Origin of the sequence: Citrobacter sedlakii, from assembly GCF_018128425.1 — a bacterium.
Classification (GTDB): Bacteria; Pseudomonadota; Gammaproteobacteria; order Enterobacterales; family Enterobacteriaceae; genus Citrobacter_A; species Citrobacter_A sedlakii.
The window spans coordinates 56819-172161 of the sequence record NZ_CP071070.1; the positions used below are offsets into that span (position 1 = coordinate 56819).

The window sequence follows — 115343 nt, forward strand, 5'->3', positions numbered from 1 at the left end:
CAGGTGCGCCCGGCGCACGTCAATCAGACCTTTACCGGCAGCGGTTTTGCGGCGGGGGCGCTGGCGGCGACGGGGGGTGAGCTGACGCATATCAATGCGCTGGTCAGCCCGACGGGGACGCCTGGCGAAGTGCTGATCTCCACTGGCGTCAGCAGCAGCCAGGGAACACCGGCGCGTGTTTCCTGCGATGCCGCCGTGCGAATGATGCAGGATATGGGCGCGCACGCGGCGAAGTTTTTCCCAATGGGCGGCGAGACGTCGCTGCCGGAGCTATATGTGCTGGCGACCACCGCGGCACGTAACGGCATGACGCTGATTGAACCGACTGGCGGTATCGATCTGGCTAATTTCGGCGTGATTCTGCAAACCTGCATGGAAGCGGGCATGCCTCGCGTGATGCCGCATGTGTACAGTTCAATTATCGACCCGCAAACCGGCAATACACGTCCTGAAGATATCGTCAGGTTAATGGAAATTGTCAAAGCATTGGTCTGAACCGGAGGGTGTTGCGTGCGAGTCGCGCAGCGCCATTTGCTTTAACATTGAATTCCGCTTTATGCCTTTTTCTTCTTATTGATACCGATAATCCGCGTCATTTGCAGATTATGGAACTGGAAGGCGCGCAGTTACCGCGCGTGCTCGACGACCCGAAAGTTGATGTGGCGATCATCAGCACCACATATATCCAGCAAACCGGGCTTTCACCGGTGCATGACAGCGTTTTTATCGAAGATAAAAATTCGCCTCACGTGAATATCCTGGTGGCGCGGGAAGATAACAAAGACGCGGAAAACGTGAAGGTATTTTTGCAGTCTTATCAGTCGCCGGAAGTGGTAAAGGCGGCAGAAAAAATCTTTAACGGTGGCGCGGTGCCGGGCTGGTGACAAAGACCAACGCCGCGCCGGAGGTATTACGCCGCCCTGGCGCGGCGGCGGGAGTCCATTGAAATCAAAACGACTGACGAGAGGATCAGTAGCGTGCCAAGCCAGTCCGGCAAGGTAAACGTAATGCCTAACAGCAGTAGCGACAGTAGCGCGCTGCTCAGTGGCTCCGCGCAGCTTAAAATGCTCGCTTTCGGCCCGCCTATCATCTGCGCGCCTTTCAGGTACAGGCTAAAGGTTAATGACGTACCCACCACCACCAGATAGAAAAACGCCAGAATCAGGCTACCATTCACCACAAAATTGGTCCCTTCCCCGGCATAAAACGGCAGCAGACACAGACCACCAATTAACATACTCCAGCCAACGATCGGTAATGTGCCGTAACGGGCAATCAGCGTGGAAGGGTAGGTAGTGTAAAATGCCGCAGCAAACGCTGAGGCAATTCCCCAGAACAGCGCGGCGGGAGAAATCGACAGCGACGTAGGATTACCGTGGGTCACCAACAAAAAGGTGCCCACCAGAGACGTCAGGATCGCGGTCAATACCAGTACGCCGGGACGCGCCTTACGCACCAGCGCAAACCACGCGACGATGATGGTGGGGGACAGAAACTGCAATACCGTGGCGGTCGCGGCGTTTGATTTTTCAATGGTCAGCAGGAAGGTAAGCTGTACGGTAAGCGCGCCTAAAATGGAAAACAGCAGCAGACTCAGGGCATCCTGACGATTTTTGAAGGCCGAAAAGATTTTGTCGCCATGAACGAATGACAGCATCAGCAAAATCATCCCGGCGAAGATCAAACGCGTCATGGTCAGAAACGGCGAAGACATCTGGCTCTGCTCCATAATGTACTGCGCGCAGACGCCGGAACTTCCCCACAATACGGCGGCAACCAGGACGTTGAACATCCCTTTTCTGGTGGAACCCATATTTTCCTCAGTATTGATTTTTGGCGTGGTTTTACCGTCATGATAGCAGATTAGGCAGGCGGTTTATCATCCACAGAACAGGGGGATTTCCTCTCGACGTAACAATAAAAAACCAGGAATGAGGGAGATTGCACCTTTTTTCGCCGCGTTCTATTGTGATGATGTATCAACACCTGGAAGGAACACATCATGGGTAAGCGTCGTGGTTTAACGGCTGTGCTGGCCACTCTGGTTTCTCTCTCCCTGTTTGCTGCCCCTGTTATGGCAAACCCGGGAAATGGGAACGGTAATGGCGGCGGCCATGGTAATAGCAGTGGTAATCATGGAAATAAAGGCAACCAGGGAAATCAGGGGAATAAAGACCACAAAGGAAATTCCGGCGATAAAAAGAACGTCTCATCCGACAAACGTAAAAATTACGGTAAACCCGATCATGTTGACTCCGACATCAGTTTTGCGACAGCGCGTCATCTGGCCGTGAACTACGGTCTGACGGGTTACGACGCCTTACCGCCGGGGATCGCGAAGAACCTGGCGCGCGGTAAACCGCTTCCTCCAGGCATCGCCAAAAAAGCCGTACCGGCCTCAATGCTTGGCGAACTGCCTTACTATCCGGGGTATGAATGGCGAATCGTTGGCGACGACCTGGTGCTGATTGCGCTCAGTACTGCCGTGGTCACGGCGATTATTAACGGGGTATTTGATTAAGCCTCTATACAACGTAACAAAAAGCCGGGAGATTCCCGGCTTTTTTATATCCGGAATTCGCCGTTTTCATTCTAATGAATAAACTCTTTTCCGTAGCACGGACAATGGGGACGGGGCCGCGTAATGATTTAATGCACGAGAATTAATAAGCAATAACGAAGGATATTTTGGCGGAGATCACAGGAGTCGCATTTGGTGGTTAATCATGTTGAATTTATTGATTATTTTCATATGCGCTTTACTGACATGCCCCCGATTATGCCCCCACATGTTTTTCCTTAATGATCAGCTGGCTGATTTATGAGCGTTTCAAGCCAAGGTTGAACTGTGCCCGATGAACATCCAAAGATGTTATCCAGTGTTCTTGATCCTGCCAGGAGAAACCCTTCTGGTCAATGCGCACAAGATCGAATCGTTCCACAAGGAAATTAACAGCATCAGTAAGATTCACTCCCGCCTCTATATGTTCCTGAATCGTCGTATCGTTACTGAACGGTGTATCGTTGATCGTGAGGCCGTAATGATGCTCTAAAATATACGTTAATAGTTTTTGCCAAACTTGGACAGGAGACAGGCGTGACGAAACCGTCACCGTTGCCGGTACAGTTGAAATATGCATGTGTTGAGTCCCTGATAAAAGAAGAGGAAGGTGTTATCTGGTTAGAGCTGACTGGGGATATATGGCAATGTAAACGTAGCCATGAGAGCCGAGAGTGTCAGCTTCACAAGTAAGTCCGTTGTGATGCCTTGTGACGCAGTGCTGGCTGCGAGGATCAAGCTCGCCAGTCGTGAGCATCCGCTCAAGCTGTTTCATCATCAGTGGAAATGCCTGGTCCAGACGCAAAGCTTCATCGTCACTGAATGAGCCATCAAACCCAGCCCGATCAGTCAGAAAGTAGAGACGGTTGCCTTCCTGTACCAGGCGAGCGCCGAAGCACGGCTTGATATTACGTTTTAATCCCCACTGAAGGCAGGATGCGTTCTCCGTTGATGAGCCGGATAAGGTGGTCGATTGCATTAACATATTCCTTAATGACTGAGAGAAGTGATTAATTCATCGTCACGCTGCGAAGGATGGCATATGGGCCTGCCCGGTCCTGACGACGCTCAACAAAAACAGCGAGTACACCGCCGATGTCCTGAACTTCACGTCCGTAGTAATGGCAGACACTGCCATGCCACTGGTAATGACCTGTACAGAAGGCAGATAACCGGGATTCGGGATGCTGACGATAAATATGCATCGCCTGGCGCTTACTGATGATTTTCATTCTGCACCTCACAACCAACCACATTCAGCAAAAGACACCACTTCGTTCCCAACAACCAAATGATCCAGCACTCGCACTTCTACCAGTGCTAACGCTTTCATTATTCGCTGGGTGATGTGTTTATCCTGCTGACTGATTTCTGTCGTACCGGACGGATGGTTATGCGCCAGAATTACTGCAGCGGCGTTGTGCTTCAGGGCCGACTTCACAACTTCGCGTGGATGTACTTCGGTATGGCTGAGCGTGCCGGTAAACAGCGTTTCTCGCCCCAAAAGGCAGTGCTGGTTATCGAGATACATCACGATAAATACTTCCCGCTCCTGATGAGCCATCTGTAGCTGAAGCCAGGTCTTGGTGAAGCTGGTGGAGGTAAAAGACTCACTCGGTTGACGCTGATATTTTTCCAGCAGTCGTAACGCCCGACGAATAACGCGCTGCTCATTTGGCAGGAATATTGGGGATAAATTGAGTGCCGACATAATTGCTCCTTAAAACAAAATGCCCCGCTTGCTTAGTGGCAGGGCATGAAGAGATGGATGGTAAAAAGGTTCATGAAGCAAGCTGCAGCATATTCTCGGCCATCACCCAAAGTGCGCGGTTCAGCTTCACATCCCCGTCGATGCCTTTAACGGCACGTGTATGGGAGCGTTGACCTTTGGTCGTTCGCCCCGACAGACCGCCTTTAATCAGGTTTTCCTGAATACGCTGGTAAGTGGTCCAGAGATCATTGCTTTCGTCCTGCCAGCGGCGTGGGGAAAGTATCTGCGATTCTGTCACCGGCTGATGCTCTTCACCAAAGCGATAGGTTAATGCCGCTTTAGCCATTGCCTGCTGAGCGGGAGGCGGCAACAAAAGCGACTGCATGGCATCGCGCTTCTCTTCTACGCGGTCAAATATCCCCAGTACTTCGTATGCTCCTTCGATTACTTTCTCTACTACGTTGCCTTTATGTGGCACACGAACTTCACCAAAACTCTCACCGCAAATCAGCCCATTCTGGCAAACCGATCTGAATAACCCCGGTAACATCTGATATGAGCTAGAGCCGTCGTGGCTGTTTAGTAGAATAATTTCTGGAACCTGTTTGCCAGTAATCTGACCTTCACGACGCAGGCGCAGCATGTGCTTCGTATGCTCTCGTTTGCTCTGGTCTCGAACTCGGGTCTGGCAGGCAAAGAATGGCTGGAAGCCTTCACGTTGTAGGTTATCGAGCAGGGAAATAGTTGGGATATAGGTGTACCTGTCACTTCGGGATTCATGTTTGTCTTCGCTGAAGACACTCGGCACATAGTGCGCCAGTTCGTCACGGGTTAGCGGGCGGTCGCGGCGAACAAGATTGACTGAGCCGAAGCGGCTGGCTAAACGGGTCATAGAAACTCCTGTAGAAAATGGACATAAAAAAGGCCACCCCGAAGGATGGCCCTGTCTGTTATTGATTAGTCTGATTAGGTCGCTGGTGGTAACGTGGGCTCCAGGGCAGGCGGCACCATTTCTGCTGAGCCGTGCCTTTCGGCCCGGTAGAGCTGGAGCTGCGCCAGTAACGGGGCTTTCCGTGACTGGAGATAATCCAGACACCATTCCCTTCTAACAACCAGTCTGACCGGCACAGGCAGAAGCTCATAAGCCTTACTGAACATCGACTCGATAAACACATCGTCACTGAGTTTATCCTCGGCAATGGTCAGCAAACCGCTGATAACGATATTGTCGAGCAATCGCTTATATCGGGTAGTACGGGATTCTGGCCCTTCTGTAATTTGCTCACTGACATTTTCTTCTACCTGCTCATCCTTGTTATCAGTGGGGGAGATATTTCCCCGCAGATTTAATTTCTCTTTCAGTCCCTTGAGTTTTCCTTGGGTATTTTCAGACATATTGCTTTTTTCCTCTGAGCTTGCAGCAAGGGAGATCAGGCAAGTGTGGCGAGTTTTTTGATGATGCGTATCAGACTCATTGTGGTGAGGCTGGCACCCAGTGCTTTAACCGCAACAGAATTGCTGCGCATCAATGTCACACCGGCAACACTCAAAACAAGTTGCCAGGTACAGTCCACGGTTGGTAGCGTTTCCTGATGTAATGTTTTTCCCACTGAACCTCCGTTAGCTGAATAACGGTTAAAAATTTATCTCACTGATAATGTTATTTATAACCATTGGGAATCCACTGGCCTTGCTTACGGATATCAGTAATGATGTCTCCCTGGTCGACCGAAATTGTGCGCCAGCCCGGCTCTTTACTGGAGGCATTACCGTAGGTGTACCCTACTGTCATAGTGAGAGCTTCACCCGTTGTGGTGGTTAAGTCAGCTTCATATGCCGCTTCGGTATTTTGTTTGCGGATGAAACGCACGGTATTAATGGCACGACAACGCAGACTACTTTTGGCATGTTCAAATGAGTTATCCGCCATCTGGCAACCTTCAGATTTAATTTCATCCGTCAGGCTTGTCGAAGCATTAAAGTTTTTAGGAGCAGGTACGAAATTCGCCATATCGCTGCGCATGGTTGGCGGATCTGTCTGAAGCACAAGATAAACAGGACAATCTGATTTTCCGACTTCACAGGCTTTTGCCACATAATCACGTACCAGCCAGCCTTTATTGCCGAAATACTCAGCACCACTCTCGTCTTTACATTGTGACCACGTGGCTTTTTGTCCCATCATCACGCCGTCTACCAGGACGCAGGTGACAGCTTTTACAGGCTTCCCGTCCCAGCGAACAGCGTCAAAGGGTTGAATGCCGGTGTGATTCACATCAAGCGTATAAGCCTGCGGGTTCTTCGCTATCCGGTCATTTGCCTGTTTCAGTTGATTACTGCCTTCCTGAGTCAGAAAGAAGGTATAGCGTCCGGGATGTATGTCGCCGTGAATTGTCATTGCAGACGAGACCAATGGAATAAACAGTGCTGCAGAGCTGAGAGATAAAACAACGAGTTTACGCATAAGGTTTCCTTTCAGTTTATTAGTGATTAATACAGTCCTGCCATGTGGTATCAGCCAGTGCTTCATTCAGCCCTTTGGCGCTGAATTTTTTAGAGATAGCGACATTCATTGAGGTCATTTTTATTACGTCTTTTTCACTTGTCGCTTTTAGCGCAGTAAAGGTCGTTTCATCCAGAGGATGGTTTGTACCATTGATACTGACTCCAGGATCAGAAAGCCCTGTTTGTGACGAGACGCGGTAATCCTCCGCAGGTACGCTGTAAGCAGCAGCCAGCTTTCCGCTTGTGCAGGTCAGTGTGAGCACTTCGCCTGAAGCATTTTGAGTATTGAGTTCAAACTCCATGGCACTGATGTTCCCGTACCAGTCACCCCATTGCTGGTCAGCCTGTACGGCGCTGGCACTGTGGCTAAGCAGCAGTAATCCAGCCAGAGTTGCATAATAGTTTCTGAGCATTTTGGTTTCCTTTCCTGATGATTTAGATACAAAAAAGCCCGCTTCCGTGTTAAGGGGAGCAGGCTGATCGTATTGATAAAATGAGCTAGCAGATAATCGTTAATACAGATCAGTTTCAGAAAATTGATCGTTTGAATCTATCATTAAAACGATCGATACACCATTATCAATAGTCATTGGCTATCATGATTTAAGTATCGATCGGTACAACAGATCAATGTACAGAAGCCACACCAGTAATACATACCGGCGCGGCTTCATGGGGGTAATATAGGTGTGAAAATATGTGGAGTACTTTCAAGGCACTTTTATGGGGTAATTTATCCTGAGTAATAAGATCGCCAATTCCCCACTAGTTAATTTATTAGCTGTAGTTTGTTACTGATTCTTTTTATTTTTTCTTTTACGGGTAAGGTATGTATCCCTGGCACGCTTAAACTGCTGATACAGTTCTGGTTCGATGTAAGTTCCTCCAACATAGAAAATCCAGACTGCATGGATAGCTAAATATGTTTCTTTTGGTGTCGATGGCTGAATGATCTCAAATGCATCATGCCAGCCAATTTTGTTAAAACTGGAAAGTAGACCGCCATCTTCCGGGGAAAGGTCTATGGTTCTGTAACTAACCTTTTTTGTGCCACTTTCATGCCCTGAATTCTTATCACTAGCGGCGTCATTGCCGGTTGATTTATCGTAATCTTCCTGTGAAGTACTTTCTGACATATTCTGATTGCAGATATCATCTTTGTTGTCAGCAGTGCATACTGAGTGGATATTATATTCACCAGATAATGCAACACTCTTCTCCGGGGTGTCTGTGCTTTGGTCGTAAATACGCATTCTCCTGGACGGTTTGTTTTTCATATATTCCCAGGCCCACTGGCATAACTCTGTATTGTCCATGGGAATGCTTAACTTACGTTTTGCTTTAAATTTATTATCCCATTGGGATCTTATGTTTTTTATAAATGATAATTTATCAATGAAGTATGCTGGGACTAAATCCATAAAATACAGAATGGAGTTATAACGTTCTTTATGGGATGTGGGATGTGTATGCAGCGATTTTATTTCTGAAAGAAATGATTCTAACGCAATCGCATACTGAGTATTTGGGTTGAAATTATCAGAAACGGATAGATCAGTCAGGGAATGGACATGACTAAATTTTTGTGGTGCAACCTCCTTTTGGATATTTATCATTTCAGAAGATAGTAGAGGATAATATTTTTTAATGCTTAACCACACAAAATAGCAGGCATGCTCATTTTTCCTGAACCATTCAAACTCTGACTCCGGAAGAAGTGAGTCAAGAAACAACTCTATTTTTCTTTCATAATAAAGTATGGCATCAAGGACACCTGAATAATAATCGCTGACAATTTCAGATAATAGTAAAGGGGCATCCCGTATATTCATTCGATAAATTGAATTTATTCTTTTCATGTTTTTTAGAGGTGAGGAACGGTAATGATCGACCATAGGTTTATTTTCCATTACAAACCAATAAAAAACGGATAGTTCTCTTTTTGTTTTTATTTTTAGCCGGTAATCCTCATTCTTACCTTTGCTTAAACTCATCTTTTACCTCTTCGAATGGCGGACTCAATTTACAGCATATCCATTATTTTTATACTGATAATAGATGTAGTGTATTACGTAGTCAACAAGTGGATTTTTCATAGTTTTTTTGTAGTGTTTTTTTTGATAGAAAGTCCAGTATTACTGACAAATTACACAGAAAGTAGCTTTTTTTAGACAGGTATGTAAGGAGAGTTTCCTTATCGCCATAGTGAAAGGCCATAACCTGTCCCAGCATGCCTTCAGTAATGACTCTTCAACCACGATGGAGACTCTCCTTAGAAATGTAAAACCATACATACATGACCTATCCATTTGAAAGGATGCCGCCCGGCGTCCTCATGATAAATTCTTTTGGAGAAGTCATGAAAGAGATTGATCTTTATAAAGACCGATTCGTTGATATGGTTTTCATTACCGAGCTGACCAGTCTGTCTGATAAGTGGTTTTATAAAATGGCACAGCAAGGAAAGTTTCCAAAACCTGTAAAATTTGGCCGCAGTTCCCGCTGGATAGAGCGTGAAGTAAAAGAGTGGTTGGAAGCTCGTGTTAATGAGCCGAGAACATAAAAGACTGCTAAAGATGGTGATGGTGAGGGTTACTAACTTTACACCATGTTTATATACTCTCACGCCTTATGCCGTGTGAGTTTAATGTGGTTTATAAAGTCGGTTTATTTATTATTGTATTCAATGCATTATCAATTATTCTTTAATGCACTCAATCACAAGTCAATATCACTTCATATAAACACGTTTTATCACACTCATTATAGCGTCATACACTTACACTCTGTTATCACACATACTCTACCTCTGATGTCACTATTCATACTGAATATCAGACAAAGACACTCATCCAATAACCACACAAATACATTGCCAGTCAGTCATTCCTGACTGGCTTCAGAGAAACACATCATGGACTTACCTGAATCATTCCTTTTATCTCATACTGAATATCACATTGAAAATAACACTCCACACCTAATCATATCTGATGACAATGTATTCAGATTCAGATTAGAACAACTGGACAGTTGTCTTAAAACTATCAGTAGAGGACGTAAGTTACCTTTCACTATTCTGTATAACCGTTCAGGATACAAAGAGAGTGCTGAGTCAGCCACCATTCTTGATGCCATCCGTTATCTCAATATGTTGCCACAAGATGCAATGAAAGTACGAATAGCTAATCCACGTATAGCTACCTTCCAGCGTTTATTTACTAGCGCCGATTTATATTCGCGTGTCCATAACGGGAAAATAGCAGGGGCAGACACTGTTACCACAGCAGAAATGCTGAATAAGCTGATACTGGATTACCGGTTTACTGTGAGCCAGGCAGGATTTAAAAAAGCATGCAGAAAGTACCAGAGGGCTTCGGTTAAAAATCTGAAGGGAGTGATGAATTACATCAGACATCTGCAGGAGCGTCATTCGCGGCTGCTGGTCTTGCGGGTTGATTTATCATGGGCAAATGAGCACAAAGCTGATATCACTGCTGATGATGCCCGTAAGCACCGTCAGCAGCTGTTTCGCAATATGCAAAAGAATCCAATGTTTCGCCATGTCCTCGGGACGGTATGGAAACTGGAATATGGCCCACAACGTAAATTTCATTACCACATGCTATTTATCTTAAATGGTAATAAGGCACAACAGGATGGCGTGATTGCTCATGCTTTCGGGAGATACTGGAATGAAACTATTACTAAAGGTAAAGGCATGTTCTACAACTGCAACGCTTACAAAGAGCGTTATGAGGACTGCTGCCTCGGCAAACTGAAACGCGGTGACAGTAGTAAGGACAAGGGGTTACTTAAGGCGCTAAGTTACATCACCAAAATCGATGCCTGCGCACGTCTGGTTCTTCCGGGTAATGCCAGAACCTTTGGTCGCGGAGAAGTACGTTCATTGAAAAAAAGGAAGAGAGCATAAATAGGCCGGTAAACCTAAGCTGTTGTAACAGTCGGTAATGCTTCCTTCCCCCCTCTATCTACAAAGCCAGCTAACCATGCTGGCTTTTTTCATTTGTTACGGAGTTCATGATGAATTACTTCGTCTTAGCCACTCACGCCGTCACCGTAGATGGTGAATGGGTTACATCAGAATCTGTTCAACAGGTTGATTTTGATTCATTGCTTTGTATTTACTGCAAACTGCAGATCGGTGTTCAGTTTGATCCTCTGACATCTACAAGAACGTTTGTGCACATACCAAGGCATATCAACAATATTGCTCGGCTTAAAACATGTCGATTTAACAAGCTCCAAACAGTACCAGAACAAACCTCGCCAAAAACTATCCCGCCTTCAGAAATGCGCCTTCGACCTACTAACACGACGATACGGCAATGGCGATGCTGCTGGTGCGATACTCACTGGCATGGGGACAAGGTTTGTCCGAAATGTAGCGACTTGATTTATGTGTTAGACGTTTAAGAGACAGTTTCGGTCGGTAGAGTTCGTAGATTAAATCTGAGCGTGCCGACATCGACCATTGTCCCTCTTTTACCAGGAAAGGAAATTAGATATATTTCTACAATTCCGGAAATATAGAAATGAGATGCAAATGGAGCTTTCAAAAGCAGCAGATACCCTGAAAGAGCTGGGTCATCCCACGCGCCTTAGCGTTTACAGAGAGCTGGTTAAAGCCGGGCATGAGGGGTTACCGGTTGGCGAACTGCAGAAGCGGCTCGAAATCCCTGCGTCTACGTTGAGCCATCATCTCTCATCGCTGATATCAGTATCTCTGGTACGCCAGGAGCGCCAGGGTAGAACGCTCTATTGCCATGCTCGATATGAGAACCTTGAGGCTCTGATTGCCTTCCTGACAGAAGAATGCTGCTCAGGAACTGACGATTGCCTCACCATGCCCCAGAAGACGGAGAAGTAAAATGACAGGTGATCTTAAGAATGTTGATTCGGGTTTGTTCGACACCTCAATCACAGAGGCAAGATTCGGTATTCCTGCCGTTCCCCATCCACCACGTATCCTCATGTTGTACGGCTCTGTGCGCGAACGTTCCTACAGCCGACTGGCAACGGAAGAAGCGGCAAGGTTACTGACCGCCATGGGCGCAGAAGTGCGGATCTTCAATCCTTCTGGCTTGCCTCTTCCTGATGATGCGCCTGACTCGCATCCTAAAGTCATGGAATTGCGCGAGCTGGTTCGTTGGTCCGAAGGGATGGTGTGGTGTTCCCCTGAACGCCATGGTGCGATGAGCGGCATCATGAAGGCCCAGATTGATTGGATACCGTTATCAGAGGGTGCAGTTCGCCCTTCACAGGGTAAGACATTGGCCGTTATGCAGGTCTGCGGTGGCTCTCAGTCTTTCAATGCCGTAAACCAGATGCGCATTCTTGGCCGATGGATGCGGATGATCACCATCCCGAATCAGTCCTCTGTGGCAAAAGCCTGGCAGGAGTTTGATGAAGATGGACGTATGAAACCGTCGTCTTATTACGACCGCATCGTGGATGTAATGGAAGAACTGGTGAAATTTACTCTGCTGACCCGAGGTAACTCAGCCTATCTCGTTGATCGCTACAGCGAACGAAAAGAGTCTGCAGAAGAACTTTCCCGGCGGGTTAATCAGAGCAAAATTTGAGGGCTGGTATGAGTGATGTAACAGCATTCAACAACTGCATGAGCGTGTTCTGGCGGCTACATGAAGCCGAACTATCTCGCTTTCTGACATCGAAGACAGGTGATAGCGAAAAAGCAGCAGACCTTCTGCAAGAGCTATTCCTGCGTGCCCGCGCTCATTCAGACAGTTTCTGCGAAATGGAGAATCCGCGAGCCTGGCTGTATCGGGCGGCGAGGAATCTGCTGATTGATGAGTACCGCACCACCAGGGAATTCGTTGAGCTGGAAGATGATGCCCCATTAACTGATGCATCCCCTGATGCAATCTCAACGCTGGATATTTGCCTGCCTGAAACATTGCAGGTATTACCTGAAGATGAGCGGTGGTTGATTGAAGAATCCGACCTTAACCGGCGTCCCCAGCAGTCCCTGGCCGATGAACTGGGAATCACGCTTACGGCGTTTAAATCCCGACTACTTCGGGCCAGAAAACACCTGAAAGAGACGATGACAGAACTTTGTCAGATTGAGGCGGATGACACGTCTTCCGTCTGCTGCCACAAAAAAATGAATTAATCGCGCATCTTTTCCCCACCACCTTCGTTTACCTCAGTGTAAAGCCAAATGACTAAACACTGAGGTAAACAGTCCATGTCAAAAATTGAGATCTTTGAAGCAGCAGGCTGCTGTGCAACCAGCAGCGTTGTAGTCAGTGACGAAGCCGTCAAATGGAACGCCAGCGCCGAATGGGCGAAAAAGAATGGCGTTGATATACAGCGCTACAGCCTTGCGAATAACCCGCAGCAGTTCCTGAATTCGCCGGTCATTAAAGAGTTTCTGAACACATCAGGGATGGAGTCTCTCCCTGTCACCTTGCTCGACGGCAAACTCGTGATGGCAGGCAAACTCCCGACTCGTGAAGATATCGCCCGTTGGGCAGGTATTCCGCTTAGTCAGGACTGGAGTGAAGACAGCACGCAACCACGCTGCTGCAGCATTCCACGTATGCCTTAATTCCAGAGGAGCAATCACTGATGAATATGCCATTTTTAAAAGACATTCCCCCGTTCATCTTTTTCACTGGCAAAGGTGGCGTGGGTAAAACATCCCTGGCCTGTGCTACTGCGGTATGGCTGGCCGATCAGGGTAAGAGAACGCTTCTGGTGAGTACCGATCCGGCTTCCAATGTCGGCCAAGTCTTTAGCCAGACTATCGGCCACCGAATCACAGATATCAGTACCGTAGAAAATCTTGCCGCGATGGAAGTTGATCCGATGGCTGCAGCACAGGCATATCGTGACCGAGTACTCGACCCGGTTCGCGGGCTGATGCCAGCTGATGTGGTCAGCAGCATTGAAGAACAGCTCTCCGGTTCATGCACTACGGAAATCGCGGCATTTGATGAGTTTACTGGTCTTCTTACCAACCATGAGTTGCGGGAAAAGTATGACCATATCGTATTTGATACTGCGCCAACCGGTCATACCATCCGTATGCTTGAGTTGCCGGGGGCCTGGAGCGGTTATCTCGAAGCGAACCCTGATGCCGCCGCTAACCTCGGGCCGCTGGTGGGGCTGGAGAAACAACAGCACCAGTACTCAGACGCGGTTAAGGCGCTGTCTGATGCAGCTCTCACGCGCTTGGTTCTGGTTGCCCGAGCCCAAGCTTCAACACTGAAAGAAGTCTCTCATACGCACGATGAGCTTTCTGCTATCGGTTTGCAGCATCAACACCTTGCCATTAATGGCGTGCTGCCGCCGTTTGCGGGTGAAAATGATCCACTGGCGCAAAGTATTCTGGCTCGAGAAGAAAAAGCATTACAGGCAATGCCAGAGAACCTGGCGAACCTTCCCCGCTCGCAGCTGTATCTGAAGCCATTTAATCTGGTCGGTCTGGAAGCCCTGCGTCTGTTATTTACGGAGAACAAAGCCTCGCTGCCGCTCCCTGCTACCACGCTGAATACTTTGGATTTACCGAAACTTGCCTCTCTGGTAGATGAACTCAGCCAGACAGGCAAAGGGCTGGTCATGACGATGGGTAAAGGCGGTGTGGGCAAAACGACTGTTGCGGCATCGGTGGCGGTATCTCTGGCAAAACGCGGCCATAAAGTCCATCTGACCACGTCCGATCCGGCAGCACATCTGTCTTATACGCTGGATGGCTCGCTGCCAAATCTTCAGGTCAGCCGTATCGACCCGAAAGTTGAGACAGAACGTTATCGCCGTTTTGTACTGGAAAATCAGGGGAAAGGGTTAGATGCGGAAGGGCTGGCGGTGCTGGAGGAAGATCTCCGCTCGCCATGTACTGAAGAGATCGCCGTCTTCCAGGCATTCTCGCGGATCATCAAAGAGGCTGACGACCATTTTGTCATTATGGACACAGCGCCAACGGGCCACACGCTTCTGCTACTTGATGCAACAGGAGCCTATCACCGGGAAATGGTGCGTCAGATGGGGCAAACACATGACCATGTGATGACTCCAATGATGCAATTGCAGGACCCGGAGAAGACAAAGGTGATTATCGTGACGCTTGCCGAAACGACACCAGTACTGGAAGCGGCGAACCTACAGCAGGATTTACGTCGCGCTGGCATCGAGCCATGGGCATGGGTTGTGAATAACAGCCTGGCGGCAGCTGAACCATCTTCACCTTTCCTGAAGACCAGGGCTAGCCGCGAGCTGCCTCTCATCTCTGATGTGGGTGAGCAGTATGCAAAGCGTATTGCATTAACAGCGCTACAGAGCCAAGAGCCGGTTGGTATTAACCTTCTGGAAGAAATGGCGAAGTAACAATGAAGGGGGCAACTGCCCCCTTCATCTTTATTTAAGTCTTTTACCTGCTTCATTAACGACTTTTTCACCATCTTCTTTGGCGAAAGCCCCTTTCTGAGATTCTGGCAGGATATCCAGAACGACTTCAGAAGGACGGCAAAGTTTAGTTCCCAGTGGCGTCACTACAATCGGACGGTTAATCAGGATCGGATGTTGCAACATAAAGTCGATTAGCTGGTCGTCAGTAAATTTATCATCTGCAAGACCCAGTTCCTCATACGGTTCGACGTTCTTACGCAGCAAAGCCCGGACGGAAATGCCCATATCTGCAATTAGTTTGACCAGCTCATCGCGTGAAGGTGGAGTCTCAAGGTAAAGAATAACGGTCGGTTCAGTACCACTATTGCGGATCATCTCCAGCGTATTACGCGACGTGCCGCAGGCTGGGTTGTGATAAATGGTGATGTTGCTCATATCAGTATCTCATTACAAAGTGAAAGAGAGACGTAACGCCAGCGCTGCCAGCGTTACAAACAGCACAGGCAGAGTCATGACGATCCCGGTGCGGAAATAGTATCCCCAGGTGATGGTCATATTCTTCTGTGAAAGGACATGCAGCCAGAGCAGCGTTGCCAGGCTACCAATCGGTGTGATTTTCGGCCCCAGATCGCAGCCAATCACGTTGGCATAGATCATCGCCTCTTTGATAACGCCTGTTGCGGTGCTGCCATCAATAGAGAGAGCGCCAACCAGCACGGTAGGCATGTTGTTCATGATGGAAGACAGGAAAGCCGTCAGGAAGCCGGTACCAAACGTCGCAGCCCAAAGTCCTTTATCTGCCAGCACGTTCAGTACGCCAGAGAGATATTCTGTTAGACCGGCGTTACGCAGGCCATAGACCACCAGATACATCCCCAGAGAGAAGATGACGATCTGCCATGGCGCACCGTGAAGCACTTTGCCAGTGTTAATGGCATGGCCTTGTTTCGCCACCGCAAACAGAATGGAAGCCCCTACAGCCGCAATCGCGCTGACCGGGATACCCAACGGCTCAAGGACGAAAAAGCCAACCAAAAGAAGGATCAACACGATCCAACCGGTTCTGAAGGTTGCCAGATCTTTAATCGCTTTTGCCGGTGCTTTCAGAAGAGCCAGGTCGTAAGTCGGCGGAATATCTTTGCGGAAGAACAGATGCAGCATCACCAGCGTGGCGATAATGGCGGCGATATCCACTGGCACCATAACAGATGCATATTCCGTGAACCCCAGACCGAAGAAATCAGCCGATACGATATTCACCAGGTTCGACACGATAAGCGGCAAGCTGGCCGTATCGGCAATAAACCCGGCGGCCATGACAAATGCCAGTGTCGCGCCTTTGCTGAACCCTAATGCCAGTAGCATGGCGATGACTATCGGCGTCAAAATAAGTGCCGCACCATCGTTGGCAAACAGTGCCGCCACAGCTGCGCCGAGCAGGACGATATAGGTAAAGAGCAAACGGCCACGACCGTTACCCCAGCGTGAAACATGCAATGCAGCCCATTCGAAAAAGCCGGATTCATCAAGCAGCAGGCTGATGATAATCACCGCAATAAAGGTCGCTGTCGCGTTCCAGACAATATTCCACACTACCGGAATATCGCTTACATGCACAACGCCAGAAATCAAAGCCAGTCCTGCGCCTAGCATTGCACTCCAGCCGATCCCTAATCCCTTCGGTTGCCAGATAACCAAAACAATGGTCAGGACAAAAATAGCGCCTGCCAGTAACATACATCCTCCTGACAGGGCGGTTCTACCGCCCTGTATAAACAAAAATTAACTCGCCAACTCTCTGAGTTTTTCAATACCGGCTGGCTCAGAAGCCAGTACCGGAACGAGCGCTATACGGTCAGCGTGCTGATTCTTAACAGCCTCAATCTGAGGTAGTTCCTGCCGGGCGCGCTGGCAAAGCAACGGAGAACGCGTATCCGCAATGGAAAGGCTGTTATTGATAATCCAGCCCCACGGATGAATCCCAGCACGCTCAAGATCGGACTGCAGGTTTGCCGCTTCCAGTACCGGTGTGGTTTCAGGCAGAGTGACCAGCAGGACTTTGGTGCGTTCCGGGTCCTGAAGCTGCATCATCGGAGTGGAAAAATGACCTTTATCCCCCATCTTCCTGGCAATCTCACGGTGATAAGCCCCGGTAGCATCAAGCAGTAATAGCGTATGCCCGGTAGGTGCCGTATCCATGACCACAAACCGTTTGCCTGCTTCACGGATTACGCGTGAGAACGCCTGGAACACCGCAATCTCTTCCGTGCAAGGAGAACGTAAATCCTCTTCGAGCAGCCGTTTCCCTATCTCATCCAGATTCCTGCCTTTCGTCTCAAGAACATGCTGCCGATAGCGTTCAGTTTCATCGTGAGGGTTGATTCGGCTGACCTGCAGATTTTTGAGACTTCCATTGAGCGTTGCACTGAGATGTGCAGCGGGATCTGAGGTGGTGAGATGGACATCAAATCCCATATCCGCCAGCCTGACGGCGATGGCAGCAGCCATCGTGGTTTTACCTACGCCACCTTTGCCCATCAGCATAATCAAACCGTGTTCACTACGGGCGATATCATCAACCATGGCAGACAGCGACACATTCTCTGGCTTGATCTGCATGCTCTCGCTCTGTACAGGAAGCGATGCTGATTCAGCATATTCGTTTAGCAGGCCTTCCAGCGCGGAGACACCAACCATGTTCAGCGGCTGAAGGTATAAGCTGTCTGTCGGCAACTCAGATAACCCGGAAGGAAGATTTGCCAGCGCTTCTTGTTCCCGTTGCCATATCGCAGCGGCCAGGGCGTCATGTTCAGCTTCAGTTGTAGGCAGCACACCATTAATCACTAGGTACTGGTTTTTCAGCCCAATCGCAGCCAGTTCTTCATGGGTGCGGGCGACTTCCTGCAGCGTAGATTTTTGCAGTCGTGCAACCAGAACCAGTCGGGTACGATCAGGATCGGATAACGCCTCTACTGCGTGAGCATACTGCTCACGCTGCTTTTCCAGCCCGGCCATTGGGCCAAGACAGGAAGCACCATCTGGATTGCTTTCAATGAAGCTACTCCAGGCACCGGGAAGCTGGAGAAGGCGAATCGTGTGGCCCGTCGGCGCTGTATCAAAAATGATGTGATCAAAGCGGGTCAGCAGAGAAGCGTCGGTCAGTAAGCCAGTAAACTCATCGAACGCCGCAATCTCAGTCGTACAGGCTCCTGAAAGCTGTTCGCTGATACTGTTAACAACGTCATCAGGCAGAAGACCTTTGATAGGATCAACGATTCTGGCGCGGTATTGCTGGGCGGCTTCCTGCGGGTCAATCTCCAGAGCAGAAAGCCCAGGAACTGCCGTCACAGGGCGAATGGTATTACCGATAGCCTGATCGAATACCTGTCCGACATTCGAGGCAGGATCGGTACTGACCAGCAAAACCCGCTTACCCTGTTCGGCAAGACGGATAGCCGTCGCGCAGGAAATGGAAGTTTTTCCTACACCTCCCTTACCGGTAAAAAACAGGTAAGGCGGGATATTCTGTAAGAATTTCATATGTCCTCCTGACATATTCAGCAACAGGAAGTATTACCACCACAGCAGCTGGTGGGAGCTAGCCCTACCTTCTCCAGCGGAATACCGAACCAGCGAGCCAGCTCAGCACGTTTTGGGTATCGCCCTGCCATCACCGTTTCACCGTCTAACAGCAGTAACGGAAGCCCTTCTGCCCCAGATGCTTCGAGGAATGCTTTCGCTTTCTCATTCTGAACAAAGCTCATGGGCTGCTGCGCCAGGTTGTAACGTTCAACCTGTACGCCACGTCCTTTCAGCCACTGCACATCAGCAGAAAAATCAACCAGAACCTGATCGACATCTGAGCCACATACGCCGGTAGTGCAGCACATTGCCGGGTCAAACACCGTTAACGTTTTCATTCTGAATACCTCACATTCGAAAAATCATATATGTTCAGGCAAATTTTTTAGATACAAACAGCCTTACCGCTACCAGAGCAGTTTGCCGATGCCAGCTTACGGGCGATGACCTGTACGTCGTCCTGTTGGCTTAACCAGGCCTGCTCAATCACCTGAGCGGCCCAGGAAGGAATATGCGGGGATAAGCGGTAGTGAACCCACTTGCCCTGTTTGCGATCCAGCAATAGACCACTTTCCCGGAGCATTGCCAGGTGGCGGGAGATCTTGGGCTGTGACTGTTCTAGTGCAGTGCAAAGGTCGCACACGCACAGCTCTCCCATCTCTCTAAGCAGCAGCACGATGCCCAGACGAGTTTCATCAGAGAGATTTTTGAAGAGTTGTAGGGAAGTGACTAGCATCTGTCCTCCGATAGGTTTAATAACAGGATACTCTGTAGGTCTAAAATCGCAATAATACATTCGAAAAAACATATATAATCATTGTCGTGAAAATTTTTTAACTGATATAAGTGATTTGATTAACTTATTGATATTAATATTTTTTATACAACTTCCTAAAGGGTTTAACCTCCGTTCTGATATGCAAATAAAATCTTTAGGGATTCACGAAATGTTGATAGAACGAACTTCTTATGGCGTAACGCCGATGCTAAACTGAACTCAAGGTTTGATTTGTATGTGTATGTTCAGGGGAAAATAGATGGCTAACGGTAAGGTTCTCAGACAGCTTATAAAAGCTGGAGCGACAGGTGATGTCGCGGCCTTCCGTCGTGTTTCGGAAGTGATCATTGAAGAAGAACGACAAAAACAACATCATCTTCTTGCCAATGACCTTGAACATATTCTTTATGGTGATCACGCGATACAAACCTCTCGAGTGCCCGCTGCACCTCCAGTGCCAGTGGACAAAGAACGAGGCTTGCCCTTGCTAGATATTAGACAGCCAAGTCGTTCTTTAGATGAAATCGTACTACCTGAATCAAGTTCAGATGCTGTCGAAGAGATACTTGAAGAAAATCGTAGGGCTGATGTGTTACGCACTTACGGAATGAAAGCTATCAGCAAAGTTATTTTTTTTGGTCCTCCTGGGTGCGGTAAAACTCTTGCTGCAGAAGTAGTGGCTTGTGAATTGGATATGCCGTTGGCTATCGTCAGGCTTGATACTTTGGTTTCTTCATATCTTGGTGAAACTGCTGCTAACCTACGCCAAATATTTGATTTTATCTCTCAATACCCAATGGTTGTACTCTTCGATGAGTTTGATGCTATAGGTAAAGAACGTGGGGATAGTGGGGATCATGGTGAGTTAAGACGAGTTGTGAATGCTGTTTTACAAATGATGGATGCATACCAAGGAAAAAGCTTAATTCTTGCAGCAACAAACCATGAACATATCCTGGATAGTGCTATTTGGAGGCGTTTTGACGATGCTATCGAGTTTCCACTACCCGATAAACATCAGTTGTCAGAATTGATGAAACTCAAACTTCGTGGTATTCGCCGCCAGTTTGAGCTTGAAGACGATGAGGTTCTCTCACTATTCATTGGAAAAAGTGGTGCTGATTTAGAACGGATTGTAAGACGTGCAATCAAGAGAATGATTTTACGTAGCCAAGAGTTTTTGACTCTCAAAGATCTTAAGAATGCACTTTTACGGGAAAATATAAACAAAACTCGTCAGGGATAATAAATGACGGAACAATATCAACATCTTAGTATTGCTAAAGAATCTCTTCAGAACCCTAGACGCACACGCCAGTTCAAAATTCCGAGAACACAGCGTGCTGACTTGCGCTTACATGGACGCATTTTGTCTGAGCAATTACGAAGCATTACACAATTAGCTAATCCACAAATTCCAGGAAAGGATAATGATGGTCGGTATATGCTGAAGTTACAGTATACCGGGATGTTAGATATTGCTCATATGGATAGGCATGGAATAGAGTTCGTCAGTCAAGAAGATAAAACAATATGTATTGCCTTTGCTGATGAACGAGGAATCGCTCTTTTTGAGGAACACCTTTCACAGCTTGGTCACGCTCATATAACCTACCAGCAAATTTTAACCGCATTGGATAGCGTTGATGTTTGGACTAATGAGGATCGCAAAAGCTGGTCAGTGAAACAGTATGGGTTTCCTGATTCAGATTCCTTTGGTCTAGATGTTGAGCTGTGGCCGGTAGAAACGACACAACATCCTTCTCGAGCTCGGATCTGCGGAGAATTTGAAAACTGGCTCCGTGAAAATATGATTCATCGCTTGGATAGAATTAATCTTGATAGTTTGCTGATGTACCGGGTAAGAGTAAATTTAGAGCAAGCTGAAAAACTGCTTGAGCACCGTGATGTTCGAATGGTGGACCGTCTTCCTGTCAGTGGAATCTCGTATGAGAAACTGAACAAAGATATCAATTTTATCCCCGAATATATCCCATCTCCATTACCTAATGCCGTAAAAGTTTGCATCCTTGATAGTGGAATTAATACCGCACATCCATTATTGCGTAGTGCAATAGCTGAGAGTGCCTGCTTCGTGGATAATGAAGATGAATCTGACCATTTTGGACATGGTACTGCTGTTGCAGGTATTGCCCTATATGGTGATGTTGAGGCTTGCGATGCTAGTAATTTCTGGCAACCGTCAATGTGGTTATATAATGGCAAAATTCTTAATGCCCAAGGGGAATTTGATACTGCTACGATTGAAACAACTTTGACCGAAGCAGTAGAATATTTCGTTGGTCTAGGATGTCGTATTTTTAACTTATCACTTGGCAATGCAAATGCGCCTTACGATGGAAAGCACATCCGAGGTATTGCTTATGTGCTTGATGTGCTGGCGAGGCGTCACAATATTCTTTTCGTAGTTTCCGCAGGTAATTTTAATGGTAGCATTGACCCTGATGTTCCAGTAGAAAGTTGGCGGGCAGAGTATCCCAGCTATTTAATCCACGATAGCTCAGTTATTATTGATCCAGCGCCCGCACTCAATGCTCTAACGGCAGGAAGCTATGCAAGGCATAATGCAACATTTGACGCTCAACGTCGTGCTGATGAAATTAGCCATTTAAGCCCTGCAGGTGAATGTCAACCTTCGCCATTCACGCGGCATGGACCTTCTGTGAAAGGTGCATTTAAACCAGAAATAGTTGCGCACGGTGGAAACTTTGCGGCACCTATGCGTAATGCTGGAGGTCAATGGCGACAACATGCCAGAGGACTTGGTGTGCTAAGCTGCCACCATCAATTCCAAGGAAGTACACTTTTCTCTGAACAAAGTGGAACTAGTTTTTCTGCTCCTTATATCACGCACCTCGCTGCACGTTTACTCAATGAATATCCAGATATGTCTGCTAATATGTTGCGAGCTATGCTTGTCAATCACGCAGCGCTGACACCGCAGATGGAGAATACGTTCTCAGAAGAGGTTACAGAACATTATAAATCTGAACCTTCAACCCGAAATCGTAGTGTTATTCGAGATGTCGTTGGATATGGAATTGTTGAGGAAGATGGTTTATATCGCTCGTCCGAGGAAGTAGTTGTTATGATGTGTGAAGAGCAAATCTCTGATGACACTCATCAATTCTTTGAGCTTCCATTACCTACATCTTTTTTAAGAACTCAGCGAGCAGTAAGAGAACTGCACATTACTTTAGCGTATTCACCAGCAGTCAGGACAACGCGATTAGATTATACAGCAACACAAATATCTTACAGGCTTGTTAAAGGTTCTTCGTTGCAAGATGTTCAGCAATACTTTAATCATGATATACAAGATGGTACTGATTCTAGGAATGACGATGCGGTAAGCAATCGTTCTATTACTGCACAACAACGTGATCATGGTACAGTACAATCCTCTAGTTGGACTTTTAAGCAAAGGTCTCCAGATGAAAAGTGGTTTGTGGTTGTAACTAGAAATGATCGTGAGTGGGGCACCCCACTTAATAGCCAACATGAACCTTATGCATTAGTTGTTACTGCAACGGACAGAGAAAACGCTGAAGCTAATCTTTATGCCGAAATTGAGGCACGAATTCGTGAGCAGGAGCGTTCCAGGGCTCGGGTAAGTTAAATATAAAGTATTTAGCTTTTAAGATAGGTGGAAAAAAAGATTCTCAATCTCTATTATAAGAATGCTAATAGGGGTTGAGAATCTTTATACTGCTGAATTTTCACACACCTCGAGAGGCTAATCTTTCTACATAATCTGCATACTTCTGCATCATTTCTCTCCGCCCCTCCAAATACTGTGCATGGTTGTAAGTCCCACGTATCGCGTTCTTATCCACATGTGCTAGCTGCGTTTCTATCCACGCTGAGTTAAAACCTTCTTCATGGAGGATGGTACTCATCGTGTGGCGGAAACCATGTCCTGTCAGCCTTCCTTTATATCCCAATAACTCAATAACCTGATTAACGCTTTCCTTTGAGATCGGCTTCGTTCGATCGTTGCGTCCGACGAATACCAGTGGGTATAGCCCGGTAATAGGTTTAAGTGACTCAAAGAGCTCGACAACCTGACCCGACATCGGAACGATGTGTGGTCGTTTCATCTTCATCACTTCAGCAGGGATCTCCCAAAGCCGCTTTTCAAAATTGATATCCTCCCAGCGGGCAAAACGTAATTCCTGAGTTCGTACCCCTGTAAGCATGATGATTTGAGTCGCAGTCTTGGTAATAACGCTACCGGTGTAACCGGCAAGATCCCTAAGAAAGTGAGGGAGTTCTTCGGCTGTCAGGAATGGAAAATGTGTTTTCTTTGGTGTTGCGAGGGCTGTGGCGAGATCGGGTGCTGGATTGTATTCAGCGCGTCCGGTCACAATCGCATGACGGAATACTTCACCGCAGCGCTGTCTGACTTTGCGCATCTTTTCTAATGCACCACGCTTTTCCATACGACGAAGGGTTTCCAGCAATTCCATGGGCTTAATTTCAGCTATAGGGCGCTTACCGATGTAGGGGAAAATATCCTTTTCAAAGGTATCAATAATTTCATCTCGATAGCGTAATGACCAACGATCCGCTCTCAACTGATGCCATTCACGGGCAATAGCTTCGAAGGTATTTTCATAGTTAAGCTTTTGGGCAATTTTCTCTGCTTTCTTTACTTCACCGGGATCGCTTCCAGCAGACAGCAGCTTTTTCGCAGCATCACGCTTTTCGCGTGCTTGAGCGAGAGAAACCTCGGGATAAACGCCGAAAGCAAGACGCTTTTCTTTACCTGCGTAGCGATACTTTAAACGCCAGTAACGTGAGCCGTTGGTAGTTACTTCAAGGTAGAGGCCTCCACCATCAGATAGCTTATACGGCTTCTCTTTAGGCTTGGCTGTGTCGATTTGTCTGACTGTTAGCTTCATTGGGGGCATCTCAAAATGGGGCTATAAATCATGCCCCCCATTATGCCCCCAGAATGCACTTGATTCTGGTAGAGACAGTAGACCTCGGGAGAACATAATCAGCTTTAATTGCGGGTATTATAGGGGATTTACTTGAGACAGTGGAGTTCAGTAGAGGCTAATTGGCGGAAGATCACAGGAGTCGAACCTGCCCGGGACCGCTGGCGGCCCCAACTGGATTTGAAGTCCAGCCGCCTCACCGGAGACGACGATCTTCCGCGCCTGCATTGCTACATGGAGGCGGGCGCATTATAGCCACTTTCGTAAGGTTTCCACATCCCCCCGCGTCATTTTTTAATTTACCTTTCGCCTTACCATGATCGGTTTCATATAAAACCTCTTAAATTCCGTTAGTTACAATTTTTCACATCTTCTGGCGCAACCGCGATCACAGAAAAGAAGAATCGTAATTTGATAACAAAATATCGGAATACCCGCCCCCAGGAGGATGGTTTACAAAAACTGTAACCGGTATCAGCGCGTCAGGGGATGCAAAATGAAGAATCCTGTGTTGTCCGTTAAAGAGAAGATTGGCTATGGGATGGGTGATGCCGCCAGCCATATTATTTTCGATAACGTTATGTTGTACATGATGTTTTTTTATACCGATATTTTTGGTATCCCCGCAGGGTTCGTCGGTACGATGTTTTTACTGGCGCGGGCGCTAGATGCTATTTCAGACCCATGTATGGGGCTATTAGCTGACCGCACGCGTTCTCGCTGGGGGAAATTTCGCCCATGGGTGCTGTTTGGCGCGCTGCCGTTTGGTTTGGTGTGCGTACTGGCATACAGTACGCCGGAGCTCAGCCTCAATGGCAAAATGATCTATGCCGCGGTGACTTATACCCTGCTGACCCTGCTTTATACCGTGGTAAATATCCCCTACTGCGCGCTGGGCGGTGTGATAACTAACGACCCGGCGCAGCGTATTTCTTTGCAATCCTGGCGTTTTGTGTTGGCGACGGCAGGCGGCATGCTCTCCACCGTGTTAATGATGCCGCTGGTGGACTTTATCGGCGGTGGCGATAAAGCGCTCGGTTTTCAGGGCGGGATCGCAGTGCTGTCCGTCGTGGCGTTCCTGATGCTGGCGTTCTGCTTTTTCACCACCAAAGAGCGCGTGGAAGCGCCGCCTAACAGCACTTCAATGCGTGAGGATCTGCGCGATATCTGGCAAAACGACCAGTGGCGGATTGTCGGCCTGCTTACCATTCTTAACATTCTCGCCGTCTGCGTCCGCGGTGGCGCCATGATGTATTACGTCACCTGGATTATGGGGACGCCGGGCGTGTTTGTCGCCTTCCTCACCACCTACTGCGTCGGCAACCTCATTGGCTCTGCGCTGGCGAAACCGCTCACCGACTGGAAATGCAAAGTCAGCGTATTCTGGTGGACCAATGCCGCGCTGGCGGTGCTTAGTCTGGCGATGTTCTTCGTGCCGATGCACGCCAGCATCACTATGTTTGGTTTTATCTTCGTGATTGGCGTACTGCACCAGCTGGTGACGCCAATCCAGTGGGTGATGATGTCGGATACCGTCGATTATGGCGAATGGTGCAACGGTAAACGCCTTACCGGTATTAGCTTCGCGGGCACGCTGTTCGTGCTGAAACTCGGCCTCGCACTGGGTGGAGCACTCATTGGCTGGATGCTGGCGGGCGGGGGCTACGATGCCGCAGCGAAAGCCCAAAACGGCGCGACAATCAGCATCATCATTGCCCTGTTCACTCTCGTCCCGGCTATCTGCTACCTGCTGAGCGCCGTGATTGCCAAACGCTATTACACCCTGAAAACGCCGTATCTGAGAACAATCCTCGACCAGTTGGCACAGGGCGCGCGCCGCAATCAGCACGAATTTACGCATAAAGAATTTCAGAACTTAAGGAACTGAGCATGAAAATTAGCGACGGTAACTGGCTGATCCAGCCTGGTCTTAACCTGATTCATCCCATCCAGGTCTTTGACGTCGAACAGCATGGCAATGAACTGGTGGTCTATGTCGCGCCGCGTGACGTTCGCGAACGTACATGGCAACTGGATACCCCCCTGTTTACCCTGCGCTTTTTCTCGCCGCAGCAAGGCATTGTGGGGGTGCGCATGGTGCATTTTCAGGGCGCGCTGGATAATGGCCCACATTACCCCCTGAACGTGCTGGATGACGTGAAGGTTGAGATTGAAAATAACGATGAATACGCCGAGCTGAAAAGCGGCGATCTGAGCGTTCGCGTAACCAAAGGCGAATTCTGGTCGCTGGATTTCTTGCGCAACGGCGTGCGCATTACGGGCAGCCAACTGAAAAATAACGGCTACGTGCAGGATACCCATACCCAGCGTAACTACATGTTCGAGCGTCTCGATCTCGGCGTGGGCGAGACGGTATACGGGCTGGGTGAGCGCTTTACTGCGTTGGTGCGCAACGGCCAGACGGTTGATACCTGGAACCGTGACGGCGGCACCAGTACCGAGCAGTCCTATAAAAACATTCCTTTTTACCTGACGAATCGCGGTTATGGCGTGCTGGTAAACCATCCGCAGAACGTGTCGTTTGAAATCGGCTCAGAGAAAGTGTCGAAAGTGCAGTTCAGCGTGGAAAGCGAGTATCTGGAATACTTCGTCATCGACGGGCCGACCCCGAAAGCGGTGCTGGACCGCTATACCCGCTTTACCGGGCGTCCGGCGCTGCCGCCAGCGTGGTCCTTCGGGCTGTGGCTGACCACCTCGTTCACCACCAACTACGATGAAGCCACGGTAAACAGCTTTATTGACGGCATGGCGGCGCGCAACCTGCCGCTGCACGTCTTCCATTTTGACTGTTTCTGGATGAAAGCCTTTCAGTGGTGCGATTTCGAATGGGATCCGGTAACGTTCCCGGACCCGGAAGGAATGATTCGTCGCCTGAAAGAGAAAGGGCTAAAAGTCTGCGTCTGGATCAACCCGTACATCGGGCAAAAATCGCCAATCTTTAACGAGTTGAAAGAGAAAGGCTATTTGTTGAAGCGCCCGGATGGTTCCTTGTGGCAGTGGGATAAATGGCAGCCCGGGCTGGCGATTTATGACTTCACCAACCCGGAAACATGCCGGTGGTATGCCGACAAATTGAAGGGGCTGGTGGATATCGGCGTTGATTGTTTCAAAACTGACTTCGGCGAGCGCATTCCGACGGATGTTCAGTGGTTTGACGGCGCCGATCCGCAGAAAATGCACAACCATTACGCCTATCTCTACAACAAACTGGTGTGGAACGTGCTGAAAGAGACCGTGGGCGAAGAAGAGGCGGTGCTGTTTGCCCGTTCAGCCTCCGTCGGTGCGCAACAGTTTCCGGTGCACTGGGGCGGAGACTGCTACGCCAACTACGAATCGATGGCGGAGAGCCTGCGTGGCGGCTTGTCCATCGGCCTGTCCGGCTTTGGTTTCTGGAGCCACGACATTGGCGGCTTCGAAAACACCGCCCCGGCGCACGTTTACAAACGCTGGTGCGCGTTCGGGCTGCTTTCGAGCCACAGTCGCCTGCATGGCAGTAAATCTTACCGGGTGCCGTGGGCCTATGACGATGAGTCCTGCGATGTAGTCCGTTTCTTTACCGAACAGAAATGCCGCCTGATGCCGTATCTGTATCGTGAGGCAGCGCGGGCGAACGAACGCGGGACGCCGATGATGCGCGCAATGATGCTGGAATTCCCGGACGATCCGGCCTGTGATTATCTCGATCGCCAGTACATGCTCGGCGATTCGGTGCTGGTGGCGCCCGTGTTCAGCGAGGCGGGGGATGTTCAGTTTTATCTGCCGGAAGGACGCTGGACGCATCTGTGGCGTAACGACGAAATTCAGGGGAACCGCTGGCATAAACAGCAGCACGATTTTCTCAGCCTGCCGGTTTATGTGCGCGACAACACACTGTTAGCGCTGGGCAACAACAGTCAGAAGCCGGACTACCCATGGCATGAGGGCACTGCGTTCCAGTTATTCCACCTTGAGGATGGGCGTGAAGCGGCTTGCGAAGTGCCTGCGGCGGACGGTGCTGTGATGTTTACGCTTAAGGCGTTACGTCAGGGCAATGTTCTGACCATGACGGGCACAGGCAAAGCGCGGAACTGGTCCGTCTGCTTGCGCAACGTGCAGACGCTGAGCGGCGTGAAGGGCGGCTCACATGAGGGTGGCGAGTGGGGCGTAGTGGTGAAAGCAGAAGGGGATGAGATTGTCATCTACCTTTGAGCCGTAAGAGAAAGAACCCGATGGCGCCAACGCCGCCATCGGGCTTGTTTACTGGGCAGTCGTCGACACGACTCCGCCAGTCATGGTCTGCGTCACCTGTTGTTGCTCGGCGTTTACCGCATGCAACTGTCCGTTGACCGTGGGTTTCAGCGGCACGTCCGCCTGTATGCTGCCGCTGGCGGTTAGCTGAATATTTCCATCGCCAGCGAGGGGCAGTGCAGGCCACCCCCACTGCTGCAGCACGTTAACCGGTACGCCGCGTCCGGTCAGGCTGATTTGTGTCTGGCGCTGCGGAAGCTGCGATACGCTGGCAGTTGCCTCCAGCAGCCCTTTTTCTGTGAATGCGCTCAGTTCGCTGATATTCACCGTACTGGCGTTGGCTGTCAGCGACAGTGACGGTCGGCGCACGTCTAGCCGGTTGAAGGTTGCGGCCGCCGCATTCAGCGTTGCGTTTCCGCTCCAGACACCCCATTTGCGATCCTGTACCAGACCGAGGTTCGCGCCGTAGCCATCCAGCGCGGTCAACTGCCAGGGAAAGGCCGGGTCGATATCGATCAGCAAATTGCGGCTGGCGCTCAATTTTTTCAGCGTCAGGCTGTTCAGCCAGGCGGGTAGCGGTTTCATCCACTGCTTTTTCCAGTTTTCCGGCAGGGTGTACTCCACCCCAGCCAGCGCGGCGTCATCCAGCACCAGCGCTTTGCCGTCGCGCAGCCAGTTGCCCGACGTTCTGATCATCCCACCTTCCCAGCGGGAGGTGAACTGGCGCAGCGCAATGCCCTGCGGTGAAAACTCCGCGTTCAGGATAGGATCAAACAGGTGTAGCGAACCGAAGATGAATTCGCTGGCGTTCATCGACAGCTTACCTTCCTGACTTTGCCAGTCGTCCTTGCTGAAGGTCAGATTGCGCAGACTGAGATCAAGGTCGGTTACCGCCCAGTCCGGTCCTTGCAGGCGGGCGTCGGTCACTTCGAGACGGCCAATCTGCAAGGAAGGAACGGTTGTCAGCGGGGCAAAAAAGTCGCTGAGCGACTTATCGCTTTGTAGCCGGATATCGTTCAGGCGCAGATTTTCCACCATCCAACTGCCGTCGGCATTGCGCCTCGCCACTCCGGTTAATGCGCCGCGGGCCACGTCTGCGCCAATGTTGCTTAAGTTCACCTGCTCGTTATCGATGCTGCCTTCAATCAGGACGTTGGTGGCAGGAACGTCGTTCAGGGTCAGTGAACCCGCGCTCAGTTGAATTTGCGCTTTTTTGCCAAGGACGTGACCGGCTTCCGGCAACCACGGGATCACGCCGCCATTTACCCGCTGGGCGCTCAGATCCCATTCGCTGCCCGGGCTGTTAAACGCCATCCCCTGTAACTGCAGGCGATCGGCCTGGAAGGGGAAGGGCGCCGTCTGGAGCGAAATGTTCAGCGTGCCGTCTTTTAGCAAGATGGTGTCGACATGAAAGGGATCGGTGAGCTGGCGGCTGCTCAGGCCAATATCGACAGCTTTCGCCACCAGCGTGGCCGGTTGACCGTCGCGACCAAAAGTAACGTTTTCCAGCAGAACATGCGTAGGCGAGGAAAAGCGATGATCCATCGCATCAAAGGCCAGACGATACTGACTGTTCTCTGATACCCAGGCGCTGACGTGCTCTGCTCCCCAGCGGGTTTGCAGCAGAAAATAGAGGCCGAGAATCACCACCAGAAGGGCGATGAGCAGATAGAGAATCAGCTTTCCAATAAATTTCATGGTCTTCCATCCCGCGAATACACATAGCTGAGTTATGCACGATTTACGCGCGATCCTCAAGGCAGGAATCGTGAAAGAGTATTATAGCGACGGTGAATTGAACTCACCGTCGCATAAAGCTTACTGCTTTTCAGGCGGGAAAATCAGATTCAGAACGATAGCGGTAATCCCTCCGGCGGCGATACCGGAAGAGAGCAGGTTTTTCACCCAGTCTGGCGCAAATTGCAGGATCAGCGGCTGCTGAGACACGCCAAGACCGACCGCCAGTGAGAGTGCGATGATCAGGATAGCGCGGCGGTTCAGCGGCTCGCGGGACACAATGCGCACGCCAGAAGCGGCGATGGTGCCGAACATCACCAGCGTTGCGCCACCCAGCACCGGCTCCGGAATATGCTGTACAAAACCGCTTACCGCCGGAAACAGACCGAGCAGGATCAGCATCAGCGCCACTACGAAACCAACGTAGCGGCTGGCCACGCCGGTCAGTTGAATCACGCCGTTATTCTGGCCGAAGCAGGAATTCGGGAACGTGTTAAAGACGGCAGAGACGAAGGAGTTCAGGCCGTTTGCCAGTACGCCGCCCTTCAGACGCTTCATATACAGCGGGCCAGAGACCGGTTGTTCAGAAACGTCGGATGTGGCGGTGATGTCGCCAATAGTTTCCAGTGACGTGATCATAAAGACCAGCATCAGCGGCAGCAGCAGGCTCCAGTCGATACCCAGGCCATAGTACAGCGGCGTTGGCACCATGATCAGTTCCTGGGAGGCTGGCGCGGTGTTTTCCGGCAGCATCCCCATAAACCACGCCAGCGCGTAACCCGCCGCCATCGCGATAACCAGTGAGGCGACGCGCAGGTACGGGTTGCGTTGACGGTTAAGCAGAATAATCAGCAGCAGCACCACGCCTGCCAGCAGCAGGTTTTTCGGCGCGCCGAACGTATTGTCGCTCATGGCGGCATAACCACCGCCAATCGACGTCAGACCGACCTGAATCAGCGACAGGCCGATAATCATCACCACGACGCCTGAAACCAGCGGTGTAATGATGCGGCGCGCGAGGTGCAACACACGGGAAATTACCATTTCGGTGCAGCTTGCCAGCATTAGCGTACCAAACAGCGCGGCCATCATGGTTGGGACATCTGCGCCGCCGGTCTTCAGCGCGGTGCCGCCCATGATCAGCGGTGCCACGAAGTTAAAACTGGTTCCCTGAATCGATAACAATCCCGAACCGACCGGCCCCCACGCTTTAATCTGAATAATCGAGGCCACGCCGGAGGCGAACAGCGACATGCTGATGATGTGTTGCGTATCCTGTGCCGGTAACCCGAGCGCCTGACAGATAAGCAGCGCCGGGGTAATGACCGCAACAAACATCGCCAACAGGTGCTGGCAGGCGGCGAAAAGGGTTTGCGGTAGCGGCGGGCGATCTTCCAGACGATAAATCAGTTCACTGTTTTGATTATGCGCAACCGGTTGCGCACTTTCTGATTCAAGGGTGTTAACAGACATCAGAGGCAATCCCGTGGTGGAAAAGCGGGCATTTTAGCTGACCAGAAGGTAAAAGCAAACGATTGCCACTCGCTAATCCTAATATTTAAAACAACTAACCTCACCTTTTTATATAACTTTTACTGCTTTTCTGCTTAAAATCCATGCCGATTACTCATGAAGAGCAGAAATTTCAGGAAACCGTGCATGTACGAACCATGCACACAACAGGAGCTAGTCTATGTTTCATCTCGATACGTTATCGACACTTGTTGCCGCAACGCTAACGCTTCTACTGGGGCGTAAGCTGGTCCAGTCAGTCTCCTTTCTGAAGAAATACACCATTCCGGAACCCGTTGCCGGTGGCTTACTGGTCGCGCTGGCTTTGCTGGTGCTGAAAAAGAGCATGGGCTGGGAAGTTGACTTTGACATGACCTTGCGTGACCCGTTAATGCTGGCCTTTTTTGCCACCATTGGTCTAAACGCGAACATCGCCAGCCTGCGAAAAGGGGGCCGCGTCGTTGGTATCTTTTTGATCGTGGTGGTTGGTCTGCTGCTGATGCAAAACGCTATCGGCATCGGAATGGCAAGCCTGCTGGGACTGGACCCGTTAATGGGGCTGATTGCCGGGTCAATTACGCTGTCCGGCGGTCACGGCACCGGCGCGGCGTGGAGTAAATTGTTTATTGAGCGCTACGGTTTTGCGAACGCCACGGAAGTGGCAATGGCCTGCGCGACCTTTGGTCTGGTGCTTGGCGGGCTGATCGGGGGGCCGGTTGCCCGTTATCTGGTGAAGCATTCCACCACGCCGGATGGTATCCCTGACGATCAGGAAGTGCCGACAGCGTTTGAGAAACCGGACGTTGGACGCATGATCACCTCGCTGGTGCTGATCGAAACCATCGCCCTCATCGCCATCTGTCTGACCGTGGGGAAAATTGTTGCCCAGCTGCTGGTGGGTACGGTGTTTGAACTGCCTACCTTTGTCTGCGTACTGTTTGTCGGCGTGATCGTCAGCAATGGTCTGGCGCTGCTGGGCTTTTACCGCGTCTTTGAACGTGCCGTGTCCGTTATGGGCAACGTCAGTCTGTCGCTTTTCCTGGCGATGGCGCTGATGAGTCTGAAGTTGTGGGAGCTGGCTTCGCTGGCGCTGCCGATGCTGGCTATTCTGGTGGTGCAAACGATCGCCATGGCGCTGTACGCTGTGTTCGTGACCTGGCGCATGATGGGTAAAAACTACGACGCGGCGGTGCTGGCGGCAGGACACTGTGGATTTGGCCTGGGCGCCACGCCGACGGCAATTGCCAATATGCAGGCAATTACCGACCGGTTTGGTCCGTCGCATATGGCATTTCTGGTGGTTCCAATGGTTGGCGCGTTCTTCATTGATATCGTCAACGCGCTGGTGATCAAACTGTATCTGCTGTTGCCGATTTTCGCACAGTAAACCTGGGGGCGGCGTAACGCAGCCACGACATCGGGAACGGTCAGGCGTTGGAATAGCGCTCCGTTTCCGGCATCCAGCGTTCGATAAGCGCTTTTGCCTGCTGCGGATACCTTTCATGAATATGACGCGCAATGCGTTGAACTTCGGGAATAATGGCCTGATCGCGCAGTAAATCCGCTACTTTAAACTCGGCATTGCCCGTCTGGCGTGTGCCGAGCAGTTCGCCGGGACCGCGAATTTCTAAGTCTTTTTGCGCAATCACGAAGCCATCGTTACTGTCGCGCAGCACCTGCAGTCGTTTCTGAGCCGTCTTCGATAGAGGAGACTTGTAAAGCAGTACGCAGTGAGAAGCAACCGCGCCGCGACCAACGCGCCCACGGAGCTGATGCAACTGCGCCAGCCCCAGACGCTCCGGGTTTTCGATGATCATCAGGCTGGCATTAGGGACATCCACACCCACTTCAATGACTGTCGTCGCAACCAGCAGATGCAGTTCACCTTGCTTAAACGCCGCCATCACAGCCTGCTTCTCCGCTGGTTTCATCCGGCCATGCACCAGGCCGACGTTCAGCTCCGGTAGGGCCAGCTTCAGCTCTGCCCACGTCGCTTCTGCGGCCTGCGCTTCCAGCAGGTCCGACTCTTCAATCAGCGTGCACACCCAGTAAGCCTGACGCCCTTCCTGGGTACAGGCGTTGCGCACCCGGTCAATAATGTCACTGCGCCGGGTGTCCGGAATGGCGACGGTGGTGACGGGCGTACGTCCCGGCGGCAGTTCATCGATAACGGACGTGTCGAGATCCGCATAAGCGGTCATCGCGAGGGTGCGTGGGATCGGCGTGGCGGTCATGATTAGCTGGTGTGGATGGAAACCCTGCTGCTCGCCTTTTTCCCACAGCGCCAGACGCTGATGCACGCCAAAACGGTGCTGTTCGTCGATAATCACCAGGGCAAGACCGTTAAACTGCACCTGCTCCTGGAAAATAGCGTGTGTTCCCACCACCATTTGCACCTGTCCGCTGGCGATCGCCTCCTGCTGGGCCAGACGCGCCTTTCCTTTCTGCTTGCCGGCCAGCCAGCCCACTTCCACGCCAAGCGGCGCAAACCAGTTACGGAAGTTATTGGCATGTTGTTCTGCCAGCAGTTCGGTGGGCGCCATCAGCGCGACCTGCTTGCCGTGCGCAATCGCCCGCAGTGCGGCAAGCGCCGCTACCAGCGTTTTACCGGAGCCAACATCGCCCTGCACCAGACGCATCATCGGAACGTCCAGCGCCATATCTCGTTCGATTTCCGCGACAACACGCGCCTGTGCGCCCGTGGGTTTAAACGGCAGCGACGCTAAAAGTTGGTTTTTGAGCGTGTCGTTGGCGCTCAGCGGTTGCGCATGGAAACGCTGCGCTCCGGCGCGAAGCGCCAGCATACTCAGATTATGCGCCAGTAATTCTTCAAGGATCAGTCGTCGCTGCGCCGGATGCTGACCGGTTTCCAGATCGCTCAGTAGTAGCGTCGGCGGCGGACGGTGGAGGGTACGCAATGCTTCCGGCAGGCTCATCATGCCCTGCGCGAGTTCCGGCGGCAGCAGTTCGGCAATGGCGCAGGTATCCAGCAGGTCTAACGCCTGGTCGGTCAGCTTGCGCAGCGTCGCCTGCTTGACGCCTTCAGTGGTCGGATAGACAGGGGTCAGGGTTTCCTGTAACTCAGGGGTGCTGAGATCGCCCTGGATACGGTATTCCGGATGAATCATCTCGGCACCGTATTTCCCGCGCTTCGCTTCGCCATAAGCCAGCACCCGACGTCCGCTGGCAAGGCTGTTTTTCATTGCTGCGCTGAAGTTGAAAAAGCGCAGGGTGAGAATGCCGGAGCCGTCGCTTATCTGGCATGTCATCATCCGGCGACCGCCAAAAGTGATGTTGCAGTTCAGCACTTCGCCTTCGACCGTGGCATAAATGCCCGGCAACAGTTCGCCGATGGGATAAAGATGGGTGCGATCTTCATAGCGTAGAGGGAGATGCAAAAGAAGATCCTGCACGGTGTGCAGGCCGATTTTTGCCAGTTTGCTGCTTTGCGCCGCGCCAACGCCCGTTAAGGAACTGAGCGGGACAGCGTCTAACAAGCGGCCCGACACGGGAATTACCCTGCGGCCTGCATGGTGGACCACCAGGAGGCATCCGCCTCGATCTCACCCTGCTGGTTCACCCGCGGGTAGGGCAAGCCTTTACGCCTGGCGACTTTCGCCAGCACCGGATAGCCGCCCTCAAACAGCAGGCGCTGCTGTTCGTCCTCAGGCAGCATACTGTTTTCGCGCAGGTACATACCCGCGTTCTGTCGTTGACGCTGGGCTTCGTAAAGAATCAGCGCGGAAGCGACGGAGACGTTCAGTGATTGCACCATGCCGATCATCGGAATAATAATATCCTGATCCGCAAGGTCTAATGCTTCCTGGGTAATACCGGTTTTTTCCTGCCCCATCAGGATGCAGGTGGGACGGGTATAATCAATGTCGCGAAAATCGACCGCTTTGTCAGACAGATGGGTCGCCAGAACCTGCATGCCCTGACCTTTCAGATGGTTGACCGCCTCGCCAATGGTGCGGTGCGTTTTTACCTGCACCCAACTGTTGCTACCCGCTGCCGCGGAGGCCATGGTGCGCATGCGGCTGCCCGGCCAGACGGCGTGGACTTCATGGACGCCAACAGCGTCTGCGGTACGAATGATCGCAGAAACGTTATGAGGTTTATGAACCTGCTCCATGCAGACGGTCAGATCAGGCTGCCGCCTGGCGAGCATTTCACGGATACGCGCATAACGTTGTTCATTCATAAAACTAGTTTCGGTTACGGGTGACTTTAATCACGTCCGGCATGACGCGGATTTTGCGCATGATATTCGCCAGATGTACGCGATCGCGCGCGGTAAGACGAATAAAGGCGCTGTAGACGCGACCATCTTTTTCTTCTGTATTCAGGCTTTGAATATTGGAGGTCGTGGTGTTGATTGCCGCCGTCAGGTTAGCCAGCGCGCCCTGATGGTTAAACATATCCACTTTGATCTCGGTGATAAATTCCTGCGCCGTCTCTTTGTCCCACTCAACGGCCATAAACTTCTCTGGCTCTTTCTGGTAGCCGCGGATGTTACGGCAGGACTCGTGGTGAATCACCAGGCCTTTACCGGGGCTGACGTGGGCGATGATCGGGTCGCCTGGGATCGGACGGCAGCATTTGGCGAAGGTAATCAGTACGCCGTCTGCGCCTTTGATCGGCAGATGTCCGTGGCCCGTTGCGGCAGGCTGCGCCGTCGTGGTAGACGCCTCACCCTGCTGCAGGTTTTTCGCCACCACCACGCTCATGGCGTTACCGAGGCCGATTTCCGCCAGCAGGTCGTCAAGCGTGGCCAGTTTCATACGTTCAAGCTCGCGCTGGATATTCTCCTGCGGAATTTCAGCCAGTTTACGGCTACCGCCCAGGGCATGGTTGAGCAGGCGGCGCCCGAGGCTAACGGAATCGTCACGTTTAAGGTTTTTCAGCAGTTGACGAATCTTGGCGCGGGCTTTTGAACTGACAACGAAGTTAAGCCACGCGGCATTGGGACGAGCGCCCGGCGCGGTAATGATCTCCACCGTCTGACCGCTGGTAAGCGGCTGTGACAGCGGGTAAGGCTGTCTGTCGACGCGAGCGCCCACGCAGGCGTGACCGATGTCGGTGTGCACGGCGTAAGCGAAGTCGACCGGGGTGGCGCCGGCTGGCAGTTCGACAATGCGGCCTTCCGGGGTGAAAACGTAAATCTCATCCGGGAAAAGATCGGATTTAACGCTTTCAATAAACTCAAAGGAGCTGCCTGCGCTTTGCTGTAGCTCAAGCAGACTCTGCATCCAGCGCTGAGCGCGGATTTGCGCGGTGGTGCTGGTCTCGCCATGCTCTTTATAAGCCCAGTGCGCCGCAACCCCCATCTCCGCCATCTGATCCATATCTTCAGTGCGGATTTGCACCTCAACAGGAACGCCGTGTGGGCCGATCATTGAGGTATGCAGCGACTGGTAGCCGTTCGCTTTCGGAATGGCGATATAGTCCTTCACGCGGCCAGGACGCGGCTTGTAAAGGCTGTGCATCTGGCCGAGCACGCGGTAGCAAGTGTCCGCGTCATGAACGATGACGCGGAAGGCGTAAATGTCCATGATCGAATGAAAACGCTGCTCTTTAAGCACCATTTTGCAGTAGATGGAATAGAGATGCTTCTCGCGTCCACTGACGCGACAGGGAATCCCTGCTTCCTGTAGCCGTCCTTCAATTTCAGAGAGGATTTTCTGGATCATCTCTTTACGGTTGCCGCGAGCGGCTTTGACGACTTCTTTAATTACCCGATAGCGGTTGGGATACAGCGCCTCAAAACCCAGCTCTTCCAGCTCGGTTTTAATGTGATGGATACCTAAACGGTGTGCCAGCGGGCTGTAAATTTCAAGCGTTTCGCGGGCGATGCGGCGACGTTTATCCGGGCGCAAAGAACCCAGTGTGCGCATGTTATGGGTACGGTCAGCAAGTTTGATGAGAATGACGCGGATATCCTGCACCATCGCCATAATCATCTTGCGAAAGTTTTCGGCCTGCGCCTCTTTCTTGTCGCGGAACTTAAGCTTATCAAGCTTCGATACCCCTTCGACCAGTTCAGCAACGCTTTTACCAAATAGCTGCTCCATGTCCTGGTAGGTGGCGGGGGTATCTTCAATCACGTCATGCAACAGCGCGGCCATCAGCGTTTCATAGTCGAGCTTCATCTCGGCCAGAATGCAGGCTACGGCAACAGGGTGCGTGATGTAAGGTTCACCGCTTGAACGTGTCTGGCCCTCGTGAGCGTCACGTGCAACGAGATACGCCTGCCGAAGACGTTTGATTTGGTCTTCAGGCAGGTAGGTTTGAATCAGCTGATTCAGGCTTTCAAACAGATACAAGGGCGACCCGCTTTGTGATTAACGACGACCTTCAGCAATCGCGGTAACGGCTTGTAATTCAGCGGCTTCCTGCTCTTGCTGTTCCTGGCGCTCACGTACGTCGAGGATCTGGTTGTTGATCAGACCTTCTTCGATTTCGCGCAGTGCGATTACGGTAGTTTTATCGTTTTCTTCCGGTACGAGCGGATCCTTTCCGCCTACCTGCATCTGACGAGCGCGACGCGCGGCGACCAGTACCAGGTCAAAACGGTTACCAATTTTCTCTACAGCGTCCTGAACAGTTACGCGTGCCATACTTAAAATGCTCCACAGGTGAAGAAATGACTGGGCATAATACTGAAAGTGGGTTCAGTCTGCCAACAGTTTGCTGATTAAAGCGTCATGGCGCTGCTTTTGGCGGCTCATGCGCAGACGTTCGGCGCGAATGATGGTTTTCAGATCGCCCAGCGCGGTGTCGAAATCATCATTCACAATAAGATAATCATATTCGGCGTAATGGCTCATTTCTGCAACAGCCTGCGCCATCCGTTTTGCGATAACGTCTTCGCTATCCTGACCACGACCACGTAGACGGCGGTCCAGTTCGATTTTGGAGGGCGGCAAAATGAAGATACTCCGCGCATGCGGCATTTTCTGCCGAATTTGCTGAGCGCCCTGCCAGTCGATATCCAGAAAAACATCCACGCCCGTTGCGAGAACTTGCTCAATCGCCTCGCGCGAAGTGCCGTAATAATTACCGAACACTTCGGCGTGCTCAAGGAAGGCATCCTGACCGATCATGGTTCTGAACTCATCGTGGTTGACGAAGAAATAGTGTTCGCCGTGAACCTCACCCGGGCGCGGCGCGCGCGTGGTGTGAGAAACAGAAACCTGGGTGTCGTACAACGGTTGGGTTTTCAATAAAGCCTGAATCAGACTGGATTTACCCGCGCCACTGGGGGCAGAAACAATATAAAGCGTGCCTTGAGCCATGAGTATCTTACGTATGTGATTATCAAATTGAACCTACATACGGGCTTATTATACACGTCACCGCAACGCGACGTAGCTTTTGTCACACTTTTTGCGCCAGATTGTTGCGTTTTGAGAGCCTGTTTCCTGATTTAACCGACATTCTCTGCAACAACCGCGAATGTCTGGAAGCCCGTGCGCAAAAGAATATATTGCCGCTCGGCTTTACCTGTGTGACGCGCTATACCTGCTCGCCAACAGACACGGGAGGCGGTAATGAAAAGAGGGATAGCGATCATAGTAGGGCTGCTGTGGTGTTCGCAGGTCTGGGGGTTATGCCCGACGTGGTCGGCGGCCAGAGCTCAGGACGAGTTATCCCGTTTACAACAACAGATTTCACGTTGGGACGACGCCTACTGGAAGGAGGGGAAAAGCAACGTAGAGGACGGCGTTTACGATCAGTTGCGTGCCCGACTGGTTCAGTGGCAGCGCTGCGTTGGCGAAGACGTATTGCCCGGCGACTTGCCGCCCGCTATTGGCGGCGCTGCCTCCCATCCGGTTGCCCATACCGGCGTTAGAAAGCTGACGGATAAGCGCGCGGTGCGACAATGGATGCGTGAGCGCGGCGATCTGTGGGTGCAACCAAAAGTGGATGGCGTAGCGATTACCCTGGTGTATCGGGAGGGCGCGTTAACCCAGGCGATCAGCCGTGGTGATGGCCTGAAAGGCGAAGACTGGACCGCAAAAGCGCAGCGAATATCAGCCATTCCCCAGACCGTGACGGGGGCGCTGGCAAACAGCGTTCTGCAGGGGGAAATCTTTTTGCCCCAGGAGGGGCATATACAGCAAAAAATGGGAGGCATGAACGCACGTTCAAAAGTGGCTGGCCTGTTGATGCGTAAGGATAACGCCAGCGCATTACGTTCGCTGGGCGTTTTCATCTGGGCCTGGCCCGACGGACCTGATCGCATGGCTGTAAAACTCAGTCAACTGAGCGCTGCGGGCTTTACGTTGACGGAAAAGTATACTCTGTTAGTGAAAAGCGCTGAAGACGTTGAGCGTGCCCGCACGCGGTGGTGGACGTCAGGCTTGCCTTTTGTGACCGATGGTGTCGTTGTCCGGACTGGCGACGAGCCAGCATCGCGCGACTGGTTGCCGGGGCAGGGAAACTGGCTGGCGGCCTGGAAATATCCGCCAGTGGCCCAGGTGGCGGAAGTCACGGCGATCCATTTCACGGTCGGTAAGAGCGGAAAAGTTGCAGTAGTGGCGATGCTCGCTCCCGTCATGCTGGATGATAAACGGGTGCAGCGGGTGAATCTCGGTTCGATCAGGCGCTGGCAAGAGTGGGATATCGCGCCGGGCGATCATATTCTCGTCAGCCTTGCTGGACAAGGGATCCCGCGCATTGATAAGGTGGTCTGGCGCGTTAGCGATCGGACAAAACCCGCGCCGCCGGAAAATCGCTATAACTCGTTGACCTGTTTCTATGCCACCGCTGAATGCCAGGAGCAGTTTATCTCCCGGTTGGTCTGGATTGGCTCGCGTGGCGCGTTAGGGATAGAGGGGATAGGTGAGTCGGGTTGGCGAGCGCTTCATCAACATCATCATTTTGCGCATATCTTTTCGTGGCTTGCTCTGACGCCTGAGCAAATCAAGAACACGCCTGGGTTAGCGCAGGCCAAAGGCGAGCAGCTTTGGCATCAGTTCAACCTCGTCCGCAAACAGCCGTTTACCCGCTGGCTAATGGCGATGGGAATACCACTGACGCAGACCGCGTTAAATGCCAGTGGGGCGCGTTCATGGCAGCAGATGGTCTCGAACAGCGCACACTACTGGCAGCAACTTCCCGCAACAGGCGCACGCCGTGCTGCATGGGTTATCCAGTGGCTCGCTCACGCAGAAATAAAAGCGCTCAGCCAGTGGCTGGGGAGTCAGCGTATTGATGGCTTTAGCGCTCAGTGACCCTCATGGCGATAATAAAATACCGGCAAACCCAGCTTAAGACGGAGCGCCAGCAAACGTGCGACAAAACCGAACATTAGCGTTGAGATCACAACAACGTCATGGCTGGAGACATAGTGCTGCAAGATAATGTAAAGCACGGCGGAGGCGAAGGAGACGCCAGCGTACAGTTCTTTCTGAAAGACAAGCGGAATGCGTTTGCAGAACATATCGCGTAATACGCCGCCGAAAACGCCCGTTGTCACGGCAGCAACGACGGCAATTATGGGTCCGTGCCCCATATCCAGCGCGACCTGGGCACCAATTATTGAAAAGACGACCAGCCCTAAAGCGTCTAACACCAGAAAGAGTTTGCGCAGGTAAGGCATCACCGGTGCCACAATGGTGGTCAGAACAGCGGCGGTGGCGACGATGATGACGTATTCGGGATGTTTCACCCAACCGAGAGGATAGTGACCAAGCAGAATATCACGAACGGAACCGCCACCGATGGCTGTCGCGGTAGCAATAATAATGACGCCAAAAGTATCCATACGGCGACGACCCGCGGCCAGCGCGCCCGTCATGGCCTCAGCGGTGATTCCTATCAGGTACAGAATATGTAACAGCATGACTCTCCCTCATCTTTAGCGCGGTAGAGAGTAGCGATTTGTGCGGTATATCACGATTGAGATTTTCTAACGCAATGGCTTTTTAATAAATTTCGCTCATGCGACTATGCCACTCAACCCATCTTACATAGGGTATTCGATAAAAATAGGTTGTTATAATGATGAGAAAATATAATGCCTGGGAGACAGATAAGTTGATATTCAGGGAAACGTAACGCCGCCCGAACGCAGCGGGCGACGTTTGATGGCATTTACTCGATATTCTGGATCTGCTCGCGCATTTGCTCGATCAACACTTTCAGTTCGATGGCGGAGTTAGTGACGTCGGCATTGATAGATTTTGACGCCAGCGTATTCGATTCACGGTTGAATTCCTGCATCATAAAGTCCAGACGGCGGCCCACCGCCTCTTTTTTCTTCAGGATGTTGTAGGTTTCTTTGACGTGAGCTTCCAGGCGATCCAGTTCTTCCGCCACATCAATACGCTGGGCCATCATCACCAGCTCCTGTTCCAGACGGTTATTTTCCAGCTGCACCTGAGCGTCTTCCAGTTTGGCGACCAGACGTTCACGTTGCCATTGCAGGATTTCTGGCATATGGGCGCGAACTTTTACCACTTCGGCGCTGACGCCCTCCAGACGCTGTTCGATGAGCGCTTTCAGTGCTTGCCCTTCTGTTTCGCGGGCAATAATGAAGTCGTCCAGCGCGCCGTCCAGCGCGGTCAGGATTTCAGCGGCAATGGCATCGAGATCCTGCTCCTGAGCTGCCATAACGCCGGGCCAGCGCAGGATATCAACCGGATTGATTTCCCCTTCATCGCTCTGCATTTTGACCCAGTTGGCCGCGTTCACCAGCTGTTTGGCGAGTTTCTCATTGAGAATGAGTTCGCCCTGCGCGCTGGCGTCGGGCTCAAAACGTAGCGTGCATTCGATTTTCCCACGCGTCAGGCGCGTACGGATACGTTCGCGAACAACAGGCTCAAGGCTACGGAACTGCTCCGGCAGACGAAAGTAAGTTTCCAGATAACGCTGGTTTACCGAGCGCATTTCCCAGGTCGCGCTACCCCATTCACCCTTGATTTCACGCCGGGCGTAGGCGGTCATACTGCGGATCATAGACGTTCCTGTTTTTAAAGGAGAGATGGGACGATTATAGCCATCCCGGCCTTGTCAGGATAGGAATAAGAGCGGGAAGTCCGTATAATGCGCAGCCACATTCGTTTCAAGCCGGAGATTTCAATATGCGTCCAGCAGGCCGTAGCGCTAATCAGGTGCGTCCCGTAACCCTGACCCGTAACTATACAAAACATGCTGAAGGCTCGGTGCTGGTCGAATTTGGCGATACTAAAGTGCTGTGCACCGCCTCGATTGAAGAAGGCGTCCCGCGCTTTCTGAAAGGGCAGGGCCAGGGCTGGATCACGGCGGAATATGGCATGCTGCCGCGCGCGACCCATACCCGTAACGCTCGTGAAGCGGCGAAAGGTAAGCAGGGTGGGCGCACGATGGAAATCCAGCGTCTTATCGCCCGCGCGCTGCGCGCTGCGGTGGATCTCAAAACGCTGGGCGAATTTACCATCACGCTGGACTGCGACGTGATCCAGGCCGACGGCGGTACGCGTACGGCATCCATTACTGGTGCCTGCGTTGCGCTGGCCGATGCGCTGAATAAGCTGGTGGCAAGCGGTAAGCTAAAAACCAATCCAATGAAAGGCATGGTGGCGGCAGTATCCGTCGGGATCGTCAACGGTGAAGCGCTTTGCGATCTGGAGTACGTCGAAGACTCCGCAGCAGAAACGGACATGAATGTTGTGATGACCGAAGACGGGCGCATCATTGAAGTACAGGGCACGGCAGAAGGCGAGCCGTTTAGCCATGAAGAACTGCTCACCCTGTTGGCGTTGGCCCGGGGGGGAATCGAATCCATTGTCGCGACGCAGAAGGCGGCGTTGGCAAATTGATTTTAAGGCGACCAGTGAGTCGCCTTTTTTTTGTCTGCGGTTTTCGAAACAGATTTCGTAAATGATGAAAGTGAAAGAGGAGCGAATCCATGAAACCATATCAGCGCCAGTTTATTGAATTTGCGCTTAACAAACAGGTACTCAAGTTTGGCGAATTTACGCTGAAATCCGGGCGCAAAAGCCCCTATTTCTTCAACGCCGGGCTGTTTAATACCGGGCGCGATCTGGCACTGTTAGGCCGTTTTTATGCCGAAGCGTTAGTGGATTCCGGAATTGAATTCGATCTGCTCTTTGGTCCTGCTTACAAAGGCATCCCGATTGCGACAACCACCGCGGTCGCGCTGGCTGAGCACCATGACAAAGATCTGCCGTACTGTTTTAACCGCAAAGAAGCGAAAGATCACGGCGAGGGCGGTAGCCTGGTCGGTAGCCCACTGCAGGGGCGCGTTATGCTGGTCGATGATGTGATCACTGCCGGTACCGCGATACGCGAGTCGATGGAGATTATCCAGGCCAACGGCGCGACGCTGGCAGGCGTGCTGATCTCTCTGGATCGTCAGGAACGGGGTCGCGGTGAAATCTCCGCCATTCAGGAGGTTGAACGCGACTACGGCTGTCAGGTGATTTCTATCATCACCCTGCAAGACCTGATTGCCTATCTTGAAGAGAAGCCGGAAATGGCTGGTCATCTGGCGGCGGTGCGGGCGTATCGCGAAGCGTATGGTGTGTAATTTACGGACCCGGTAGCGTTGCGCTTACCGGAGCTGTGTTATTTCTTTGTAAGCCGGATAAGGCGAAACCGCCATCCGGCTTTTTGTTATTGCAACTGCGCAGCGAGCAACGGCCAGCGGGCGTCGAAATCATCCGTAGGACGGTATTTGAATTCGCTACGCACAAAACGTGAAAGCATGCCTTCACAGAAGGCCAATATCTGGCTTGCCAGCAGCGTTTCGTCCGTAACGTATCCTTCGCCTTCGCGCATACGCTTTTCGCGCAGCACTTGACGTAGCTGCGCCTCTATACGCTCAAACAGTTGATTAATGCGACCCTGCAAACGGTCCTGTTCAAACATCAGCGCATGGCCGGTCAGGATACGCGTCAGCCCAGGGTTACGTTCACCGAATCCCAGAATCAGCAACACAATCAGACGCAAACGGGTGCTGGTGTCTTTTTCATCTTTCAGTATCAGGTTGATACGCGTGATCAGGCTGTCTTCGATAAACTCTATCAGGCTATCGAACATGCGAGTCTTGCTGGGAAAGTGACGATACAACGCCGCTTCGGACACGCCGACAGAAGCCGCCAGTTTTGCCGTGGTGATGCGTTGGCTTCCATCGCTGGATTCCAGCATCAGCGCCAGAGACTGAAGTATTTCTTCGCGACGGTTCCTTTTCGCAGTTTGTTTTTCTGCCATGTTACAAAATACCCCTGAAAATAAGCACTTGCCAGGCGAGCATCCACACTATGACCGCAAACCCGGCGTTTGCGGTGATGTTATGACGTTATTGGGATGCGTAATGCCTTACTTACGACCGGAATGGCCGAAACCGCCCTCACCACGATCGGTGGCGTCAAAATCTTCTACCAGATTAAATTCAGCCTGCACAACCGGCACGAAAACCATCTGCGCAATACGTTCGCCTGGCTCAATGGTGAAGCTGTCCTGCCCACGGTTCCAGACAGAAACCATCAACTGCCCCTGATAGTCGGAATCGATCAGGCCCACCAGGTTGCCCAATACGATACCATGCTTATGGCCCAGGCCAGAACGCGGCAGGATAACGGCAGCCAGAGACGGATCGGCGATATGAATAGCCAGGCCGGTTGGCAGCAGGGTGGTTGCGCCCGGCGCCAGTTCTACGGCGTCATCGAGACAGGCTCGCAGGTCAAGTCCGGCAGAACCGGAGGTGGCATAGGTCGGCAGCGGGAATTGCTTGCCAACACGCGGGTCCAGAATCTTAACGTCGATTTTTTTCATCATAACGGGTCACGATCTCGTCGAGTAATAATTGGCCCAGGAGTGCTTTGCGCTCAAGCGGTAAGACTTTATCTCCATCCTGCCAGAAAAGGTGTAACGCATTGCTGTCGCTATTAAATCCTTGATTAGAAAGCGAAACGTCGTTAGCGCAGATCAGATCAAGGTTTTTACGGATACGCTTTTGCCGGGCGTATTCTTCCACATTATTTGTTTCCGCGGCAAACCCAACGACAAAGGGGCGAGAATCTTTCAGCGCGGCGACCCCGGCGATAATGTCAGGGTTTTTGACCATTTTTACTGTTAATTCATCTCCCTGCGTGGCCTGTTTTTTTATTTTTTCACTGGCGACGGCGGCGGCCCGATAGTCTGCCACCGCCGCACAGCCGATAAAAATATGCTGTTGCTTAACGGCGGACTGAACCGCAGCTTCCATCTCCAGTGCGGTCATGACGTCTACACGCTGCACAAAAGGCGGCGTGGGTAATGACACCGGACCGGAAACCAGCGTGACGTTTGCGCCACGGCGAGCGGCAGCGGCGGCGATAGCAAAGCCCATCTTACCGGAGCTGTGATTGGAAATATAACGCACCGGATCGAGCGGCTCGCGCGTCGGGCCCGCGGTAATCATGATGTTAAGATGTTGCAGGTCGTTGACAGGCGAAAAATGCGCCGCGGCCATATCAACGATAGTCAGGGGATCCAACATCCGCCCCGGGCCGACATCGCCGCACGCCTGGCTACCGCTATCCGGTCCCCAGATTATCAGGCCGCGAGAGGCGAGCTCCGCCAGATTATGCTGTGTGGCGGCAGCGCGGTACATTTGCTGGTTCATCGCCGGTAACACGGCAACGGGCGCCGGTGTCGCCAGACAAATCGTGGAAACCAGATCGTTGGCCATCCCCGCGGCAACCCGTGCGATGAGATCCGCCGTGGCGGGGGCAAGAATCACTAAATCAGCCCATTTTCCCAGCTCAATATGACCCATTGCGGCTTCCGCTGCGGGATCAAGCAGGCTGTCCGAAACAGGATACCCGGAAACCGCCTGTAGGCTCAGTGGGGTGATAAAGGCTTTTGCCGCTTCGGTCATTGCCACACGGACATCAGCGCCGCGTTCGCGCAGGCGACGCACCAGTTCAGGGGTTTTGTAGGCGGCTATACCGCCGCTGACGCCGAGAACGATCTTTTTACCGGCCAGGCTCATCATGATATTTCCTGTTGGGTGACACCAGAAGGCGGACATTTTATCACAATCCTTAAACTGCCGTGTGCTCGCTCATGAATCACTTTGCGAGGCGCTACGCAGGCGTGAAAACTCACCGTCGAATCCCCAAAAGCGCTATGCCAACATGCCCGCTGGCAGAGGGGAGAGAAAAATGGAAACCGTTGAGTGCAGATGGCCGAGGGAAAAATTGTTGGCGCAGGGGGTTGAGACGCTCACGGATGCCGAGCTGCTGGCGCTCTTTTTACGTACGGGAACGCAGGGGAAAGATGTTTTTACGTTGGCGAAAGAGATCCTCAACCATTTTGGGTCTTTGTACGGCTTGCTGACTGCCGACTACGCCCAGTTCGTTAAGGTCACAGGGATTGGCGTGGCAAAGTATGCGCAGTTGAAGGGAATTGCGGAGCTGGCGCGGCGCTTTTATGACGTTCGGCTTAAAGAAGAAAATCCGTTACTGAGTCCGGAAATGACGCGAGCGTTTCTGCGCAGCCAGTTCGCCGGCGAAGAACGTGAGGTGTTTATGGCGATTTTCCTTGACGCTCAGCACAAGGTTATTAAACATAGCCGCCTTTTCTCGGGGACGCTGAGCCATGTTGAGGTGCATCCACGTGAAATTGTTCGGCAGGCGATCAAAATTAACGCTTCAGCGGTGATCCTTGCCCATAATCACCCGTCGGGGTGTGCAGAGCCGAGCAAAGCGGATAAACTCATCACCGAGCGTGTGGTAAAATGCTGCCAGTTCATGGACATCCGTGTGCTTGATCATCTTGTTATGGGGCGCGGCGAGTACGTTTCTTTTGCGGAACGCGGTTGGATTTGACCGACTTTGCGCGATCCATCGGGATCTTTGTCTGTTCGGGACTTGAGCACATCGCTGACTCAGCGTATACTACGCCACCTTTGAGAATCTCGGGTTTGGCATTTGGGCCTGGCAATCGAGAGTTCAATAGAACTATGCGATGACCGGGCTGTAAAGCCTGACGAGGCGCCGATACCCCATACGAAGCTCGAGCTAATTTGATTTTTGGAGAATAGACATGTCCCGAGTCTGCCAAGTTACTGGCAAGCGTCCGGTGACCGGTAACAACCGTTCCCACGCACTGAACGCGACTAAACGCCGCTTCCTGCCTAACCTGCACTCTCACCGTTTCTGGGTTGAGAGCGAAAAGCGTTTTGTCACCCTGCGTGTATCTGCTAAAGGTATGCGTGTAATTGATAAGAAAGGCATCGAAACAGTTCTGTCCGAACTGCGTGCCCGTGGCGAAAAGTACTAAGTACTTAAAGAGGAAATAAATCATGGCTAAAGGTATTCGTGAGAAGATCAAGCTGGTTTCTTCTGCTGGTACTGGTCACTTCTATACCACTACGAAGAACAAACGTACTAAGCCGGAAAAACTGGAACTGAAAAAATTCGATCCAGTTGTTCGTCAGCACGTGATTTACAAAGAAGCGAAAATTAAATAATTCTCGCTTTGCTGTAACGAAAAACCTCGCTCAGGCGGGGTTTTTTGTTTTCTGGCTGTCCCCATATAAGTGAGAGCGGAAACACAACCGGAGACGCTATGCCTGAATTACCTGAAGTCGAAACCAGCCGCCGCGGTATTGAGCCGCATCTGGTCGGGGCCAAAATTCTGCATGCTCATGTGCGTAATGGCCGTCTGCGTTGGCCAGTCTCTGAAGAGATCTACCGTCTGAGCGACCAGCCGGTGCTCAGCGTTCAGCGCCGTGCCAAATATCTTCTGCTGGAGCTTCCTGACGGATGGATCATTATCCATCTGGGAATGTCGGGCAGCTTGCGTATCCTTCCTGAAGAGCTTCCTGCTGAAAAGCATGATCACGTCGACTTAGTGATGAGCAATGGTAAAGTTCTGCGCTACACCGATCCTCGTCGTTTTGGCGCCTGGCTGTGGACGAAGGTGCTGGAAGGGCATAACGTGCTGGCGCATCTGGGGCCTGAACCGCTCAGCGACGATTTCAACGGCGAGTATTTGCATCAGAAGTGCGTGAAAAAGAAAACGGCGATTAAACCCTGGTTGATGGACAACAAGCTGGTGGTGGGCGTCGGGAATATTTACGCCAGTGAGTCTCTGTTTGCCGCAGGCATCCATCCTGACCGTCTGGCATCCTCGTTGTCTGAAGCGGACTGTGAACTGTTGGTGCGGGTGATTAAGGCCGTTTTACTGCGATCCATCGAGCAGGGCGGGACGACGCTAAAAGATTTTCTGCAAAGTGATGGCAAGCCGGGCTATTTTGCTCAGGAACTGCAGGTATATGGCCGTAAGGGCGAGCCGTGCAGAGTGTGCGGTACGCCGATTATCGCGACGAAACACGCCCAGCGCGCGACGTTTTACTGTCGCCGCTGTCAGAAGTAAAACGTAAAGAGATGGCCGGATGACATCCGGCATTAGCCGTTTAGTTAAGCTTATCCATTAACGCTTGATGGATATTGTCTGGCAGGAAGTGGGTGACATCGCCCGCATGGCGCGCCACCTCTTTAACCAGCGACGAAGAAATAAAAGACCACTCCTTCGACGGCATTAAAAACACGCTTTCCAGCTCTGGCATCAGATGACGGTTCATGTGCGCCAGCTGCATCTCATATTCAAAATCCGCCACGGCGCGGAGTCCGCGAATCAGGATAGTCGCCTGCTGTTCGCGGGCAAAATTTGCCATCAAATCACTGAAACCCCGCACCTCGACGTTGGGCAAGTGCGCAGTAGCCTGGCGCGCGAGGGCGACGCGCTCGTCCAGCGAAAACAGGGGTTTTTTACTGGGGCTGGCGGCAATCGCCAGAATGACGTGGTCAAACATCTGCGTGGCGCGCGTGATGATATCGATATGGCCGTTGGTCAGCGGGTCAAACGTGCCCGGATAGATTGCCCGTTTTTGCATAACAGCCCTCAATGCGTTTTCGGTGGCAGATAAGGTTCCAGCAGTTGCAGTAAGCGCTGGAGCGCGCCCTGGTTTTGGTACAGCACTTCAACTGCGTGACGACCATAAAAATTACGATAATCGGCGTCGGTCAGTAAAGAGGAAACTTCTTTGGCGAGGCTGGTGGCGTCGGTGACGGTAATCAGACCGCTGGCTTGCTCCAGACGAGCGCAGATATCTTTAAAGTTAAAGGTGTGAGGACCCATCAGCACCGGGATCGCGTGCGCGGCAGCTTCCAGCGGGTTATGCCCACCTCGCTCAACCAGCGATCCTCCGACAAAGGCGAGATCCGCAATGCCGTAAAGCAGCATGAGTTCACCCATTGTATCGCCAACCACCACCTGGGTACTGGCCGAGGGCACCTCGCCAGAAGAGCGTGTGGTGTAACTGAGACCTGCCTCACGAACGAGATTAATCGCATCCGGGAAGCGCTCCGGATGACGGGGCACGAGGATCAGCAGCAGGTTGGGGAACTGGTGGAGCAATGCCTGATGCGCGGCGATGACAATACTCTCTTCGCCATCATGAGTGCTGGTGGCGATCCACACCGGGCGGTGGGGGGCCCACTGACGGCGCAGCGTAACCGCTTTTGCCGCAAGCTGCGGCGTAACGGAGATATCAAACTTCAGGCTGCCGGTTACGGTGACCTGATTATTCTTCGCGCCCAGCGTCACAAAGCGCTGACCATCTTCTTCATTTTGCGCCGCAATTAGCGTAATACGGCGAAGGATTCGGCGGATAAATTTCCCCAGCTTCGCGTAACCGTTGGCAGAACGGGCGGAAAGACGCGCATTGGCGATGACCAGCGGGATGTTGCGCTTATGCAGCGCGGCGATCAGGTTCGGCCACAGTTCGGTTTCCATAATCAATACCAGTTTGGGGTCGACCTTATTGAGGAAGCGGCCAAGCGCATCGGGTAAATCATAGGGAAGATAGACGTGCTGGACATCGCTGCCGAAAGCGGACTGAACCCGCTCAGAGCCGGTTGGCGTCATGGTGGTGACGGTAATCGGCAGATCAGGATAGCGATGCCGTAACGCGCGAACTAAAGGAATAGCCGCCAGCGTTTCGCCGACGGAGACAGAATGAAGCATGATCCCGCCCGGCTTAAGAGGGCGGCGGTAAAAGCCGTAGCGTTCACCCCAGCGTTTACGGTAGGCCGGGGCCTTACGTCCGCGCACCCACAGCCGTATCCAGATCAGCGGCTGAATCAGGTAAAGAAGGGCGGTGTAAAGCAATTCGAGCATAGTAAATAGCTGACTTATGGATGTGCTGGGGATTCTATGTATTTAGCCAGGGCTTTACCATTACTTTTCCTGTTTTTGACTTAAATAGCCTTAAGTCTGGCTAATAAAGCCTGTCAGACACAGAATTTTTGCATTTTTATGCGATTTATTGATTTTTGCGCCCTGAAGTGGGCATCGTGCGTTTGATAAGCCGTTAAGAAAGCCCAGATAAATTAATTATCAATATGATTTAAAAAACAAAAAATCGCTAACTGCTTAAAGTTTATTCGTGTCGGATCGCAGCGAAAGAAGTGATACACTAGCGGATAAAAGTCAGTGCGGTATCAGTAATCGGGTAGCTGTTGAGCCTGGGGCGGTAGCGTGCTTTTTTCTGCTTAAATTACCGGATAATCACAACAAAAGAGTCGCGTGTGGAAAAGCCTTTTCGAAAAATTCTGGTTATCAAGATGCGTTTCCACGGGGATATGCTTTTAACCACTCCCGTTATTAGTACGCTGAAAAAAAATTATCCTGACGCCAAAGTCGATGTGCTTCTTTACCAGGACACGATACCTATTTTGTCTGAAAACCCTGAGATAAATGCGCTTTATGGCATCAGTAATAAGGGGGCGGGAACGGCAGATAAAATCAAAAATGCGCTTTCGCTGATTAAGACTTTACGCAGTAATCAGTATGACCTGGTCATTAATCTTACCGACCAGTGGATCGTGGCGCTGATAGTCCGGTGCCTGAATGCCAGGGTAAAAATATCCCAGGACTTTGCCAACCGTCAGTCCGTCTTCTGGAAAAACAGTTTTACGCACCTCGTTCCCTACCGCGGCGAACATGTCGTCGAGCGGACATTGTCTGCGCTCTGCCCGCTTGGGCTGGAGCATGTGGTAACGGAAACGACGATGAGTTATCTGCCAGAGCACTGGGAAAACATGCGTCAGCAGCTGGCGAAACTCGGCGTGACGCGCCAGTATGTGGTGATTCAGCCAACCGCAAGGCAATTATTTAAGTGCTGGGATAACGAAAAATTTTCCCGCGTCATTGATGCCCTTGAACGTCGTGGTTATCAGGTTGTGCTGACGTCCGGCCCGTCCGCAGACGATTTAGCCTGCGTAGAAGAAATCGCCCAGGGGTGTGAAACCAAACCGGTTACTGGCCTTGCGGGAAAAACCCGCTTCCCTGAATTAGGCGCATTGATCGACCATGCCGCGCTCTTTATTGGCGTCGATTCTGCACCCGGACACATTGCCGCCGCGGTTAAAACACCGGTGATATGCCTTTTTGGCGCGACAGACCACGTTTTCTGGCGTCCCTGGACTGACAATATTATTCAGTTTTGGGCGGGAGATTATCAGACAATGCCTCAGCGACGTGAACTGGATCGAAATAAAAAATATATGTCCGTTATACCTGCAGAGGACGTCATTGCGGCGACGGAAAAAATGTTGCCACAAAATGCGCAAATTATTGGGATGGATGCGTCGGTATGATCGTTGCTTTTTGTCTGTATAAGTATTTTCCGTTTGGCGGATTACAACGTGACTTCCTGCGTATTGCGCAAACCGTCGCTGCGCGTGGACATCAGGTTCGCGTTTACACTCAGTCCTGGGAAGGGGAATATCCCGAAGGATTCGAACTGATTCACGTGCCGGTAAAATCACGGACCAACCACGGACGTAATGCAGAGTATTACGCGTGGGTGCAGACGCATCTGCGAGCGCATCCGGTGGATCGGGTCGTCGGCTTTAACAAAATGCCGGGTCTGGATGTCTATTTTGCCGCTGATGTCTGTTATGCCGAGAAGGTTGCGCAGGAGAAAGGTTTTTTCTATCGCCTGACATCCCGTTACCGCCACTATGCGGCGTTTGAACGGGCGACGTTCGAACAGGGTAAGTCCACGCAGCTGATGATGCTGACCGATAAACAGATTGCTGATTTCCAGAAGCATTATCAAACCGAAGCGGAACGTTTCCATATCCTCCCGCCGGGGATCTATCCGGACAGAAAATACAGTGCGCAAATCCCGGACGCTCGCGAGGTTTATCGTCAGAAGAACGGGATCGCCGGACAGCAAAATTTGTTGTTGCAGGTGGGGTCCGACTTTACGCGTAAAGGCGTGGATCGATCGATTGAAGCGCTGGCTTCCCTGCCGGAGGCGCTGCGCCACAATACGCTGCTGTATGTTGTTGGTCAGGACAAGCCCAGAAAATTTGAAGCGCTGGCGGAAAAACGCGGCGTACGGGGTAATGTGCATTTTTTCTCCGGGCGTAATGATGTGGCAGAGCTGATGGCCGCCGCTGATATACTGCTGCACCCTGCTTACCAGGAAGCGGCAGGTATCGTTTTGCTTGAGGCGATTGCCGCCGGGTTGCCGGTCCTCACGTCGGCGGTATGTGGTTTTGCCCACTATATTGAAGACGCTAACTGTGGTGTTGCCATCACTGAGCCCTGGAAACAAGAAGCACTAAACGACATTTTACGTAAAGCGCTGACGCAGCCATCATTGCGCAACGCATGGGCTGAAAACGCACGCCATTATGCGGATACGCAAGATTTGTACAGTCTGCCGGAAAGAGCGGCCGACATCATTACAGGTGGTCTGGATGGTTGAACTGAAGGAACCGTTAGCCACGTTATGGCGCGGTAAAGATGCTTTTGAGGAAGTTAAAACGCTGCAGGGAGACGTTTTCAGGGAACTGGAAACCCGCCGTACGCTGCGATTTGAACTGGCGGAGAAAAGCTATTTCCTTAAATGGCATCGGGGCACTTCGCTCAAAGAGATCGTCAAAAATTTACTTTCGCTACGCATGCCGGTTTTAGGGGCTGACAGAGAGTGGAACGCCATCCATCGTCTCCGGGATGTGGGGGTGGATACTATGCACGGAGTGGGTTTTGGTGAGAAAGGTTTAAATCCGCTGACCAAAACTTCGTTTATTATTACCGAAGATCTAACGCCCACTATCAGCCTGGAAGATTACTGCGCAGAATGGGCGTCAAACCCGCCTGACGTAAAGATTAAGCGAATGCTTATTCACCGCGTCGCAACGATGGTTCGTAAAATGCACGCGGCCGGTATCAATCACCGCGACTGCTATATTTGCCACTTTCTCCTGCACCTGCCCTTTTCGGGGCATGAGAGCGAGCTTAAGGTGTCCGTCATCGATCTCCATCGTGCGCAAATTCGAAGCAAAGTGCCTCGCCGCTGGCGTGATAAGGATCTGATCGGCTTGTATTTCTCGTCCCTGAATATTGGCTTGACGCAGCGGGATATCTGGCGGTTTTTGCAGGTGTACTTTGAGGCGCCGTTAAGCGCGATTCTACGGGATGAAACCAAGTTATTAAGTGCAGCAAAAATTAAAGCAGAAAAAATAAAAGAAAGAACAATAAGAAAAAAATTATAACTACTTTAAATTTAATAGTAAATCAGGAACTAAAATTGACTGACACATGTAATTATATTGAACACAAGAAACAGTTGTTTTCAGCGGTTCAACATTTATCTGAGCCACTTCATATTGCATTCTGTTTTGATAATGGATTCTTAATGCCCGCAGGGGTTGCTGCCTTCTCTGTTATTGAAAATAATAAAGATATTAACTTACATTTCCATCTTCTGGTATCAAATGTTTCAGATAATGATCTTTCTTTATTCAGGGAACTAAAGAAACCTAACGTCGCGATAACCGTTTATCATATTGTTGATGATTTCAATATAAATCCGGAAACCTTGGTATTAGGTATCCCTTTATCAACGTGCCTTCGATTCTTAATACCCAAGGTTATTGATGAATCTATTAATCATGTCCTTTACCTCGACTGTGATGTAATATGTTATGGAAGCCTGGCGCATTTAGTGAACTATGATTTACAGAATTATATCGCCGGTGTCGTTTCTGATTCACCGGAAATGCAGGCCCGTGTAAATACGCTAGGGTATGGTATTAAATTCCATAATTATTTTAATGCTGGTGTTATTTTAATTAACAACATTGAATGGAGAAGGAATGGCATAACCGCGAAATCACTAGAAATGATCAATAGTGGTAAAGTGTTTCGATATGCCGATCAAGACGTTTTAAATATTCTGCTCAATGGGAGCTTAAAATACCTGGATGGAAAGTATAATAATAAAACAACGCTAAATGTTTATCGTGATGCAGAGGCAGAAAGTCGATCTGAGTCTATAATCATGCATTATGTAACTCCGAATAAACCGTGGTATAAGATATTTGAAGCAAATCTTTTTAACGATTATTACTCTCGCTCACCCTGGAAGAACACCAAGAGGTACTTATCTCCTTCGGCAAGTGAAATTAGACTGAAAGCAAAGAAAGTTTGGCGCGAAAAAAATTATAGTATGGCTGTGTTATATTATCTGCGTTACTTCTCAGCAAAGATATTCAAAATCAGATTTTAGGCAGAAAGGTTATCCTGCATGAAAGTAGCATTTATAGGTGAAGCTGTTTCAGGTTTTGGTGGCATGGAAACGGTTATCCGGGATGTCATTAACCACTTACAAGAAAAACCCTTCGGGCATACCTGCGACATGTTTTTCTTTTGTCGAAATGACAAAATGGATAAAGCATGGTTGAATAATATCAACTATTCATGCTCTTTCTCAAACACCCGACTCGGTTTTTTGCGTCGCGCAAAGCATATTAATGCATTTAGCCAGTGGCTAAAAGAAACACGGCCTGATGTTGTGATTTGTATTGACGTGTTATCTTGTCTTTTTGCCAGTAAAGCGCGAAAAAAATCGGGTGTGGATTTTACCCTTTTTTCCTGGCCACATTTTTCGCTTGATCATAAAAAACATGCTGAGTGTATCACCCATGCAGATTACCATCTGGCAATAAGCTCCGGGATTAAAGAGCAGATGATAGCGCGTGGTATAGAGCAAAGTCGAATCAGCGTTATTTTTAATCCGGTATCAAGAAAATCGACTATCGTTTATCCACCTGAGCCGGGTCAGCCTGCGGTATTCCTTTACGTTGGGCGCATGAAGTTCGAAGGGCAAAAAAGAATCAAGGACTTGCTCGATGGGCTGTCTCGAGCGGAAGGGGATTGGCGACTACATGTGATTGGCGATGGTTCTGATTTTGAGAAATGTCAAAAGTACGGGCAGGACCTGGGGATTGGCGAACGTATTACCTGGCATGGATGGCAGGGTTCTCCGTGGGATGTGGTAAAGAAAGAGATAAAAAACGTGACGGCGTTATTACTGACGTCCTCTTTTGAGGGTTTTCCAATGACGTTACTGGAAGCAATGTCATATGGTATACCCTGCATCAGTTCTGACTGTATGTCGGGTCCGCGCGATATAATTCAACCGGGTATAAATGGTGAACTATTCCCTCCTGGGGATATCAAGCAATTCGTTAACCTGCTAAATCATTCTATTGCAGGCAGTGTGATATATAATAATAATCTGATTCCAGCCTCCATCGATAACTTCTATAATGATGTTTATTTTGAAAATTTAGAAAGCATAATTTCTGCTAAAAATAATAAGTGATCACTATGACGACAAAATACTTTGACGAAAAAGTCATTCAGCAGACTTTAGATTATAATTATACAGAGCATAGTGATGTTGAATGTTTTAACATTGCCTATGGCATCGACAAGAACTTTCTGTTTGGCTGTGGCGTATCCATTGCTTCTATTCTGATCGCTAACCCAGAAATACCGCTGGCATTTCATGTCTTCACAGATTTTTTCAGCGATGACGATCGTGCGCGTTTTCATGCGCTGGCTAAACAATATTCTACTCGGATCGTTGTCCATTTAGTGGATTGCGAGCAACTGAAATCATTACCCAGCACAAAAAACTGGTCCTACGCGACATATTTTCGATTTATCATCGCCGATCGCTTTGCGGGTAAAACCGATAAGGTGCTGTACCTGGATGCGGATATTGCCTGTAAAGGAAGCATTCAGGAACTGGTTGATCTGCAGTTTACCGAGCATGAAATTGCAGCAGTTGTTGCCGAAGGAGAAACCGAATGGTGGACGAAACGTTCGGTCAGTCTGGCAACGCCGGGTCTGGTGTCCGGTTATTTCAATGCAGGCTTCTTACTTATCAATATTCCTCGCTGGGCGCAGGAAGATATCTCGCGTAAAGCCATTGAGATGTTGCGCGATCCGGATGTTGTTCAGCGCATAACGCACCTGGATCAGGATGTACTCAATATGCTGCTGGTGGGCAAGGCGCGTTTTGTGGATAAAAAGTTCAATACCCAGTTCAGCATTAACTATGAATTAAAGGAAAAGGTGTTAAACCCTGTCAATGAAAGCACCGTGTTTATTCATTATATCGGTCCGACAAAACCATGGCATCAGTGGGGAAATTATCCTGTTGCTCAAAGCTTTTTGAATGCGAAAAAGTTGTCACCCTGGTCTAGTGTTGACTTGCTAAAACCTAAAAATAGCCATCAGTTGCGCTATGCAGCAAAGCACATGTTTAACCAGAAAAAGTACATTGCTGGTGTGATGGATTATTTATATTACTTTAAAAGTAAGCTTGTTAAATAAATATAACTATAGGTGATGCAGTGAACTCATTTCCTGAAATAGAGATAACAGAGTTTAAAGTTTTTGATGAACGCTTAAATGACTGCGATGAAACGTTACATATCTCTTATGGCATTGATGAGAATTATCTTGATGGCGTGGGTGTCTCCATTTCTTCTGTTCTCCTGCATAATAAAATAAATGTCGAATTTCATATTATCTGCGATCATTATGTCCAGGGTTTCATTGAAAAAATAGCCTTACTTGCGAATCAGTATCACATTAAAATTTCGCTTTACATCATCAACGTGAATTGCCTTGAAGTTTTGCCAAGAACAAAAGTCTGGTCCAGGGCGATGTATTTTCGCCTGTTTGCATTTGATTATCTTCGTCAAAAAATGGATAGATTACTCTATCTTGATGCCGATGTTGTCTGCAAAGGATCGCTTGAGGCGCTTTTAGCGATAGATCTGACAGATAAAGTTGCTGCGGTTGTTAAAGATGTTGATTCTATCCAGGCTAAAGTTGATGAGCGCTTACCCGCTTATCATTTACAGGGGTGCTACTTTAACTCTGGCGTTGTGTTAGTCAATCTCCAGCAGTGGACGGCGCAGTGTTTAACAGAACATGCGCTTTCACTGTTAACCGGAGAAGAAGGTCAATCTCCATTTTTCAAATATCCCGATCAGGATGTGTTAAATATCCTGCTAATTGATAAAGTGATCTTTTTACCACGCGAATACAATACTATTTATACCATTAAAAGTGAATTGAAAGATAAAACACACCTGAATTATTTAAACGTCATTACTAATAATACAAAATTGATTCATTATACCGGGGCAACTAAACCCTGGCATGCTTGGGCAAAGTATCCTTCTGTTATTTATTTCACCACTGCGCAGGTTAAGTCACCATGGCAGACTGTCCCGGCTAAAAATGCAAGAACCATGGTGGAGTACAAAAAAAGGTATAAACATCTTCTGGTTCAGAAGCATTATTTACAAGGAATAATCGCAGGCGCCGCCTATCTCTATCGAAAAATTTTAGCGAAATAAATTTCCCACAATTATGATTACTGAAACAAAAATAAAAAATTATACTGTCTTCGTTAAACAAGACGGGCAAAAATACATCGATATTTTCACTGATTTTCTTAACCACAATCTTAGCGTATTAAAAGTCTTTCGTAGTATTGAAGATACCAAGGTCGTATTGATCGATACCGAGCATGGTAAATATATTCTGAAGATTTTTCACCCTAAAATAAAAAACACTGAGCGATTTTTCAAATCGCTGGTGAAAGGGGACTACTACGAAAAACTTTTCTACCAGACGGATCGTGTTCGCCAGGAAGGGTATGATGCGTTAAATGATTTTTATCTGTTGGCAGAAGTGAAAACGCTGCGTTATGTCCACACCTATATCATGATTATTGAGTACATCGAAGGTGTGGAACTGGCCGACATGTCTGACATCTCGTCTGACATAAAGAGTAAGATTAAGCATTCGATCGAGGGACTTCACCAACATGGTATGGTCTCAGGCGACCCGCATAAGGGTAACTTTATATTACAGGATGGTGAGATAAGGATCATTGACCTGTCCGGAAAAAGACCCTCTCGTCAACGGATGGCTAAAGACAGAATCGATTTAGAACGTCATTATGGCATTGAAAACACGAGCAAAGATCTGGGTTACCATCTTTTGGTCTACAAGAAAAAATGGCGTAATTTTTTGCGTCGTCTGAAAGGCAAAAGTGTGCGCTAAGTTTGACTGTGATATCCCGGATATTGCAATTGGCAGGTCTAAATGCAAAAATGGCGTTGTATATTTTATGAGCAGGTTCAGTACTCTATTTCGATTACCCTCGCTAAAGATAAGCTATGAACACTTACCTCAAAGATTCATCGTGATTTAAGTTGCATGATTAACATACAGGTTTTATATGAGTAATGTTAAGTTTTTAACTCGCGCCGGTGTTCAGCAGCTTACTGAAAGCAGAACATCTGAAAACGTTATCATTTTCTTGTCGGGTCCTACGTCCCGAGGGACGCCACTGTCTCTTTTACGCAACAATGATGTCATCACCGTTAACGGCGCGGCGGAATACTTGCTCAGTAATGGTATTACCCCTTTCATTTATGTCTTAACAGACGCACGCTTTCTGCTGCAACGGCGTGAGGACTTTTATAAGTTCAGCCGCGGCAGTAAATTTACCTTCGTCAATATGGACGTTTATGAGGCCGCATCGGAAGAAGACAAGTGCTACATGCGCGCTCATTGCTTCATTTTGCGCGCGTTTTATAAGCGTGAAAAAGGCGGAATTTTCAAGAAGTTGAAGCTGGAAACGCTGTCTCGATGGAACAAGAAACTGTTGATCAACGTCCCTGTCTCTAAGCGCGGAAGGCTGGTTGGCTTTAGTAAGGATATCAGCTTCGGCTATTGTTCATGCCATACCGTTGCGTATACCGCAATGCAAATAGCATATTCGCTGGGGTACGATAACACTATCTGTTCCGGGCTGGACATTACCGGGAGCTGCGCGCGTTTTTATGACGAAAGCAATAACCCGATGCCGTCAGAGCTCAGCAAGGATCTGGTCAAAATCTTGCCCTTCTTCAAATTCATGCGTGCACAAGTGCCAGACTTTCAGATTTACAACCTCTCTGACGACACGGCGATTGGCTACGACATCATTCCTTTTATCAGACCTGCTGATGTCGCTACCCTTGCGCCTAAGAAAAGCGTATTGAAAAAAACGCTTGGACTGCACGATCATGCGGATTCTTATGTAGGCTAATTTCAATCCTGTTTTTTATTGTAATGTGGTAATTAGCATGGGCTTAGGTGCTTTCCATAAGAAAAAAAGATATTTTTTTAATAAAATCAAAATTAACGCTTTATCTTTCTTCTTTCCCCAAAATACAACGCCAAAAATCAACGCGCCAGCAATCCGGTCATGTTTGCTTATTCATGACAACAACAAGTTAGGCGATTTAATTGTCCTGAGTTCGCTTTACCGGGAACTGACCACTCGTGGTGTTAAGCTCTCTATCTTAACGACCGCCGCAGGAAAAGACTTTCTCGCGGGTAATAACAAGATACAGCGTTTTTTTATTAAAACCTCATCTAAAATCAGTGATGTACTGGCCCTACGTAAGCAGCTGAAGCAGGCGTCTTTCGATATCGTTCTCGATCCTTTCGAAACAATGCCTTCTTTTACCCATGCGTTACTCTTATCTGGCGTCAGGCGCTCGCATGTTCTTGGCTTTGATAAATGGTATAAGCGTTACTACACCGTGTATCATCCACATGACGAAAAACTCGCTGCGCATATGTGTACGCGGGCGAGTGAAATACTGCGTTATTTTTATCCCGATACCGATAATTCGTTCGATGTTAGTTATGATCTGCCGCTCACCGCAGAGGTCGAAAATGCGGTCGTGAATTTCATCGGCGATACGAAGATTATTATAATTAATGCTCTGGGCGCGAAGAAAATCTGCCGTTTAACAGCGGAGCAGATTGCAACGATCTATTCCCGTATTCGTGAACGGCATCCTGAGTTTCGGGTGATTTTTACCGGCCTGCCGCAAGATGTGCGCTCTATTGCGATACCGGACATTGAAACGCTGCCGTTTAACGCTTTTATTTATACCGTTGCCCTGACAAAATTCAGCCAGTACGTTATTTCTGTGGACACCGCGCTGGTTCATATTGCTTCGGCTTATCAGATCCCTACGCTCGCGCTCTACCCCAACGCGCGACACGACGCTTATCCCTCGCACCTAATCTGGGCGCCGAATAATTGCAACGCATTGCAGGTAGTCTCTCCCACCTGTACGGTGAAAGATATCCGTTCCGATGTATTGATTGATTCAGTGGACGCGTTATTTGACCGCCATCCAAAGTGAGCGGATGCCCGCTTTGGATGGCGTGAAAGGAATCACTGCTGAACACGTCTTTCTGGCGGGCGATTTTTCTTGATAAGCAGCATCAGTGCGACAGCCGTGATCAAAATGATCGGGATACTGCGTGACCAGAGAATCACATCGCTCATTCCCGTGCCAATAATCGCTAACGTCAGGGCAAACAGCCCTAAAGAGCGGTGATAGTACACCGTATAAAACAGCGCGGCGTAAAACAGCAAAGTCGATAGAATCCCGGCAATACCTTTCAGCGAGGCCGCTTCAACCAGCTCATTGTGCAAGTGAACGTTGGAAAATTCTAAAGCCCCGCGAAGATAAGGATGCGCATTCGCCAGCTCTTCCATACGCTGCGCCCGAACATCTGCCGAGCGTGCGGCAAGCGGTGATTCTTTGAAAATATCAAAACCAATCTCATACATCGCCAGGCGTGCGCCAAGCGAACTGACACTGTTGCCATTGTTATATTGCGCCAGGTCCGCAACCGCTTCATGGTAGCGGCTATAAATCGGCTTGCTGAAGACCGCAACAAGGACAACGAAGGCAACCAAAAAACCAATCACCGAAAAGAACAATTTTTTGGGGGTCTTAAGATAGCCCGCCACCAGTGCCAGCGCGCATATCACCGGAAAAATAAGCAGCGCTGAACGCGTCTGGGTGAGGGCAAGCGCAAAGAACACGGTAGCTGCGTTAAGCAGAAATAGCACCGGGTGCTTGCGCTGGGTATACAGTATTGATATCGCGCTGACGATGCCGACAAACATGATCGAATATGCTGCGCCTGTTGCCGTACCAATACCAAAATCCAGACGGGAGATACCGGTTGTGGTTTTTACATAGTAGCCATAACCGGCAATGAAAAACGACAGCGAATACAGAATATACAGCGGCCACTCTTTATTCATCTTTATTTTCGAGGACAGCGCCAACAGTATGAGAAAGGCCCCAAAGATAAAGATTTTCGCCGTATTCAAATAACTATGGTACGTCGCCCGAAAGGGTGAATTATCTACTTTAAAGGCGGAATACCAGCTGACGTCGATGACGCCGATAAGCAGAACAGAAAGGGGTAACAGCCAGTATCGCGGCGAATAACTTTCCGGCTTGCCGCGTAAAATAAGCGCCAGCAGACCGAGAATCGCTGTAATATTATACAGCTTCATACTCAAATTATTATTGAACAGCGCGACGACAAGGGTGACGAAGCAAAGTAACCAGGTAGTCAACTCCAGCACTGTGGACATCTTCCTGGCACCGGTTTGCCAGGAATGTAAAGAGTTCAAGGCTAACATTCATGTACCTTTAGAATAATGATGATATTCCGTTCAGAACGGTGTGGGCATCAAGCTTGGCTAAATTATTTTCGGGTGAACGACACGCTATCTGGTTTTTCCCGTACCCCCCAATTAACCCCGGATCCGTTGGGCCATACAGCGTAATATTCGGTCGATCGAGCGCCGCCGTCAGATGGCTAAGCCCCGTATCGACGGAAACCACATATTTTGCGCCTGCCAGTACGCGCGCAACTTCTTCCAGACTCATCCTCGGTAAGACCTCAACGTGAGCGAACCCTTCGGCAAGTCTTCTCGCCCGTGCTTCTTCATGAGGCGCGCCCCACGGCAATTTGATGCTGATATCGTTGTCAGCCAACAAACCAATTAGCGCTCGCCAGTTTGCTTCCGGCCAGTGTTTATCATCGCGCGTGGTTGCGTGCAAAAATACCGCGTAGGGTTGCGCAGTATCCTGTTCAGATGTCAGGAAATGCCGCGCGATAGCATAATCGCCTTGCGAGGATGGTTTGGAATAATTCAGGCTTTTTGCAAACAGTTCGCGGGTACGCTCTACGGCATGCTGCTGCCTGGCAATGTGATGGCGGCGATGATAAAACAGAGCGGCCAGCGGCTCGCGTGCGCTCTGCCAGTCCATACCATGCTTTACGCCATGTGCGAGGCGAGTCACCAGCGCAGCGCTTTTAACCAATCCCTGGGCGTCGATAATGGCATCATAGCGTTCTGCCTGTACCGCCTCGCGGAAAGCGTTACGCTCCGCTTTAACCGACGCGGAAAACCAGGCTTTACGCCAGCGACGAATCGCAACGGGAATGACGCGGTTTACCGCCGAATGCCACGAGGGGATCTGCGCGAATCCTTCTTCGACCACCCAGTCAAACTGAATACCCGGTATCGCCTGTTGTGCATCGGTGAGCGCCGGAAGGGTATGCAACACATCACCCATTGAGGATGTTTTGACGATCAGAACCCGCATTCGTCAGGCTTCCTCTTGTAATAACAGCGCGTTCAGGGCTTCCAGCACCTGCGCTGGCGTAATGTCGATCAGACTCTGATGGTACCCTTCTGCCGCATCGCCTTTGCGCACTTTGTGATAGCCGGTAATCAGGCGAATCACCCGCGCTTTATGTGAAAGCGGCGGCGTGAAGTCAGGGCTGCTGGGGCCGTAGAGGGCAACCAGCGGGCGGTTAAGGGCCGCGGCGACGTGCATCAGCCCGGAGTCATTGCTGACGACGGCTTTACAGGCGCCGATCAAAATGACAGCCTGCTCCAGCTGGGTGTCGCCTGCCAGATTGCGGCACCACGCCTGCTGCTCATCGTTTAAGGACGCTAAAATCTCGTTCCCGGCTTCGTGATCTTTCGCCGAACCGAACAGCACTACCTGATAGCCTTCGTCTATCAGCTGTTTCGCCAGTTCCGCGTAATGATAGTGTGGCCAGCGTTTGGCAGGTCCAAATTCCGCGCCAGGGCAAAAGCCGATCATGGGCCGCTCATCTGAAAGCGAAAATTCACAACAGGTCAGGGATTTTTCACCTTCGCTCACCTGCAACTGCGGCCACAGCAGCGGCTGCGGCAGATCTTTCGCGCTGTGCATTACGCCCTTGTCGTAAGCCAGCGCGACATAGCGTTCCACCATCAAGGGCCAGGCCGCTTTGTCCAGCACACGCGCGTCGTTTAGCAGACCGTAACGCATCTCGCCGCGCCAGCCTGTGCGCTGCGGTACGCCCGCAAAGAAGGGCACAAGGGCTGATTTGAAGGAGTTGGGCAGCACATATGCGCGGTCATAGCGTTTCTCGCGCAGGCTATGGCCGAGCCTGCGGCGTTCGCCGAGCGCCAGCGTCCCATGGCCGAGTGGCATTGGGATCGCTTCGTTCACTTCCGGCATTCGCGACAACAGCGGACGGCACCATGCGGGCGCCATCACGTCGATTATCGCCTGGGGATAGCGCGCCTTGAGCGTGCGGTAGAGACTTTGCGACATCATCATGTCGCCCACCCAGGACGGGCCGATCACCAAAATTTTCATTCACTTCATCCTTCAAGCTGTCTCTGCGTTGGCTGCCTGCGTTCACTCCGGTCACTTACTTTAGTAAGTGACCGGAGACTCACTTAGTTGCCGCCTTGATACCGCTCGAATGATTTTGTGAATTTGTATCGCTGTCGCGGTTCAGCCAGGCCATATACTCCGTTACGCCTTCGGCAACGGTCTTAAACGGCTTGTCGTAGCCCGCAGCGCGCAGATTCGTCAGATCCGCCTGGGTAAACGCCTGATAGCGACCTTTCAGTTTTTCCGGGAACGGGATGTACTCAATCTCGCCTTTTTTATGGAAAGCCAGCGTCGCGTCAGCCACGGCCTGGAAGGATTCTGCACGACCGGTGCCGAGGTTATAGATACCGGACACGCCGTTTTCCCAGAACCACAGGTTCACATCCGCCACATCGCCCACGTAAACAAAGTCACGCTTGAAGCCGTCGCTGCCTTCAAACAGTTTCGGGCTTTCGCCATTATTCAGCTGGGTGTTCAGGTGGAACGCCACGCTCGCCATGCTGCCTTTGTGGCCTTCGCGCGGACCGTAAACGTTGAAGTAGCGGAAGCCAACAATCTGGGAGTTCGCTTCTGGCAGGATCTGGCGCACGTACTCATCAAACAGGAACTTGGAATAGCCGTAAACGTTCAGCGGCTGCTCATATTCGCGGGATTCGATGAAATCAGAGGTGCGTCCGCCGTAGGTGGCGGCGGAAGAGGCGTACAGGAACGGAATTTCACGCTCCAGGCAGTAGTGCAGCAGCTCTTTGGAGTACTGATAGTTATTGTCCATCATGTACTTGCCGTCCCACTCGGTCGTGGAGGAGCACGCGCCTTCGTGGAAAATGGCCTCTACCTCGCCAAACTCTTCGCCCGCCATAATCTGGATTAAGAAATCTTCTTTATCCATATAGTCGGCAATGTTCAGGTCCACCAGGTTCACAAACTTGGTGCCGTCTTTCAGGTTGTCCACCACCAGGATATCGGTGATGCCTTTATCATTCAGGGCTTTAACGATGTTGCTGCCGATAAAACCCGCGCCGCCGGTAACGATGATCATAACTGTAACCTATGAATTATGGAGTCAGAGACTATCTCAGACACGAATACTTCTATCATATCACTACCTGGCCCTGGCTTCAGCCATTCACCGATTACGCGTGTGGGTACGCGTGATTTATCCTGCATTTTAAAGAAGTGCTAATGCGTCATCTCGTATCAGCGTCCAGGGTTAGGTAAGATGTGCTGAAATTTGCCCAGTCTGGAGAATCGCAATGCGTGGGGATTTTTACAAACAGTTAACCAACGATCTGGAAACCGCCCGGGCGGAAGGATTGTTTAAAGAAGAGCGCATTATCACATCTGCTCAGCAGGCAGATATCACTGTGGCGGATGGAAGCCACGTCATTAACTTCTGCGCCAACAACTATCTCGGGTTGGCTAACCACCCTGAACTGATTGCGGCGGCAAAAGCAGGAATGGATTCTCACGGGTTTGGTATGGCCTCGGTGCGCTTTATTTGCGGTACCCAGGACAGCCACAAGCACCTTGAGCAAAAGCTGGCAAACTTCCTGGGGATGGAAGATGCCATCCTCTACTCCTCCTGCTTCGACGCCAACGGCGGCCTGTTCGAAACGCTGCTGGGCGCAGAAGACGCGATTATCTCCGACGCCCTGAACCACGCCTCTATTATCGACGGCGTGCGTTTGTGTAAAGCGAAGCGCTTCCGCTATGCCAATAATGATATGGTCGAACTGGAAGCTCGCCTGAAAGAAGCGCGTGAAGCCGGGGCCCGTCATGTACTGATCGCTACCGACGGCGTGTTCTCGATGGATGGCGTGATCGCCAACCTGAAAGGCGTCTGCGACCTGGCGGATAAATACGACGCGCTGGTGATGGTTGATGACTCTCACGCGGTGGGCTTCGTGGGTGAAAACGGGCGTGGCTCCCATGAGTATTGCGACGTGATGGGACGCGTGGACATCATCACCGGGACGTTAGGCAAAGCGCTCGGCGGCGCGTCTGGCGGCTATACTGCGGCGCGTAAAGAGGTGGTGGAATGGTTGCGTCAGCGCTCCCGTCCGTATCTGTTCTCCAACTCTCTGGCGCCGGCGATTGTCGCCGCCTCCATAAAAGTACTGGAGATGGTGGAATCCGGCGGCGAGCTGCGCGACCGCCTTTGGGCGAACGCGCGCCAGTTCCGCGAGCAGATGTCTGCGGCAGGTTTCACCCTTGCGGGCGCCGACCACGCCATCATTCCGGTGATGCTGGGCGATGCGGTGGTGGCGCAACAATTTGCCCGTGAGCTGCAAAAAGAGGGTATTTACGTAACAGGATTCTTCTATCCGGTGGTGCCGAAAGGCCAGGCGCGCATTCGTACCCAGATGTCCGCCGCCCATACGCCGGAGCAAATCACGCGCGCGGTTGAGGCGTTCACGCGCATAGGTAAACAACTGGGCGTTATTGCCTGAGGATCAAAGATGAAAGCGTTATCCAAACTGAAAGCGGAAGAGGGCATCTGGATGACCGACGTTCCTGAACCGGAAGTCGGACACAACGATCTGCTGATTAAAATCCGTAAAACAGCCATCTGCGGCACTGACGTTCACATCTACAACTGGGATGAGTGGTCGCAAAAAACCATCCCGGTACCTATGGTTGTCGGGCATGAATACGTCGGCGAAGTGGTCGGCATCGGTCAGGAAGTCAAAGGCTTTAAAATTGGCGATCGCGTCTCTGGCGAAGGACACATTACCTGTGGGCACTGCCGTAACTGCCGCGGTGGCCGTACGCACCTGTGCCGCAACACGACCGGCGTGGGCGTGAACCGCCCAGGCTGCTTCGCCGAATATCTGGTGATCCCGGCATTCAACGCCTTCAAAATCCCGGACAATATTTCTGACGATCTGGCGTCTATCTTTGACCCGTTCGGTAATGCGGTGCATACCGCGCTGTCGTTCGATCTGGTGGGCGAGGATGTGCTGGTTTCCGGCGCGGGTCCTATCGGGATTATGGCGGCAGCGGTGGCGAAACACGTCGGGGCACGCAACGTCGTCATCACCGACGTTAACGAATACCGTCTGGACCTGGCGCGTAAGATGGGCATTACCCGTGCGGTTAACGTGGCGCAGGAGAGTCTGACCGACGTGATGGAAGCATTGGGGATGACCGAAGGCTTCGATGTGGGGCTGGAAATGTCTGGCGCGCCGCCGGCGTTCCGCACCATGCTTGATACCATGAACCACGGTGGTCGCATCGCGATGCTGGGGATCCCGCCCTCTGACATGTCAATCGACTGGACGAAAGTGATCTTTAAAGGGCTCTTCATCAAAGGCATTTATGGCCGCGAGATGTTTGAAACCTGGTACAAGATGGCGGCGCTGATCCAGTCGGGTCTGGATCTTTCTCCTGTCATCACCCATCGTTTCTCGATTGATGACTTCCAGAAGGGCTTTGACGCGATGCGTTCAGGTCAGTCGGGGAAAGTCATCCTGAGCTGGGATTAATCGTAAAAAGGCCGGTGTTTTCCGGCCTTTTTATTCGGCAATATCTGAAATCCTGTAAAGTTTTGTCATTGTCATAAATATTACGTAATTACTCACTAGTCTGATTTTGCTGTTCATTCCAACGCTTTATTCTGCCGTTACCGTCAACGTTTAAAAATAGTATGCACCAGCCTTAATTGTTTCTTAACACTAAGGCTGTACAAAGGCGGGTAACTTCAGAGGTAATCGGTAATTTATGATGAATAGTACAAACAGACTCAGCGTCATTATCCCGCTTTATAATGCGGGTAATGATTTCAAAGCCTGCATGGAATCACTCATCGCGCAAACATGGACTGCCCTGGAAATAATTATTGTTAATGACGGTTCAACGGATAACTCTGTTGAAATAGCAACGCATTACGCCGAAAACTACCCACACGTTCGCCTGCTGCATCAGGCCAATGCCGGGGCGTCGGTCGCGCGTAACCGGGGAATGGCCGCCGCCACCGGGCAGTATATCGCTTTCGTCGATGCGGATGATCTGGTTTATCCTCACATGTACGAAACGCTGATGACGATGGCGCTGGAAGATAATCTCGACGTCGCGCAATGTAACGCGGACTGGAGCGAACGTTCCTCCGGCGACACCTGGCAATCTATTCCCACCGATCGTATTCGCTCAACAGGTGTATTAACGGGTCCGGACTGGCTCCGTATGGCGCTGTCTTCTCGGCGCTGGACGCACGTGGTATGGATGGGGGTTTATCGCCGCGACGTGATTGAAAAAAATAACATCAGATTTATTCCGGGATTACATCATCAGGATATCGTGTGGACCACAGAGTTTATGTTTAATGCCCGTCGCGCACGCTATACCGAAGAGTCATTATATAAGTATTTCCTGCATGATAATTCCGTTAGTCGTTTAAAACGACAGGGCAATAAAAACCTTAATTATCAGCGCCATTATATTAAAATCACTCGCTTACTGGAAAAGCTGAATCGCGATTATGCCGACCGAATTACCCTTTATCCGGAGTTTCGTCAGCAAATAACGTATGAAGCATTACGCGTGTGTCATGCTGTACGCAAAGAGCCGGATATATTGACGCGTCAACGCATGATTGCCGAGATTTTCACCTCGGGCATGTATAAACGGATGATAATGAACGTGCGTAGCGCGAAGGTCGCGTATCAGGCGCTGCTGTGGTCTCTACGACTTTATCGCTGGCGCGACAAAACACGCTCGCACCATCGCACCGCCCGTCAAGCCCTTAACCTGGGTTAACGCCACCCTTGCTGGGGGCCTTCCCCCAGCCCTGCCACTGATGCTGGTACCAACTGACCAGCGTGCTCTGACGAATGCTCTCGCTTATGACGCTGAAGAAACGGTCGGTATAAACTGGTTCGGGTGCCTTCTTCGCGTTACACACCTTCACTCCGCGGAACGGATTACGCGGCGCGTCGTTGTTTTTCGGCGGGGTCAGGTTCGGCGTCGAAGTATCCACCTGCGGTTCGTTAAGCAGGGTGCTTGGACGCACCAGCGTGATATCGGCTGGCAGGTTATACACCATCTGTTGGAGCACACGCACCGTTGACGGATGCGGATGTCCGATCGCGATCGCAGACCCGTTTCGACGAGCCAGAGCGACGGCGCGGTTAAACTGGCGGCGAATGTCCGCTTCGTTTTGCGTGTCGTCGAGAAACACTTTGCGCTTGATAACCTTCACACCCGTACCGGACGCTGCGCGCATGGCCTGGCTATTGCCGATGGTCATGCTGTCGAGAAAATAGAGATCGTAGCGTTCCAGCGCCTGCATCACTTTCTGCATGCCAAACAGGCTAGAGGTCATCGCGCTGCCCATATGGTTATTCAGCCCGACAGCGTAGGGAACTTTGCTGACCGCCTCGCGCACAATACGTTCGATCTCATTGCTGCTCATCTCCGGGCGCAGCGTGTCTTTTTCCAGCGGCTGCTTACTGAGAGGGGCCATCGGCAGGTGAATCAACACCTCATGACCGCTGTTGTGTGCTTTGGTCGCCATTTCGCGGGCGTGAGGCGCATTAGGCAGTACCGCAACGGAGATTGCGTCTGGCATCGCCAGTACCTGATTTTCATAATGCGGACGGTAGCCGAAATCGTCGATTACGATGGCGAGTTTGCCAGCAAAAGCGGGGGAGGCGAAGGCCAGCAGGCTGGCGAATGAAAGAACAGTACGACGAAAGTGAGGCAAAACTTATCTTCCCAACCACGGCTGTGGATTGACGGCCTGACCCTGGCGACGGATTTCAAAATAGAGCGACGGTCTGCCCTGACCCCCGCTGCTGCCGACCAGCGCAATGGGCTGACCGGCGCGAACCTGTGTCCCCACGCTGACCAGCGCGCTCTGGTTATAGCCGTAAAGGCTCATGTCGCCCTTGCCGTGTTCGACGACGACGACCAGCCCGTAGCCCTGCAGCCAGTCCGCCAGAATCACCCGACCATCGGCAATGGCTTTGACTTCAGTGCCTTCAGACGCACCGATAACCATCCCTTTCCAACGTAGCTCACCTTGCAGCCGTTCGCCATATCGATGCAGCGTTGGCCCGCGAACCGGCCAATAAGCCTGACCGCGCGGCGAGCCTAAACCGCCGGTGCGCGACATCAGCGATTTCTCGCTTTCGGTCGGTTTATAGGTGGTGCCTTTACGGGTCGCCTCTTTCTGTCGATTACGTACTGCTTCCGCCTCGCGCGCTTCGCGTTCCGCCCGCGCTTTGGCGGCGGCTTCCGCTCGCGCAATGCTGTTACGCAGACGGGATTCGTTAGCGCGCAGTTCGCTCAGCTGCTGCTGGCCTTGCTGGATTGAGGACTCCAGTCCGGCGAGCGTTTTTTTCCGTTCGTTACGCGCCTGCTCCAGCTTCGCCTGCTGGGCGCGCTGTTCGTATAACAGCGTCTGTTGCTGGCTTTGCTTCTCTTCCAGCTCGGCGCGTTGTGCGGCGACCTGCTCGCGGGTTTGCTTCAGCTCGGTAATGGTTTCTTGCCGCGCCTGATTCAGATAGCCGAAATAGGCCTGTAAACGCTGGCCGCGCTGGCTCTCTTCACCACTGAGGATAAGCTGAATGCCGGTATGCTCGCCCTGACGAAACGCCGCATCCAACTGTGCGGCGAGGCTGCGTTCCTGGCTGGCTTTTTGCTGCTCCAGCTTCGCGATGGAGGCGTTCATCTCATCAATTTGCTTGTTGAGCTGAGCGAGAGTGTTTTGGGTTTCGCGCAGTTTACGCGCGGCGACGGAAATCGCTTCTTCCTGTGCTTTCAACTGCGCTTGCAGGGTTGCGCGCTGCTGCTGCTGCTGGCGCACGGCGCGCTCTTTGGCGGCGATATCCGCCTGGATGGATTTGAGCTGATCGCGGTCATCCGCGTGGGCGGAAAAGGCGCACAACAATACGCCAGCGCTCAACACGCTGGCGTAAATCAGGGGCCTGACTGAAAACCGTTGCGTTTTCATGACCCCTTGTTTGGTATTCATCGCCTTTCCCCTCATGGGGAGGGATTATTCCACGATGAACAGCGGCTTACCAGTCATCTCTTGCGGGATTTCCATACCCATCAGCGTCAGCATGGTCGGCGCGATATCGGAAAGTTTACCGCCTTCCACCGCTTTTACGTTTTTGTCACCCACGTAAATCAGCGGAACCGGCAGGTTCGTGTGCGCCGTGTGCGCCTGACCCGTCGCCGGATCGCGCATCTGCTCGGCGTTACCGTGGTCCGCAGTGATCAGCAACTGTCCGCCAACGGATTCAACGGCTTTCGCGACCTGCTCAACGCAGTGATCCAGTGCTTCCACTGCTTTCACGGCTGCTTCCATCACCCCGGTATGACCGACCATATCGCCGTTCGGGTAGTTACAGATGATGGTATCGTACTTCCCGCTTTCGATAGCGGCGACCAGTTTTTCAGTCAACTCCGCAGAGCTCATTTCCGGCTGAAGATCGTAGGTCGCCACTTTCGGTGAATTAATCAAAATGCGTTCTTCACCGGCAAATGGCTCTTCCACGCCGCCGTTGAAGAAGAAAGTCACATGCGCGTATTTTTCCGTTTCGGAGATACGCAACTGGGTTTTGTCATTCTTCGCCATCCACTCGCCGAAAGTGTTTGCCAGAGAGGCTGGTGGGTAGGCGACGGCCGTTTTGATGTCCGCCGCGTATTCGGTCAGCATGACAAAATTCAGGTTAACCACTTTCTTACGCGCAAAGCCGTCGAAGTCAGTGTTAACAAATGCCCGTGTGATTTCACGCGCGCGGTCGGCACGGAAGTTCATGAAAATCAGCGCATCGCCGTCTTCCATTGCCGCATCGGCCTGGCCTTCCGCACGAATCACGGTCGCTTTAACGAATTCATCGTTTTCGTCGCGAGCGTAAGCGGCCTGCAGGCCTTCAACCGCGGTTGCGTACTGGAATTCGCCTTTTGCCAGGGTCATCAGATCATAAGCCTGTTCAACGCGATCCCAGCGGTTGTCGCGGTCCATGGCGTAATAACGTCCGATAATAGAAGCGACGCGGCCTTTGCCCAGCGCGGCAAACTTGTCTTCGAAGGCTTTCAGTGAGGATTCAGCGCTGCGCGGCGGGGTGTCGCGACCGTCGAGAAACGCATGCAGGTAGATTTTCTCCGCGCCGCGTTCTGCGGCCAGTTCCACCATCGCCATGATGTGGTCTTCGTGGCTGTGTACGCCGCCCGCAGAGAGCAGGCCCATGATGTGAACCGCTTTACCCGCGTTTTTCGCCTGGTCTACCGCCGCGGTCAGCACCGGATTGGCAAAGAAGGTACGTTCTTTAATTTCGACATCCAGACGCGTCAGGTCCTGATACACGATGCGGCCCGCGCCCAGGTTAACGTGACCTACTTCTGAGTTACCCATCTGACGGTCAGGCAGACCCACTTCCAGACCGGACGCGTCGATCAGCGTATGCGGACGTTGCGCCCACAGCGCGTCCATGACGGGCGTTTTCGCAGAGAAAATGGCGTTATCCTGGCTCTCTTCACGGTAACCATAGCCATCGAGAATGACCAGCACCATAGGTTTTTTCGAAACCGACATTGTGAAACCTCACACTAAAGAAACAAAAATTTTGCGTAATTTTACTACAGCTGAATCGATAAAATAGCCTCAGAAGATCAAATAATAGGGCCGCGCGGCGCATGGACGGCGCGGTTTTACGCTATTTTTTCCATTGCGCCCCGCAAAAATGCAATCCAGTGCACGCGCTGGCTGTATTTGCGCCATCGCGCAGGTATACTCCTTCCCTGGTTTTTAATCACTGAGTCGGGAGTTGTTACCCCCCATGCAAGAAATTATGCAATTTGTTGGTCGCCATCCCATACTGAGTATCGCCTGGATTGCGTTACTGGTGGCGGTTTTATTCACCACGTTTAAAGGCCTGACCTCAAAAGTGAAGGTCATCACCCGTGGTGAAGCCACGCGTCTTATCAACAAAGAAGACGCCGTTGTTGTCGATTTACGTCAGCGTGACGATTTCCGTAAAGGCCATATCGCAGGCGCTATCAACCTGCTGCCAAGTGAAATCAAAGCGAACAACGTGGGCGAGCTCGATAAGCACAAAGACAAACCGGTGATCGTGGTCGACGGTTCCGGCATGCAGTGTCAGGAAGCGGCAAACGCGCTCATCAAGGCAGGCTTTGAAAAAGTGTCCGTGCTGAAAGAAGGCGTTGCTGGCTGGAGCGGCGAGAATCTGCCGCTGGTTCGCGGCAAATAAACTCGCCGCTGGCACGAAATTCACAGATAAAGCGAATATCGGAGAGATGTATGGCCAATATCGAGATCTACACCAAAGCAACCTGCCCGTTTTGCCATCGCGCGAAAGCGTTGTTAAACAGCAAGGGCGTGAGTTTCCAGGAGCTTCCGATTGACGGCGACGCCGTAAAACGGGAAGAAATGATCAAGCGCAGTGGCCGTACAACGGTTCCGCAGATTTTTATTGATGCACAGCACATTGGCGGCTGTGACGACTTGTATGCGTTGGATGCGCGTGGTGGACTTGATCCCCTGCTGAGCTAACGTCATCACAGACTTAGGCTGTATTTTAAGGACAACACTAAAAGGGTTTTCTACACATGTCAGAACAAAATAACACCGAAATGGCTTTCCAGATCCAACGTATTTACACCAAAGATGTCTCTTTCGAAGCGCCAAATGCGCCGCATGTTTTCCAGAAAGACTGGCAGCCAGAGGTTAAACTTGATCTTGATACCGCATCTACCCAACTGGCAGATGATGTGTACGAAGTTGTACTGCGTGTCACCGTAACCGCTTCCCTGGGTGAAGAAACGGCGTTCCTGTGCGAAGTTCAGCAGGGCGGTATTTTCTCCATTAGCGGTATTGAAGGCACCCAGATGGCGCATTGCCTGGGCGCATACTGCCCGAACATTCTGTTCCCGTATGCCCGCGAATGCATCACCAGCCTGGTTTCACGCGGTACGTTCCCGCAGCTGAACCTTGCGCCGGTTAACTTCGATGCGCTGTTCATGAACTATTTACAGCAGCAGGCTGGCGAAGGTACTGAAGAACATCAGGATGCCTGATGAACCCACGTAATGCTTCAATGACAGTGATTGGTGCCGGCTCGTACGGCACCGCTCTCGCCATCACCCTGGCGAGAAACGGCCACCCGGTTGTCCTGTGGGGCCACGATCCGCAACATATTGCGACGCTTGAGCGCGATCGCTGTAACGTCGCGTTTCTTCCTGACGTGCCTTTTCCCGATACGCTCCATCTCGAAAGCGACTTAGCCACCGCGCTGGCGGCGAGCCGCGATATTCTGGTGGTGGTGCCAAGCCATGTGTTTGGGGAAGTGCTGCGACAAATCAAACCGTTGCTGCGTGCTGACGCGCGGCTGGTCTGGGCGACAAAAGGGCTTGAAGCCGAGACGGGACGCCTGTTGCAGGACGTTGCGCGCGAGGCGCTGGGCGATCAAATTCCGCTGGCGGTCATCTCCGGTCCGACCTTTGCGAAAGAGTTGGCGGCGGGATTACCGACGGCCATCTCGCTGGCGTCAACTGACGACACCTTCGCCGACGACCTTCAGCAGCTGCTTCACTGCGGCAAAAGTTTCCGCGTCTACAGCAATCCGGACTTCATTGGCGTTCAACTTGGCGGCGCGGTGAAAAATGTGATTGCGATTGGCGCCGGGATGTCAGACGGCATCGGCTTTGGCGCTAACGCACGCACCGCGCTTATCACGCGTGGACTGGCGGAAATGTCGCGTCTGGGCGCGGCGCTGGGCGCCGATCCGGCCACCTTTATGGGGATGGCGGGACTGGGCGATCTGGTGCTGACCTGTACTGACAATCAGTCGCGTAACCGCCGCTTTGGCATGATGCTCGGTCAGGGTATGGATGTGCAAGGCGCGCAGGACAAGATTGGACAGGTGGTGGAAGGCTACCGCAATACGAAAGAAGTCCGCGAGTTGGCGCACCGTTTTGGTGTCGAAATGCCAATAACCGAGGAAATTTATCAAGTATTATATTGCGGAAAAAACGCGCGCGAGGCAGCATTGACCTTATTAGGCCGTGCACGCAAGGACGAGCGTAGCCGCCACTAGTCGCAAGGATCTGTTTTCGTCAATGACCCGGCCCGCGAAGAACGGGCCGGTCGTTAGCCTCATTACCTGGAGTTCGCAATGCCGTGTGAAGAACTGGATATCGTCTGGAACAATATTAAAGCCGAAGCCCGTGCCCTGGCCGATTGCGAGCCAATGCTGGCCAGTTTTTACCACGCAACGCTACTCAAGCATGAAAACCTGGGCAGTGCGCTAAGCTACATGCTGGCGAACAAACTGGCCTCGCCGATTATGCCTGCGATTGCCATTCGGGAAGTGGTGGAGGAAGCCTACGCCGCCGACCCGGAGATGATTGCCTCGGCAGCCTGCGATATTCAGGCGGTGCGCACTCGCGACCCGGCGGTTGATAAATATTCCACCCCGCTGTTATACCTGAAGGGTTTTCACGCCCTACAGGCTTATCGCATCGGCCACTGGTTGTGGAACGAAGGTCGCCGCGCGCTGGCTATCTTCTTACAAAATCAGGTATCTGTGACGTTCCAGGTCGATATCCACCCGGCTGCGCGGATCGGACGCGGGATCATGCTCGACCACGCCACTGGCATCGTGGTGGGCGAAACCGCGGTAATTGAAGATGACGTGTCGATTCTGCAGTCGGTCACCCTTGGCGGCACCGGCAAAACCAGCGGCGATCGCCATCCAAAGATCCGTGAAGGGGTGATGATTGGCGCCGGGGCGAAGATCCTTGGCAATATTGAAGTTGGACGCGGAGCAAAAATCGGCGCGGGTTCTGTGGTGTTACAGCCTGTACCGCCGCACACCACCGCCGCAGGGGTGCCAGCGCGCATCGTCGGCAAGCCGGACAGTGATAAGCCGTCGATGGATATGGATCAGCATTTTAACGGGATACATCATACGTTCGAATACGGCGACGGAATCTGATTTCGGGCTATCTTACGTGCCAGCCTGAATCCAGGCTGTGCTTGCCACCTCACGGGCTATGCGTACGCTCCGGTGACTGCGTGCAGACTGTGTTCAATGTGGCGGCGTCGATAACGCCCGAAAAAAATGACCCGTCTCTGCGTGATTCGTTGGCGGGGTAAGCGTAGCGTCGTCACCCAACAACCCTCAACTACGCAATACCGCGCCGGGATACCCTAACTGTCGCCACGCCTCGTACACCACCACCGACACCGCGTTTGACAGGTTCATACTGCGACTGTCCGGCATCATCGGAATCCGAATTTTTTGCTCCGCAGGCAAGGCGTCAAGAATGCTGGCAGGTAAGCCGCGCGTCTCCGGGCCAAACATCAAATAATCCCCGTCCTGATAACTCACCGCGCTGTGGGCGGGCGTCCCTTTGGTGGTAAGGGCAAACAGACGCAGTGGCTTTTCGGCTTCCTGAAACGCCGCGTAATCACGATGGCGCGCCACGGCGGCAAATTCATGGTAGTCCAGTCCCGCACGACGCAGGCGTTTGTCGTCCCAGGTAAAGCCCATCGGCTCAATGATATGCAGACGAAAGCCCGTGTTAGCGCACAGGCGAATGATGTTGCCGGTATTGGGTGGGATTTCTGGTTCGAATAAAACGATATTAAGCATGTTTGCTGCCCCTTCAATTGCGCGGGGCAGCATAGCACGTTCACTACGCGGCATCACCCTGCGCGAGGGGGGCCAGCGCCGCGGGAAGGTTGCCGATCTCCTGAACCAGCGAGTCTTTGCTGATTTCGCTAATGGATTTCGCGCCGGTCAGCGTCATCGCGACTTTCATCTCTTTCTCGATCAGGTTCAGCAGGTTGGCGACGCCCGCCTGGCCGGCGGTGGCCAGCGCGTAAAGATACGCGCGGCCCAGCAGCACGCTGTCTGCGCCCAGCGCAATCATGCGTACCACGTCCAGCCCGTTACGGATACCACTGTCGGCCAGAATAGCGATGTCGCCTTTTACCGCGTCGGCAATCGCGGGCAGGGCGCGCGCGGAGGAGAGCACGCCGTCGAGCTGGCGTCCGCCGTGGTTAGACACCACAATGCCGTCCGCTCCAAAGCGCACCGCGTCACGAGCGTCTTCCGGATCGAGGATCCCTTTGATCACCATCGGGCCGTCCCAGAAGTCACGGATCCACTCAAGGTCTTTCCACGAAATCGACGGATCGAAGTTATTTGCCAGCCAGCCGATGTAATCTTCCAACCCGGTTGGTTTGCCAAGATAGGTCGAAATGTTGCCTAAATCATGCGGACGACCGTTCAGGCCTACGTCCCACGCCCATTGTGGATGGGTCACCGCCTGCCAGTAACGGCGCAGCGCGGCGTTTGGACCGCTCATGCCCGAATGTGCGTCGCGGTAGCGCGCGCCGGGTGTTGGCATATCGACCGTAAAGACCAGCGTTGAACAGCCTGCCGCTTTCGCCCGCTCCAGCGCGTTACGCATAAAACCGCGGTCGCGCAGCACGTACAGCTGGAACCACATCGGACGGCTAAGGGTCGGTGCCACCTCTTCGATTGGGCAAACGGACACGGTGGAAAGGGTAAACGGAATCCCCTTCGCATCCGCGGCGGCAGCGGCCTGCACTTCGCCTCGGCGGGCGTACATGCCGCAGAGGCCAACCGGCGCCAGCGCCACCGGCATCGACAGCTTTTCTTTAAAGAGGGTGGTTTCCAGGCTTAAGTCAGACATGTTTTTCAAAACGCGCTGACGCAGCGCCACTTCCGATAAATCCTCTACGTTGCGGCGCAGGGTGTATTCCGCATAGGCGCCGCCGTCAATGTAGTGGAACAGAAACGGAGGCAGAATGCGCTGGGCTGCGGCGCGATAATCGCTGGCTGCTGAGATAATCATGCTTTGTTCTCCCTGGAATGCTCATTGTGGTCGCCGGGCAGGCGGGTGATTCGCGCCTGGCGGGCCTGATCTTCATCAAATTGTTTAATGGTGGCGTGGACGAAGCTGAGATGCGCCATCATCGCTTTACGCGCGCCGTCGGCGTCACCGGCAAGAATGGCGTCCATGATCGCCTGATGTTGCTCCGTCAGCATTGCAAAGACCGGCGGGACAAGGTACATACGCTGGCGACTCTGTTTTACCGACGAGTGCAGTACGTCGAAGAATCCGCGCATGGTCTGCAACAGCACCACATTGTGTGACGCCTCGGCGATGGCGAGATGAAACCGAACGTCGGCCTGAGAGGCGATGTCCGGATCTTCGCTGAGGGTCGCGTCAAAGCAGAGCCTGATTTTTTCTTTATCTGCCTGGGTAGCGCGCAGGGCGGCATGCCAGGCGGTGCTGGCTTCGATGGCGTGGCGGGCTTCCAGAATGTCGAAGCTGTAGTCCGGGTCGTCGGCCATCAGCGTTTTGAGCGGCTGTACGATGTTTTGCTCAGACCACTCTTCATGCTGCCAGCGGACAAACGTCCCTCCGCCGCGACGGCTGAGCAGGACGCCTTCGCTCACTAATTTCGCCAGCGCTTCGCGCAAAGAGTTGCGCGACACGCCAAGCTGCTGGGCAAGCTGGCGTTCGGCGGGCAGCTTCATACCCGCCTCCAGCTGCTGTTCTTCAATCAGCGCCCGCACACGAGAGGCTATCTCGTCGCACAGGCGTTTTGGCATCACAATCACGGGATCATCCAGGTTAAGACATACGCCTGAAGCGTGGTGATCACGCCCACCATGCAGGTGAAGATCAGGCTGTGTTTGACGGTGAAACGGAACAAATCCGACTCTTTACCGACCAGTCCTACCGCCGCGCAGGCGATAGCAATGGACTGTGGCGAAATCATCTTGCCGGTGACCCCGCCGGTGGTGTTTGCAGCGACCATCAGCACATCCGACACGCCAATTTGCTGGGCGGCCGTAGCCTGCAGCGCGGCAAACAGCGCATTCGATGAGGTATCTGAGCCGGTGAGGAACACGCCCAGCCAGCCGAGGAACGGCGAGAAGAAGGTGAAGGCGCTGCCGGTATGCGCCAGCGCTAATGCCAGCGTTGACGAAAGACCGGAATAGTTAGAGATAAACGCGAACGCCAGCACCATCCCGATGGAGTAGATAGGCAGCGCCAGCTCCTTCACGGTGCTGCCAAAGGTCTGGATGGCGGCGGAAGGCTTCATCTTTAGCCAGACGATGGACAGCAGCGCGGCGAACAGAATGGCGGTACCGGTCGCTGAGAACCAGTCGAATTTATACACGGCGGCATAGGCGGTTGCTTCGTTGACTACCGGCGGCATGCGGGCAATCAGCTTGTCGAGGAACGGAACCGGGATGTTAATCACCCAGTCGTACAGCGCGCCGCCTGGGGCGAACAGTGCTTTAAACGGCGGTACGCTCCACAGCGTCACGGTGGCGGTCAGGAACAGGAACGGCGACCACGCGCGAACAATCTGCCCGGCGGTGTAGCCAGTGCGCGCCAGCGTCTGATCCACATGGGAAGCCCCCATATCCGCAAAGCGGAAAATACGCACCGGCTGCCAGCGTTTCAGGAACAGCGTCAGGCAGACCAGCGACACCAGTGAGGAAATGATGTCCGGCAACTCCGGACCGATAAAGTTGGAGCTGAGGTATTGAGCAATCGCGAACGAGCCGCCCGCTACCATCACCGCGGGCCAGGTCTCTTTAATGCCGCGCCAGCCGTCCATAATCGCCATGATCCAGAACAGTACGATGATGGTCAGGAACGGCAGCTGGCGGCCCACCATCTGGCCGATCTCAAAACTGTCCAGTCCGGTTACCTGCCCGGCAACCAGAATCGGGATCCCCATTGCGCCAAACGCCACTGGCGCAGTGTTGACGATCAGGCAAAGCCCGGCGGCGTAAAGCGGATTAAAGCCCAGTCCAACCAGCAAGGCGGCGGTAATCGCCACCGGGGCGCCGAACCCCGCAGCCCCCTCCAGAAACGCGCCAAAGGAGAAGCCGACGATCAGCATTTGCAGGCGCTGGTCAGGGGTAATCGACAGAATCGACGAGCGGATAATGTCGAACTGCCCGGTTTTCACCGAGATTTTGTAGACAAACACGGCGGCGATAATGATCCAGGCAATCGGCCACAAACCATAGAAGAAACCATACACCACCGAAGCCAGCGCGCGATCGACCGGCATTTTGTAAAACAGCAGCGCCACAGCCAGCGCGATAACCACCGTCCACGAGGCGGCAACATAGCCTTTCAGCTTGAGCTTGATCAGCGCGAAGAAGAAAAACAGAATCGGGAGCGATGCGATCAGGCTGGACAGCCAGATATTCCCGGCCGGATCGTAGTTTTGTTGCCAGAGATTCATTGCAGGTCTCCTGAGGGCCACGCGCATAATGCTATGAGTCTGTGCTCATCTCGACGTCACATTATGTGTAAAAGTGGCCCTGCCAATATTGTTGTGTAGGGATAATGACAACAAATGGTTAACCAAATGTTATGTATTGGCAACGATAGTGTAAGGCTAAATCAGCGAAGTGTGAACCAGTGGACGCAAAGGAGGGGGATTGGTAGGGCCAATTTACGCGTGGATCAGGGCGGCGAAGCGCCACCCGTAACGCATTTAGAATTCAGTCTTTGAAAAGCCGGTCATTTCTTCCAAACCCATTTCACGGCCCAGGGCGGTCATTGGATGTACGACCACCAGACCACGCACGCTTTTTTTCAGCTTGCCCATATCGGCCTGCTCTTTTTTACTGATTGCGCGGCGGAACGGCATGTTCATCAGCTTTTGCGCTTCTTTGCTCAGTTTCTGGCTGTGCACTTCGCGCAGGCGGGCGATCTCCGTTTCGAGCGTGGTTTTCTCTTTTTCCAGCTCCGCGTACTTGTCGGCGGCCTCGATCAGCGACAGTTCAGCCTGCTGGTGGCGAACAGCATCAAGGCGATCGCTCAGGCGTTTAATTTCGTTTTTTTCGACTTCTTTCATGGTATGGCTTCTGATAGAAATAAAGGGAATGCCCTATAGTATGCGCGCTGAGCGGGTTTCTTCACAATCAATCGCTAAAAAATAATCAAAACGGATAAGAATGGCCGCGCAGACATCATAGTTACCTGGCTGATAAAAAAGGCTTTTTGCCAGGAAAAGAGTCAGGCTCGCCATTTTCTGCGCAGGATCATGTTTAAGCACGTTTTCCTCAACCCGTTCGCGTTTCTGATCCTAAACTAAAATTGGCGGCTGCGTTTGTTTACAGCGTTGACAGAGGGAGGACTTCTCATGGCGAAAATGGGTGAAAATGTTCCACATCTGATTGATAAAGCGATTGATTTTATGGCCTCAAGTCAGGCGTTCCGGGAATACCTGAATAAAACGCCTGCGCGCGATACGGTCCCGAATGATATCCCGCTGGAGCATGCGAAGATGTATCTCGACCGGCTGGAATATTATCGGCAGCTGTATCAGCCAAAGCTGGAAGATAAGGTGTGAGACAACCGGGCCTATTTCTGGAAGGCTTTTTTTAAGCTGATTTTAGAAATCAGCTCAGTCAGGGAAAGCACCATTGTCGAGCGTACCGCTTGCTGGTAGCGCTGGCTTTGCATGGCGTACAGCGCCGGGTCGGAGGCATCAAACTGCGGCGGCGGCGGTAGCGCCGTCACGCAGTGAAGTTCGCCGAACGGTCCGAGAATTTCATCGTCGGTAAACGCGTACTCATTGCCATCATGGTTCATCTCTTCACGCAGCGCCATCAATAGCTCCGCATCCTCATACTCTGGACGACTCAGCACGCCGAGGCCATAGATAAGTTTCAGGCGCACCGACAGATCGCCCAGCGGTCCGTCGCCGTCGAGTAACGGTTCTACTGCGTATTTCACCGCGTAGTCGTCTTTGCGAAACACCTGAAGCACCAGAATGTTCACCGCCTCGGTGAGTAACTCGACGGCGGTGATCAGGAAACTTCGTACGGTTTTGCCAGCATTCAGACGCTCAAGCACACGGTTTTCAAAGGCCTGGGTTTCTTCCATTATTGCCTGCATATCTGACAATCTTTCATTCGGGCGCAGGTTCGCCTGCGCCGTATTTTGCATCATTTGATCGCGTTATACGCGTTTACGGCCTCGGCCACGACTTCGCTGCTGGCATCCAGTCCGGAAACCTGCGCCAGAGCGGCCTGCGGGCCTTTGTCGGCAATCAGCGCCGCCAGTTCCTGCGCCTGCGGATCGTCTTCGCTACGGAAATGCATCGCCGCGGCAATGCCTTTCACCAGGTTCAGATGCGGCAGGCCATATTCCAGCGTGCCCAGCAGTGGTTTGATCAACCGATCACCGGCGCTCAGTTTCCGCAGCGGCTGACGGCCAACGCGCTCAACGTCGTCTTTCAGGTACGGGTTTTCGAAACGGCCAAGAATTTTCTGGATATACGCCGCGTGCTTGTCTGCATCAAAACCGTAGCGTTTGATCAGCACCGCGCCGCTCTCCTCCATCGCCCCTTTTACCACCGCGCGGATTTTCTCGTCGAGGATCGCGTCGCGGATAGTCTGATGGCCGGTCAATTTTCCGAGGTAGGCGGTTATAGCATGCCCGGTGTTCAGCGTGAAGAGTTTACGTTCGACAAATGCCATCAGGTTATCAGTTAATTCCATTCCCGGGATGTCCGGCAGCGCGCCTTTAAACTGCGTTTTGTCGACAATCCACTCGCTGAACGTTTCAACGGTCACTTCCAGCGGATCGTGCGTAGCGGAGGCGGAAGGGGGAACAATACGATCCACAGCGGAGTCGACGAAGCCGACGTGCGCCTCCACCCATGCCTTGTCATCTTCCGCCAGCGCGTTCATGACATGGCCTTTCAGCTGCGTGGTGCCACGGACCATGTTTTCACAGGCGATGATGTTCAGGGGGGTGTCGATACCCTGCGCTTTGCGCTGCGCCAGCCCTTTTGCGATGGCAGGCGCGATGCGCTCAAGCACGACCGGACCAACGGCAGTGGTCACCAGATCCACTTGGGCGATCAGCTTAACCACGTCGTCGCCGATGCTGCTTACCGCATCAACGCCGGTAACGGTATCCACCTGCTCATTTTCACCCACCACGTGCACCTGATAGCTATGACGGGCGTTCAGGGCGTCGAGCACGACCTGATTTACATCAGCGAATGTCAGTTGTATCCCCGCGTCTGCCAGCAATTTGCCGATAAAGCCACGTCCGATATTACCTGCGCCAAAATGTAATGCTTTCATAGTAGTAACCTTCGTTAATGTTTTTACCCAAGAGGGCTGGGGTGAAAAGCGGTTCCTCACCCAAACCCTCTCCCTTACAGGAGAGGAAAATAGGGGCCCGGCAAACGCAAGCACTACCGGGCAAATGCACTTACTTACGACCTGCCAGCAGCTCAAGCACTTCTTCGACGCTGGTGGTGTTAGCCAGACGTTCGATAACGGTTTCATCATCCAGCGCGTTGGTCAGGCTGGTGATCACCTGGATGTGCTCGTTATTGCGTGCGGCGATACCAATAACCAGACGGGCGATATCATCCTCTTCTTCACCGAAGCGAACGCCTTGCGGATACTGGCAGAACACGACACCGGTTTTCAGTACGCGATCTTTGGCTTCCACCGTACCGTGCGGAACCGCAATGGATTCGCCCAGATAGGTCGGGGTCAATTTTTCACGCGCCAACATCGCGTCAACGTATTCCGGCTCAACGTAGCCGCCTTTAACCAGTTGTTCACCGGCAAAGCGAATGGCTTCTTCTTTGGTGGCCGCGGTACGGCCGAGGAAGATGTTCTCCGCGCTCAGTTTGAACAGATGAGCGTTACTTTCGTCAAAGCTGTCCTGCAGGCTGGTACGCACTTTCTCTTCATTGTCTGTGTGACGCTGCGCCGCAACCAGACGTTCGGTCAGGCTGGCGTACAGACCGCTGTCGAGGAAATTGGTCAGCGAAATATGCTGTGCCTGTGGAACCTGACGCATTGCGCGCTCGGTGAGATCGCGGTGGGTGATGACCAGGTCAACATCCGGCGGCAAGTTATTGATGGCGCTGTTGGTCACTGAAATCTGAGACAGACCGGCATCCTGTACTTTCTTACGCAACACGCCTGCGCCCATCGCGCTGGAGCCCATACCGGCGTCGCAGGCTACGATGATTTTACGCACATGGCTCAGGTCGTTGGTGACATCGCCCGCAGACAGCGGCGTGCCGCCTTTGGATTCTGCTTTCATGTCCTGCATACGACGGGTGGCCGCTTCAATGTCGTCTTCTTCTTTCACCTTGCTGGTTTTCAGCAGAATCGCCGAGACCACGAAGGAGACCGCCATGGCCGCACAGATTGCCGCGATGTTAGCGAAGTAGGCGCCTTTTGGCGTCATCGCCAGCACCGCCAGGATAGAACCCGGAGACGCCGGAGACACCAGACCGCCGTTCAGCAGCGTCAGGGTGAACACGCCGGTCATGCCGCCGAGGATAACGGCCAGAATCAGACGTGGGTTCATCAGCACGTAAGGGAAGTAAATTTCGTGGATCCCGCCCAGGAAGTGGATGATAGCCGCACCGCCCGCAGACTGTTTTGCACTGCCACGACCAAAGAACATGTACGCCAGCAGCACGCCCATCCCCGGGCCCGGGTTGGCTTCAATCAGGAAGAAGATGGATTTGCCCATCTCGTGCGACTGCTGAATACCCAGCGGCGAGAAGATACCGTGGTTGATGGCGTTGTTGAGGAACAGGATTTTCGCTGGTTCAACAAAGATGGACGCCAGCGGCAGCATGTCATGGACAACCATGAAGTTGACGCCCGCCGCCAGAATTTTTGACAAACCTTCCACCAGCGGACCAATACCGAGGAACGCCAGAATCGCGAGGATCATCCCGATGATGCCAGCGGAGAAGTTATTCACCAGCATTTCAAAACCGGACTTGATCTTACCGTCTACCCAGTTGTCGAATTTCTTGATGCAGTAGCCGCCCAGCGGACCTGCAATCATGGAGCCGAGGAACATCGGCATGTCTGCGCCGACGATCACGCCCATGGTGGTGATCGCCCCGACCACGCCGCCGCGCTCGCCGCCCACCAGTTTACCGCCGGTATAACCGATCAGCAGTGGCAGGAGATAGGTAATCATCGGGCCGACCAGCTTCGCCAGCGTTTCGTTTGGCAACCACCCTGTCGGAATAAATAATGCGGTGATAATACCCCACGCGATAAACGCGCCGATATTTGGCATCACCATATTGCTGAGGAATCGACCAAAGCTTTGCACTTTGATCTTAATATCGGATGACATAAAAACACCCCTTCTTATGTTTGCTGTCGCGCAGGCCGGAAGCCCGAGGTTTTGTTAATGTGGCGGCAGAGGTAGCCGGACCCTGTAGATACTGCGAAATCTGGCACTGAATCGATCAGCTGTCCAGTCTGCGTCCTTTTGTGTGATGTGAATCACATAAATATAGGGGGTAGGGAGGTATTTAATGTGATTTGCATCACGAATTGGTTGTATGTAAAAACATCAAAGTGGATTTTTAAACCATTAATGGCACAAAAATGTGATTTGTTTCACGTTTTTGTTTTATCGGTTTGTTGAATATTTGTGATTTAAATCACAATAAATTTTCAGTCGAATTTGCCCTGATGTGATGTAGCGCAGGTTCTGCGTTTGCCGCGCCATTGAGTTATTAACTGCATTTGCCCTTGATACCTTATAGAACATGCATTGTTCCTCATGAGGCTGATAGCAATGAAAACGTCTTTTTTATTTTCCTTGTCGTAACAGGCGTATATCGCATAAAACATATCTCTCATTTTCAGCACAACAGTGCGGTGTTTCGTTGGCAGTCTGCTAACTTTCATTCTCTTTGCACGCATCTGAGCCATACTGAATACTGTTGATTATTCTTTGGCGCATTGTCTTCCCCCTACGTTGGCATAAAGGACCCGGTATGAAACTCATAGGTAGCTACACCAGCCCGTTTGTACGCAAAATCTCGATTCTGCTGCTGGAAAAGGGCATCACCTTCGAATTTGTTAACGAACTGCCGTACAACGTGGAAAACGGCGTGGCGCAGTATAATCCATTGGGGAAAGTCCCGGCGCTGGTGACCGATGATGGAGAATACTGGTTTGATTCGCCAATCATTGCCGAATATATCGAACTGCTGGACATCGCCCCGGCGATGATACCGCGCGAGCCGCTGGCGTCGCTGAAGGTGCGCCAGCTTGAAGCCCTGGCTGACGGTATTATGGATGCTGGCCTGGTGTCGGTGCGTGAACAGGCGCGACCGGCGGCGCAGCAGTCGGAAAATGAGCTTCTGCGTCAGCGTGAAAAAATCACCCGCAGTCTGGATGCGCTGGAAGGCTATCTGGTGGACGGAACCATTAAACCCGATACGGTGAATCTGGCGACTATCGCGATTGCTTGCGCCGTGGGCTATCTCAACTTCCGTCGCGTGTCGCCGGGCTGGTGCGTGGACCGTCCTAACCTGGTAAAACTGGTGGAAACCCTGTTTAGCCGCGAAAGTTTTGCCCGCACGGAACCGCCAAAGGCTTGATACGTATTATGTCCGCCTGAGCCATCTCACGTTACAATCCCCCTTATGTCGAAACGCCTCTCCGCACATGGAGAGGATTACCAACCGCCAGGCTATCCCATGACAACCGAAACGCGTTCGCTGTACAGTCAGCTTCCTGCCATTGATCGCTTATTGCGTGAAAGTGCTTTTCTTACCCTGTGTGACAGCCACGGGCATACCCGTGTCGTTGAACTCCTTCGCCAGATGCTGGACGAGGCCAGAGAGACGATACGTGATACCCAGGCGCTGCCCGTGTGGAGCGACAACTGGGCGCAGGAAGTTAGCGTCCGTCTGCAGAAAGCGGCTCAGAGCGCGCTGCGTCCGGTAATCAATCTGACCGGTACGGTGCTGCACACGAATCTTGGCCGCGCATTGCAGGCGGAAGAGGCGATAGCGGCGGTGGCGCAGGCCATGCGTTCACCGGTGACGCTGGAGTACGATCTCGACGGCGCCGGGCGCGGCCACCGTGACCGCGCGCTGGCGGAGTTACTGTGCCGCATTACCGGCGCGGAAGACGCCTGTATCGTCAATAACAACGCGGCGGCGGTATTGTTAATGCTGGCGGCAACGGCGGCGGGGAAAGAGGTGGTGGTCTCGCGCGGCGAACTGGTAGAGATTGGCGGCGCGTTTCGCATTCCTGACGTGATGCGCCAGGCGGGCTGTACGCTTCATGAAGTAGGCACCACCAACCGCACGCACGCGAAAGATTATCGCCAGGCGGTAAATGAAAACACCGGGCTGTTGATGAAGGTCCACACCAGTAACTACAGCATTGAAGGCTTTACCAAAGCGATAGACGAGAGCGAACTGGCGCAGATCGGGCAGCAACTGGATATTCCGGTGGTGGCCGATCTTGGCAGCGGTTCGCTGATTGACCTCAGCCAGTACGGTCTGCCGAAAGAGCCGATGCCGCAGCAACTGATTGCCGCGGGCGTCAGTCTGGTGAGCTTTTCCGGCGATAAACTGCTCGGCGGTCCGCAAGCGGGTATTATCGTCGGCAAAAAAGAGATGATTGCGCAACTGCAAAGTCACCCACTGAAACGCGCGCTGCGGGCGGATAAAATGACCCTTGCGGCGCTGGAGGCGACGCTACGGCTGTATCTGCATCCGGAAGCGTTGGCGCAAAAACTGCCGACATTGCGGGCGTTAACCCGCCCTCAGGAGGCGATTACCGCCCAGGCGCAGCGGTTACAGGTCTCGCTTGCCAAACATTATGCAAATGACTTTGCGGTCAGCGTGACGCCGTGTCTGTCGCAGATCGGCAGCGGTTCATTACCGGTTGATCGCTTGCCGAGCGCGGCATTAACCTTTACCCCGCACGACGGGCGCGGCAGCCGTCTGGCGGCGCTGGCGAGCCGCTGGCGAGCGCTGCCCGTTCCGGTTATTGGGCGGATTAACGATGGTCGCCTGTGGCTGGATTTGCGCTGCCTTGAAGATGAGACCCGGTTTATGGAGATGTTGTTGAAATGATTATTGCGACCGCCGGACACGTTGACCACGGGAAAACGACGCTGCTACAGGCGATCACGGGCGTGAATGCCGATCGTCTGCCGGAAGAAAAAAAGCGCGGGATGACGATCGATCTGGGCTACGCCTACTGGCCGCAGCCGGATGGGCGCGTGCTGGGTTTTATCGACGTGCCCGGACATGAAAAGTTTCTCTCTAATATGCTGGCGGGCGTGGGCGGTATCGATCATGCGCTGCTGGTGGTGGCCTGCGATGATGGCGTGATGGCGCAAACCCGCGAGCACCTGGCGATATTACAATTAACCGGCAGCCCGACGCTGACGGTGGCGTTAACCAAGGCCGACCGGGTTGATGACGCACGTGTGTCAGACGTTGAGCAGCAGGTACAAGAGGTGCTGCGTGAGTATGGCTTTGCCGGGGCGACGTTATTCGTGACCGCCGCCAATGAAGGGCGAGGCATTGAGGCGCTACGCGAACACCTGCAGCAGTTACCGGCACGCCAGCATGCCAGTCACCAGACCTTCCGTCTGGCTATCGACCGCGCCTTTAGCGTAAAGGGCGCCGGGCTGGTGGTGACGGGGACGGCGCTGAGCGGAGAAGTGCAGCAAGGCGACACGCTGTGGCTGACGGGCGTCAACAAACCCATGCGCGTGCGCGGATTGCACGCGCAAAATCAGGCGACAGAACGCGCGCATGCCGGGCAACGTATCGCGCTGAATATCGCCGGTGACGCCGAAAAAGAACAACTGCGCCGGGGTGACTGGCTGCTCTCGGTAAAACCCCCCGAGCCGTTTAGCCGTATTATTGTGGCGCTGGAAAACCACGCGCCGTTAACCCAATGGCAGCCGCTGCATATCCACCATGCCGCCAGTCATGTCACCGGACGAGTCTCGCTGCTGGACAATAACCTCGCGGAGCTGGTTTTCGACACCCCGCTGCTGCTGGCGGATAACGATCGGCTGGTACTGCGCGATATTTCTGCGCGGGCCACGCTGGCGGGCGGGCGCGTGGTTGCGCTTAACCCCCCGCGTCGTGGAAAGCGTAAGCCGGACTATTTACAGTGGCTGGCGTCGTTGGCAGAAACCACCGACGATGGCGCCGCGCTTGCTGTGCATCTTCAGCGCGGAGCGGTGAATCTGCCTGCATTTGCCTGGGCGCGCCAGCTTAATGGCGACGGTATGCGACAGTGTGTCCAGCAGCATGGGTTTATCCAGGCAGGCGACAGTCTGCTAAACGCCCCGGTTGCCGCCCGCTGGCAGCGTAAAATTCTCGACACGCTGGCGACCTATCATGAGCAACACCGCGATGAGCCGGGGCCTGGGCGTGAACGCCTGCGGCGGATGGCGCTGCCGATGGAAGATGAAGCGCTGGTGCTGTTGCTGATTGAGCAAATGCGTGAAAGCGGCGAAATTCATAGCCATCATGGCTGGTTGCATTTGCCCGATCACAAAGCGGGATTCAGCGATGAGCAGGCGGCGATCTGGCAAAACGTGGAGCCGCTGTTTGCAGACGACCCCTGGTGGGTACGCGATCTTGCGCGGGAAACGGCCACAGAGGAGCAGACCATGCGCCTTGTGCTACGGCAGGCGGCACAGCAGGGAATGATTACTGCGATCGTAAAAGATCGTTATTACCGTAACGATCGCATTGTTGCCTTCGCCACGCTGATCCGTGAGCTGGATCAAGAGAGAGGGTCAACGTGCGCGGCGGATTTCCGTGACCGTCTGGGCGTTGGGCGTAAACTGGCCATTCAGATTCTGGAATATTTTGACCGCATCGGCTTTACCCGCCGCCGTGGCAACGATCATTTATTACGCGATGCGTTATTATTCCCGGCCAGACAATAACATTACTTATTTATATTTCAAATGAATTGAGATAATATAAATAGTGATTCCTATGAAAGCACATTAGTTTATTATCCTAATGTGCTTTTTTAATGTTTCTTTGGGAAAATAACAGCAACGATCATATTTTATTATTTCTCACCCTCGTATGCTTTTGCTCTTTTTCAACATTAAGGATTGAGCAAATGGCTGCTTCTACATTTTACATTCCATCCGTGAATATTATTGGTGCTGATGTATTAAATGACGCAATAAATACGATGGTGGAATATGGCTTTCGCCGCACGTTAATTGTGACAGACACGATGCTCACCCGGTTGGGTATGGCGGATAATATTCAAAACGCGTTGCAGGAACGCGCTATTTTCAGCGTGATCTATGACGGTACCCAGCCAAACCCGACCACCGAAAACGTGGCTGAAGGGCTGAAACTGCTGCAGGAGAATAACTGCGACAGCGTGATTTCGCTGGGCGGCGGCTCACCCCATGACTGTGCGAAAGGCATTGCGCTGGTGGCGGCAAACGGCGGCGATATTCGCGATTATGAAGGGGTTGATCGTTCTGCTAAACCGCAGTTGCCGATGATTGCCATTAATACCACCGCAGGCACGGCGTCGGAAATGACCCGTTTTTGCATTATTACCGATGCTGAACGCCACATTAAAATGGCGATCGTCGATAAACACGTTACGCCGCTGCTTTCCGTCAACGACTCAACGTTGATGATGGGAATGCCGAAGTCGCTGACCGCCGCAACGGGTATGGACGCGTTAACCCACGCCATTGAAGCGTACGTTTCCATCGCGGCGACGCCAATCACCGATGCCTGCGCGCTGAAAGCCGTGACCATGATTAGCGACAACCTGACCGTCGCGGTGGAAGACGGCAGCAATGCGCAGGCGCGGGAAGCGATGGCCTACGCGCAGTTCCTTGCGGGAATGGCCTTTAATAACGCCTCGCTGGGTTATGTTCACGCGATGGCGCACCAGCTCGGCGGTTTCTACAATCTGCCGCACGGCGTGTGCAATGCGGTGCTGTTGCCGCACGTTCAGGTGTTTAACAGCCAGGTCGCGGCGGCGCGTCTGCGTGACTGCGCAGCGGCGATGGGCGTCAATGTGGAAGGGTTGAACGACGCCGAAGGCGCCGCGGCCTGTATCGACGCCATACGCACGCTGGCGCAGCAGGTGAATATTCCGGCAGGGCTGCGCGATCTCGGCGTGAAGGAGGAGGATATTCCGCTGCTGGCGACCAATGCGCTGAAAGATGCCTGCGGGCTGACTAACCCGATCCAGGCGACACACGAGCAGATCGTGGCGATCTTCCACGCTGCGATGTAAAACGCCGACCGGATGGCGCTACGCTTTACAGATCTGTACGGTTCAGCCTGATCCGATAAAGCGCAGCCGCCATCCGGCAAGTTAACCGCGGCTCAGTTTCTGCTTTGCCAGCCATACCGCGCCGAGTCGTCCCGCCTGATTACCCAACTCGCAGGGTAAAATCGGTACTTTCAGCGCTTCCCACTCCTCGAATCGCTGCAAATATTTATCCAGTAATTTATAGATCTTTTCCTGCTCGCTGATGCCGCCGCCAATCAGTACTGCCTGCGGATCGAACATTGAAATCACGCTATACACTCCGCGTGCAAGGAAATGCGCCCATTGTTCAATCGCTTCGCGCAGGTGAACGTCGCTCTCCATGCGCTCGAACAGCGCTTCGCCGTCGGGCATTTCATCTTCGGGTACCGCCAGCGCCCGGCGGCAAGCCTTCATCAGACCGCTCGCGGAGGCGACTTCATGCATGCATTCACCGTTATCGCCTACGGGGATCACGCCAAATTCGCCCGCCCGGTAGTGCGAACCGCGATAAATGTCGCCTTCCACCACAATCCCGCCGCCGATGCCGGTACCAATGGTGATGCAGACAAAGCTCTCATAGTCCCGACCCGCGCCGCGCCAGCGTTCGCCCAGCGCCGCGCAGTTGGCGTCGTTTTCCGCCGTGACGGGCAGGTCCGTCAGTTGGGCGAACAGTTCGCAGAGATTCTCGTTATCGAGATAATCGAGTGCGCCGGCCTTTGCCGCCTGGCCCGTGTGGGTGTTGATATGACCAGGAAAGCTCACGCCGATCGCGGCGATATCATGTGCTTTCTGATACGCCTCCACGACCGCTTTCCACTGCTGTTTAAAGGCATTCTTATCGTCCGGCGTGTCGAATTCATCCGACGTCAGTTCGTTGCCGTTTTCATCAATGACGCCATGTTTAATATGGGTACCGCCCACGTCGAAGCCGATAAATAGCTGCATTGCACGTATCCTTATAAGACCCAGAGCTTATAAGTATGGCTCAGCGGCAAAAACGAAACGTAAAGTAAGGTAATCCGTGATATAGCTCGTAAAGCCGCCAACGACTGGCGAGAAAATCGCCAGCGGCGTCTACCCTTGTTATACACCTGCGGCAAGGAGACGATCATGACGAATAACCCCCCTTCAACACGTATTCAGCCCGGCGAGTACGGTTTTCCGCTGAAGCTAAAAGCCCGTTATGACAATTTTATTGGCGGTGACTGGGTTCCTCCGGCTGACGGCGAATATTACCAGAACCTGACGCCGGTTACCGGGCAGCTATTGTGTGAAGTCGCCTCATCCGGCAAACGCGATATTGATCTGGCGCTTGATGCGGCCCACAAGGTGAAAGATAAATGGGCGCAAACCTCCGTTCAGGACCGAGCCGCCATTCTGTTTAAAATAGCCGACCGTATGGAGCAAAATCTGGAACGGCTCGCCACGGCGGAAACCTGGGATAACGGTAAGCCCATCCGTGAAACCAGCGCGGCTGACGTGCCGCTGGCCATCGACCATTTTCGTTATTTTGCTTCCTGCATACGCGCCCAGGAGGGCGGGATCAGTGAAGTGGACAGCGATACCGTAGCCTATCATTTCCACGAGCCGCTCGGCGTGGTAGGGCAGATTATCCCGTGGAACTTCCCACTGCTGATGGCGAGCTGGAAGATGGCGCCAGCGCTGGCGGCGGGGAACTGCGTAGTGCTCAAACCCGCGCGCCTGACGCCGCTGTCCGTTCTGCTATTAATGGAGGTGATTGGCGACCTGCTGCCGCCGGGCGTGGTTAACGTCGTGAACGGCGCGGGGGGCGAGATTGGCGAATATCTGGCGACCTCTAAACGCATCGCCAAAGTTGCGTTCACCGGTTCGACGGAAGTCGGACAGCAGATCATGCAGTACGCCACGCAAAACATCATCCCGGTAACGCTGGAACTGGGCGGCAAATCGCCAAACATCTTTTTTGCCGATGTGATGGACGAAGAAGATGCGTTCTTTGACAAGGCGCTGGAAGGGTTCGCGCTGTTTGCCTTTAACCAGGGCGAGGTCTGTACCTGCCCGAGCCGCGCGCTGGTGCAGGAGTCGATTTACGAACGCTTTATGGAGCGCGCCATTCGTCGAGTGGAAAGCATCCGCAGCGGTAATCCCCTCGACAGCGTGACGCAAATGGGGGCGCAGGTTTCCCACGGTCAGTTGGAAACCATCCTTAATTATATTGATATCGGTAAAAAAGAAGGCGCGGATATCCTTACCGGTGGGCGGCGTAAGCAACTGGAAGGCGAACTAAAAGATGGTTATTACCTCGAACCGACCATCCTGTTCGGCAAAAATAATATGCGCGTCTTCCAGGAAGAAATCTTCGGTCCGGTACTGGCGGTCACCACCTTTAAAACGATGGAGGACGCGCTGGAACTCGCCAACGATACGCAATATGGCCTGGGCGCGGGGGTCTGGAGCCGTAACGGCAATCTGGCTTATAAAATGGGGCGCGGAATTCAGGCCGGACGTGTCTGGACTAACTGCTATCACGCTTATCCTGCGCATGCGGCATTTGGCGGCTATAAGCAGTCAGGCATCGGCCGTGAAACCCATAAAATGATGCTGGAACATTACCAGCAGACCAAGTGTCTGCTGGTGAGCTATTCCGACAAACCGCTGGGACTGTTTTAACTGGCTGCGTTATCAGTATCGGCTACTCTTGGCGGGCCTACGCGTCCTGTAGGTCCGCTAAGAGTTTTCCGTTATCCATATGATGAGTTAATGGTATAAAGCGGCTGTTGCTTTTAACGCTTCACTGAAGGTATAAATATCATCTAAACTTTCAATAGGATAGCGTGTTTCATTTTTTTCCACATCGAATAAACCAATATATTTTTGGGTTCGGTTAAAATGCAGTCGACACAACGGCTTTCGATTATTATCGTCTATTAGAATACCAAAATAGCTTTTGGTATCGCGGTGTACAATTCGTGGAGCATCAATAACTGTGCGAGCGATTGCCTTAACGATATGAAAACCTTCAAGTTCGTCTATCGTTGTTGAAATATCATTATCGTCTTTTATGACAGTATGTTGGTCCGTTTCTTCAGGTATTTCCAACTGCGGGTTGATATTACCATCCATTGCTGATTTAAGTCGTTCATTTATTTGCGCATTGATATATTGACTGGCTGCTTTTCTGGTTAGAACAGTAAATGTATCTTTAACCTTCTGAGTAATCATTCCATCATGAATCCTCGATGCAAAGAACTTAACAAAATCGTCTTCTGGATTTGTCAATTGTGAATGAAGCAATTTTTTTATTAAGCTGACGTACTTTAATTCCCCGGCGGCATTGATAATGGATTCTAAGTCAAATGCAGACTTCGTTAGTTTTTTTATCTCCGGAACAAGCATTTCATCCAAATCAAGAAGATTGATCTCAAGAAATGGTTTTTCATCCATTTTATTTGTGGCGTCTAAATCTGTAAAAAATTTATATTCTTGACCATTGGTCAAAATAGATATTCTTGCATTAGTGACATGAAAATATCGGAAAAGCTGAGAGGCATGATTAATATTCAGTGGTTCGCCAATTTTTTTACATTCTATCAGCATTTGTATTTCGCCATTCTTTAGTATGGCATAGTCAATTTTTTCACCTTTTTTGGTGCCGATATCGCAAACAAATTCTGGGATAACTTCAGTGGGGTCAAAGACATCATAACCTAACACGTTGTTAATGAAAGGCATGACAAACGCATTTTTTGTGGCTTCTTCCGTCTCAATAGCGCCAGATTGCTGTTTTATTTTAGAGGCCAGCAGGTTTAACTTTTCTATAAATTCAACAGACATAACTTTCCTTATAATACAGTAACATAACTCGAAAACATTAAGTTGGCATCAGCTGGCTATTAAACATCAGTAAACTGAAAAGCTAGCAGTCATTAAGCAGACAGGTTTGATGAACAAGAAGCATTTTGCGCAAAAAAAAACGCCACGAAAATGATTTCCGTCACGTATTGAGTAAAGTTAAATGACTAATGTGGCATGAGATATTTGGTGTGAAGGGTGCTTTGTTATCCTTTTTGGGCAGCGGAAGTATGTCCGCTGTACCATATTTCAGTCCAGCACCTTAACCTGCAGAGGGCGGAAACGGCTGTAAATCCATAATCCCAGGCAAGCAATCGATCCAACGAAAACGGTGAACAGGACAGTGATAAACAAACCGCTAAACAATGCGGTGGGGATCGCCAGTAAACCCTGTACCGGTTGGTCGTTCCATTTCACCATGTTAAAGCCGAAAAGGCTCAGCACGCCGCAAATGAAGCTGAAAAGCATCATGGGAATACCGAGGCCTATCAACAATAACCGGTAGATGACCGAGGCTTTGATGCGTTTGAAGCGGGTTGAAGATGTATCGTCCGTGCTGCTCATGATGCTCCTTAGTGTGTTTGCCAGAAGATGGTCGCCGCATTATTCCTTTAAATGTACTTGTCTGGCAAACGTCGTTGTGTCTGGGTAATCTGTTGGCGTATTTCGTGCAGCAAGGCATCAAGGACATATTGCACCCGCCAGGGCTGATATTCCCGTTTACGGAATATCGCAACCAAATCCAGCCAACATTCATGCTGTTCTGAAAAACAGGGCATCAGCGTTCCGGCAGCGAGGTCGCCCTGGACGCTTTCGCTAGGTGCAAACACAATCCCAAGATGGTTACGCGCCAGTTCCAGCGCCGACAGCGTATTGTCGCAAACGTAATTTCCGGTGACGCGATAATCCCGCATCTCCTTGCTACCCGCGGTGTTAAAACGCCAGATATTCGCGTCATCAATCATCATAGAATCGATCAGAATGCAGGAGTGGCGTTCAAGATCTTCTGGTCGGCTGAGGGGATGCTGTTCGAGATAGGTTCGGCTGGCAAAGGCCGTTACCGCATACTTTGTTATATAACTGGCGACCAGCGAGTGATCTTTCGGGTGCGCATAAGTAATTAAAATATCGCAGTCTTCGGGAAACTCGACGCCCTCATAAAAGGCTTTTCGTTCAAGATTACAGGTTTTTAGCAACAGCGTGATGTCTTCAATATCTTTAATATTAGCGATCACTTTTTTAGATAAATAAGAAACGATGCCTGTTGGTGCATACACCGTCACGCGCCCGCGTTTTTCATGTTTATAATCAGCTATAAAATTAATCAGTTGCTCATTTCGGTTGAGAACATCATTGATGTAAGGCAGGAGCGCGGTGCCAAAAGGCGTAAGCGTAAGCTGGCGGGTTGTTCTTTCAAACACTTTCAGCCCAATTTTTGATTCGAAATCAGCAAGATACTTACTGACATTGGCCTGCGCGATACCGAGAACAATCGCGGCGTGGCTGATATTTTCACTGGCAGCGATTACCGAGATAATCTTCATTTCCCGGAGTTTAAGTTGGAGTGTATTCATCGCGTAACCTGATATATATATGATTTTATATATTACTATATAAATTAGTTTGTTGCATCGCAGAATTTGTAAGCATTATTATTTCGCCGCTTCGTTATTTATTGATAAATGGAATGTCGGCATGTTTATTAAACGCAATTTTGTGACGCTGTGCGCTGTTTGTTTGATGGCAAGCGCAAATGCATCTGAATTATCCGTCGGTGCCGGTGCAGTTTATAATGAGTCGCCTTATCGCGGTTATAACGAAAATACACATGCGATGCCGCTAATCAGCTATGAAGGTGAAGCACTCTATGTCCGGCAGACCACGCTAGGCTATGTACTGGCAAAAAGTGATAAAAACGAATTCAGTCTGACTATATCCTGGATGCCGCTGGAGTTTGACCCTGCTGATAACGACGATCGCGCCATGAAAAAGCTCGATAAGCGCGACAGCACGGTAATGGCAGGTGCGGCGTGGTACCACCATGAGCGTTGGGGAAGTGTGAAAGTGTCCGCGGCGGCGGATATTCTGGATAATAGCAATGGCTGGATTGGTGAACTGTCGCTGTTCCGTAGAATGCCTGTGGGCAAACTGTCCCTGATTCCTTCCGTTGGGGCGTTCTACTACGACGAAAACTTTAATGATTATTACTACGGCATCTCCGGAAGCGAATCCCGGCATAGCGGGCTTGCACGCTATTCTGCTCAGGACACTTGGGTACCTTACGTCAGCCTGACGGCAAAATATCCCGTCACCGAAAATATCGTCCTCATGGCCAGCGCCGCTTACAGCACTTTGCCCGACGAGATTAAAGACAGCCCAATGATTGACCGGGACGACAGCTTCACCTTTATTACTGGCGTCAGCTGGCGTTTTTAAAAACAGGCCGCATAACCAGAACTTTTGCGTAACCGGCATGCGGCACGGGCGCTTTCCTGCGCCAATAAAGAATTGCTGGATGACGGCACTGAATCTGATCTACGGTTGCGCATATCCGTAGGTCTGCCGTCATTCAGTTCCCTCATCGTTCGTTAACCCAGATCCGCATTTCGCCTTCGCCCCGATTGGCCCAACTGAACCACGGAATAAAGGTCAGCGTGTGCGGCTGCCAGGCGCCGGGAGCGCGATCATAGTGCCAGAGTGCGCTTTGCGCGGCGTCGGGAGCGCTCTGTTTTAACCCTTCCGCCTGGATCAGCATCTTATGGGCAAACAGTCCTTTACCCTCAAAGATTCGCAGTTCGCTCTCTTTTGGTAACCACAGATTATGCAGCTCCTCGCCGTTGTCGGCTTGTTCAAGGCAATACACCAGCGGCCCGCGCTGAAGGGCGACTTTACCCGCGACGTGGCGTACCCGCGGGTTGCCATACACCCGGCGCACCGGCATCGGTAGCGTCAGCCCGATGGTGTCGCCTTCCTGCCAGTCACGGGTGATGTGCAGATAGCCTTTGCGGATATCCTGGCTGACCTCGTCGCCGTTAAGCGTTACGCGGGCATCTGAACACCAGTCCGGCAGGCGTAGCGCCAGCGTATGCCGCACAGCTTGTGGCGAGTCGATGGTAATACTGACGTGCTCCTGCCACGGATAGTTGCCGTCAATACGCAGCCTGAGAGAACCGTTTTCCGTTTGCAGTTCAATACTGTTACCCACGTAGAGGTTGATATACAGCGCTTCCGGACGCGGCGTATAGATGTAATGACCCAGCGAAGTCAGAACCCTGGCGATGTTCGGCGGGCAGCAGGCGCAGCCAAACCAGCGCTGGCGTACGGGCTTCACGTGGTCATAGATATGATTAAATTTTAATGACTGCGGATGCACTTCCAGTGGGTTAACGTAGAAAAAGTGCTTTCCGTCGAGCGCCATTCCGCCAAGGACGGTGTTATATAACGCGCGTTCCATGACGTCGGCGTACTGACTGTCTGCTTCCAGCTCAATCATCCGCCGGGCGAACATCATCAGGCCGATTGAGGCGCAGCTTTCCGCATACACGGTATCGTTCGGCAGATCGTAGTCGCTGCTGAAGGCTTCGCCGCTACTCTGCGAACCGATCCCGCCGGTGATATACAGTTGGCGTTGCGCCATGTTCCGCCATAAGCGCAGACAGTCCTGACGCTTGCGTTCATCCTGGCTAAGCCGCGCCAGATGCGCCACTCCGGTCATGAGATATACAAAACGCACCGCATGGCCCGTCGCCGTTTGCTGCTCTGAAAGCGGCTGGTGCGCCTGGCTGTAGGCTTTATCTTTCACCATCCACGCCGGGCCGTAGGTATGCCAGTAAGATGTTTGCCCACGCTTTTCGTACTCCAGATCGTAAAAGTGCGGCTGCGTTCCACGTTGTTCAACAAAGTAATTCACCAGTGCCAGATAGCGCGAACACCCCGTCGCTTCATACAGCCGCATCAGTGCCAGCTCGATCTCCGGATGGCCCGGATAGCCGTGCAACTGATGTTCGCCGGGGCCGAATACGCTGTCGATATGGTCCGCCAGACGGCAAACGACCTCCAGCAGGCGGCGTTTGCCGGTGGCCTGGTAGAAGGCCACGCCCGCCTCAATCATGTGCCCGGCGCAGTAAAGCTCATGGCACTCCGCCAGGTTGGTCCAGCGCTCCTGCGGGGCTTTGACGGTAAAATACGTATTGAGATAGCCGTCGTCACACTGGGCGGCGGCGACCAGCTCAATCACCTCATCGGCGGTCTTTTCCAGTGCCGGGTCTGGCTTCTGGCACAGGGACCAGGCCACGGCCTCCAGCCACTTGGCGACATCGCTGTCCTGAAAAACCATGCCATAAAATTCCCCGGACTGCTGTCCTGCCGCGATGCGGAAGTTTTCGATCGCATGGCTGGGATCGGCCTCCGGAATACGGTCGTTCAGCGCGTCCCATTGATAAGGGATCACGACGTCGCGAACCAGGCGTTGATATTGTCCGAGGAACGGATCGCTGACCTTCAGCATGTGCAGGTCGACTTCCGGTACGTTCATGGTGTGCTCCTTATAAATGAACATGACGCTGACGCAGGTCGCTGGCGATTCGCGTCATCATGGGGTTATTGAGTTTGCAATAGCGGATCGACAGCGCCAGCAGCAGATGGAACAGGGCGGGAAGCAGGGTTTCCATTGCGGTAATGCCGCCAAGCGACTGCGCCGTCTGGTTTTCCGCCCCCGGCTGGTAGGCGACAAGAATGAACAGCAGGCTGATGATCCCGGCGCTGGAAGCCCAGGCCAGCTTGATGAAAAACAGGTTAAAGGCGAAGTTCATGCCGGACGAACGCACGCCGGTTTTCCACTCGCCGTAGTCATCGGCGAACGCCATCAGCGAAAAGTGCAGCGGCAACGTGAAGCCAAGAATAATACCGTTACCGAGGATCACCCCCAGCCACAACGTCTGCCAGGCCGGACCAGTGGGTAATAACCACATCAGCACCGCCAGCGCCGCCAGTACCAGGTTGGTGGCGGAGTAAAGTTTGACGGTGTCCACGCGTCGTGTCAGCGGGCTGACGAGCACCGAGCCGATAATCGAAGCGAAGGTCACCATTGTAAAAAACAGTGAGGTATAAGCGGTGCTGCCTTCCAGCACATAGGTGATGAAATACATGTACCCGCCGCCGCGAATGTTGAAGACGTTAATCAGCAGGAACGACATCACCAGCATCAGCAGCAACTGATCGTTTTTACGCAGCCCGGCAAGGTGCTCGCGCAGCGTAAATTTTCCCATCATCTCAATCGGCACGCGCTCGCGTACCCAGAAGAAACAGCTCAGAAACATGATGACCGCGACCGCACAGAGCACGCCGACGCCCAACTGGTAGCCCTGGGCGGCGTTACCTTTGCCAAAGATATCGACCATCCACGGCAAACCAACAGAGACCAGAAAGCCCGCCACGCCGCAAAGCACAAAGCGCCAGGACTGACAGGAAATCACCTCATTGTGCCGGGTGGTCATGGTGTTGATCAGCGCGCAATAGGGCACGTTGATCGCGGTATAACCAACGGAAAGCAGCAGATAGGTGCCAAACGCCCAGGCGATTTTGACCCCCATACTGGCGTCCGGCACGGTAAAGGTCAGCACGCCGATGACGCCAATGGGAATGGCCACCCACAGCTGCCAGGGGCGAAAGCGCCCCCACCGGCTTTGCGTGCGGTCGGCAATCACCCCCATGATAGGGTCGGAAACGGCATCAAATACGCGCAGGGCAATAAACAGCGTGCCGACTAACGCGGGCGTTAATCCAAACACATCGGTATAGAAAAAGGTGAGAAAGTTCATGATCAGGCAGGTAATAACGGTGCCGCCTGCATCTCCCAGGCCGTAGCCTATTTTTTCACGCACCGAGAGCGCATCGTCGACGCGGCCTTGTGCGAGTTGATCGCGGGTAATCGGTGTAGAGGTCATAGTTATTCCTCGCTAAATGAGGTTTCGGTCAGTGATTATTTTTTTATGACTGATGACCTGATTAATTCTGCCTGGAAGCGGCGATGCAACAAGGCAACGAAAGAGTAAAAAAAGGTGACGATTCCGACCTCTGTGCAAAAGTGTGAGGCAGATCCGGTGATTGGCTTATTTTTAGATAATAATCAATAGGTAAAGATATTATTAGCTTCTTTTAAAGCGGGAATTTCCATATCTATGCTCGAATTATCCATGACGCTTCCGATCAAAGTTCAAAACGGCGGATTATTTCTTTCCCGGGGGATCGGACGTCACCCGGCGAGGACATTGTCGTCGTGGGAAATTATTTTCGTTGAAAAAGGTCTGCTGACCATTCAGGAAGAAGAAAACCGATTTTGCGTGGAAGCGGGAGAAAGTTTGCTGCTCTGGCCCCAGCGTCGCCATGTTGGGGTAGAAGATTTTCCCGCTGATCTGCGTTTTTATTGGCTGCATTTCGAGGTAAAAGCGCCGGACAACGATCCGAGATGGCTGACGCACCTTTCAGTGCCGCAGCACACGCGCGTGGCGGATCCGCAGGCGCTGATCGCGCTTTTTCGCCAGTTCATGATAGAGCAGGAAAAAATGCAACGCAGTCCGGCGCTGGAATTTATTGTGTTGCTGATATTACAGCAAATGGCTCAGCCTTCCCGACCTACTGATAATACGCAGGAGGCGGGCGTTTCGCTGGCATGGAAAGCGCAACAGTTGATCCGCACGCAATATCATCGTCCTCTTTCCACCGCTATTATGGCGCGAGAACTACACTGTAATGCGGATTATCTGGGGCGAGTTTACCGGCGCGTTTTTCATTTAACGCTGACCGAGGCGATTCATCGTCAGCGCGTGCGGGCGGCGGAGAAATTATTGATCAGCGATGCGCGATCCTTAAAAGAGGTTGCTGAACAATGCGGCTTTAGCGACGTGGGCTATTTCCGACAAATTTTCCGTAAGCATACTGGTCTGACCCCTGCCGTCTGGAAACGACGTTACTGCAAAGAACATGTTAATTCATGAGCCTGCTTTACCGCTTCCATAGAAGAAAAATTTGCAATTTGCGTTAAATATGTATGATTAACTTGCAGGGTTGAGCAGTTACCCCTCTTTAGGGGGATTATCTGAAATTTTGCCCTATGGTGTAACAATATGTTGAATAATCGTTTGTTGCAGAGGGAAAATCTGCATCTTTCCCGTGGGAATACGGAAAATACCTCCGCGGGGATCTATTGAAATTAATGCTATTTTTTTTAAACTTGCGATAGACATTAACTACAAGGACTTAATCATGTTTATCTTTCGATAGTGAATTAAACGTGAGTGCTGCAAAATGGAATACCAGTTACATGGATTTATGATTGGTCGTGAAATTTTTTTTGATATAAGCGAGTCAAGAATCTTCAGGCTGCCAGTAAATAAAATGGACAGCGTGATTACTTTCGGCGGCGTTTTTTTTAATCATACCATGCTGCGTCTGTTTGTTTACCTTTTACTTAACGCCCGCACCCATTATGTGTCAAAAGATGAATTACTCGTCAACATCTGGGAAAAAAATGAATTAAGCGCTTCCACACAACGTCTGTCAACGATGGTGAAAAATTTAAATAACAAATTAAATATGCTTGGCCTGCCGCAGCATTCTATCGTTAGCGTAAAAGGAAGCGGATACATACTGGCACTGGATAATATCCAGGCGCTCTATAGCGTCGTCGATGAGGCCGATTATCAAATTTAGATGCCTCTCAATCTGGTGTCAGTTTATTCCGTAGCGTGATGTCGCCTGCGGATTATTCCCCCTGGGCGTTGTCGTCCAGGGTTTTTTTTATGCCGGAACGGTGAGCAATCTTTGGCAAAATCCCAGAACGCCTCGGGCATCTGACAAAATTTCACCGTATCCCCTGTGCGATCAAAGCGACAACGCTATGCTCTCTGGCACGCTGTCATTTTTGGGCGATCGGAGTGAGCTATGAACCGGTTTATTATGGCGGATGCGATGAAATGTATTGGCTGTCGTACCTGCGAAGTCGCATGCGTGGTCTCGCATCAGGAAAATCAGGACTGTGCGGCGGTATCGGCAGGACAGTTTGTTTCACGTATTCAGGTCATTAAAGAGAACACGTTTACCACCGCGGTCGCCTGCCATCAGTGTGAAGATGCGCCATGTGCCAACGTTTGTCCAACGAACGCGATTCGCCGCGATCGTGGGCACGTTTTTGTGGAGCAGGAACGGTGTATCGGCTGTAAAAGCTGTATGCTGGCCTGTCCGTTTGGCGCCATGAATGTCACCGTTCAGATTTCACGGGTTCAGGCGATCAAATGCGATCTCTGCTGGCACCGCGAGACGGGACCGGCCTGCGTCGCGGCTTGCCCAACGGGAGCATTACAATGTGTGAATGCGGCAGATATTCAGCGCCAGCGTTTGCATGCGCAGCCGCTATAAAAAGGATGGCCCGGCTTGCGTTAGCCGGGCCGTTTCGCCAGGCTATTGATTTTCCGCCCAGGCGCGTTCAACTTCTTCCGCCAGTATCTTCACGCCAGCTTCAATCTTTTCTGGGTCCGGCACGTAGTTCATACGCATGCATTGATGCGTGTGCGGCCAGGGTTTATCCAGACCGGGGAAGAAATAGTGCCCCGGCACCATGAGCACGCCGCGCGCTTTAAGACGCTGGTACAGCAGCTCGGTGGTGATGGGCAAATCCTGAAACCACAGCCAGAGGAAAATCGCCCCTTCCGGTTTGTGGATCAGGCAACGATTTTCCGGCAAATAGCGGCGAATGATCGCGAGGGTTTGCTGAACGCGCTGATAATAGAACGGTTTAATTACCGTTTCCGACAAACGCAACAGATCGTTACGTTTGATCATTTCGTTCATTATCGCCGGCCCGATGCCGCCCGGGGCAAGACTGATAATGCCGTTCATATTGGCGATCGCCGTGATGATTTTTTCATTGGCGATGATGATGCCGCAGCGCGAGCCAGGCAGACCCAGCTTGGAGAGGCTCATACACAGCACAATGTTTGGGTTCCACAGCGGACGCGCTTCGCTGAAGATAATGCCCGGGAACGGGACGCCGTAGGCATTATCGATCACCAGCGGAATGCCGTGCTGGTTAGCAAGCGAGTCGAGCTTCATCAGTTCTTCATCGGTAATCACGTTCCCCGTAGGGTTTGTCGGGCGTGAGACGCAAATCATCCCCGTATCTTCACCAATGTGCAGATGCTCAAAGTCAACGTGATACTTGAACTGCCCTTCCGGTAGCAGCTCAATATTGGGCCGTGCAGAGACAAACAGATCTTCTTCCAGCCCTGAATCCGCGTAGCCGATGTATTCCGGCGCGAGGGGGAACAGCACCTTTTTTGTGCTGCCATCAGCGCGGCGACCGGCAAACAGGTTAAACAAGTAGAAAAACGCGCTTTGACTGCCATTTGTTAGCGCAATATTCTGTGGTTCGATATCCCAACCCAGATTCTCACGGAGTAGCGAAGCGAGCGCGCTGAGCAGCTCGGTTTTTCCCTGTGGACCGTCATAATTGCAAAGCGCATCAGTGGCTTTGCCGTTTTCCAGCATTCCGGCAAGCAACGAATGGAAATAATCCTGCATCGCCGGGATTTGTGCCGGATTACCGCCACCCAGCATGATAGCGCCGGGGGTGCGTAAACCGTCGTTGAGGTCTTCCATCAGGCGGGTAATGCCTGAATGACGGGTGAATTTGTCGCCAAAAAGTGAAAATGTCATAACGGATGGTCTGTCAAACGCTGAATCAAAGTGGCTTACCTTAACGCCAGCACTGGCAGGGTGCAAATCGGGTCTGTCATGGGGTCTTGACGTTTTATGCTGGATATCCTGATCACCATGGTATTTCCTGTTGCGGCGTCGGGCGCGCTATGGAACCAGACGCCGCTTCCGCTTAGCGCTGTCCGGCCCAGACAACCATCACTTTGTCGTCTCCGGCCTGGCGCACGAAGCCGTATCCCTGCGTCAGGGTGAGCGTAGTTTGCTTACCCGTGCCGACTGCCGGATGCCTGGCCCTGAACTGACCGAGCCGCTGCCAGTGCGCGATGTTAGCAGCAGATTTCCCGCTGACATCCTGCCAGTTCATCTGTGACCGAGTGCCCTGTAGCGGATCTGAACCGGTCGGACCAAAGGGCCGCGCCGACTCATCGCCATAAAAAATTTGTACCGCGCCCGGCGTCAGGAGTAGCAACTCCGCCGCGTTGCTGCCGCCTTCGCGGAACAGGCGAGTATCGTGGGACGACAGATAAGTCAGCACGTTGAAACTCTGCAACTTTTCCGCCATTTGCTGCCAGGTGGGATCGATAGCCGCCAGGCAATCAATCGCTTTCGCCGCTTGCTCCTGGTAATCAAAGTTAATCATTGCGTCAAAGCCGTGGCGATAGTAGTCACTTTGCATCACCCCGTGTCCCCAGGCCTCACCGGTCATCCAGAAAGGCTTGTCATCAAGCGCCTTGTCCGGGTTGGCTTTTTTCCATTCGACCAGCGCGGCGCTGGCCTGCGTTTTTAACTGTTGCCACGCCGGAAGCTCGACATGTTTGGCCGTATCCACGCGGAATCCATCAATCCCGAAGTCGCGGACCCAGCGGCTCAGCCAGTGGGTCAGATAGTCCCGCGGCGTAAACCCGTCAATGGCTTTAGCATGGGTATCCGTTTTATGTCGATAAAACACTGGCAGACCGGAAGGGTGTGTGGATTCGGTTTTCAGATCCGGCAAGAAGGCCAGCGACATTGTGAGATCGTCAAAGCCTGGGCTGTCGTACTCGCCGATATCGGTGCGTATCCACCCTTTGCCCCACCATTTTTCCCATGCTGCTTTGTCGCTGAAGTTAATGTAATCGTTAAAACTGTGCCAGTTCTGCCCGGCGGCAGGTTTCCAGTCGGTCCAGCGTTCGCCGAGGATCTTTTGCCGTTCTTCGTCGGAAAGATAAAGCGCGCCGAAGCCGAATTCTTGCATGTCGGCCAAGGTTGCATAGCCCGTATGGTTCATCACCACGTCAAAAAGAATGCGGATCCCCCGCTGGTGGGCGCCGTCAACCAGTGCGCGCAGGTCGTCTTCGTTGCCCATATTAGCGTCGAGACGGGTCCAGTCCTGGGTGTAATAGCCGTGGTAGGCATAATGCGGGAAATCGCCTTTCGTCCCGCCGCCAACCCAGCCGTGGATTTGCTCAAACGGCGCGCTGATCCACAGCGCATTGACGCCCAACTGTTGCAGGTAGTCCAGCTTGCGGGTCAGGCCGCGTAAGTCACCGCCGTGAAAGGTGCCGATCTCTTCCATGCCGTCTTTGTGACGACCATAACTTTGGTCGTTACCGGGATCGCCGTTTTCAAAGCGATCGGTCAGCACAAAATAAACGGTAGCGTTGTGCCAGTCGAACGGGGCTGGCGCGTCGGTTTCTGCCCGCTCAAGCAACAACAGACCGTTGCTGTCCGGCGCGGGTTGCAGGGTGATTTTGCCGTTTTTGACCATTGCAGTCTGCTGACTGTAGAAATCGCGGACTACCGACCCTTCTGGAAAGGTCGGCGCCACATCAAACGTCAGCGGGGATCCGTCCCATTTCGGACACTGGCGAATCACGCTAGCGGCCGGTTCCGCATCGCGCTGGAGCGTAATCATTAACGTCGGCGTCCCTGAGCGCGTGTCGATTTCCAGTGTGTAATCGCCGTCTCTGAACAGCCGCCACTGCGGCGGCGCGCCTTCGCAGGGCTTTAGCGACAGCATCTGATTGAGTTTTATGGCATTCGCTGGCTGCCAGCACTGTTGGTCAAAATTGAGCGTCAAAGGGCGGGTACCCTTCGTGAGCGTTGCGTGGCTGGAAAATGTCCCCGATCCCCCGGCAGTAAATGCCGGAAAGCCCTGAGCCGTCCACGATGAGGCAACGGCGATCCCCGGCAGCAGCGCCAGAGCAACGGCGGCAAGTTTCATAGTGCGGTCCTTATTGCGGCGATTTTGACCAGTTTGCCTGAGAACCCGTAGGGAAAACTCATCCCCTCGTGGTATTCGGTCAGGATGAGGCGCGCGGATGAGCGATCGCCGGCAAAAAATGGCCTTAATTTGCGATAACCCCCACATTTTTCTCGAATGACTTCGGTGCGGGATGGTTTATGCGTGACATGATTTCGGATTTAGACTATTTCTTGAGATGCTCTTGATCGTTATTTTTGATATGATTTGAGATTCAGCTCTCAAAATTATGAATAAGATAAGGTGTTGGAATGATTCAATCCGACCAGGAGACCTAATGATATTGACGCCCATGCGACGATATGGGGCAATGATTCTTATGTTACTCACCTTCGTATTTTCGGGTGGGGTGCTGGCAAAGACGCACACGACAACATCGAGTCAAAAGTCCCACATAACAACAGTCAGTGATAAAAAGGTAAGCAGTAAACAAGAGTATTCTCGCAATAGTGCAAAGAGTCGTTCACTTCCTGATTTGCGAAAATACCCTTCCGGAACACCGCGAAAAAAAGCGTTTCTCCGGACGGTTATGCCTTATATTACCAGCCAAAATGCGGCGATCACTGCAGAGCGTAACTGGCTGATTTCAAAACAGTACCAGAACCGCTGGTCGCCGTCTGAGCGTACGCGTTTGAAAGATATCGCGAAGCGCTACAAGGTGAAGTGGTCCGGCAACACGCGCCACATTCCGTGGAATACGCTGCTGGAACGCGTGGACATCATCCCGACCAGTATGGTGGCGACGATGGCGGCGGCAGAAAGCGGCTGGGGAACCTCTAAACTTGCGCGTACCAACAATAACCTGTTCGGTATGAAATGCGCGAAAGGGCGTTGCACCAATGCGCCAGGCAAGGTGAAAGGCTACTCGCAGTTCGACTCGGTAAAAGAGTCCGTGAGCGCGTACGTCACCAACCTGAACACGCACCCGGCTTACGCCTCATTCCGCAAGTCGCGCGCGCAGCTGCGTAAAGCGGATCAGGAAGTCACGGCGACTGCGATGATTCATAAGCTGAAGGGCTATTCGACGAAGGGACAGAGTTATAACAATTATCTGTTCGCGATGTATCAGGATAACCAGCGCTTAATCGCTGCGCATATGTAAGCAAAACGCCGGATGGCGGCTTCGCCTTATCCGGCCTGCAGCGTCCTGCAGGCCCGGTAAGCACAGCGCCACCGGTTTTTTTCGCCCTCCTGGCGATGCCTGATCTCACACGCGCCTCTCCTCACATCAATACTTCACTGTTCACATCGCGGTACTCTTTTGGCGTCGTACCGTATTCTTTTTTGAACACGGAATAGAAATATTGTAGCGAAGGGTATCCACACATTTGGGAGATTTCGTTAATCGACAAGGTGGTGGAGATCAGCAGGCTCCGGGCTTTCTCCAGCTTTTCTGCATGGATCACGGCGTGAATCGTCTCGCCGACCTCCTCTTTAAAACGTTTTTCGAGATTTGAACGGGAAATGCCGACGGCATCCAGGACCTGCTCCACCTTAATGCCTTTGCAGGCGTGATTACGGATAAAATGCATAGCCTGAATCACCGCAGGGTCGGTAAGGGAACGGTAGTCCGTAGAGCGTCGTTCGACCACACGAACCGGCGGTACCAGAATCCGCTGGAGCGGCATTTCCTCATTCGCGAGCAGACGGTGCAGCAGCTTTGCGGCCTGATAGCCCATCTGCCGCGCCCCTTGCGCCACCGATGACAGCGCCACGCGGGACAGATAGCGGGTCAGCTCCTCGTTATCAATCCCAATTACGCACAGCTTTTCTGGCACCGGAATATGAAGATGCTCACACACCTGCAGGACATGGCGGGCGCGGGCGTCGGTCACCGCGATAATACCGGTTTGCGGCGGCAGGGTTTGCAGCCAGTCCGCCAGTCGATTCTGCGCGTGCTGCCACAGCTCCGGCGCGGTTTCCAGCCCCTGGTATACTACGCCCCGGTATTTTTCTTCCGCCACCAGTTGGCGGAAAGCGTGCTCGCGCTCCACGGCCCAGCGTTTCCCACTGGACGGCGGCAGTCCGTAAAAGGCGAAACGGTTGATGCCTTTCTCTTTCAGATGCAGGAAGGCGCTCTCGACCAGAGCATAGTTATCGGTGGCGATGTAATGTACCGGCGGGTAATTTTCCGCGAGGTGATAGGAGCCGCCTACGCCGACGATGGGAACGTCAACGTCGACCAGCAAACGCGCGATTTCCGCATCGTCGTAGTCGGCAATCACGCCATCGCCTAGCCATTCTTTGATGTTATCAATGCGGGCGCGAAAATCTTCTTCTATGAATATATCCCATTCAGACTGCGACGCTTGTAAATATTCACCGACACCCTCTACAACCTGGCGGTCATAGGCTTTATTCGCATTAAATAACAGGGTAATACGGTGACGTTTATCAAACATAAGAACATATCCTGAACAATGTGAACATGGGCTGGTCGATACTATCACTGGCGTGGCGCCATGCGAAATTGACCATAGCGAAACGAGGAAGGCAATTCTCATTTCTTATCTGGCGGTTACGGTTTTTTGTTTATTTCTCAACCTTCGAGCTGGATCGCTTTTTATCCCCCCTCATTTCTGCGGTTTTGCGCCTTTTTTTGGGAGCCAGCGCACATTTGGGTATTCTCTTAATGGCGGTGTGAAATAACGTAATTGAGCTCTAAATCGGGAAATTCCAGTATTAAGTCATCGCAATTACTCGCTGTATTACCTGATTACGGAGCTTATTATGCAGGCTTATTTTGACCAACTCGATCGTGTGCGTTTCGAAGGCGCCAAATCCACGAATCCTTTAGCGTTTCGTCATTACAATCCTGATGAAGTCGTGCTGGGCAAACGGATGGAAGATCATCTGCGCTTTGCTGCCTGCTACTGGCATACCTTCTGCTGGAACGGGGCGGATATGTTCGGCGTCGGCGCGTTCAACCGTCCGTGGCAGCAACCGGGTGAAGCGCTGGCACTGGCAGAACGTAAAGCAGATGTCGCGTTTGAGTTTTTTCACAAGCTGAATGTTCCGTTCTACTGCTTCCACGATGTCGACGTTTCTCCGGAAGGCGCGTCGCTGAAAGAATATAAAAACAACTTTGCCCACATGGTCGATGTGCTGGCCGCGAAACAAGAAGAAAGCGGCGTGAAGCTGCTGTGGGGCACCGCAAACTGCTTCACCAACCCACGTTACGGCGCAGGCGCAGCGACCAACCCGGACCCGGAGGTCTTTAGCTGGGCGGCCACGCAGGTGGTGACGGCGATGGAAGCCACTCACAAGCTGGGCGGCGAAAACTACGTGCTGTGGGGCGGTCGTGAAGGCTATGAAACCTTGCTGAACACCGACCTGCGTCAGGAACGCGAACAAATTGGCCGCTTCATGCAGATGGTCGTTGAGCACAAACACAAAATTGGCTTCCAGGGAACGCTGCTGATCGAGCCGAAACCGCAGGAGCCCACCAAGCATCAGTATGATTACGACGCGGCGACCGTCTATGGCTTCCTGAAGCAGTTCGGTCTGGAAAAAGAGATCAAACTGAATATTGAAGCGAACCACGCCACGCTGGCAGGCCACTCTTTCCATCATGAAATTGCGACCGCGATCGCGCTGGGCCTGTTCGGATCTGTTGATGCTAACCGCGGCGACGCGCAGTTGGGCTGGGATACCGACCAGTTCCCGAACAGCGTTGAGGAAAATGCGCTGGTCATGTATGAAATCCTGAAAGCGGGCGGCTTCACCACTGGGGGCCTGAACTTTGACGCCAAGGTCCGTCGTCAAAGCACCGACAAATACGATCTGTTCTACGGCCATATCGGCGCGATGGACACCATGGCGCTGTCGCTGAAAATCGCTGCGCGCATGATCGAGGATGGCGAGCTGGATAAACGCGTGGCGAAGCGTTATGCAGGCTGGAACAGTGAACTGGGTCAGCAGATCCTCAAAGGCCAGATGTCGTTAAGCGAACTGGCGCAGTATGCTGAACAGCATAACCTGGCGCCGGTTCATCAGAGTGGACATCAGGAGCAGTTGGAAAACCTGGTGAACTATTATCTGTTCGACAAATAAGCGTTTTTGCCGGGCGGCGCTCTGTTTGCCCGGCCTACGGTTGTTGTAGGCCCGGTGAGCTTCGCGCTGCCGGGCCTTTTCATTGAAGGAACCCACAACATGTATATCGGGATCGATCTTGGCACCTCGGGCGTGAAGGCTATTTTGCTCAACGAGCAGGGCGAGGTTGTGGCATCGCAAACGGAAAAGCTCACCGTCTCTCGTCCCCACCCGCTTTGGTCTGAGCAGGACCCCGAGCAGTGGTGGCTGGCGACCGACCGCGCCATAAAGGCGCTCGGCAAGCAACATTCGTTGCGCAATGTTAAAGCGTTGGGGATTGCCGGACAAATGCACGGCGCGACGTTACTTGACGCCCGACAGCGCGTTTTGCGTCCCGCCATTTTATGGAACGACGGGCGCTGCGGCGAAGAATGCGCGCTACTGGAGACGCAGGTTCCGCAGTCGCGTGAAATCACCGGCAACCTGATGATGCCCGGCTTTACCGCGCCGAAGCTGCTCTGGGTGAAGCGCCATGAGCCGGATATTTTCCGCCAGGTGGCGAAAGTGCTGCTGCCGAAGGATTATCTGCGTTTACGTATGACGGGCGAGTTTGCCAGCGATATGTCGGATGCGGCGGGAACAATGTGGCTGGATGTTGAAAAGCGCGACTGGAGCGACGTGATGCTGAATGCCTGCGGCCTGAGCCGTGACCATATGCCCACGCTGTTTGAAGGCAGCGACATCAGCGGAACGCTGCTACCAGAGATCGCGATGGCGTGGGGAATGCCGTCGGTATCGGTTGTCGCGGGAGGGGGAGACAATGCGGCGGGGGCTGTGGGCGTCGGGATGATTGATGCCAATCAGGCCATGCTGTCGCTGGGCACCTCCGGGGTTTATTTTGCCGTCAGTGAAGGATTTCTTAGCAAGCCGGAAAGTGCCGTGCACAGCTTCTGTCACGCGTTGCCGGGCCGCTGGCATTTGATGTCGGTGATGCTGAGCGCGGCGTCCTGCCTTGACTGGGCGGCAAAACTCACCGGGCTGGAAACCGTCCCCGCACTGTTGGCGGCGGCCCAGAAAGCGGATGGCAGCGCCGATCCCGTCTGGTTTTTACCGTATCTTTCCGGCGAGCGGACGCCGCATAACAATCCACAGGCGAAGGGGGTTTTCTTTGGTCTGACGCACCAGCACGGTCCGGCTGAACTGGCGCGCGCGGTGCTGGAAGGGGTCGGTTATGCGCTGGCCGACGGGATGGATGTCGTGCATGCCTGCGGCGTGAAGCCGCAAGGCATTACGCTTATCGGCGGCGGCGCGCGTAGCGCCTGGTGGCGACAAATGCTGGCAGATATCAGCGGGCTGCAGTTAGATTACCGCACGGGGGGCGATGTCGGGCCAGCGCTTGGCGCAGCCCGTCTGGCGCAGATCGCCGTCAATCCGGAGACGCCGTTATCTGAGCTGCTGCCGGAGCTGCCGCTGGAACAAACGCATCTGCCTGACGCACAGCGTCATACGCTTTATCAGCAGCGACGCGAAACGTTCCGCCGTCTTTATCAACAGCTACATCCCCTGATGTCCTGATCGTACTCCCTCCTGTATACAGGAGGGATTTATTCTGCGTATAGAAATGATTTATAAATAAATTATTTATATGAATTTATTCTTAAATTCTTTCACTTAAGTCTTTTTTAATTGTTGTTCCTGTCGGGTTATCCCTAATCTGCATAACACGCGTTGGATAAGGAGATCCCAGTGAAAGGCGCAACGTTGATTGCATGGCTGTTATGTATTTCAGGCACGTTGACTTACGTTATTGGCCTATGGCGAGCATGCCCGTTACTCAGTGGAAAAGGCTATTTTCTCGGGGTGCTGATGACCGCATGGTTTGTCACATGGGTTTATCTACGAGAAATGACGCGTGGACAACTTGACGAACGCTTTATTGTCGTCTGCAAACTGGTGGCATTAATTACGATGGGTTTATTTTGCGTCGGAATTATGAATGCGCCGCTCACGACAGTGGAGAAAGTGATTCACCCCATTGCTCTCTTTGTCAGTCTTCTGGGGTTTGTTCGTCTCATACGTGCGTCAGATTAGTAAAATAATGATTTTATTATTGTGGTGCCTGACCTGTTTATTATTGCGGCGATTGAAACGCCGTCTTGCCTGAAGTCGTTAATTCTTACTCTCTACGCCCGGTCATTACAGACCGGGCGTTTTGTTTCAGCTAACCAGTCGGCGGGTATCGACCCGCTGCAACAGCATTGACAGCAGTAAACTGACGCAAAGCGTTGCGCTAAAAATCCACAGCATGTCCAGCGGCGGCCAGCGCTTGATCTCCAGGCCGCTGGTGCGCAACGCGTGAATGATCAACGCATGGAACCCGTAAATGCCCAGCGAATGGCGGGAGATCAGCCCAAGCCCCGGAAGCGTTCCGCCATTCAGCGTGTTTTTCACCAGCGTCAGTAGCGCGATGGCGCAGATAAACACCATTGGCCCACAATAAAGATACCAGGTATCAGCGAAATTACCGCGCCACTGTAGCTCGTGCAGCGTGCCACGAGAAATCACCCCGACGGCGACAATAAATACCACGGCGCTTAGCCAACTTAGCGCCCGTTTTTGTGTCTCCATCATGCCGATCGCACGTCCCAACATTCCATAGAGGATGTAATAGAAGGTGTCGCCGTTGATATACAAATTGATGGGCAACCATTCAACCCCGCCGATTTTTTGCGGTACGGTATTGGGGTTGGCGACAATCCCTGTCACGACCATCAGCACCAGCAGCATCTTGCCGCTAACGTTTTTTACCTGGATCAGCGGTGAAACCAGGTAGATCACGGCGATCGCAAAGAAAAACCACAGATGATAGAACACCGGTTTTTGCAGCAGATTTTTGAGAGAAAGCTCAGCGTTAATAGAGGTAAACAGCGTGATGTATGCCAACGCGACGGCGCTGTAGAACAAAAGGCACAGGGCGATGCGCACGAAATGGCGCTTTTGCGCGCTGCGTTCGCCAAAAAAGAGATAACCTGAAATCATAAAAAACAGCGGTACGCTGACGCGGGAAGCGGAATTCAGGATATTCGCGAGATCCCAGTTCGCGGGGCTGACGCTGTGGGCGTTGGTGATGTACCAGGTCGTGGTATGGATCATCACCACCATCAAACAGGCGATCCCTCGCAGGTTATCAATCCAGAAAATTTTGGGCTGCATCAGTTCCTCTGTTTCGATGTTAAAAAAGGTCTGACTCACATTTCATCAGCCTGTCTTGTTGGAAAAATCTGAGTTTTTACGCTAAAGCTTGTGATGGCCCGATAGGGTTCGCAAAAATATGTTTGCCCTGCACCGTAATAATAATAAAACGTTCTCATCCACCAGGCGGTAATAAAATGATGATAAAGCCACTCTTTTCAGCCGTTGTCATCGTCATGCTGACGGGCTGCGC

Annotated in this window: 111 protein-coding genes, 1 tRNA gene and 1 pseudogene (2 of these 113 running past the window's edge); 56 read left to right on the forward strand and 57 right to left on the reverse strand. The window is 52.1% G+C overall.

Features of this window, described 5'->3' with window-relative positions; genetic code table 11:
- Both dagF and JY391_RS00280 read left to right on the forward strand, forming a co-directional pair.
- Positions 1 to 495, forward strand: the 3' portion of a protein-coding gene (gene dagF / locus JY391_RS00275; RefSeq protein ID WP_042287106.1) for a 2-dehydro-3-deoxy-phosphogluconate aldolase. The gene continues 249 nt to the left of window position 1, outside the view; 495 of the gene's 744 nt are visible here — the last part of the coding sequence; its start codon lies beyond the left edge, outside the window; its stop codon occupies positions 493 to 495.
- Between the two features lie 74 nt (positions 496 to 569).
- Positions 570 to 884 (forward strand): annotated as a pseudogene (locus JY391_RS00280) (MetQ/NlpA family ABC transporter substrate-binding protein); the annotation flags it as partial.
- Between the two features lie 26 nt (positions 885 to 910).
- On the opposite strand, the gene JY391_RS00285 reads toward JY391_RS00280, so the two are convergent.
- On the reverse strand, positions 911 to 1813 hold the full coding sequence (locus JY391_RS00285; protein WP_042287101.1) for a carboxylate/amino acid/amine transporter: 903 nt from the start codon (positions 1811 to 1813) through the stop codon (positions 911 to 913).
- A 189-nt stretch (positions 1814 to 2002) separates the two neighbouring features.
- Between JY391_RS00285 and JY391_RS00290 the strand changes: the two genes are divergently transcribed.
- Entirely contained in the window at positions 2003 to 2521 is a 519-nt protein-coding gene (locus JY391_RS00290; RefSeq protein WP_060569994.1) for an anti-virulence regulator CigR family protein, read from the forward strand.
- A gap of 298 nt (positions 2522 to 2819) precedes the next feature.
- Here the strand turns inward: JY391_RS00290 and JY391_RS00295 are convergent, their stop codons facing one another.
- The 10 genes from JY391_RS00295 to JY391_RS00340 form a co-directional block, all read right to left on the reverse strand.
- Complete coding sequence (locus JY391_RS00295) at positions 2820 to 3140, reverse strand: TA system toxin CbtA family protein (RefSeq protein ID WP_096080170.1); 321 nt, start codon at positions 3138 to 3140, stop codon at positions 2820 to 2822.
- Positions 3141 to 3173: 33 nt separating this feature from the next.
- Complete coding sequence (locus JY391_RS00300) at positions 3174 to 3539, reverse strand: type IV toxin-antitoxin system YeeU family antitoxin (RefSeq protein ID WP_096080169.1); 366 nt, start codon at positions 3537 to 3539, stop codon at positions 3174 to 3176.
- Positions 3540 to 3570: 31 nt separating this feature from the next.
- On the reverse strand, positions 3571 to 3792 hold the full coding sequence (locus tag JY391_RS00305) for a DUF987 domain-containing protein (RefSeq protein WP_096080168.1): 222 nt from the start codon (positions 3790 to 3792) through the stop codon (positions 3571 to 3573).
- Between the two features lie 8 nt (positions 3793 to 3800).
- Complete coding sequence (radC, locus tag JY391_RS00310) at positions 3801 to 4271, reverse strand: RadC family protein (RefSeq protein WP_096080167.1); 471 nt, start codon at positions 4269 to 4271, stop codon at positions 3801 to 3803.
- Positions 4272 to 4341: 70 nt separating this feature from the next.
- Entirely contained in the window at positions 4342 to 5163 is an 822-nt protein-coding gene (locus JY391_RS00315; RefSeq protein ID WP_096080166.1) for a DUF932 domain-containing protein, read from the reverse strand.
- A gap of 74 nt (positions 5164 to 5237) precedes the next feature.
- Positions 5238 to 5666 (reverse strand): hypothetical protein, encoded by a 429-nt coding sequence (locus JY391_RS00320; RefSeq protein WP_096080165.1) that lies wholly within the window; start codon positions 5664 to 5666, stop codon positions 5238 to 5240.
- 35 nt (positions 5667 to 5701) lie between these two features.
- Positions 5702 to 5881 (reverse strand): hypothetical protein, encoded by a 180-nt coding sequence (locus JY391_RS00325; RefSeq protein ID WP_096080164.1) that lies wholly within the window; start codon positions 5879 to 5881, stop codon positions 5702 to 5704.
- Positions 5882 to 5931: 50 nt separating this feature from the next.
- On the reverse strand, positions 5932 to 6735 hold the full coding sequence (locus tag JY391_RS00330; protein ID WP_096080163.1) for a hypothetical protein: 804 nt from the start codon (positions 6733 to 6735) through the stop codon (positions 5932 to 5934).
- Between the two features lie 19 nt (positions 6736 to 6754).
- A complete protein-coding gene (locus tag JY391_RS00335) occupies positions 6755 to 7189 on the reverse strand; it encodes a hypothetical protein (RefSeq protein ID WP_149463744.1) in 435 nt (144 codons plus the stop codon).
- A gap of 378 nt (positions 7190 to 7567) precedes the next feature.
- Positions 7568 to 8770, reverse strand: a complete 1203-nt coding sequence (locus JY391_RS00340) for a hypothetical protein (protein WP_096080161.1) — start codon at positions 8768 to 8770, stop codon at positions 7568 to 7570.
- A gap of 365 nt (positions 8771 to 9135) precedes the next feature.
- On the opposite strand from JY391_RS00340, the gene JY391_RS00345 reads away from it, so the two are divergent.
- From JY391_RS00345 to arsA (JY391_RS00380), 8 genes are all read left to right on the forward strand, one after another.
- Positions 9136 to 9339: a helix-turn-helix transcriptional regulator gene (locus tag JY391_RS00345; protein WP_096080160.1), complete on the forward strand. Its 204-nt coding sequence runs from the start codon at positions 9136 to 9138 to the stop codon at positions 9337 to 9339.
- A 351-nt stretch (positions 9340 to 9690) separates the two neighbouring features.
- Positions 9691 to 10710 (forward strand): YagK/YfjJ domain-containing protein, encoded by a 1020-nt coding sequence (locus tag JY391_RS00350; RefSeq protein ID WP_096080159.1) that lies wholly within the window; start codon positions 9691 to 9693, stop codon positions 10708 to 10710.
- Positions 10711 to 11090: 380 nt separating this feature from the next.
- A complete protein-coding gene (locus JY391_RS24025; RefSeq protein ID WP_437439330.1) occupies positions 11091 to 11213 on the forward strand; it encodes a putative zinc ribbon protein in 123 nt (40 codons plus the stop codon).
- 130 nt (positions 11214 to 11343) lie between these two features.
- Positions 11344 to 11667, forward strand: a complete 324-nt coding sequence (locus JY391_RS00360) for an ArsR/SmtB family transcription factor (protein WP_144131950.1) — start codon at positions 11344 to 11346, stop codon at positions 11665 to 11667.
- A gap of 1 nt (position 11668) precedes the next feature.
- Entirely contained in the window at positions 11669 to 12382 is a 714-nt protein-coding gene (arsH, locus tag JY391_RS00365) for an arsenical resistance protein ArsH (RefSeq protein WP_144131948.1), read from the forward strand.
- 8 nt (positions 12383 to 12390) lie between these two features.
- Positions 12391 to 12936, forward strand: coding sequence for a sigma-70 family RNA polymerase sigma factor (locus tag JY391_RS00370; RefSeq protein WP_149335531.1), 546 nt, complete (start codon positions 12391 to 12393; stop codon positions 12934 to 12936).
- 75 nt (positions 12937 to 13011) lie between these two features.
- On the forward strand, positions 13012 to 13374 hold the full coding sequence (locus JY391_RS00375) for an arsenic metallochaperone ArsD family protein (protein ID WP_149335530.1): 363 nt from the start codon (positions 13012 to 13014) through the stop codon (positions 13372 to 13374).
- A 20-nt stretch (positions 13375 to 13394) separates the two neighbouring features.
- The gene (arsA, locus tag JY391_RS00380; RefSeq protein WP_149335529.1) at positions 13395 to 15152 is read left to right on the forward strand and encodes an arsenical pump-driving ATPase; all 1758 of its coding nucleotides are present in this window, start codon (positions 13395 to 13397) and stop codon (positions 15150 to 15152) included.
- Positions 15153 to 15182: 30 nt separating this feature from the next.
- Here the strand turns inward: arsA (JY391_RS00380) and arsC are convergent, their stop codons facing one another.
- The 5 genes from arsC to arsR are packed head-to-tail and all read right to left on the reverse strand — an operon-like array spanning position 15183 to position 19491.
- Positions 15183 to 15608 (reverse strand): glutaredoxin-dependent arsenate reductase, encoded by a 426-nt coding sequence (arsC, locus tag JY391_RS00385; protein WP_008783807.1) that lies wholly within the window; start codon positions 15606 to 15608, stop codon positions 15183 to 15185.
- 12 nt (positions 15609 to 15620) lie between these two features.
- Positions 15621 to 16910 (reverse strand): arsenite efflux transporter membrane subunit ArsB, encoded by a 1290-nt coding sequence (arsB, locus tag JY391_RS00390; protein ID WP_149335528.1) that lies wholly within the window; start codon positions 16908 to 16910, stop codon positions 15621 to 15623.
- A 45-nt stretch (positions 16911 to 16955) separates the two neighbouring features.
- The gene (gene arsA, locus JY391_RS00395) at positions 16956 to 18713 is read right to left on the reverse strand and encodes an arsenite efflux transporter ATPase subunit ArsA (protein WP_149335527.1); all 1758 of its coding nucleotides are present in this window, start codon (positions 18711 to 18713) and stop codon (positions 16956 to 16958) included.
- Positions 18714 to 18730: 17 nt separating this feature from the next.
- A complete protein-coding gene (gene arsD / locus JY391_RS00400; protein WP_149335526.1) occupies positions 18731 to 19093 on the reverse strand; it encodes an arsenite efflux transporter metallochaperone ArsD in 363 nt (120 codons plus the stop codon).
- A 47-nt stretch (positions 19094 to 19140) separates the two neighbouring features.
- Positions 19141 to 19491 carry an As(III)-sensing metalloregulatory transcriptional repressor ArsR gene (gene arsR, locus JY391_RS00405; protein WP_096080154.1) on the reverse strand — a complete coding sequence of 117 codons (351 nt, stop codon included), beginning with the start codon at positions 19489 to 19491 and terminating at the stop codon, positions 19141 to 19143.
- 301 nt (positions 19492 to 19792) lie between these two features.
- Between arsR and JY391_RS00410 the strand changes: the two genes are divergently transcribed.
- Complete coding sequence (locus JY391_RS00410; protein WP_032294507.1) at positions 19793 to 20779, forward strand: AAA family ATPase; 987 nt, start codon at positions 19793 to 19795, stop codon at positions 20777 to 20779.
- A 3-nt stretch (positions 20780 to 20782) separates the two neighbouring features.
- Positions 20783 to 23173 (forward strand): S8 family peptidase, encoded by a 2391-nt coding sequence (locus JY391_RS00415; RefSeq protein WP_149463741.1) that lies wholly within the window; start codon positions 20783 to 20785, stop codon positions 23171 to 23173.
- Positions 23174 to 23273: 100 nt separating this feature from the next.
- Here the strand turns inward: JY391_RS00415 and JY391_RS00420 are convergent, their stop codons facing one another.
- Positions 23274 to 24458, reverse strand: coding sequence for a tyrosine-type recombinase/integrase (locus tag JY391_RS00420; protein WP_096080152.1), 1185 nt, complete (start codon positions 24456 to 24458; stop codon positions 23274 to 23276).
- A gap of 162 nt (positions 24459 to 24620) precedes the next feature.
- Positions 24621 to 24715: transfer RNA gene (locus tag JY391_RS00425), tRNA-Sec, on the reverse strand.
- 278 nt (positions 24716 to 24993) lie between these two features.
- Between JY391_RS00425 and JY391_RS00430 the strand changes: the two genes are divergently transcribed.
- Together JY391_RS00430 and yicI are read left to right on the forward strand one after the other, a co-directional pair.
- On the forward strand, positions 24994 to 26385 hold the full coding sequence (locus JY391_RS00430) for a glycoside-pentoside-hexuronide family transporter (RefSeq protein ID WP_211935065.1): 1392 nt from the start codon (positions 24994 to 24996) through the stop codon (positions 26383 to 26385).
- Positions 26386 to 26387: 2 nt separating this feature from the next.
- Positions 26388 to 28706, forward strand: coding sequence for an alpha-xylosidase (yicI, locus tag JY391_RS00435; protein WP_211935066.1), 2319 nt, complete (start codon positions 26388 to 26390; stop codon positions 28704 to 28706).
- 48 nt (positions 28707 to 28754) lie between these two features.
- Here the strand turns inward: yicI and JY391_RS00440 are convergent, their stop codons facing one another.
- Both JY391_RS00440 and xanP read right to left on the reverse strand, forming a co-directional pair.
- Positions 28755 to 30443: an AsmA family protein gene (locus tag JY391_RS00440; protein WP_211935067.1), complete on the reverse strand. Its 1689-nt coding sequence runs from the start codon at positions 30441 to 30443 to the stop codon at positions 28755 to 28757.
- Positions 30444 to 30563: 120 nt separating this feature from the next.
- Positions 30564 to 31955, reverse strand: coding sequence for a xanthine/proton symporter XanP (gene xanP, locus JY391_RS00445; RefSeq protein ID WP_199957426.1), 1392 nt, complete (start codon positions 31953 to 31955; stop codon positions 30564 to 30566).
- Positions 31956 to 32175: 220 nt separating this feature from the next.
- Between xanP and gltS the strand changes: the two genes are divergently transcribed.
- Positions 32176 to 33381 carry a sodium/glutamate symporter gene (gene gltS / locus JY391_RS00450; RefSeq protein ID WP_042287081.1) on the forward strand — a complete coding sequence of 402 codons (1206 nt, stop codon included), beginning with the start codon at positions 32176 to 32178 and terminating at the stop codon, positions 33379 to 33381.
- A 40-nt stretch (positions 33382 to 33421) separates the two neighbouring features.
- Here the strand turns inward: gltS and recG are convergent, their stop codons facing one another.
- The 5 genes from recG to gmk are packed head-to-tail and all read right to left on the reverse strand — an operon-like array spanning position 33422 to position 39292.
- A complete protein-coding gene (gene recG / locus JY391_RS00455; protein ID WP_211935068.1) occupies positions 33422 to 35503 on the reverse strand; it encodes an ATP-dependent DNA helicase RecG in 2082 nt (693 codons plus the stop codon).
- Between the two features lie 5 nt (positions 35504 to 35508).
- Positions 35509 to 36198 carry a tRNA (guanosine(18)-2'-O)-methyltransferase TrmH gene (gene trmH / locus JY391_RS00460; RefSeq protein WP_042287075.1) on the reverse strand — a complete coding sequence of 230 codons (690 nt, stop codon included), beginning with the start codon at positions 36196 to 36198 and terminating at the stop codon, positions 35509 to 35511.
- A gap of 4 nt (positions 36199 to 36202) precedes the next feature.
- Entirely contained in the window at positions 36203 to 38320 is a 2118-nt protein-coding gene (gene spoT / locus JY391_RS00465) for a bifunctional GTP diphosphokinase/guanosine-3',5'-bis pyrophosphate 3'-pyrophosphohydrolase (protein ID WP_042287072.1), read from the reverse strand.
- Positions 38321 to 38338: 18 nt separating this feature from the next.
- Complete coding sequence (gene rpoZ / locus JY391_RS00470; RefSeq protein ID WP_000135058.1) at positions 38339 to 38614, reverse strand: DNA-directed RNA polymerase subunit omega; 276 nt, start codon at positions 38612 to 38614, stop codon at positions 38339 to 38341.
- 54 nt (positions 38615 to 38668) lie between these two features.
- Complete coding sequence (gene gmk / locus JY391_RS00475; protein WP_042287070.1) at positions 38669 to 39292, reverse strand: guanylate kinase; 624 nt, start codon at positions 39290 to 39292, stop codon at positions 38669 to 38671.
- 255 nt (positions 39293 to 39547) lie between these two features.
- Here gmk and ligB point away from each other — a divergent pair, with 255 nt between their 5' ends.
- Positions 39548 to 41233, forward strand: a complete 1686-nt coding sequence (gene ligB / locus JY391_RS00480; protein ID WP_211935069.1) for an NAD-dependent DNA ligase LigB — start codon at positions 39548 to 39550, stop codon at positions 41231 to 41233.
- Here ligB and JY391_RS00485 read toward each other — a convergent pair.
- The gene (locus JY391_RS00485; RefSeq protein WP_042287064.1) at positions 41227 to 41844 is read right to left on the reverse strand and encodes a trimeric intracellular cation channel family protein; all 618 of its coding nucleotides are present in this window, start codon (positions 41842 to 41844) and stop codon (positions 41227 to 41229) included. The genes ligB and JY391_RS00485 overlap by 7 nt on opposite strands.
- Positions 41845 to 42095: 251 nt before the next feature.
- Positions 42096 to 42959, reverse strand: coding sequence for a YicC/YloC family endoribonuclease (locus tag JY391_RS00490; RefSeq protein WP_042287061.1), 864 nt, complete (start codon positions 42957 to 42959; stop codon positions 42096 to 42098).
- Positions 42960 to 43084: 125 nt separating this feature from the next.
- Here JY391_RS00490 and rph point away from each other — a divergent pair, with 125 nt between their 5' ends.
- Together rph and pyrE are read left to right on the forward strand one after the other, a co-directional pair.
- On the forward strand, positions 43085 to 43801 hold the full coding sequence (gene rph / locus JY391_RS00495; RefSeq protein WP_042287059.1) for a ribonuclease PH: 717 nt from the start codon (positions 43085 to 43087) through the stop codon (positions 43799 to 43801).
- Positions 43802 to 43890: 89 nt separating this feature from the next.
- Positions 43891 to 44532, forward strand: a complete 642-nt coding sequence (gene pyrE / locus JY391_RS00500) for an orotate phosphoribosyltransferase (protein ID WP_042287057.1) — start codon at positions 43891 to 43893, stop codon at positions 44530 to 44532.
- An 86-nt stretch (positions 44533 to 44618) separates the two neighbouring features.
- Here the strand turns inward: pyrE and slmA are convergent, their stop codons facing one another.
- From slmA to coaBC, 3 genes are all read right to left on the reverse strand, one after another.
- Entirely contained in the window at positions 44619 to 45215 is a 597-nt protein-coding gene (gene slmA, locus JY391_RS00505) for a nucleoid occlusion factor SlmA (protein WP_042287055.1), read from the reverse strand.
- 108 nt (positions 45216 to 45323) lie between these two features.
- Complete coding sequence (gene dut, locus JY391_RS00510) at positions 45324 to 45782, reverse strand: dUTP diphosphatase (RefSeq protein ID WP_060570270.1); 459 nt, start codon at positions 45780 to 45782, stop codon at positions 45324 to 45326.
- The gene (coaBC, locus tag JY391_RS00515; RefSeq protein ID WP_211935761.1) at positions 45760 to 46980 is read right to left on the reverse strand and encodes a bifunctional phosphopantothenoylcysteine decarboxylase/phosphopantothenate--cysteine ligase CoaBC; all 1221 of its coding nucleotides are present in this window, start codon (positions 46978 to 46980) and stop codon (positions 45760 to 45762) included. The genes dut and coaBC overlap by 23 nt, the downstream gene beginning before the upstream one ends.
- Before the next feature lie 172 nt (positions 46981 to 47152).
- Between coaBC and radC (JY391_RS00520) the strand changes: the two genes are divergently transcribed.
- The 4 genes from radC (JY391_RS00520) (at position 47153) to mutM (ending at position 49370) form a co-directional block, all read left to right on the forward strand.
- Positions 47153 to 47818: a RadC family protein gene (gene radC, locus JY391_RS00520; protein WP_042287048.1), complete on the forward strand. Its 666-nt coding sequence runs from the start codon at positions 47153 to 47155 to the stop codon at positions 47816 to 47818.
- 217 nt (positions 47819 to 48035) lie between these two features.
- Complete coding sequence (rpmB, locus tag JY391_RS00525; protein ID WP_003024071.1) at positions 48036 to 48272, forward strand: 50S ribosomal protein L28; 237 nt, start codon at positions 48036 to 48038, stop codon at positions 48270 to 48272.
- A gap of 22 nt (positions 48273 to 48294) precedes the next feature.
- On the forward strand, positions 48295 to 48462 hold the full coding sequence (gene rpmG / locus JY391_RS00530) for a 50S ribosomal protein L33 (protein ID WP_001051798.1): 168 nt from the start codon (positions 48295 to 48297) through the stop codon (positions 48460 to 48462).
- Between the two features lie 98 nt (positions 48463 to 48560).
- A complete protein-coding gene (gene mutM, locus JY391_RS00535) occupies positions 48561 to 49370 on the forward strand; it encodes a bifunctional DNA-formamidopyrimidine glycosylase/DNA-(apurinic or apyrimidinic site) lyase (RefSeq protein WP_042287044.1) in 810 nt (269 codons plus the stop codon).
- Between the two features lie 40 nt (positions 49371 to 49410).
- On the opposite strand, the gene coaD is transcribed toward mutM, so the two are convergent.
- Together coaD and waaA are read right to left on the reverse strand one after the other, a co-directional pair.
- Positions 49411 to 49890: a pantetheine-phosphate adenylyltransferase gene (gene coaD / locus JY391_RS00540; RefSeq protein ID WP_042287041.1), complete on the reverse strand. Its 480-nt coding sequence runs from the start codon at positions 49888 to 49890 to the stop codon at positions 49411 to 49413.
- A gap of 8 nt (positions 49891 to 49898) precedes the next feature.
- Positions 49899 to 51176, reverse strand: coding sequence for a lipid IV(A) 3-deoxy-D-manno-octulosonic acid transferase (gene waaA / locus JY391_RS00545; RefSeq protein ID WP_042287039.1), 1278 nt, complete (start codon positions 51174 to 51176; stop codon positions 49899 to 49901).
- A gap of 410 nt (positions 51177 to 51586) precedes the next feature.
- On the opposite strand from waaA, the gene rfaQ reads away from it, so the two are divergent.
- From rfaQ to JY391_RS00595, 10 genes are all read left to right on the forward strand, one after another.
- A complete protein-coding gene (gene rfaQ, locus JY391_RS00550; RefSeq protein ID WP_181822326.1) occupies positions 51587 to 52657 on the forward strand; it encodes a lipopolysaccharide core heptosyltransferase RfaQ in 1071 nt (356 codons plus the stop codon).
- Positions 52654 to 53778 (forward strand): glycosyltransferase family 4 protein, encoded by a 1125-nt coding sequence (locus JY391_RS00555; protein ID WP_211935070.1) that lies wholly within the window; start codon positions 52654 to 52656, stop codon positions 53776 to 53778. Before rfaQ ends, JY391_RS00555 begins: the two co-directional genes overlap by 4 nt.
- On the forward strand, positions 53771 to 54568 hold the full coding sequence (gene rfaP / locus JY391_RS00560) for a lipopolysaccharide core heptose(I) kinase RfaP (protein ID WP_211935071.1): 798 nt from the start codon (positions 53771 to 53773) through the stop codon (positions 54566 to 54568). Before JY391_RS00555 ends, rfaP begins: the two co-directional genes overlap by 8 nt.
- A 35-nt stretch (positions 54569 to 54603) precedes the next feature.
- Positions 54604 to 55584: a glycosyltransferase family 8 protein gene (locus JY391_RS00565; protein WP_374197222.1), complete on the forward strand. Its 981-nt coding sequence runs from the start codon at positions 54604 to 54606 to the stop codon at positions 55582 to 55584.
- Positions 55585 to 55602: 18 nt separating this feature from the next.
- On the forward strand, positions 55603 to 56682 hold the full coding sequence (gene waaB, locus JY391_RS00570) for a lipopolysaccharide 1,6-galactosyltransferase (protein WP_211935072.1): 1080 nt from the start codon (positions 55603 to 55605) through the stop codon (positions 56680 to 56682).
- Between the two features lie 5 nt (positions 56683 to 56687).
- On the forward strand, positions 56688 to 57701 hold the full coding sequence (waaO, locus tag JY391_RS00575) for a lipopolysaccharide 3-alpha-galactosyltransferase (RefSeq protein ID WP_211935073.1): 1014 nt from the start codon (positions 56688 to 56690) through the stop codon (positions 57699 to 57701).
- 20 nt (positions 57702 to 57721) lie between these two features.
- Entirely contained in the window at positions 57722 to 58738 is a 1017-nt protein-coding gene (locus tag JY391_RS00580; RefSeq protein WP_211935074.1) for a glycosyltransferase family 8 protein, read from the forward strand.
- Between the two features lie 13 nt (positions 58739 to 58751).
- Positions 58752 to 59450 (forward strand): lipopolysaccharide core heptose(II) kinase RfaY, encoded by a 699-nt coding sequence (gene rfaY / locus JY391_RS00585; protein ID WP_211935075.1) that lies wholly within the window; start codon positions 58752 to 58754, stop codon positions 59448 to 59450.
- Positions 59451 to 59628: 178 nt separating this feature from the next.
- Positions 59629 to 60483 carry a 3-deoxy-D-manno-oct-2-ulosonate III transferase WaaZ gene (gene waaZ, locus JY391_RS00590; RefSeq protein ID WP_211935076.1) on the forward strand — a complete coding sequence of 285 codons (855 nt, stop codon included), beginning with the start codon at positions 59629 to 59631 and terminating at the stop codon, positions 60481 to 60483.
- Between the two features lie 37 nt (positions 60484 to 60520).
- Positions 60521 to 61597 carry a glycosyltransferase family 9 protein gene (locus JY391_RS00595; protein ID WP_181822333.1) on the forward strand — a complete coding sequence of 359 codons (1077 nt, stop codon included), beginning with the start codon at positions 60521 to 60523 and terminating at the stop codon, positions 61595 to 61597.
- Between the two features lie 32 nt (positions 61598 to 61629).
- On the opposite strand, the gene JY391_RS00600 is transcribed toward JY391_RS00595, so the two are convergent.
- The 4 genes from JY391_RS00600 to rfaD form a co-directional block, all read right to left on the reverse strand.
- Positions 61630 to 62901, reverse strand: a complete 1272-nt coding sequence (locus JY391_RS00600; protein WP_211935077.1) for an O-antigen ligase family protein — start codon at positions 62899 to 62901, stop codon at positions 61630 to 61632.
- A 10-nt stretch (positions 62902 to 62911) separates the two neighbouring features.
- Positions 62912 to 63874 (reverse strand): lipopolysaccharide heptosyltransferase RfaC, encoded by a 963-nt coding sequence (gene rfaC, locus JY391_RS00605; protein WP_211935078.1) that lies wholly within the window; start codon positions 63872 to 63874, stop codon positions 62912 to 62914.
- 3 nt (positions 63875 to 63877) lie between these two features.
- Positions 63878 to 64924: an ADP-heptose--LPS heptosyltransferase RfaF gene (rfaF, locus tag JY391_RS00610; protein ID WP_042286999.1), complete on the reverse strand. Its 1047-nt coding sequence runs from the start codon at positions 64922 to 64924 to the stop codon at positions 63878 to 63880.
- Positions 64925 to 65003: 79 nt separating this feature from the next.
- Positions 65004 to 65984 (reverse strand): ADP-glyceromanno-heptose 6-epimerase, encoded by a 981-nt coding sequence (gene rfaD, locus JY391_RS00615; RefSeq protein WP_060570257.1) that lies wholly within the window; start codon positions 65982 to 65984, stop codon positions 65004 to 65006.
- A 214-nt stretch (positions 65985 to 66198) separates the two neighbouring features.
- Between rfaD and kbl the strand changes: the two genes are divergently transcribed.
- The 3 genes from kbl (at position 66199) to JY391_RS00630 (ending at position 69700) form a co-directional block, all read left to right on the forward strand.
- Positions 66199 to 67395: a glycine C-acetyltransferase gene (kbl, locus tag JY391_RS00620; RefSeq protein WP_060570256.1), complete on the forward strand. Its 1197-nt coding sequence runs from the start codon at positions 66199 to 66201 to the stop codon at positions 67393 to 67395.
- A gap of 9 nt (positions 67396 to 67404) precedes the next feature.
- A complete protein-coding gene (gene tdh / locus JY391_RS00625) occupies positions 67405 to 68430 on the forward strand; it encodes an L-threonine 3-dehydrogenase (RefSeq protein WP_042286991.1) in 1026 nt (341 codons plus the stop codon).
- 235 nt (positions 68431 to 68665) lie between these two features.
- The gene (locus tag JY391_RS00630) at positions 68666 to 69700 is read left to right on the forward strand and encodes a glycosyltransferase (RefSeq protein WP_181822336.1); all 1035 of its coding nucleotides are present in this window, start codon (positions 68666 to 68668) and stop codon (positions 69698 to 69700) included.
- On the opposite strand, the gene JY391_RS00635 is transcribed toward JY391_RS00630, so the two are convergent.
- The 3 genes from JY391_RS00635 to gpmM are packed head-to-tail and all read right to left on the reverse strand — an operon-like array spanning position 69687 to position 73487.
- Positions 69687 to 70646 (reverse strand): divergent polysaccharide deacetylase family protein, encoded by a 960-nt coding sequence (locus JY391_RS00635; protein WP_211935079.1) that lies wholly within the window; start codon positions 70644 to 70646, stop codon positions 69687 to 69689. The genes JY391_RS00630 and JY391_RS00635 overlap by 14 nt on opposite strands.
- Positions 70647 to 70649: 3 nt before the next feature.
- Entirely contained in the window at positions 70650 to 71933 is a 1284-nt protein-coding gene (gene envC, locus JY391_RS00640; RefSeq protein ID WP_042286984.1) for a murein hydrolase activator EnvC, read from the reverse strand.
- A gap of 9 nt (positions 71934 to 71942) precedes the next feature.
- Positions 71943 to 73487, reverse strand: coding sequence for a 2,3-bisphosphoglycerate-independent phosphoglycerate mutase (gpmM, locus tag JY391_RS00645; RefSeq protein WP_060570252.1), 1545 nt, complete (start codon positions 73485 to 73487; stop codon positions 71943 to 71945).
- 244 nt (positions 73488 to 73731) lie between these two features.
- On the opposite strand from gpmM, the gene JY391_RS00650 reads away from it, so the two are divergent.
- From JY391_RS00650 to cysE, 5 genes are all read left to right on the forward strand, one after another.
- Positions 73732 to 74163: a rhodanese-like domain-containing protein gene (locus JY391_RS00650; protein WP_042286978.1), complete on the forward strand. Its 432-nt coding sequence runs from the start codon at positions 73732 to 73734 to the stop codon at positions 74161 to 74163.
- A 50-nt stretch (positions 74164 to 74213) separates the two neighbouring features.
- Complete coding sequence (gene grxC / locus JY391_RS00655) at positions 74214 to 74465, forward strand: glutaredoxin 3 (RefSeq protein ID WP_012908148.1); 252 nt, start codon at positions 74214 to 74216, stop codon at positions 74463 to 74465.
- A gap of 56 nt (positions 74466 to 74521) precedes the next feature.
- Positions 74522 to 74989, forward strand: coding sequence for a protein-export chaperone SecB (gene secB, locus JY391_RS00660; protein WP_003024155.1), 468 nt, complete (start codon positions 74522 to 74524; stop codon positions 74987 to 74989).
- On the forward strand, positions 74989 to 76008 hold the full coding sequence (gpsA, locus tag JY391_RS00665; protein ID WP_205612618.1) for an NAD(P)H-dependent glycerol-3-phosphate dehydrogenase: 1020 nt from the start codon (positions 74989 to 74991) through the stop codon (positions 76006 to 76008). Before secB ends, gpsA begins: the two co-directional genes overlap by 1 nt.
- A 78-nt stretch (positions 76009 to 76086) precedes the next feature.
- Positions 76087 to 76908 (forward strand): serine O-acetyltransferase, encoded by an 822-nt coding sequence (cysE, locus tag JY391_RS00670; RefSeq protein WP_042286927.1) that lies wholly within the window; start codon positions 76087 to 76089, stop codon positions 76906 to 76908.
- Positions 76909 to 77094: 186 nt separating this feature from the next.
- Here the strand turns inward: cysE and trmL are convergent, their stop codons facing one another.
- The 5 genes from trmL to JY391_RS00695 form a co-directional block, all read right to left on the reverse strand.
- Entirely contained in the window at positions 77095 to 77568 is a 474-nt protein-coding gene (gene trmL, locus JY391_RS00675; protein WP_211935080.1) for a tRNA (uridine(34)/cytosine(34)/5-carboxymethylaminomethyluridine(34)-2'-O)-methyltransferase TrmL, read from the reverse strand.
- Positions 77569 to 77611: 43 nt separating this feature from the next.
- Complete coding sequence (gene lldD / locus JY391_RS00680) at positions 77612 to 78799, reverse strand: FMN-dependent L-lactate dehydrogenase LldD (protein WP_205612616.1); 1188 nt, start codon at positions 78797 to 78799, stop codon at positions 77612 to 77614.
- A complete protein-coding gene (gene lldR / locus JY391_RS00685) occupies positions 78796 to 79572 on the reverse strand; it encodes a transcriptional regulator LldR (RefSeq protein ID WP_211935081.1) in 777 nt (258 codons plus the stop codon). Before lldR ends, lldD begins: the two co-directional genes overlap by 4 nt.
- Positions 79569 to 81224 (reverse strand): L-lactate permease, encoded by a 1656-nt coding sequence (gene lldP, locus JY391_RS00690; RefSeq protein ID WP_211935082.1) that lies wholly within the window; start codon positions 81222 to 81224, stop codon positions 79569 to 79571. Before lldP ends, lldR begins: the two co-directional genes overlap by 4 nt.
- A 255-nt stretch (positions 81225 to 81479) precedes the next feature.
- Positions 81480 to 81842, reverse strand: a complete 363-nt coding sequence (locus JY391_RS00695; RefSeq protein WP_211935083.1) for a YibL family ribosome-associated protein — start codon at positions 81840 to 81842, stop codon at positions 81480 to 81482.
- A 288-nt stretch (positions 81843 to 82130) separates the two neighbouring features.
- Between JY391_RS00695 and JY391_RS00700 the strand changes: the two genes are divergently transcribed.
- The gene (locus JY391_RS00700) at positions 82131 to 82340 is read left to right on the forward strand and encodes a hypothetical protein (RefSeq protein WP_042286912.1); all 210 of its coding nucleotides are present in this window, start codon (positions 82131 to 82133) and stop codon (positions 82338 to 82340) included.
- 11 nt (positions 82341 to 82351) lie between these two features.
- Here the strand turns inward: JY391_RS00700 and mtlR are convergent, their stop codons facing one another.
- The 3 genes from mtlR to mtlA form a co-directional block, all read right to left on the reverse strand.
- Entirely contained in the window at positions 82352 to 82942 is a 591-nt protein-coding gene (gene mtlR / locus JY391_RS00705) for a mannitol operon repressor MtlR (protein ID WP_211935084.1), read from the reverse strand.
- Positions 82939 to 84087 carry a mannitol-1-phosphate 5-dehydrogenase gene (mtlD, locus tag JY391_RS00710; protein ID WP_199957450.1) on the reverse strand — a complete coding sequence of 383 codons (1149 nt, stop codon included), beginning with the start codon at positions 84085 to 84087 and terminating at the stop codon, positions 82939 to 82941. The genes mtlR and mtlD overlap by 4 nt, the downstream gene beginning before the upstream one ends.
- A gap of 130 nt (positions 84088 to 84217) precedes the next feature.
- Positions 84218 to 86131: a PTS mannitol transporter subunit IICBA gene (gene mtlA, locus JY391_RS00715; protein ID WP_060570247.1), complete on the reverse strand. Its 1914-nt coding sequence runs from the start codon at positions 86129 to 86131 to the stop codon at positions 84218 to 84220.
- A gap of 652 nt (positions 86132 to 86783) precedes the next feature.
- Between mtlA and JY391_RS00720 the strand changes: the two genes are divergently transcribed.
- From JY391_RS00720 to yiaY, 4 genes are all read left to right on the forward strand, one after another.
- Positions 86784 to 87392 (forward strand): glutathione S-transferase, encoded by a 609-nt coding sequence (locus JY391_RS00720; protein WP_211935085.1) that lies wholly within the window; start codon positions 86784 to 86786, stop codon positions 87390 to 87392.
- 99 nt (positions 87393 to 87491) lie between these two features.
- Entirely contained in the window at positions 87492 to 88883 is a 1392-nt protein-coding gene (gene selA / locus JY391_RS00725; RefSeq protein WP_042286896.1) for an L-seryl-tRNA(Sec) selenium transferase, read from the forward strand.
- Complete coding sequence (selB, locus tag JY391_RS00730) at positions 88880 to 90727, forward strand: selenocysteine-specific translation elongation factor (protein ID WP_211935086.1); 1848 nt, start codon at positions 88880 to 88882, stop codon at positions 90725 to 90727. The genes selA and selB overlap by 4 nt, the downstream gene beginning before the upstream one ends.
- Positions 90728 to 90912: 185 nt before the next feature.
- Positions 90913 to 92064: an L-threonine dehydrogenase gene (gene yiaY, locus JY391_RS00735; protein WP_211935087.1), complete on the forward strand. Its 1152-nt coding sequence runs from the start codon at positions 90913 to 90915 to the stop codon at positions 92062 to 92064.
- 81 nt (positions 92065 to 92145) lie between these two features.
- Here the strand turns inward: yiaY and JY391_RS00740 are convergent, their stop codons facing one another.
- On the reverse strand, positions 92146 to 93027 hold the full coding sequence (locus JY391_RS00740; RefSeq protein ID WP_042286886.1) for an ROK family protein: 882 nt from the start codon (positions 93025 to 93027) through the stop codon (positions 92146 to 92148).
- 165 nt (positions 93028 to 93192) lie between these two features.
- Between JY391_RS00740 and aldB the strand changes: the two genes are divergently transcribed.
- On the forward strand, positions 93193 to 94731 hold the full coding sequence (gene aldB / locus JY391_RS00745; RefSeq protein ID WP_181822343.1) for an aldehyde dehydrogenase AldB: 1539 nt from the start codon (positions 93193 to 93195) through the stop codon (positions 94729 to 94731).
- Positions 94732 to 94818: 87 nt separating this feature from the next.
- Here the strand turns inward: aldB and JY391_RS00750 are convergent, their stop codons facing one another.
- The 3 genes from JY391_RS00750 to JY391_RS00760 all read right to left on the reverse strand — a co-directional run bounded on the left by JY391_RS00750 (position 94819) and on the right by JY391_RS00760 (position 97487).
- A complete protein-coding gene (locus tag JY391_RS00750; protein ID WP_211935088.1) occupies positions 94819 to 95895 on the reverse strand; it encodes a type I restriction endonuclease in 1077 nt (358 codons plus the stop codon).
- Between the two features lie 267 nt (positions 95896 to 96162).
- A complete protein-coding gene (locus JY391_RS00755) occupies positions 96163 to 96477 on the reverse strand; it encodes a hypothetical protein (RefSeq protein WP_211935089.1) in 315 nt (104 codons plus the stop codon).
- A gap of 47 nt (positions 96478 to 96524) precedes the next feature.
- Positions 96525 to 97487, reverse strand: a complete 963-nt coding sequence (locus JY391_RS00760) for a LysR family transcriptional regulator (RefSeq protein ID WP_211935090.1) — start codon at positions 97485 to 97487, stop codon at positions 96525 to 96527.
- 121 nt (positions 97488 to 97608) lie between these two features.
- Here JY391_RS00760 and JY391_RS00765 point away from each other — a divergent pair, with 121 nt between their 5' ends.
- The gene (locus tag JY391_RS00765) at positions 97609 to 98349 is read left to right on the forward strand and encodes a MipA/OmpV family protein (RefSeq protein WP_211935091.1); all 741 of its coding nucleotides are present in this window, start codon (positions 97609 to 97611) and stop codon (positions 98347 to 98349) included.
- 142 nt (positions 98350 to 98491) lie between these two features.
- On the opposite strand, the gene JY391_RS00770 is transcribed toward JY391_RS00765, so the two are convergent.
- Positions 98492 to 100447, reverse strand: coding sequence for a glycoside hydrolase family 127 protein (locus tag JY391_RS00770; RefSeq protein WP_211935092.1), 1956 nt, complete (start codon positions 100445 to 100447; stop codon positions 98492 to 98494).
- A gap of 10 nt (positions 100448 to 100457) precedes the next feature.
- Positions 100458 to 101858 (reverse strand): MFS transporter, encoded by a 1401-nt coding sequence (locus JY391_RS00775; protein ID WP_211935093.1) that lies wholly within the window; start codon positions 101856 to 101858, stop codon positions 100458 to 100460.
- Positions 101859 to 102092: 234 nt separating this feature from the next.
- On the opposite strand from JY391_RS00775, the gene JY391_RS00780 reads away from it, so the two are divergent.
- The 3 genes from JY391_RS00780 (at position 102093) to JY391_RS00790 (ending at position 104328) form a co-directional block, all read left to right on the forward strand.
- On the forward strand, positions 102093 to 102908 hold the full coding sequence (locus tag JY391_RS00780; RefSeq protein ID WP_181822346.1) for an AraC family transcriptional regulator: 816 nt from the start codon (positions 102093 to 102095) through the stop codon (positions 102906 to 102908).
- 310 nt (positions 102909 to 103218) lie between these two features.
- Positions 103219 to 103623: a winged helix-turn-helix domain-containing protein gene (locus JY391_RS00785; protein WP_042286870.1), complete on the forward strand. Its 405-nt coding sequence runs from the start codon at positions 103219 to 103221 to the stop codon at positions 103621 to 103623.
- Between the two features lie 231 nt (positions 103624 to 103854).
- The gene (locus JY391_RS00790; protein ID WP_211935094.1) at positions 103855 to 104328 is read left to right on the forward strand and encodes a 4Fe-4S dicluster domain-containing protein; all 474 of its coding nucleotides are present in this window, start codon (positions 103855 to 103857) and stop codon (positions 104326 to 104328) included.
- A 42-nt stretch (positions 104329 to 104370) separates the two neighbouring features.
- On the opposite strand, the gene avtA is transcribed toward JY391_RS00790, so the two are convergent.
- Positions 104371 to 105624: a valine--pyruvate transaminase gene (gene avtA / locus JY391_RS00795; RefSeq protein ID WP_042286864.1), complete on the reverse strand. Its 1254-nt coding sequence runs from the start codon at positions 105622 to 105624 to the stop codon at positions 104371 to 104373.
- A 172-nt stretch (positions 105625 to 105796) separates the two neighbouring features.
- Positions 105797 to 107827: an alpha-amylase gene (malS, locus tag JY391_RS00800; protein WP_211935095.1), complete on the reverse strand. Its 2031-nt coding sequence runs from the start codon at positions 107825 to 107827 to the stop codon at positions 105797 to 105799.
- A gap of 316 nt (positions 107828 to 108143) precedes the next feature.
- Between malS and JY391_RS00805 the strand changes: the two genes are divergently transcribed.
- Positions 108144 to 108968, forward strand: a complete 825-nt coding sequence (locus tag JY391_RS00805) for a protein bax (RefSeq protein WP_060570237.1) — start codon at positions 108144 to 108146, stop codon at positions 108966 to 108968.
- Positions 108969 to 109089: 121 nt separating this feature from the next.
- Here the strand turns inward: JY391_RS00805 and xylR are convergent, their stop codons facing one another.
- Positions 109090 to 110268 carry a D-xylose utilization transcriptional activator XylR gene (gene xylR, locus JY391_RS00810; RefSeq protein ID WP_211935096.1) on the reverse strand — a complete coding sequence of 393 codons (1179 nt, stop codon included), beginning with the start codon at positions 110266 to 110268 and terminating at the stop codon, positions 109090 to 109092.
- Between the two features lie 328 nt (positions 110269 to 110596).
- Between xylR and xylA the strand changes: the two genes are divergently transcribed.
- The 3 genes from xylA (at position 110597) to yiaB (ending at position 113989) form a co-directional block, all read left to right on the forward strand.
- Positions 110597 to 111919 carry a xylose isomerase gene (gene xylA / locus JY391_RS00815; RefSeq protein WP_042286853.1) on the forward strand — a complete coding sequence of 441 codons (1323 nt, stop codon included), beginning with the start codon at positions 110597 to 110599 and terminating at the stop codon, positions 111917 to 111919.
- A gap of 99 nt (positions 111920 to 112018) precedes the next feature.
- The gene (xylB, locus tag JY391_RS00820) at positions 112019 to 113473 is read left to right on the forward strand and encodes a xylulokinase (RefSeq protein WP_211935097.1); all 1455 of its coding nucleotides are present in this window, start codon (positions 112019 to 112021) and stop codon (positions 113471 to 113473) included.
- Between the two features lie 171 nt (positions 113474 to 113644).
- Complete coding sequence (gene yiaB / locus JY391_RS00825; RefSeq protein WP_042286847.1) at positions 113645 to 113989, forward strand: inner membrane protein YiaB; 345 nt, start codon at positions 113645 to 113647, stop codon at positions 113987 to 113989.
- Between the two features lie 126 nt (positions 113990 to 114115).
- On the opposite strand, the gene JY391_RS00830 is transcribed toward yiaB, so the two are convergent.
- Positions 114116 to 115111 (reverse strand): acyltransferase, encoded by a 996-nt coding sequence (locus tag JY391_RS00830; RefSeq protein ID WP_060570300.1) that lies wholly within the window; start codon positions 115109 to 115111, stop codon positions 114116 to 114118.
- 176 nt (positions 115112 to 115287) lie between these two features.
- Between JY391_RS00830 and JY391_RS00835 the strand changes: the two genes are divergently transcribed.
- Positions 115288 to 115343, forward strand: the start of a protein-coding gene (locus tag JY391_RS00835) for a YsaB family lipoprotein (protein WP_211935098.1). 247 nt of this gene lie beyond the right edge of the window; the window shows 56 of its 303 coding nt (coding positions 1–56); it begins with the start codon at positions 115288 to 115290; the stop codon falls past the right edge of the window.

Bases quoted from the DNA above. Each gene is read 5' to 3' on its own strand.
- arsD (WP_149335526.1), bottom strand. From the start codon at position 19,093: ATGAAAACGTTAACGGTGTTTGACCCGGCAATGTGCTGCACTACCGGC.
- JY391_RS00335 (WP_149463744.1), bottom strand. From the start codon at position 7,189: ATGCTCAGAAACTATTATGCAACTCTGGCTGGATTACTGCTGCTTAGC.
- waaO (WP_211935073.1), top strand. From the start codon at position 56,688: ATGACGACAAAATACTTTGACGAAAAAGTCATTCAGCAGACTTTAGAT.
- JY391_RS00555 (WP_211935070.1), top strand. From the start codon at position 52,654: ATGATCGTTGCTTTTTGTCTGTATAAGTATTTTCCGTTTGGCGGATTA.
- JY391_RS00340 (WP_096080161.1), bottom strand. From the start codon at position 8,770: ATGAGTTTAAGCAAAGGTAAGAATGAGGATTACCGGCTAAAAATAAAA.
- JY391_RS00780 (WP_181822346.1), top strand. From the start codon at position 102,093: ATGCTCGAATTATCCATGACGCTTCCGATCAAAGTTCAAAACGGCGGA.
- mutM (WP_042287044.1), top strand. From the start codon at position 48,561: ATGCCTGAATTACCTGAAGTCGAAACCAGCCGCCGCGGTATTGAGCCG.
- JY391_RS00740 (WP_042286886.1), bottom strand. From the start codon at position 93,027: ATGCAGCTATTTATCGGCTTCGACGTGGGCGGTACCCATATTAAACAT.
- pyrE (WP_042287057.1), top strand. From the start codon at position 43,891: ATGAAACCATATCAGCGCCAGTTTATTGAATTTGCGCTTAACAAACAG.
- JY391_RS00595 (WP_181822333.1), top strand. From the start codon at position 60,521: ATGGGCTTAGGTGCTTTCCATAAGAAAAAAAGATATTTTTTTAATAAA.
- JY391_RS00350 (WP_096080159.1), top strand. From the start codon at position 9,691: ATGGACTTACCTGAATCATTCCTTTTATCTCATACTGAATATCACATT.
- gmk (WP_042287070.1), bottom strand. From the start codon at position 39,292: ATGGCTCAAGGCACGCTTTATATTGTTTCTGCCCCCAGTGGCGCGGGT.
- selB (WP_211935086.1), top strand. From the start codon at position 88,880: ATGATTATTGCGACCGCCGGACACGTTGACCACGGGAAAACGACGCTG.
- rfaC (WP_211935078.1), bottom strand. From the start codon at position 63,874: ATGCGGGTTCTGATCGTCAAAACATCCTCAATGGGTGATGTGTTGCAT.
- xylA (WP_042286853.1), top strand. From the start codon at position 110,597: ATGCAGGCTTATTTTGACCAACTCGATCGTGTGCGTTTCGAAGGCGCC.
- kbl (WP_060570256.1), top strand. From the start codon at position 66,199: ATGCGTGGGGATTTTTACAAACAGTTAACCAACGATCTGGAAACCGCC.
- JY391_RS00600 (WP_211935077.1), bottom strand. From the start codon at position 62,901: ATGTTAGCCTTGAACTCTTTACATTCCTGGCAAACCGGTGCCAGGAAG.
- ligB (WP_211935069.1), top strand. From the start codon at position 39,548: ATGAAAAGAGGGATAGCGATCATAGTAGGGCTGCTGTGGTGTTCGCAG.
- mtlR (WP_211935084.1), bottom strand. From the start codon at position 82,942: ATGATGCAAAATACGGCGCAGGCGAACCTGCGCCCGAATGAAAGATTG.
- JY391_RS00375 (WP_149335530.1), top strand. From the start codon at position 13,012: ATGTCAAAAATTGAGATCTTTGAAGCAGCAGGCTGCTGTGCAACCAGC.
- grxC (WP_012908148.1), top strand. From the start codon at position 74,214: ATGGCCAATATCGAGATCTACACCAAAGCAACCTGCCCGTTTTGCCAT.
- radC (WP_042287048.1), top strand. From the start codon at position 47,153: ATGGAAACCGTTGAGTGCAGATGGCCGAGGGAAAAATTGTTGGCGCAG.
- JY391_RS00755 (WP_211935089.1), bottom strand. From the start codon at position 96,477: ATGAGCAGCACGGACGATACATCTTCAACCCGCTTCAAACGCATCAAA.
- mtlD (WP_199957450.1), bottom strand. From the start codon at position 84,087: ATGAAAGCATTACATTTTGGCGCAGGTAATATCGGACGTGGCTTTATC.
- JY391_RS00315 (WP_096080166.1), bottom strand. From the start codon at position 5,163: ATGACCCGTTTAGCCAGCCGCTTCGGCTCAGTCAATCTTGTTCGCCGC.
- JY391_RS00750 (WP_211935088.1), bottom strand. From the start codon at position 95,895: ATGTCTGTTGAATTTATAGAAAAGTTAAACCTGCTGGCCTCTAAAATA.
- JY391_RS00490 (WP_042287061.1), bottom strand. From the start codon at position 42,959: ATGATCCGCAGTATGACCGCCTACGCCCGGCGTGAAATCAAGGGTGAA.
- JY391_RS00360 (WP_144131950.1), top strand. From the start codon at position 11,344: ATGGAGCTTTCAAAAGCAGCAGATACCCTGAAAGAGCTGGGTCATCCC.
- lldP (WP_211935082.1), bottom strand. From the start codon at position 81,224: ATGAATCTCTGGCAACAAAACTACGATCCGGCCGGGAATATCTGGCTG.
- JY391_RS00285 (WP_042287101.1), bottom strand. From the start codon at position 1,813: ATGGGTTCCACCAGAAAAGGGATGTTCAACGTCCTGGTTGCCGCCGTA.
- lldD (WP_205612616.1), bottom strand. From the start codon at position 78,799: ATGATTATCTCAGCAGCCAGCGATTATCGCGCCGCAGCCCAGCGCATT.
- JY391_RS00785 (WP_042286870.1), top strand. From the start codon at position 103,219: ATGGAATACCAGTTACATGGATTTATGATTGGTCGTGAAATTTTTTTT.
- envC (WP_042286984.1), bottom strand. From the start codon at position 71,933: ATGAGGGGAAAGGCGATGAATACCAAACAAGGGGTCATGAAAACGCAA.
- JY391_RS00630 (WP_181822336.1), top strand. From the start codon at position 68,666: ATGATGAATAGTACAAACAGACTCAGCGTCATTATCCCGCTTTATAAT.
- JY391_RS00695 (WP_211935083.1), bottom strand. From the start codon at position 81,842: ATGAAAGAAGTCGAAAAAAACGAAATTAAACGCCTGAGCGATCGCCTT.
- rfaP (WP_211935071.1), top strand. From the start codon at position 53,771: ATGGTTGAACTGAAGGAACCGTTAGCCACGTTATGGCGCGGTAAAGAT.
- JY391_RS00775 (WP_211935093.1), bottom strand. From the start codon at position 101,858: ATGACCTCTACACCGATTACCCGCGATCAACTCGCACAAGGCCGCGTC.
- gltS (WP_042287081.1), top strand. From the start codon at position 32,176: ATGTTTCATCTCGATACGTTATCGACACTTGTTGCCGCAACGCTAACG.
- rfaD (WP_060570257.1), bottom strand. From the start codon at position 65,984: ATGATCATCGTTACCGGCGGCGCGGGTTTTATCGGCAGCAACATCGTT.
- xanP (WP_199957426.1), bottom strand. From the start codon at position 31,955: ATGTCTGTTAACACCCTTGAATCAGAAAGTGCGCAACCGGTTGCGCAT.
- aldB (WP_181822343.1), top strand. From the start codon at position 93,193: ATGACGAATAACCCCCCTTCAACACGTATTCAGCCCGGCGAGTACGGT.
- radC (WP_096080167.1), bottom strand. From the start codon at position 4,271: ATGTCGGCACTCAATTTATCCCCAATATTCCTGCCAAATGAGCAGCGC.
- arsA (WP_149335529.1), top strand. From the start codon at position 13,395: ATGAATATGCCATTTTTAAAAGACATTCCCCCGTTCATCTTTTTCACT.
- trmL (WP_211935080.1), bottom strand. From the start codon at position 77,568: ATGCTTAATATCGTTTTATTCGAACCAGAAATCCCACCCAATACCGGC.
- arsH (WP_144131948.1), top strand. From the start codon at position 11,669: ATGACAGGTGATCTTAAGAATGTTGATTCGGGTTTGTTCGACACCTCA.
- JY391_RS00790 (WP_211935094.1), top strand. From the start codon at position 103,855: ATGAACCGGTTTATTATGGCGGATGCGATGAAATGTATTGGCTGTCGT.
- JY391_RS00290 (WP_060569994.1), top strand. From the start codon at position 2,003: ATGGGTAAGCGTCGTGGTTTAACGGCTGTGCTGGCCACTCTGGTTTCT.
- trmH (WP_042287075.1), bottom strand. From the start codon at position 36,198: ATGAATGAACAACGTTATGCGCGTATCCGTGAAATGCTCGCCAGGCGG.
- arsA (WP_149335527.1), bottom strand. From the start codon at position 18,713: ATGAAATTCTTACAGAATATCCCGCCTTACCTGTTTTTTACCGGTAAG.
- JY391_RS00805 (WP_060570237.1), top strand. From the start codon at position 108,144: ATGATATTGACGCCCATGCGACGATATGGGGCAATGATTCTTATGTTA.
- xylR (WP_211935096.1), bottom strand. From the start codon at position 110,268: ATGTTTGATAAACGTCACCGTATTACCCTGTTATTTAATGCGAATAAA.
- JY391_RS00650 (WP_042286978.1), top strand. From the start codon at position 73,732: ATGCAAGAAATTATGCAATTTGTTGGTCGCCATCCCATACTGAGTATC.
- JY391_RS00300 (WP_096080169.1), bottom strand. From the start codon at position 3,539: ATGCAATCGACCACCTTATCCGGCTCATCAACGGAGAACGCATCCTGC.
- JY391_RS00430 (WP_211935065.1), top strand. From the start codon at position 24,994: ATGAAGAATCCTGTGTTGTCCGTTAAAGAGAAGATTGGCTATGGGATG.
- JY391_RS24025 (WP_437439330.1), top strand. From the start codon at position 11,091: ATGCGCCTTCGACCTACTAACACGACGATACGGCAATGGCGATGCTGC.
- xylB (WP_211935097.1), top strand. From the start codon at position 112,019: ATGTATATCGGGATCGATCTTGGCACCTCGGGCGTGAAGGCTATTTTG.
- JY391_RS00770 (WP_211935092.1), bottom strand. From the start codon at position 100,447: ATGAACGTACCGGAAGTCGACCTGCACATGCTGAAGGTCAGCGATCCG.
- JY391_RS00295 (WP_096080170.1), bottom strand. From the start codon at position 3,140: ATGCATATTTCAACTGTACCGGCAACGGTGACGGTTTCGTCACGCCTG.
- rph (WP_042287059.1), top strand. From the start codon at position 43,085: ATGCGTCCAGCAGGCCGTAGCGCTAATCAGGTGCGTCCCGTAACCCTG.
- gpmM (WP_060570252.1), bottom strand. From the start codon at position 73,487: ATGTCGGTTTCGAAAAAACCTATGGTGCTGGTCATTCTCGATGGCTAT.
- JY391_RS00830 (WP_060570300.1), bottom strand. From the start codon at position 115,111: ATGCAGCCCAAAATTTTCTGGATTGATAACCTGCGAGGGATCGCCTGT.
- rfaY (WP_211935075.1), top strand. From the start codon at position 58,752: ATGATTACTGAAACAAAAATAAAAAATTATACTGTCTTCGTTAAACAA.
- avtA (WP_042286864.1), bottom strand. From the start codon at position 105,624: ATGACATTTTCACTTTTTGGCGACAAATTCACCCGTCATTCAGGCATT.
- JY391_RS00720 (WP_211935085.1), top strand. From the start codon at position 86,784: ATGAAACTCATAGGTAGCTACACCAGCCCGTTTGTACGCAAAATCTCG.
- yiaY (WP_211935087.1), top strand. From the start codon at position 90,913: ATGGCTGCTTCTACATTTTACATTCCATCCGTGAATATTATTGGTGCT.
- JY391_RS00765 (WP_211935091.1), top strand. From the start codon at position 97,609: ATGTTTATTAAACGCAATTTTGTGACGCTGTGCGCTGTTTGTTTGATG.
- rpmB (WP_003024071.1), top strand. From the start codon at position 48,036: ATGTCCCGAGTCTGCCAAGTTACTGGCAAGCGTCCGGTGACCGGTAAC.
- rfaF (WP_042286999.1), bottom strand. From the start codon at position 64,924: ATGAAAATTTTGGTGATCGGCCCGTCCTGGGTGGGCGACATGATGATG.
- JY391_RS00370 (WP_149335531.1), top strand. From the start codon at position 12,391: ATGAGTGATGTAACAGCATTCAACAACTGCATGAGCGTGTTCTGGCGG.
- secB (WP_003024155.1), top strand. From the start codon at position 74,522: ATGTCAGAACAAAATAACACCGAAATGGCTTTCCAGATCCAACGTATT.
- arsR (WP_096080154.1), bottom strand. From the start codon at position 19,491: ATGCTAGTCACTTCCCTACAACTCTTCAAAAATCTCTCTGATGAAACT.
- coaD (WP_042287041.1), bottom strand. From the start codon at position 49,890: ATGCAAAAACGGGCAATCTATCCGGGCACGTTTGACCCGCTGACCAAC.
- malS (WP_211935095.1), bottom strand. From the start codon at position 107,827: ATGAAACTTGCCGCCGTTGCTCTGGCGCTGCTGCCGGGGATCGCCGTT.
- JY391_RS00700 (WP_042286912.1), top strand. From the start codon at position 82,131: ATGGCGAAAATGGGTGAAAATGTTCCACATCTGATTGATAAAGCGATT.
- JY391_RS00485 (WP_042287064.1), bottom strand. From the start codon at position 41,844: ATGCTGTTACATATTCTGTACCTGATAGGAATCACCGCTGAGGCCATG.
- mtlA (WP_060570247.1), bottom strand. From the start codon at position 86,131: ATGTCATCCGATATTAAGATCAAAGTGCAAAGCTTTGGTCGATTCCTC.
- JY391_RS00415 (WP_149463741.1), top strand. From the start codon at position 20,783: ATGACGGAACAATATCAACATCTTAGTATTGCTAAAGAATCTCTTCAG.
- waaZ (WP_211935076.1), top strand. From the start codon at position 59,629: ATGAGTAATGTTAAGTTTTTAACTCGCGCCGGTGTTCAGCAGCTTACT.
- JY391_RS00760 (WP_211935090.1), bottom strand. From the start codon at position 97,487: ATGAATACACTCCAACTTAAACTCCGGGAAATGAAGATTATCTCGGTA.
- JY391_RS00410 (WP_032294507.1), top strand. From the start codon at position 19,793: ATGGCTAACGGTAAGGTTCTCAGACAGCTTATAAAAGCTGGAGCGACA.
- JY391_RS00330 (WP_096080163.1), bottom strand. From the start codon at position 6,735: ATGCGTAAACTCGTTGTTTTATCTCTCAGCTCTGCAGCACTGTTTATT.
- JY391_RS00440 (WP_211935067.1), bottom strand. From the start codon at position 30,443: ATGAAATTTATTGGAAAGCTGATTCTCTATCTGCTCATCGCCCTTCTG.
- gpsA (WP_205612618.1), top strand. From the start codon at position 74,989: ATGAACCCACGTAATGCTTCAATGACAGTGATTGGTGCCGGCTCGTAC.
- arsC (WP_008783807.1), bottom strand. From the start codon at position 15,608: ATGAGCAACATCACCATTTATCACAACCCAGCCTGCGGCACGTCGCGT.
- rpmG (WP_001051798.1), top strand. From the start codon at position 48,295: ATGGCTAAAGGTATTCGTGAGAAGATCAAGCTGGTTTCTTCTGCTGGT.
- waaA (WP_042287039.1), bottom strand. From the start codon at position 51,176: ATGCTCGAATTGCTTTACACCGCCCTTCTTTACCTGATTCAGCCGCTG.
- dut (WP_060570270.1), bottom strand. From the start codon at position 45,782: ATGATGAAAAAAATCGACGTTAAGATTCTGGACCCGCGTGTTGGCAAG.
- waaB (WP_211935072.1), top strand. From the start codon at position 55,603: ATGAAAGTAGCATTTATAGGTGAAGCTGTTTCAGGTTTTGGTGGCATG.
- JY391_RS00305 (WP_096080168.1), bottom strand. From the start codon at position 3,792: ATGAAAATCATCAGTAAGCGCCAGGCGATGCATATTTATCGTCAGCAT.
- yicI (WP_211935066.1), top strand. From the start codon at position 26,388: ATGAAAATTAGCGACGGTAACTGGCTGATCCAGCCTGGTCTTAACCTG.
- arsB (WP_149335528.1), bottom strand. From the start codon at position 16,910: ATGTTACTGGCAGGCGCTATTTTTGTCCTGACCATTGTTTTGGTTATC.
- cysE (WP_042286927.1), top strand. From the start codon at position 76,087: ATGCCGTGTGAAGAACTGGATATCGTCTGGAACAATATTAAAGCCGAA.
- slmA (WP_042287055.1), bottom strand. From the start codon at position 45,215: ATGGCAGAAAAACAAACTGCGAAAAGGAACCGTCGCGAAGAAATACTT.
- tdh (WP_042286991.1), top strand. From the start codon at position 67,405: ATGAAAGCGTTATCCAAACTGAAAGCGGAAGAGGGCATCTGGATGACC.
- JY391_RS00420 (WP_096080152.1), bottom strand. From the start codon at position 24,458: ATGAAGCTAACAGTCAGACAAATCGACACAGCCAAGCCTAAAGAGAAG.
- coaBC (WP_211935761.1), bottom strand. From the start codon at position 46,980: ATGAGCCTGGCCGGTAAAAAGATCGTTCTCGGCGTCAGCGGCGGTATA.
- selA (WP_042286896.1), top strand. From the start codon at position 87,492: ATGACAACCGAAACGCGTTCGCTGTACAGTCAGCTTCCTGCCATTGAT.
- JY391_RS00345 (WP_096080160.1), top strand. From the start codon at position 9,136: ATGAAAGAGATTGATCTTTATAAAGACCGATTCGTTGATATGGTTTTC.
- JY391_RS00320 (WP_096080165.1), bottom strand. From the start codon at position 5,666: ATGTCTGAAAATACCCAAGGAAAACTCAAGGGACTGAAAGAGAAATTA.
- rpoZ (WP_000135058.1), bottom strand. From the start codon at position 38,614: ATGGCACGCGTAACTGTTCAGGACGCTGTAGAGAAAATTGGTAACCGT.